The 115,343-nt window shown below is 67.9% G+C and carries 80 protein-coding genes and 1 pseudogene (1 of these 81 running past the window's edge); 45 read left to right on the top strand and 36 right to left on the bottom strand.

Translation table 11 applies throughout. From position 1 onward, the window contains the following. The 3 genes from J7528_RS17895 to J7528_RS17885 all read right to left on the bottom strand — a co-directional run. On the bottom strand, nucleotides 1-2,404 hold the 5' portion of the coding sequence (locus tag J7528_RS17895) for an efflux RND transporter permease subunit (protein ID WP_291877123.1). The gene continues 779 nt to the left of window position 1, outside the view; 2,404 of the gene's 3,183 nt are visible here — the first part of the coding sequence; its start codon is at nucleotides 2,402-2,404; the stop codon falls past the left edge of the window. A gap of 160 nt (nucleotides 2,405-2,564) precedes the next feature. Next, the gene (locus J7528_RS17890; protein WP_291877122.1) at nucleotides 2,565-5,087 is read right to left on the bottom strand and encodes an FtsX-like permease family protein; all 2,523 of its coding nucleotides are present in this window, start codon (nucleotides 5,085-5,087) and stop codon (nucleotides 2,565-2,567) included. Further along, complete coding sequence (locus tag J7528_RS17885; RefSeq protein WP_291877120.1) at nucleotides 5,084-5,761, bottom strand: ATP-binding cassette domain-containing protein; 678 nt, start codon at nucleotides 5,759-5,761, stop codon at nucleotides 5,084-5,086. The genes J7528_RS17890 and J7528_RS17885 overlap by 4 nt, the downstream gene beginning before the upstream one ends. 57 nt (nucleotides 5,762-5,818) lie before the next feature. Between J7528_RS17885 and J7528_RS17880 the strand changes: the two genes are divergently transcribed. Beyond that, nucleotides 5,819-6,463, top strand: coding sequence for an arylesterase (locus J7528_RS17880; RefSeq protein WP_291877119.1), 645 nt, complete (start codon nucleotides 5,819-5,821; stop codon nucleotides 6,461-6,463). Here J7528_RS17880 and J7528_RS17875 read toward each other — a convergent pair. The 9 genes from J7528_RS17875 to J7528_RS17835 are packed head-to-tail and all read right to left on the bottom strand — an operon-like array spanning nucleotide 6,460 to nucleotide 19,285. Then, nucleotides 6,460-7,179 (bottom strand): hypothetical protein, encoded by a 720-nt coding sequence (locus J7528_RS17875; RefSeq protein WP_291877117.1) that lies wholly within the window; start codon nucleotides 7,177-7,179, stop codon nucleotides 6,460-6,462. The genes J7528_RS17880 and J7528_RS17875 overlap by 4 nt on opposite strands. Beyond that, nucleotides 7,176-9,332, bottom strand: a complete 2,157-nt coding sequence (locus J7528_RS17870) for a hypothetical protein (RefSeq protein ID WP_291877114.1) — start codon at nucleotides 9,330-9,332, stop codon at nucleotides 7,176-7,178. The genes J7528_RS17875 and J7528_RS17870 overlap by 4 nt, the downstream gene beginning before the upstream one ends. Beyond that, nucleotides 9,329-9,715, bottom strand: coding sequence for a hypothetical protein (locus J7528_RS17865; RefSeq protein ID WP_291877112.1), 387 nt, complete (start codon nucleotides 9,713-9,715; stop codon nucleotides 9,329-9,331). The genes J7528_RS17870 and J7528_RS17865 overlap by 4 nt, the downstream gene beginning before the upstream one ends. After that, complete coding sequence (locus tag J7528_RS17860) at nucleotides 9,712-12,300, bottom strand: hypothetical protein (protein WP_291877109.1); 2,589 nt, start codon at nucleotides 12,298-12,300, stop codon at nucleotides 9,712-9,714. The genes J7528_RS17865 and J7528_RS17860 overlap by 4 nt, the downstream gene beginning before the upstream one ends. Beyond that, nucleotides 12,297-15,056, bottom strand: coding sequence for a hypothetical protein (locus tag J7528_RS17855; RefSeq protein WP_291877107.1), 2,760 nt, complete (start codon nucleotides 15,054-15,056; stop codon nucleotides 12,297-12,299). Before J7528_RS17855 ends, J7528_RS17860 begins: the two co-directional genes overlap by 4 nt. After that, the gene (locus tag J7528_RS17850; RefSeq protein ID WP_291877105.1) at nucleotides 15,053-15,607 is read right to left on the bottom strand and encodes a hypothetical protein; all 555 of its coding nucleotides are present in this window, start codon (nucleotides 15,605-15,607) and stop codon (nucleotides 15,053-15,055) included. Before J7528_RS17850 ends, J7528_RS17855 begins: the two co-directional genes overlap by 4 nt. Then, a complete protein-coding gene (locus J7528_RS17845) occupies nucleotides 15,604-17,151 on the bottom strand; it encodes a hypothetical protein (RefSeq protein WP_291877104.1) in 1,548 nt (515 codons plus the stop codon). The genes J7528_RS17850 and J7528_RS17845 overlap by 4 nt, the downstream gene beginning before the upstream one ends. After that, nucleotides 17,148-18,668, bottom strand: coding sequence for a hypothetical protein (locus J7528_RS17840; RefSeq protein WP_291877101.1), 1,521 nt, complete (start codon nucleotides 18,666-18,668; stop codon nucleotides 17,148-17,150). The genes J7528_RS17845 and J7528_RS17840 overlap by 4 nt, the downstream gene beginning before the upstream one ends. Beyond that, entirely contained in the window at nucleotides 18,665-19,285 is a 621-nt protein-coding gene (locus tag J7528_RS17835; protein ID WP_291877099.1) for a hypothetical protein, read from the bottom strand. The genes J7528_RS17840 and J7528_RS17835 overlap by 4 nt, the downstream gene beginning before the upstream one ends. Nucleotides 19,286-19,674: 389 nt before the next feature. On the opposite strand from J7528_RS17835, the gene J7528_RS17830 reads away from it, so the two are divergent. The 5 genes from J7528_RS17830 to J7528_RS17810 all read left to right on the top strand — a co-directional run bounded on the left by J7528_RS17830 (nucleotide 19,675) and on the right by J7528_RS17810 (nucleotide 29,187). Then, nucleotides 19,675-20,256, top strand: a complete 582-nt coding sequence (locus J7528_RS17830; protein WP_291877097.1) for a sigma-70 family RNA polymerase sigma factor — start codon at nucleotides 19,675-19,677, stop codon at nucleotides 20,254-20,256. After that, nucleotides 20,225-21,199, top strand: coding sequence for a FecR domain-containing protein (locus tag J7528_RS17825; RefSeq protein ID WP_291877094.1), 975 nt, complete (start codon nucleotides 20,225-20,227; stop codon nucleotides 21,197-21,199). The genes J7528_RS17830 and J7528_RS17825 overlap by 32 nt, the downstream gene beginning before the upstream one ends. Nucleotides 21,200-21,619: 420 nt before the next feature. After that, entirely contained in the window at nucleotides 21,620-24,388 is a 2,769-nt protein-coding gene (locus J7528_RS17820) for a TonB-dependent receptor (RefSeq protein WP_291877091.1), read from the top strand. A gap of 54 nt (nucleotides 24,389-24,442) precedes the next feature. After that, entirely contained in the window at nucleotides 24,443-27,610 is a 3,168-nt protein-coding gene (locus J7528_RS17815) for an amidohydrolase family protein (RefSeq protein WP_291877088.1), read from the top strand. A gap of 14 nt (nucleotides 27,611-27,624) precedes the next feature. Continuing rightward, a complete protein-coding gene (locus tag J7528_RS17810; protein WP_291877087.1) occupies nucleotides 27,625-29,187 on the top strand; it encodes a flavin monoamine oxidase family protein in 1,563 nt (520 codons plus the stop codon). On the opposite strand, the gene J7528_RS17805 is transcribed toward J7528_RS17810, so the two are convergent. Both J7528_RS17805 and J7528_RS17800 read right to left on the bottom strand, forming a co-directional pair. Next, nucleotides 29,184-32,474, bottom strand: coding sequence for an ATP-binding protein (locus J7528_RS17805; protein ID WP_291877084.1), 3,291 nt, complete (start codon nucleotides 32,472-32,474; stop codon nucleotides 29,184-29,186). The two genes, J7528_RS17810 and J7528_RS17805, sit on opposite strands and share 4 nt — an antisense overlap. 203 nt (nucleotides 32,475-32,677) lie before the next feature. Then, a complete protein-coding gene (locus tag J7528_RS17800; RefSeq protein ID WP_291877083.1) occupies nucleotides 32,678-35,059 on the bottom strand; it encodes a TonB-dependent receptor in 2,382 nt (793 codons plus the stop codon). A 481-nt stretch (nucleotides 35,060-35,540) separates the two neighbouring features. Here J7528_RS17800 and J7528_RS17795 point away from each other — a divergent pair, with 481 nt between their 5' ends. The 4 genes from J7528_RS17795 to J7528_RS17780 all read left to right on the top strand — a co-directional run bounded on the left by J7528_RS17795 (nucleotide 35,541) and on the right by J7528_RS17780 (nucleotide 42,993). Continuing rightward, the gene (locus J7528_RS17795; protein ID WP_291877081.1) at nucleotides 35,541-38,318 is read left to right on the top strand and encodes a TonB-dependent receptor; all 2,778 of its coding nucleotides are present in this window, start codon (nucleotides 35,541-35,543) and stop codon (nucleotides 38,316-38,318) included. Between the two features lie 80 nt (nucleotides 38,319-38,398). Beyond that, nucleotides 38,399-38,887: an RNA polymerase sigma factor gene (locus J7528_RS17790; RefSeq protein ID WP_291877079.1), complete on the top strand. Its 489-nt coding sequence runs from the start codon at nucleotides 38,399-38,401 to the stop codon at nucleotides 38,885-38,887. 64 nt (nucleotides 38,888-38,951) lie between these two features. Beyond that, nucleotides 38,952-39,947, top strand: coding sequence for a FecR domain-containing protein (locus tag J7528_RS17785; protein ID WP_291877078.1), 996 nt, complete (start codon nucleotides 38,952-38,954; stop codon nucleotides 39,945-39,947). 94 nt (nucleotides 39,948-40,041) lie between these two features. Then, complete coding sequence (locus J7528_RS17780) at nucleotides 40,042-42,993, top strand: TonB-dependent receptor (protein ID WP_291877076.1); 2,952 nt, start codon at nucleotides 40,042-40,044, stop codon at nucleotides 42,991-42,993. Here J7528_RS17780 and J7528_RS17775 read toward each other — a convergent pair. From J7528_RS17775 to J7528_RS17745, 7 genes are read right to left on the bottom strand one after another with little or no spacing between them, the layout of a single operon-like run. Next, a complete protein-coding gene (locus tag J7528_RS17775) occupies nucleotides 42,970-43,473 on the bottom strand; it encodes a flavin reductase family protein (RefSeq protein ID WP_291877074.1) in 504 nt (167 codons plus the stop codon). The two genes, J7528_RS17780 and J7528_RS17775, sit on opposite strands and share 24 nt — an antisense overlap. Nucleotides 43,474-43,476: 3 nt before the next feature. Continuing rightward, entirely contained in the window at nucleotides 43,477-44,571 is a 1,095-nt protein-coding gene (locus J7528_RS17770; RefSeq protein ID WP_291877072.1) for an LLM class flavin-dependent oxidoreductase, read from the bottom strand. A 28-nt stretch (nucleotides 44,572-44,599) separates the two neighbouring features. Next, nucleotides 44,600-45,238: a glutathione S-transferase family protein gene (locus J7528_RS17765; RefSeq protein WP_291877070.1), complete on the bottom strand. Its 639-nt coding sequence runs from the start codon at nucleotides 45,236-45,238 to the stop codon at nucleotides 44,600-44,602. After that, entirely contained in the window at nucleotides 45,238-46,812 is a 1,575-nt protein-coding gene (locus tag J7528_RS17760; RefSeq protein ID WP_291877066.1) for a rhodanese-like domain-containing protein, read from the bottom strand. Before J7528_RS17760 ends, J7528_RS17765 begins: the two co-directional genes overlap by 1 nt. Then, nucleotides 46,809-47,420, bottom strand: coding sequence for a cysteine dioxygenase (locus tag J7528_RS17755; protein ID WP_291877063.1), 612 nt, complete (start codon nucleotides 47,418-47,420; stop codon nucleotides 46,809-46,811). Before J7528_RS17755 ends, J7528_RS17760 begins: the two co-directional genes overlap by 4 nt. Before the next feature lie 3 nt (nucleotides 47,421-47,423). Beyond that, nucleotides 47,424-48,227 (bottom strand): ABC transporter ATP-binding protein, encoded by an 804-nt coding sequence (locus J7528_RS17750; protein WP_291877061.1) that lies wholly within the window; start codon nucleotides 48,225-48,227, stop codon nucleotides 47,424-47,426. A 2-nt stretch (nucleotides 48,228-48,229) separates the two neighbouring features. Next, nucleotides 48,230-49,039, bottom strand: coding sequence for an ABC transporter permease (locus tag J7528_RS17745; protein WP_291877059.1), 810 nt, complete (start codon nucleotides 49,037-49,039; stop codon nucleotides 48,230-48,232). 132 nt (nucleotides 49,040-49,171) lie between these two features. On the opposite strand from J7528_RS17745, the gene J7528_RS17740 reads away from it, so the two are divergent. From J7528_RS17740 to J7528_RS17710, 7 genes are all read left to right on the top strand, one after another. Continuing rightward, the gene (locus tag J7528_RS17740; RefSeq protein ID WP_291877057.1) at nucleotides 49,172-50,005 is read left to right on the top strand and encodes a LysR substrate-binding domain-containing protein; all 834 of its coding nucleotides are present in this window, start codon (nucleotides 49,172-49,174) and stop codon (nucleotides 50,003-50,005) included. A gap of 225 nt (nucleotides 50,006-50,230) precedes the next feature. Further along, entirely contained in the window at nucleotides 50,231-52,885 is a 2,655-nt protein-coding gene (locus J7528_RS17735; protein ID WP_291877056.1) for a TonB-dependent receptor, read from the top strand. An 11-nt stretch (nucleotides 52,886-52,896) separates the two neighbouring features. Next, nucleotides 52,897-53,853 carry an ABC transporter substrate-binding protein gene (locus J7528_RS17730; protein ID WP_291877055.1) on the top strand — a complete coding sequence of 319 codons (957 nt, stop codon included), beginning with the start codon at nucleotides 52,897-52,899 and terminating at the stop codon, nucleotides 53,851-53,853. Then, nucleotides 53,850-55,424, top strand: a complete 1,575-nt coding sequence (locus J7528_RS17725) for an FAD-binding protein (protein ID WP_291877054.1) — start codon at nucleotides 53,850-53,852, stop codon at nucleotides 55,422-55,424. The genes J7528_RS17730 and J7528_RS17725 overlap by 4 nt, the downstream gene beginning before the upstream one ends. Then, nucleotides 55,424-55,789 carry a ferredoxin family protein gene (locus J7528_RS17720; protein ID WP_291877053.1) on the top strand — a complete coding sequence of 122 codons (366 nt, stop codon included), beginning with the start codon at nucleotides 55,424-55,426 and terminating at the stop codon, nucleotides 55,787-55,789. The genes J7528_RS17725 and J7528_RS17720 overlap by 1 nt, the downstream gene beginning before the upstream one ends. Then, nucleotides 55,786-56,457 carry a peroxiredoxin-like family protein gene (locus J7528_RS17715; protein WP_291877051.1) on the top strand — a complete coding sequence of 224 codons (672 nt, stop codon included), beginning with the start codon at nucleotides 55,786-55,788 and terminating at the stop codon, nucleotides 56,455-56,457. The genes J7528_RS17720 and J7528_RS17715 overlap by 4 nt, the downstream gene beginning before the upstream one ends. Before the next feature lie 14 nt (nucleotides 56,458-56,471). Further along, complete coding sequence (locus J7528_RS17710; protein ID WP_291877048.1) at nucleotides 56,472-57,806, top strand: LLM class flavin-dependent oxidoreductase; 1,335 nt, start codon at nucleotides 56,472-56,474, stop codon at nucleotides 57,804-57,806. 38 nt (nucleotides 57,807-57,844) lie between these two features. Here the strand turns inward: J7528_RS17710 and J7528_RS17705 are convergent, their stop codons facing one another. Together J7528_RS17705 and J7528_RS17700 are read right to left on the bottom strand one after the other, a co-directional pair. Then, a complete protein-coding gene (locus tag J7528_RS17705; protein ID WP_291877046.1) occupies nucleotides 57,845-59,002 on the bottom strand; it encodes an N-acetylmuramoyl-L-alanine amidase in 1,158 nt (385 codons plus the stop codon). An 87-nt stretch (nucleotides 59,003-59,089) separates the two neighbouring features. After that, nucleotides 59,090-59,293 (bottom strand): annotated as a pseudogene (locus J7528_RS17700) (LuxR C-terminal-related transcriptional regulator); the annotation flags it as partial. Between the two features lie 341 nt (nucleotides 59,294-59,634). Here J7528_RS17700 and J7528_RS17695 point away from each other — a divergent pair. Next, on the top strand, nucleotides 59,635-60,312 hold the full coding sequence (locus J7528_RS17695) for an FCD domain-containing protein (protein ID WP_291877040.1): 678 nt from the start codon (nucleotides 59,635-59,637) through the stop codon (nucleotides 60,310-60,312). Here J7528_RS17695 and J7528_RS17690 read toward each other — a convergent pair. Next, the gene (locus J7528_RS17690; protein ID WP_291877038.1) at nucleotides 60,309-60,863 is read right to left on the bottom strand and encodes a gluconokinase; all 555 of its coding nucleotides are present in this window, start codon (nucleotides 60,861-60,863) and stop codon (nucleotides 60,309-60,311) included. The two genes, J7528_RS17695 and J7528_RS17690, sit on opposite strands and share 4 nt — an antisense overlap. Nucleotides 60,864-60,999: 136 nt before the next feature. Here J7528_RS17690 and J7528_RS17685 point away from each other — a divergent pair, with 136 nt between their 5' ends. From J7528_RS17685 to J7528_RS17670, 4 genes are all read left to right on the top strand, one after another. Beyond that, the gene (locus J7528_RS17685) at nucleotides 61,000-64,011 is read left to right on the top strand and encodes a glycosyl hydrolase family 28-related protein (RefSeq protein ID WP_291877035.1); all 3,012 of its coding nucleotides are present in this window, start codon (nucleotides 61,000-61,002) and stop codon (nucleotides 64,009-64,011) included. 22 nt (nucleotides 64,012-64,033) lie between these two features. After that, on the top strand, nucleotides 64,034-67,075 hold the full coding sequence (locus J7528_RS17680) for a glycosyl hydrolase family 28-related protein (protein WP_291877033.1): 3,042 nt from the start codon (nucleotides 64,034-64,036) through the stop codon (nucleotides 67,073-67,075). Between the two features lie 125 nt (nucleotides 67,076-67,200). Beyond that, nucleotides 67,201-70,173 carry a TonB-dependent receptor gene (locus J7528_RS17675; RefSeq protein WP_291877030.1) on the top strand — a complete coding sequence of 991 codons (2,973 nt, stop codon included), beginning with the start codon at nucleotides 67,201-67,203 and terminating at the stop codon, nucleotides 70,171-70,173. 125 nt (nucleotides 70,174-70,298) lie between these two features. Beyond that, nucleotides 70,299-71,351 carry a LacI family DNA-binding transcriptional regulator gene (locus J7528_RS17670; protein ID WP_291877027.1) on the top strand — a complete coding sequence of 351 codons (1,053 nt, stop codon included), beginning with the start codon at nucleotides 70,299-70,301 and terminating at the stop codon, nucleotides 71,349-71,351. Here J7528_RS17670 and J7528_RS17665 read toward each other — a convergent pair. Continuing rightward, nucleotides 71,348-71,986, bottom strand: a complete 639-nt coding sequence (locus J7528_RS17665) for an XRE family transcriptional regulator (RefSeq protein WP_291877025.1) — start codon at nucleotides 71,984-71,986, stop codon at nucleotides 71,348-71,350. The two genes, J7528_RS17670 and J7528_RS17665, sit on opposite strands and share 4 nt — an antisense overlap. A gap of 136 nt (nucleotides 71,987-72,122) precedes the next feature. Here J7528_RS17665 and J7528_RS17660 point away from each other — a divergent pair, with 136 nt between their 5' ends. From J7528_RS17660 to J7528_RS17625, 8 genes are all read left to right on the top strand, one after another. Continuing rightward, on the top strand, nucleotides 72,123-74,144 hold the full coding sequence (locus J7528_RS17660; protein WP_291877023.1) for a serine hydrolase domain-containing protein: 2,022 nt from the start codon (nucleotides 72,123-72,125) through the stop codon (nucleotides 74,142-74,144). Further along, a complete protein-coding gene (locus J7528_RS17655; protein ID WP_291877022.1) occupies nucleotides 74,144-75,157 on the top strand; it encodes a dipeptide epimerase in 1,014 nt (337 codons plus the stop codon). The genes J7528_RS17660 and J7528_RS17655 overlap by 1 nt, the downstream gene beginning before the upstream one ends. Next, on the top strand, nucleotides 75,154-76,431 hold the full coding sequence (locus J7528_RS17650; RefSeq protein ID WP_291877020.1) for a peptide MFS transporter: 1,278 nt from the start codon (nucleotides 75,154-75,156) through the stop codon (nucleotides 76,429-76,431). Before J7528_RS17655 ends, J7528_RS17650 begins: the two co-directional genes overlap by 4 nt. A 176-nt stretch (nucleotides 76,432-76,607) precedes the next feature. Then, on the top strand, nucleotides 76,608-78,842 hold the full coding sequence (locus tag J7528_RS17645; RefSeq protein ID WP_291877019.1) for a TonB-dependent receptor: 2,235 nt from the start codon (nucleotides 76,608-76,610) through the stop codon (nucleotides 78,840-78,842). Between the two features lie 4 nt (nucleotides 78,843-78,846). Next, on the top strand, nucleotides 78,847-79,902 hold the full coding sequence (locus J7528_RS17640) for a DUF1611 domain-containing protein (RefSeq protein WP_291877018.1): 1,056 nt from the start codon (nucleotides 78,847-78,849) through the stop codon (nucleotides 79,900-79,902). Then, on the top strand, nucleotides 79,899-81,020 hold the full coding sequence (locus J7528_RS17635; RefSeq protein WP_291877017.1) for a hypothetical protein: 1,122 nt from the start codon (nucleotides 79,899-79,901) through the stop codon (nucleotides 81,018-81,020). The genes J7528_RS17640 and J7528_RS17635 overlap by 4 nt, the downstream gene beginning before the upstream one ends. Next, entirely contained in the window at nucleotides 81,017-82,573 is a 1,557-nt protein-coding gene (locus tag J7528_RS17630; RefSeq protein ID WP_291877016.1) for a serine hydrolase, read from the top strand. The genes J7528_RS17635 and J7528_RS17630 overlap by 4 nt, the downstream gene beginning before the upstream one ends. A 129-nt stretch (nucleotides 82,574-82,702) precedes the next feature. After that, nucleotides 82,703-83,215, top strand: coding sequence for a winged helix-turn-helix transcriptional regulator (locus J7528_RS17625; RefSeq protein ID WP_291877015.1), 513 nt, complete (start codon nucleotides 82,703-82,705; stop codon nucleotides 83,213-83,215). A gap of 4 nt (nucleotides 83,216-83,219) precedes the next feature. On the opposite strand, the gene paoC is transcribed toward J7528_RS17625, so the two are convergent. Genes paoC through paoA form a run of 3 tightly spaced genes read right to left on the bottom strand, consistent with a single transcriptional unit; the run spans nucleotide 83,220 to nucleotide 87,014 of the window. Continuing rightward, nucleotides 83,220-85,418 carry an aldehyde oxidoreductase molybdenum-binding subunit PaoC gene (gene paoC / locus J7528_RS17620; protein ID WP_291877014.1) on the bottom strand — a complete coding sequence of 733 codons (2,199 nt, stop codon included), beginning with the start codon at nucleotides 85,416-85,418 and terminating at the stop codon, nucleotides 83,220-83,222. 4 nt (nucleotides 85,419-85,422) lie between these two features. After that, a complete protein-coding gene (locus J7528_RS17615) occupies nucleotides 85,423-86,373 on the bottom strand; it encodes a xanthine dehydrogenase family protein subunit M (RefSeq protein WP_291877012.1) in 951 nt (316 codons plus the stop codon). Further along, a complete protein-coding gene (paoA, locus tag J7528_RS17610; protein ID WP_291877010.1) occupies nucleotides 86,370-87,014 on the bottom strand; it encodes an aldehyde dehydrogenase iron-sulfur subunit PaoA in 645 nt (214 codons plus the stop codon). Before paoA ends, J7528_RS17615 begins: the two co-directional genes overlap by 4 nt. Nucleotides 87,015-87,270: 256 nt before the next feature. Between paoA and J7528_RS17605 the strand changes: the two genes are divergently transcribed. The 5 genes from J7528_RS17605 (at nucleotide 87,271) to J7528_RS17585 (ending at nucleotide 96,233) form a co-directional block, all read left to right on the top strand. Then, nucleotides 87,271-89,166: a hypothetical protein gene (locus tag J7528_RS17605; protein WP_291877008.1), complete on the top strand. Its 1,896-nt coding sequence runs from the start codon at nucleotides 87,271-87,273 to the stop codon at nucleotides 89,164-89,166. A gap of 55 nt (nucleotides 89,167-89,221) precedes the next feature. Beyond that, nucleotides 89,222-89,923, top strand: a complete 702-nt coding sequence (locus J7528_RS17600; protein ID WP_291877005.1) for a heme-binding beta-barrel domain-containing protein — start codon at nucleotides 89,222-89,224, stop codon at nucleotides 89,921-89,923. A 258-nt stretch (nucleotides 89,924-90,181) separates the two neighbouring features. After that, entirely contained in the window at nucleotides 90,182-93,430 is a 3,249-nt protein-coding gene (locus J7528_RS17595; RefSeq protein WP_291877002.1) for a TonB-dependent receptor, read from the top strand. Nucleotides 93,431-93,490: 60 nt separating this feature from the next. After that, the gene (locus tag J7528_RS17590) at nucleotides 93,491-95,038 is read left to right on the top strand and encodes a tryptophan halogenase family protein (RefSeq protein ID WP_291877001.1); all 1,548 of its coding nucleotides are present in this window, start codon (nucleotides 93,491-93,493) and stop codon (nucleotides 95,036-95,038) included. After that, nucleotides 95,031-96,233, top strand: coding sequence for an alpha-galactosidase (locus J7528_RS17585; RefSeq protein ID WP_291876999.1), 1,203 nt, complete (start codon nucleotides 95,031-95,033; stop codon nucleotides 96,231-96,233). Before J7528_RS17590 ends, J7528_RS17585 begins: the two co-directional genes overlap by 8 nt. A gap of 257 nt (nucleotides 96,234-96,490) precedes the next feature. Here J7528_RS17585 and J7528_RS17580 read toward each other — a convergent pair whose 3' ends face one another. Next, complete coding sequence (locus J7528_RS17580) at nucleotides 96,491-97,699, bottom strand: ROK family transcriptional regulator (protein ID WP_291876996.1); 1,209 nt, start codon at nucleotides 97,697-97,699, stop codon at nucleotides 96,491-96,493. Nucleotides 97,700-97,922: 223 nt separating this feature from the next. On the opposite strand from J7528_RS17580, the gene J7528_RS17575 reads away from it, so the two are divergent. Continuing rightward, the gene (locus J7528_RS17575) at nucleotides 97,923-98,234 is read left to right on the top strand and encodes an energy transducer TonB (RefSeq protein WP_291876993.1); all 312 of its coding nucleotides are present in this window, start codon (nucleotides 97,923-97,925) and stop codon (nucleotides 98,232-98,234) included. 146 nt (nucleotides 98,235-98,380) lie between these two features. Next, nucleotides 98,381-99,151, top strand: coding sequence for a DUF1080 domain-containing protein (locus J7528_RS17570; RefSeq protein WP_291877218.1), 771 nt, complete (start codon nucleotides 98,381-98,383; stop codon nucleotides 99,149-99,151). Here J7528_RS17570 and J7528_RS17565 read toward each other — a convergent pair. Then, entirely contained in the window at nucleotides 99,143-100,150 is a 1,008-nt protein-coding gene (locus J7528_RS17565; protein ID WP_291876991.1) for a LacI family DNA-binding transcriptional regulator, read from the bottom strand. The genes J7528_RS17570 and J7528_RS17565 overlap by 9 nt on opposite strands. 139 nt (nucleotides 100,151-100,289) lie before the next feature. Between J7528_RS17565 and J7528_RS17560 the strand changes: the two genes are divergently transcribed. The 5 genes from J7528_RS17560 to J7528_RS17540 are packed head-to-tail and all read left to right on the top strand — an operon-like array spanning nucleotide 100,290 to nucleotide 105,047. Then, nucleotides 100,290-101,531 carry an MFS transporter gene (locus J7528_RS17560; RefSeq protein WP_291876989.1) on the top strand — a complete coding sequence of 414 codons (1,242 nt, stop codon included), beginning with the start codon at nucleotides 100,290-100,292 and terminating at the stop codon, nucleotides 101,529-101,531. Nucleotides 101,532-101,541: 10 nt separating this feature from the next. Further along, nucleotides 101,542-102,468: a sugar phosphate isomerase/epimerase gene (locus J7528_RS17555; RefSeq protein WP_291876986.1), complete on the top strand. Its 927-nt coding sequence runs from the start codon at nucleotides 101,542-101,544 to the stop codon at nucleotides 102,466-102,468. Next, the gene (locus J7528_RS17550) at nucleotides 102,468-103,598 is read left to right on the top strand and encodes a Gfo/Idh/MocA family oxidoreductase (protein WP_291876984.1); all 1,131 of its coding nucleotides are present in this window, start codon (nucleotides 102,468-102,470) and stop codon (nucleotides 103,596-103,598) included. The genes J7528_RS17555 and J7528_RS17550 overlap by 1 nt, the downstream gene beginning before the upstream one ends. Then, nucleotides 103,598-104,653 (top strand): sugar phosphate isomerase/epimerase, encoded by a 1,056-nt coding sequence (locus J7528_RS17545; RefSeq protein WP_291876980.1) that lies wholly within the window; start codon nucleotides 103,598-103,600, stop codon nucleotides 104,651-104,653. The genes J7528_RS17550 and J7528_RS17545 overlap by 1 nt, the downstream gene beginning before the upstream one ends. A 34-nt stretch (nucleotides 104,654-104,687) precedes the next feature. Then, nucleotides 104,688-105,047, top strand: a complete 360-nt coding sequence (locus J7528_RS17540) for a c-type cytochrome (RefSeq protein WP_291876978.1) — start codon at nucleotides 104,688-104,690, stop codon at nucleotides 105,045-105,047. 137 nt (nucleotides 105,048-105,184) lie between these two features. Here the strand turns inward: J7528_RS17540 and J7528_RS17535 are convergent, their stop codons facing one another. Then, nucleotides 105,185-105,991, bottom strand: coding sequence for a DUF1080 domain-containing protein (locus J7528_RS17535; protein ID WP_291876976.1), 807 nt, complete (start codon nucleotides 105,989-105,991; stop codon nucleotides 105,185-105,187). A gap of 173 nt (nucleotides 105,992-106,164) precedes the next feature. Between J7528_RS17535 and J7528_RS17530 the strand changes: the two genes are divergently transcribed. Together J7528_RS17530 and J7528_RS17525 are read left to right on the top strand one after the other, a co-directional pair. Continuing rightward, nucleotides 106,165-107,913: a GMC family oxidoreductase gene (locus tag J7528_RS17530; protein ID WP_291876974.1), complete on the top strand. Its 1,749-nt coding sequence runs from the start codon at nucleotides 106,165-106,167 to the stop codon at nucleotides 107,911-107,913. Next, complete coding sequence (locus tag J7528_RS17525) at nucleotides 107,913-108,479, top strand: gluconate 2-dehydrogenase subunit 3 family protein (RefSeq protein ID WP_291876971.1); 567 nt, start codon at nucleotides 107,913-107,915, stop codon at nucleotides 108,477-108,479. Before J7528_RS17530 ends, J7528_RS17525 begins: the two co-directional genes overlap by 1 nt. A gap of 10 nt (nucleotides 108,480-108,489) precedes the next feature. Here the strand turns inward: J7528_RS17525 and J7528_RS17520 are convergent, their stop codons facing one another. The 5 genes from J7528_RS17520 to araD1 form a co-directional block, all read right to left on the bottom strand. After that, nucleotides 108,490-109,230: a GntR family transcriptional regulator gene (locus tag J7528_RS17520; protein ID WP_291876968.1), complete on the bottom strand. Its 741-nt coding sequence runs from the start codon at nucleotides 109,228-109,230 to the stop codon at nucleotides 108,490-108,492. Nucleotides 109,231-109,435: 205 nt separating this feature from the next. Next, the gene (locus tag J7528_RS17515; RefSeq protein ID WP_291876965.1) at nucleotides 109,436-110,791 is read right to left on the bottom strand and encodes an FAD/NAD(P)-binding protein; all 1,356 of its coding nucleotides are present in this window, start codon (nucleotides 110,789-110,791) and stop codon (nucleotides 109,436-109,438) included. Nucleotides 110,792-110,900: 109 nt separating this feature from the next. After that, the gene (locus tag J7528_RS17510) at nucleotides 110,901-112,040 is read right to left on the bottom strand and encodes an aldose epimerase family protein (RefSeq protein ID WP_291876963.1); all 1,140 of its coding nucleotides are present in this window, start codon (nucleotides 112,038-112,040) and stop codon (nucleotides 110,901-110,903) included. A 25-nt stretch (nucleotides 112,041-112,065) separates the two neighbouring features. Then, the gene (locus J7528_RS17505; protein ID WP_291876960.1) at nucleotides 112,066-112,998 is read right to left on the bottom strand and encodes a Gfo/Idh/MocA family oxidoreductase; all 933 of its coding nucleotides are present in this window, start codon (nucleotides 112,996-112,998) and stop codon (nucleotides 112,066-112,068) included. After that, a complete protein-coding gene (gene araD1, locus J7528_RS17500) occupies nucleotides 112,995-113,990 on the bottom strand; it encodes an AraD1 family protein (protein ID WP_291876957.1) in 996 nt (331 codons plus the stop codon). The genes J7528_RS17505 and araD1 overlap by 4 nt, the downstream gene beginning before the upstream one ends. Before the next feature lie 281 nt (nucleotides 113,991-114,271). Here araD1 and J7528_RS17495 point away from each other — a divergent pair, with 281 nt between their 5' ends. Continuing rightward, nucleotides 114,272-115,030: a FadR/GntR family transcriptional regulator gene (locus tag J7528_RS17495; RefSeq protein ID WP_291876956.1), complete on the top strand. Its 759-nt coding sequence runs from the start codon at nucleotides 114,272-114,274 to the stop codon at nucleotides 115,028-115,030. Nucleotides 115,031-115,343: the final 313 nt, after the last annotated feature.

The raw sequence follows: 115,343 nt of genomic DNA, 5'->3' as shown, positions 1-115,343 counted from the left end.
CGCCGGTGACCGGGATCGACGCGATCTTGTCGAGGCTGTCCAGCATGTATTCTGGCGTCTGGGCCACGACGGGGTACGAGACTCCGTTCTGCGGGTTCAGCCAGAACACCGGCGCGGTCTGCTGGCTGCCGGCCACGGCGCCCGCCAGGCTGGCGGTGACGTCGCGCTCGTCCAGGCCCAGGGCGTGGATGCGGGTGCGGTCGGCGTCGAAGCGCAGCTCCGGCGAGGCGGCGGGCTGCTGGATGCGGACGTCGGCGATGCCTTTGACGCCGCGGATCGCGCGCAGGATCTTCTGGGCGTAGGCCTGGTTGCCGGCCGCATCGCCGCCCGACACCTGGATGTCGATCGGAGCCGGGCTGCCGAAGTTGAGGATCTGGCTGGTCACGTCGGCGGGCAGGAACGAGAAGGTCGCCGTCGGGAAGGCCTTGGGCAGCTCCTCGCGCAGGGCCTTGATGTAGCCATCCGTCGGGTGGTGGCCTTCCTTCAGGCTGATCAGGATGTCGCCGTCCTGCGGGCCGATGGTGCCCGAGGCGTTGTAGGCGGTGTTGATGCCGCTAGTGGACAGGCCGATGTTGTCGACCATGGTCTCGACCTCGTCGGCGGGGATCACGGTGCGGATGTGGCGCTGGATGCGGTCGAACAGGGCGGCCGACTCCTCGATCCGCGTGCCGACCGGGGCGCGGACGTGCAGGGCGATCGAGCCGGAGTCCACAGCCGGGAAGAAGTTCTGGCCCAGGAATGGGATCAGCACGAGGCTCAGCAGCGCAAATCCCAGGAACCCGGCCACGAACACGCCGCGCGCGCCCAGGGCAAAGCCCAGCAGACCCGAATAGGCGTCGCGCACCTTGGAGAAGCCCCGTTCGAAGCCGCGCTGGAAGCGGACCAGGCGGTTGCTGGACGGCGCTTCCTCGTCATGCGGGACGTGGGGCTTGAGCAGATAGGCCGCCATGGTCGGGACCAGGGTCCGCGACAGCAGGAACGAGGCGATCATCGCGAAGACCACCGACAGCGCCATCGGCACGAACAGGAAGCCCGACACGCCCGGTAGGAAGAACATCGGCACGAAGACGATGCAGATGCAGAGCAGGGAGACGAAGGCGGGGGTCACGATCTGGGCCGCGCCGTCCAGGATCGCCGTCTTGACGTCCTTGCCGTGCTCCAGGTGCCAATTGATGTTCTCGATGGTGACGGTGGCGTCGTCGACCAGGATGCCGACGGCCAAGGCCAGGCCGCCCAGGGTCATGACGTTCAGGGTTTGGCCGAACGCCGCCAGGGCCGCGATCGCCGCCAGCACCGCCAGCGGGATCGACACGGCGATGATCACTGTCGAGCGCCAGCTGCCCAGGAACAGCAGGATCATCAACGAAGTCAGCACGGCGGCCAAGGCGCCTTCGTGGACCACGCCATTGACGGCGGCCTTCACGAAGGTCGATTGGTCGTTCAGCGGCGTGACAGTCAGCTCGGCGGGCAGTTGGGCCTTCAGCTCGGGCAGGGCGCTCTTGATGCCGTCGACGATGGCGATGGTCGAGGTCGAGCCGGACTTCAGCACTGTCATCAGCACCGAGCGCTGGCCGTCGACGTGGACGATGTTCTGCTGCGGGGCCGAGCCGTCGCGCACGTGGGCGACGTCGCCGATGCGGATGGTGGCCCCGTTGACCGTCTTCACCGGCAGGGCATTCAGCTCGTCGACCGTGCCGGGGGCGTTGTTCAGGCGCAAGGCGTACTGGAACTCGCCGATCTTGACGAAGCCGGCCGGGGTGATCTGGGTCTGGGCGGCGATGGCCGCGCCGACGTCGCTCGCCGAGAGCCCCTTGGACAGCAGAGCCTGCGGGTCGATGTCGACCTGGATCTGGCGGGTCTTGCCGCCGAACGGAAACGGCACGGCCGCGCCGGGCACGGTGACCAGACGCGTACGGATGAAGTTGACGCCGTAATCGAACAACTGCTGCTCCGACAGGCCTTGGCCCGCCAGTGCGAGTTGCACGATCGGCACGGTCGAGGCGTTGTAGTTCAGGATCAGCGGCGGGGTGACGCCCGGCGGCAGCTGCCGCAGCAGGGTCTGCGAGATGGCGGTGATCTGGGCGTTGGCCAGGCGGACGTCGGCGCCGGGCTGGAAGTAGATCTTCACCACCCCGATGCCTTGCAGCGAGGTCGCCTCGATGTGGTCAATGTCATTGACCGTGGTGGTCAGGGTCCGCTGGTAGGGGGTCAGGATCCGTCCCGACATGTCGGCCGGCGACAGGCCGTTATAGGTCCAGGCCACCGCGACGACGGGCACGCGGATGTTTGGGAAGATGTCGGTCGGGGTACGCAGGATCGCCAGCACGCCGACGATCAAGATCATCGCGGCCATCACGACGAAGGTGTAGGGACGCGCCAAGGCCGTCCGCACAAGCGAGATCATACTGAAGTCCGTCGTTGCGGCGGGGGAGGTTGGCCATGGTCTAGCAAGGCCAAGGGGTCCGCAGCCTGACGGCTACCTGACAAGACGGTCAGCTAGGCGCGTTGCGCACAGGCTTTAGGCGAAGAGGTGCGCCTTCGGGGGCAGGACGCCCCTTGAAGGCTCAGTCGCCCCGCAGCACCGGCGCGGGGCGCTGCGACAACGCCAGGCTGGCGGCGATCACGCCGCCCAGGGCCGCTAGACTGGTCGCGCCGGCCAGTAGGACCAGGACGCCGCTCCAGTCGACGCTCCAGCGGGCCTCGAAGACCTTTACGACCACGGGCCAGGCGGCGGCGAAACCGAACAGTACGCCAGCGGCGCCCGCGATCAGGCCCACCGCGCCATACTCGATCAGATAGGCCAGCAGGATCTGGGCGCGGGTCGCCCCCAACACCTTCAGCGTCGCAGCCTCGCGAGCCCGGGCTCGCGCGCCGGCGGCGATGGCCCCGGCCAGCACCAGCAGGCCGGCCAGGGCCGCGACACCCGCCGCGCCGCGCACGGCGAGCGCCAGGCGGTCGAACAGGGCGGCCGCCGCATCCAGCTGCTCGCGCACGCTGATGACGTTCACGCTCGGGAAGGCCTGGCCAAGTGCGCGGGTCAGGGCCGCTTCCTGGGTCCGGCTCAGGCGCGCGATCGCGACATTCCGCAGTTCGGCGCCTTCCAGCGTCGCGGGGTTGAAGATCAGGTTGAAGCTGGGTCCAAAGCCGCCGAAGTCGATCTTGCGCAGCACGGCGACCCGCGCCTCGATCTCACGGCCCAGCACCAGTACGGTGATCGTGTCGCCGACCTTGAGGTCGGCCGCCTCGGCGATCTCGACGTTCAGCGCCACCTGCGGTGGGCCGGTGTCGTTCTCGCGCCACCATTGGCCGGACACGATCTCGGCGTTCTTCGGCGCCTTTGCCAGCAGCGACAGACTGATGTCGTTGTCGAAGGCCCAGCGTTCGGACGGCTTGACGGCCTTGGTGTCGACGGGCTTGCCCTTCAGCGCGATGATCCGGCCGGTCGCGAAGGGCATGCGCAAATAGGCCTCCTCGCTCAGAGGACCCATCACGCTGGACGCCACGGCGTCGAACGCGGTCACGCGGTCGCCAGGGATCTCGGTGAACACCATGGCCGGCGCGGTTCGCGGGGCCACGTCGCTGACCTGGGCCAGCAGCGCCGACTGGATCAGCACCACGCAGGCCAGTAGGGCCACGCCGAGCCCGATGGCCGGACTGGCGGTGCGGGCGGCCGATCGAGGTCCGGCCAGATTGGCCAGGCCCAGCTTGGCCGCACCGCGTGTGAGGCCGCGGGCCTTGCCGGCGAGCCAGGCGGCCGTCCGGCCGAGAACCGAGAGCAGGCCGAAGGCGATGGCGACGCCCGCGATCATGATCGCCGCCGCTAGCGGCGTCGGAGCCGTGACTACAGCCAGCGCGGCCAGACCGATGCCCGACAAGACGGCGCCGATCGTCTCCAGGCCAAGCGGCAGGCGGGCCTTGGGCGCGCGGCGGAACAGAGCCGACGGCGGCGTGGCCCGCGCCCGCGCCAGCGGAACCAGCGAGAAGGCCGCCGCCGCCAGGACGCCGAACAGCCCGGCCTTGGCCAACGGCCAGGGATAGACCTTGAACAGCGCTGGGATCGGCAGATTGGAGCCGGCCAACTGACCCAGGATCAGAGGCGCGACCGCGCCGACCCCAAGGCCGATGCTTACGCCAAGCAGCGCCAGGACGCCGATCTGGATCAGATGCAGGTCGCGCACCAGGCCGCTCTCGGCGCCCAGCGCCTTCAGCACCGCGATGGTGGGCTCGCGGGTCGAAAGGTAGGCCGATACGGCGCCAGCCACACCCAGACCGCCGGCCACCAAGGAGGCCAGGCCGATAAAGCCGAGGAAGTATTCCAGCTGGTCGATCAGCCGCCGCGCGCCGGGCGCGCTGTCCAGGCGATCGCGAACCCGCAGGTGAGAGTCCGGCAACGCCGCCTGGACGGCCTTGCCGATGGCGCGAGGATCCTCGCTGGGCTTGAGGGCGACGCGGACGGTGCGTCCGGAGAGACCTCCGGGCGCCAGCAGGCCGGAGCGCTCCAGGACTTCGCGGCGGACCAGGACGCGCGGCGCCATCGAGAAGCCGCGCGAGAGACCGTCGGGCTCGCTGACCAGACGGGCCCGCACGACCAGGGTCATGGGGCCTGCCTCGAACCGATCGCCGATCTTCAGGTGCAGTCGATCCAGAAGCGCGGGCTCCACCGCCGCGCCAGGCAGGCCGTCACGATCGGCGAGGGCGCTTGCGAGGCTAGGCGCGCCCTCCAGCGTCACGGCGCCGGCAAGCGGAAAGCGGCCATCCACGCCGCGTATGTTGACCAGCCGGCGGTCGCCGCTGGGCGCCTCCGCCATCGCGCGGGCGCCGGCCGTATAGGTCGTGACGCCCAGCTTGTCGAAGGCCGCACGCTCCTGAGGGGTGAAGTCACGGTTCTCGACCGAGAACGACAGGTCGCCGCCCAGGATTTCGCGCGCTTGGCTAGCCAGGCCTTGGCGGAAGGCCTCTGCGGTCGAGCCGGCGGCGGCGATGGCGGCGACGCCTAGGGCCAGGCAAGCCAGGAAGATGCGAAAGCCCCGCACGCCCGAGCGCAGCTCGCGGGCGGCCAGGCGGAAGGCAAGCGGGGCGCGGCTCACGATACGATGCGCCCGTCGGCCATGCGGACGATGCGGTCGGCGCGCGTGGCCAGCGTCGGGTCGTGGGTGACCATGACCAGAGCGGCCCCGACCTCGGCGACGAGGTTGAACATCAGGTCGGCGACGGTCGCGGCGGTCGCGCCGTCCAGATTGCCGGTGGGTTCGTCGGCGAACAGCAGGGCGGGCCGCGCGGCCAGGGCGCGGGCCAGGGCGACCCGCTGCTGCTCGCCGCCCGACAGTTGGTGTGGATAGTGGGTTAAGCGGCTGCCCAGACCCACCCGGGCCAGCCAGTCGCGGGCGGTGGAGAGGGTATCCCGGACGCCGGCGATCTCCAGCGGCGTGGCGACGTTCTCCTCGGCGGTCATGTTGGGCAGCAGGTGGAAGGACTGGAACACCAACGCCGCCCGGCCTCGCCGCAAGCGCGCGCGGCCGTCCTCGTTTAGCGTCGCCAAGTCGTGGCCGAACAGGCGCACCGCGCCGGCGGTCGGCTCCTCCAGTCCAGCGCCCACGGCGATCAGCGACGACTTTCCGGAACCGGAGGGGCCAACCACCGCGACGCGCTCGCCAGCGTTCACCGTCAGGTCGACGCCACGCAGGATGTTCACGGGTCCAGCAGAGGAGGGCAGGGTTAGGGCGACGGCGTCAAGAACCAGGGGCGAGGCGTCGTCGGTCATGGCGTTTCCTGCGAGGCCGGTCCTTGTTCGGCCGGCAGCCAGACTACATAGGAAGACATGAGCCCGACCGCACAGCGTTTTCCTAATCGCCGCCGCTTTTTGCTAAGCCTGGGTCTTTTGTCCCAGATCGCCGCCGCGCCGAAGGCGCCAGTCGTGACGGTCCTGGGCGACTCGATCACGGCGGGCCTCGGCCTGCCCGCGCGCGATGCGATGCCGGCTCAATTGCAGGCGGCGCTGGGCCGGTCGGGCGTCTCGGCCATTGTCCGCGCGGCCGGCGTGTCAGGCGACACCAGCGGGGGCGGCTTGGCGCGGGTAGGGTTCAGCGTCGCGAGCGATACGCGAATCTGCGTGGTGGCGCTGGGTGGCAACGACTTGCTGCAAGGCGTCGAACCGGCCCAGACCAAGGCCAACTTGCGCGGCATCCTCCAAAAGCTGAAGGCTCGCGGTGTCGGTGCGATCCTGGTCGGTGTGGGCGCACCGCCGACGATCGGTGGGGCCTACGCCCGCGAGTTCAACGCGATCTATCCCGGCCTGGCGCGAGAATTCGCCGTGCCGCTCTACGCCAACATCCTGGCCGGCGTGGGCGGCAACCAGGCCTTGATGCAGCGGGATGGCATCCATCCCAACGCCGCGGGAGCCAGGCGGATCGGCGAGGCCTTGGCGCCGGTCGTGGCCAAGGCGCTGAAGGCGCGCCGACCCTAGTCGCGAGGTTCGCCATCTTCCCAGAAATAGGCGTCGCGCACTGGATCATAGAAATAGAAGCGGCCGACACGGCGGTCGAAATATTGCCGGCGATTGATCTCGTAGGGGCGAGGCTGGGCACGAGGCGGCTCGGCGCGTTCGGCGGCGACCTCGCTGTTATCGTCGGCGGGACCGGCCGCGCGATCGGCCGTGCGGGCCGGCGCCTCGTAGAAGACCGTGCCGCCGGTCTCGCCCGTCGCCGTCGCGGCGAAGCGGGAAGTGTCGGCGCCGACCAGGGTGATCAGCTTGGAAAAGCGGTTCGGGCCGTACTTCTCGTCATTGGTGACGTCGAAGTCGAGGCGCAGCGCCACCTCGCACAGCAAGCCGTTGGGACGGACCTCCTGGGTGATGCGCGCGACGCCGCTCAGCCGATCGTGCACCTCCTCGCGGCAGGTCGCGTTGTCGGGCCACAGATAATAGTAGCGTCCGACCAGGTCGTAGTTGGCGTTGGCCTCGTTGCGGCGCTTGAGGTCATAGATCGCGACCACGTCCCGCCCGCAGCGGTCGGCGGTCTGCGGCGTCATGCGCTGCACGCCCCGGTACGACGCCTTGAAGGCCAGGGATTCGGCGAACCGCTTGGCTTGGTCGCAGTCGCCCCGGAAGGCGCTCTGGGCCTGCGCTTGGGTCGCTCCGGCCAGAAGCAGGGCGGCGGCCACCGTCGCGAGGGTGCGGGTCATGGTCTGGCTCCTTGGCAGGTCGCGACGGCGCGCACCTGGCAGTAATTGACGCCGTTGGGGCAGTTGGTGTCGCCGGCGCGGACCGACAGGGTCTCGCCGCCCTCGCTGTCGCAGGCGGCGCGGCCGGCCAGCTCCAGCGCCGGATAGAAGTTCGTGGTCGGATCGACCTTGATGAAGGTCGAGGTCGTCCAGGTGCGCAGAGACGGGGCCGGCGCGACGGTCGGGTGGCGGCGCGGCGGCGTCGCAGTCTTTGGCGGTGCGCGCACGACGGGTGGAGCGGGCTGGGCCGCCTTGGCGGGCGGTGGTTTCGCCAAGACCTTGGCCGGCGGTTTCGTGGCGGGCGTCTTGGCTCTGGGAACGGGCTTGGGCGCGGGCGCCGGCTTTTCCTCGATCGGCGGCTCGGGCGGAGGCTCGACAGGCGGGGGTTTCGTGGCCGCATCAATGCGGGCCAGGCCACGCTCGCCTTCACGCTGCAGCAGCGAGCCGTCGCCCAGTTGGGCGACCCGGGCATAGAGGCCGCGCGCTTGGACCAGGCGATCGGCGTCGTCGCCGGCCTGGGCTTCCAGCAGTTGCGCTAAGGCCAGCACGGCGTCGGCGCGGCTGCCGGCGGCGGCCTGGCGCAGGCGGGTCTCGGCGGCGGCGGGATCCGGAGCGCGACCGCCTTCGCCGCGCGCCAGCATTTGGCCCAGCGCCAGGGCCGCGTCGTCGCGGGCCCGCGCCGTTTCAGGCCGGCCATCGTCGGCGGCGCCCGCCGCGCGCTGCAGCCAGTCCAGGGCCTGATAGGCATGGGCGCTACGGTTGGGGTTCGCCGTCTCGCTGGCTCGCAGGCGATAAAAGGCCCCCAGCCGCTCCATGGCGGCCGGCTCGCCGGCGGCGGCCCGGGCGGTGGTCTGGGCGTCGAAGCGCTCGGGCAGGCGCAGCCCTTGGGCCGGGGCGTCCGCGCAGCGCAGGCGCCAGACCCCGCCGGCCGAGAGCCATTGGCAGCCGGTCGGCGCGACTGGTGCGGCGACCTTGGGCGCGGCGGCGGCAGGCGGGGTCGAGGGGCGGGAGTTCAGCCGGGGCGCGACTAGCGCGACGGCGGCGATCGCGAGGGCCGCGAGACTCAGACCTCCGGCCCACCAGCCCCACCGACGCCTGGCCGGGGCTTCGCGGGCAATGGTCAGGGGAGCCTCGACGGCGTCTGCTGGCGCCTCGAACAGATCGGCCATCGGCAATGGCGGTAGAGCCAGAGGGTCGGTTTCCGGCTCCGGCGGCGGGGTTTCTGGCGGTGTGCTGGCAAGACCTTCGAACCAGGGCGCGTCGTCTGGCTCAGGTCCCAGGTCCAGGCCGGCCAGCCACGCCGTCGCACTGGCCGGGCGCTCGGAAGCGACGGGCGCCAGCCCTGCCTCGATGCCGGCGCGCAGGCCGGCCGAGGTCGCGGCGGAGGGCCAGGCATCATCGCCGGCCACACGGGCGGTGGCGGGCGGCGGGGGGCGACCGGTCAGCAGGCGCTGGAGTAAGGCGCTGGCGGCGTAGAGGTCGGCGGCCGGACCGATCGGGTGGCGCTGGGCTCCGTCATGGGCTTCGGGCGGCGCATAGCCGGGCTCGACCAGGCCCAGTTGACTGCGCAGCGGTCGGAAGAACGGGCGGCGATCGACCATGAAGCCGGTCAGCCGCACCTCGCCATGATCGATCAGCACCGCGCGAGGCGACAGGTCGCCGTGGATGACGCCGGCCGCGTGGAGTTCTTCCAGCGCCAAGGCCAGGCGTCGGGCAAAGGCGGCGGCGACGGGCTCGACTACGGGGGCGGGGTGCTGGGCCAGCCAGGTTTCCAACGTCGCGCCAGTGGGAGGCTGAAACCAGAAGCCGCCGCTGGGGCCCCGAGTGACGGCCTGGACCGGCAGGACCGCGCTTGGCGCCATCGCCTGGAGCCGGCGGCCCAGGGCTTCGAACGCGTCCAGCGCCGCCGCGTATTGCGTCTCCGCCTCGGGGATCGCGGTCAGATTGCCATCGGTCTCGCGCACCGCGCCCGCCGGGTAGAAGCGGACGGCTTCCAGCGCCTCGCCTTCGATGGCGAAGGCCTCCAGCGCGCCGGTGCTTCGCAGCGGCCGCAGGCGCAGCGGCTTACGGAAGCCTTCGACTCTCAGGCGCAGCACGGCTTTGGTGAGCGTCATGGCGCTTCTCCACAGTCGGCGACGGCTCGTGTCGCGGCCTCGACGATCCGGTCGGCCTGCGGCGCGGCCGGCGCATCGAGCGGCGCCAGCGCCACGCGGATAGGCGTGGGCGAACCGTCTCGACGCCAAACGCTTTCGGAGCCGCCTCCGTTGAGACTGAGCGTCGCGCGCATCAGCGCCGGATCGGCGGCCAGGCCCGAGCAGGCGAAAAAGTGCGGCCAGTCGTGGGCGGCGGGGCTGCCGGCGGCGACGTTGACGGTCAACCAGCGCGGGGCTTCGGTCTCGGCCTGCGGCGCTGGCGAGGACCGGGCCGTCCAGGCGCCCAGGCCCAGGGCGCTCAGCCACAGCGTGGCGATGGCGGCGTAGGGAACCCAGGGCTTCATGACCCGCCTCCGGCGATCCAGCTGTGAGCGGCGGGCGAGCGCAGGATGGCTGCGACGACGGCCAGGGCTGGAGTCTCGGCCTGACGCTTGTCCTGCAAATTCACGACGATGGTCAGGCCTCGCGCGGGCTGGCCTCCAACTTGGCGCAAGGCGACGACGGCAATGGCGTGGCCGTCCAGCAGAGGCGGCTCGACCGGGCGCAGCGGCAGATTGAGGACGCGACCGTCCGGCTCGGGCGTGAAGTCTCCCGGCTGGCAGTTGCGATAACCGCAGGCGAAGCGCTGCATCTCCGCTGCGGCCTCCTTGGCCAGGTCGTAGCGACCGGCGACGCGGACCCGGCAGCGGGTCTCCTTGAGATCCAGGATCTGGCGTGTCGCCTCGGCCTGTGTCTTCGGCGGGGTGAAGCCGAACTTCAGCACACCGGCCGTCGCGTCCCAACGCAGGCCACAGTCGCTGCGGGCCAGCTGGCGCAGCAAGGCCGCGCCCGGCTCGCCGGGCGCTTCGCCGGCCACCTTCATGGTGCCGGTCTTGCCGTAGAGGGTGACGTCGGGGCCGTAGCCCATCTCGGCGAAGGACCGACCCAGTCCGGCGGCGGTGCCGGTTTTGATCACGCGAGACAGGCCGTCCAGCACCGTGGCGCGGATTTGAGGACTGCGCATTGGCAGCATGTCGGCGGGCGGCCCGGCATTGGGCGTGAAACGGGCCCGCACCGCGCGGCCTGTGACGATCCGCGAATAGACCTCGGCCATCTTGATGGCGCTCCAGGTCGAGCGGCTGCCGCCCAGCACGGCCATCAGGTAGTCGTTGCGGAACGAGGCGATGGCGTCGAAGCCCAGCCGCTCGCGCTCGGGCGAAGCGCCGGCCAGCGGCGAGTTGCACGGTGGTGTTGCGCCGCTCAGGCCCCGCCAAACGCTGACGTCGTAGCGGCAGCCGCCGCCCTGGCCGGCGTCCAGATCGAACAGGCGCGCCAGGCGATCTGGCCAGGCCGGGCCGCGTCCTGGCGGCGGCCGCAGGACCCAGCCGAAGGGCCCCGGCGCGGTCGCCTCGCCGAACACGGGCAGGGGCGGCACGTCGGTGCGGCTCTTGCCCTCTAGCGACCAGGCCTCGACCGGCGGCTGCTGGGCGCGGGGTGGGGCCGGCGGCGCGTCGGGCGAGCGGTAGGCCAGCATCATCAGGGCCAGGGCGTATCGGTTGTTGGAGTGCTCCAGGAAGGTTGGGAAATCGGTCACGCCCAGACCGTGGTTGTCGAACCCGCCCTTGCCCAGGTCCATGCCCAGCACCGTCCGGACACGGCCATCGGTCCCGCCCTGCATCTTCAGCGAGGCCAGGCCCGGATCGGCGTCAAGGATCGCCATCGAGAACGGTCCCTTGGCCATTGAGCCGACCGGCAACCGTTCGAAATTGTGGTTCTGGTCGACCAGATTCTGGCCGCGTCGCGTGCGACGCTGGGCCGGCGCCAGGTCGCTTTCGGCCAGGGGCCAGGAGGCGACGGCCAGCACTTGGCCGGTGGTGGAGTCCATCACCGTCACGGCCGCCTTGAAGGCGTCGCCGCCGTCCTTCTGGCGCTCGGGCGAGGGACTGGCGCGCACTGTCGCCGCGCCGGCCGAGAGGGCCTCCTGGGCGACCTGTTGCAGGCCCGCGTCCAGCGATAGTCGCAGCGGCGTGGTGGGTCGGCCGGCCATGACGCGCTCCAGCGGCTGGGCGACCGGTTGCAAGGCAGGATAGTAGGCGCGGGCGCCCGAGGGGGCGCTGTGGGCGATGTCGGCGCCGCCGCCTTCGAGGCGCAGGCGCAGCACCGACTGGCCGGTGCGAAGGGTCAGGGTTTCGCTCTGGGGCAAGGGCGTCAGGGTTACGTCGCCATCGGAGCGGGGGCGGATGTCGCGGGCGCCGACGCGGATCTCCAGGATCGACGGGGTCTGCACGCGCACCACGGCCTGGTCGCCGATCAGCATCACCGAGCCGACGGCATGGGGCGGGGCGTCGCCGTCCTTCAGGCAGATCGACAGGGCCCGGCGCGAGCCGCTGGCGCCGACCCGACGGGTCGGCATCAGGATGTCGCAGGCCGCTGCGGGCGAGCTATTCGGCTCCAGAGCTATGGGCGGAGGGGGCGGATCGCCGCCCAGGGGCTGCAGGCGCAGGCCGGGCGCGGGGCCACCCCGGAACAGGATCGGGCCCGCCCAGGCGCCGCCGCCGGAATAGGGGCGGTCGATCTGGTGGGCGAAGGGATCGATCCCCTCGACCCATTGGCCGTCGTCGCTGAGCCGCCAGACCGCCGGGTCTTGCAGGTCGGCGCGCAGATACGAGGCGTTGACGAAGGCCCGCAGGCGCGGGTCGCTGCCGACTGGGCCGTCTCGCAGGGCGATGCGGGGCTCGCCATTGGCGTCGTAGCGCACCGACAGCCATTGGCGCTGGGCGATGGCGTCGACCAGCCGTTCATAGCCGCTGGTCAGACCCTGGGCCGCGGGACGTCCGAGGGCGGCCAGCACCGCCGGGGCTCCGGCGACCAGGGCGACGACGGCGACCAGGGGCGTGGCGATCGCGATGGCGCGGGTCCAGGCCGCCTGACGCTTAGCGCGGGGGCTCATCGTCTGGCCTCCGCCGAACGCTCGGTCAGGCCCCAGACGGCCAGGGCGATCAGGATCGCGCCCTCCAGCAGGTCGCCGCCCGAGGTCGGGGCCAGGAGGTAGGCGTTGCGGCCGGTGAACGGCACCAACTGCAGATTGGCCAGGGTCATGTAGGTCGCCGCGCCGAACAGGCACCACAGAGCCAGCAGGCCGGTCGCCCGTTTTGCGTCCAGCGGCGCTGTTCTCGTCAGCGACCAGACCGCGATCGGCGCGGCGGCCAGCAAGGCCAGCAACAGACCGGTCGCCAGCCGTCCGAACGGCGACATCAGATGGATGGCGGTCAGGTTGTCGGTGGCCTGTACGGGCTTCAGCGCGGTCAGGTTGGCGGGCGACAGGTAACCGCGCCCGAAGAGCGAGCCGGTGTAGTCCGACAGCTGCGCCGACCAGACCTTGAGCGCCTCCGCCTCGGTCGAGACGTCGGCGCCCAAGGCCTCGGGAGCGGCGATCAGATAGAGCCGCAACAGGTTCTGGCTGGCCTTGGCCTGGCGGTCCAGGCTGGCCAGGGCCTGCTCGTCGTTGAGGCCACGCGACATCTGGGCGGTCTGGCCTAACCGATCGGCGCCGGCGGTTCCGATCGCGCCCAGCAAGGGTAGGACAAGCAGGGCGGCCATGGCCATCGCCGCCGGAGCTGCCCAAGGCAGGCGCGCGACGCCGCGTCGCCAGGCGAGACCGGCGGCGACTCCCCCGATCGGCAGGACCATCAGGGCGTAGCCGCTGTCGCGTACGGTGAACGGGATGACGAAGGTCGCCAGGCCCAGCAGCGCCCAGAACACGATGGGCCGGCCCCAACCCACGGGATGGTCCTCGCTGGCCGCCAGCAGGCGGCCGAAGCCGATCAGGATCAGGGGCGTATAGATGACACTGATCGCCAGCACCGTGACGCCAAGGTCGATGCGCTCTTTCCATCCTATGGCGCCGACTGCCAGGCGGCCGATCAGGACGATGACCAGCAGCACGACGCCGGACAGCCATGCGGACTTGGCGGGCGCGGTTCGCCAGCGTTCGGCGAACCGGTTCAGGGGCGAGGGCGCGGCGCCCTTGGTCGGCGGCGTCTTCGCGATACGCCAAAGCAGGGCTAGGCCCCACGCGCAGAGCAGCAGCAGGCAAAGAACGCTGAGATGGCGGGTCCAGGCCAGCACAACGGTGGCGGCTAGCGGCGGGGCCAGGTTCAGGGCCAGATCGCCAGCCCTGCGAGTTTCACCCGCTCGCGCCCAGACCAACAGAGCGGCCGGGACGGTGACGTAGGCGACGGTCGCGTCGCCGAGGATCTCACGCCAGTCCAAGGTCGGGTCGGCTTGGGCGGCGGCTAGGCCGATCAGCAGTCGCAGGGTCAGCAAGAATTGCAGCAGGCTCAGGACTGCCCACAGAGCGAGGCGACGGTGGAAGAGGTCGCGGCATAGCAGCACCACACAGGCGGTCCAGGCCAGCACAACCAGCGCCGCCGGCCAGGGCGTCGGCAGTCGATCCAGCGCCAGATGAGCGATGCGCAGAGCCGGGGCGGCGGCGGGGGCGTCCAGCTTGGCGTGGGTGAAGGCGGCGCAGGCAGGCCCCTGCGGCACGGACGGCGCCTGACGCAGAGCGTCGGCGGTCAGCCCGCCGACGACAGTGGCCTCGAGACCCAGGCGGCGTGGCGGGGCGCCTTGCGCGCAGCGGTCGACGACCTCGGTCGGCGGAGTGGCGAAGTTGATCTCGGCCTGGCCGTTGCGCTCGGCCAAGGCCAGGCTGCGGCGCAGCTGCAGGCGGCCCCGGCGGGCGTCCGGTCCGTCCAGGACGCCGTCGACGAAGCGGGGTTCAAAGATCTCCGCCCGGATCCCAGCGCTTAGGGGAATGGCCGCTGGCGAGGCGTAGGGGACGATCTGGCCGTTCCGCGCGATGCGCGCGCCCGGGTCGGCCAGGATGATCGCCCAGGCCGAGCCGCCGAAGCCGCCTTGCTGGAACAGGAAGCTGCGGACGGGCGCGCGCGCCGCGCCCTTGCCGACACACAGCCAGCGCTCGCAGTCGGCCAGCACGCCGCCGGCCGCGCTGGCGCCGGCGCGAGGGAAGAAGTCGCGCAGGGGGTGGATCGCCTGGCTCGGGGTCCAGTCGTTGACACCGCCGAAGGCCAGCAGGGTCTTGCGCTCGGGCATGGCCGGGCCGGCGGCGCCGGGCTGTGCTTTGACCTGGCCGTCTCGCCATGTTGCCGGGACCAGCGTTCGGCCGCGCAGGATCGCCCAGGCGGCGTCATCCTGCTCGCAAGGCGCCTGGACGCAGACGGCGTCGCTTTCGCCGAATGCCAGGGCGCCGGGCCAAGTCAGGCGCCGGCCTTCGCGCAGGCCGATCACGACTTGCGGCGGCGTCTTGTCGGAACCCGCGACGACCAAGGCCAGGGGCGGGGTCTCGCCGCCGGTCGAGAGGTCCGGTTCGACCGTGGCGAAACCGGGTGGCAGGCGGGGTATGACCAGATCGTCACGGCTGGCGTCACCGCCCAAACGTAGCGGGAACTGGCGCACCTCGGCCGTCAGGCGCAGCAGCGACAGGCGCAGCTCGTCCGTGCGGCCCTGGAGCTGGGCTGTCAGCAGGCAGCCCACGACCAGGACGGCCGGCGCGACGACGCCGACCATCAAGGCCGCGACCCGCGCCGTAGACGGCTTGCGTCGCGCCGACGCGCTGTCGCTTGCTATTCGCCAGTACGCCAGACCAAGCGCCAGGCAGACCACACCCAGCAAGACGCCACTCATCCGCTGCCCGCCCTCCGCGCCGCGCCGAAGGTGGACCGGCCCAGATAGCGCCAGTGATCATGGACCCGCTTGAGGGCCAACAGTCGCCACAGCGCCAGGCCCGCCATCGCCAGCGACCCCATGGCCAGCACCGGCCAGCCCAGACGGGGACCTAGGGCCACGATCACCGGCGAGACCGCCGCGACATGATCCATCGGGGCGGAGCATAGCGCGCCGTCGTTGCGCACCAGGGCCCGACGGGCCTCGCGGAAGGCTGGGTCGGCGTCCATGCCGACGCCCTGGCACAGTTCGCGTCGCAGCGCCGTGCTTTGGGGCGTGTCGCCCAGAGCGGCCAGGCGTTCGGCGAAGGCGGGACTCGGTGACGACCAGGGTTCCAGTTGCGACAGGCCCAGCCGCTCGATCCATGGTCCGCCGCCGCGCGTCGGCGCCGCGCCGACGATGGCCACGCCGGGACGGAGCGTCAGGCCCAACGCCCAAACGATCCCGGCTACGGCCAACAAGACGAAAAGGCCGCTAACGACCAGCGGCCGGACGCCGCTACGGCGGGTCATGGCGCCGTCTCCGTCATCGGCGCCTCGGCCGCCGGCCGCCGGCGAAAGAGGCCCGTCAGCCCGTCCCAGGCGCGACGCTTCTCGGCGTGCTCCTTCAACCGCAGCAGGGCGCGGATCAGCTCGGTGACCCCAACATGGTCGAGCCGATAGTTGATGGTCTTGGACCCCCGCGCCACGCCCTCGAAGGCGGTGGCGAACTGGAAGCTGGCGAAGGCGAACCACTCGTCGATCTGGCGGGCCACCCCCGGACGCAGGGCGTTGAGGGTGGCGAAGGCGTCGGCCTTGGCCGGCTCGCGACGAAGGACCCGCAGCAGGTGGGTCGCCTTCTGATGGCCTTGCAGCAGCCGGCGGATCGGCAGCTGCACCGCGTCGGAGCGATGGGTCAGGTCGTCGCTTTTGGACAGCACGATGAACATCGGCTTGGTCGGCTTCTTGCGCTCAGCCTCGCGGCTGCGGTCGAACACGGCGTAGGCGTCCATCGACGGGTCGAGATCGGGGCCGCCGCGCTCTTCCATCACCACCATCAGCTGGGCCATCAGGCCGACGCCGCTGATATATTCGCCCAACTCCTCGTGCTTGGTGGCCAGGCGTTGCAGGGCCTGTTCGACGCCGCCTTCCAGCAGGTGCTTGCGCTCGCGGACCAGGGTCTTGAGTTTGGCCTGCGCCTTGGCGTCGCCGCCTTCCGCGGCCTTACGGGCCTGCGAGACCTGACGCTTGAGGGCGTCGACACGGTCGATCAGCACCTGGGCGGGCGGCAGGCCGGCCGTGTCGACAGGCGCGGACCCGCCAGCGGCGGCGCGTCGCCACAGGACGTCATGGGCCAGCTCCGACAATAGGGTCTCGTCGGCGGGCAGCAGGGTCAGGAAGGCCTGGCCGGTATGGATCACGTGCCGCATCAGGGCGTTGGCCTCGCCCAGGAACGAACCCTCCACCGCGCGCAGGAACCGTTCGCCGGGGATGTCGATGACGTAGAAATCCTGCGCGCCCTTGCGGAAGCGGTGGGCGGTGAATTGGACGGTGTTCTCCACGTCGCCGGGCGGGGCGCGGCGCGGGTAGCAGGCATAGGCGTCGCCTTCCTGCAGCTCGTACTTCAGCCGGTTGAGGAACCAGGTCTTGCCGGCGGTGGGGAAGCCCAACAGCACCATGGTGAAGACATCGGACTCGCGGATGCGGCGCAGGGTTTCGACATCCAGTTCGCGAGCCACCGGGCCGGCCAGCGGCGGTTCGGCGGAGGGCTCGGCCTCGACGGGGGCGAAGGACGGCTGTTCAGACGCGGCGGCGGCTTGGTCGACCTTCTGCTCGACCAACGCCTTCAGGCTTTCGCGCAGGCCTTCCGGCGCCTGGGGCTCGGCGCTGGGCGGCGGCTCGGGCGGCGTCATGCGGCGCAGGGTGTCGATCACCTCGCCCATGGTCACGCCAGGCGTGGGCGTATCCAGCGCGCGGACTACCGGCGTCGCCACGCGGCCTTCGGCCAGGGCGCAGTGCGGGCAGTCGGCGAAGTCCTCGCTGGAGAAGTCGTTGGTGCAGATCTCGCAATAGGTCATCGCGACGCCCTCGCCACGGTGACCAGCGCCCAGGCGGCGCGGGTGAACTCGTCCGGATGGCGCGCCTGGCGCAGGCCGGTCGGAATGGCCCGCGTCGCCAGGGTCGCTGACAGGTCGGGCGCGAAACGCTTGGCAACGGTCAGAACGGCCGGATCGGCCAGGGCGGCGTCGGCGCTGGCCGGCGGCCTGGCTAGCAGGGCCGAGAGCGCCGCGCGGATGCGCTCGCCGTCCACGCTGGGGCGTTGGCATTGCAGACGCAGCAAGGTCCCGGCCAATCGGCGCGCGCCTTCGTCATCGAGGCCTGTCAGGGCAGTGTCCAGCACGGCGTCGAGAAAGGTCGGCGCGGCGAGGGCGATCTCGTCGGCGAAGGCGGGAGCGGCCGCCAGTCGCGCCGCCCAACGTGTGACGACCCCGGTCAGGTCGAGGCCGCGAGCGACGTCGCCCAGCCAGGCGGCAACCGCAGGCCTGGCGATGACTTCGTCGAGGCTAGGCAAGGCCTTTGAGCCGGCGCCATCGGCCAAGCCGCGCACGTAGAAGGCCGCGCCTTGGGCATCGGCGACGGCGACCAGGGCGTCGAAGGTCTCGGACACGCCGTCGCGCAAGGCTTGGCTAGCCGCGTCCGCGCCGCTTGCATGGCGTATGACCGCGCGCAGCAGGGCGATCATGGCCTCGGGCGTCAGCTCGGCGCAGGCCGAGGCGATCTCCTCGAACATCACGTCGGCGGCCGGCAGGCGGGCCTTTTCCTGCGACCACTGGGCCGAGCGCAGGGCGGCGGCGGCGGGCTCTCGCTCGGCGATGGCGGCCAGTTGCAGCCACGCCTTCCAGGCCAGGGTCGGCTCTGCCATGGCCTTGATCGACAAGAGCTCGTGCGTGGCCTGGAAGGCTGCGGGGCTTTCGGTCGAGGCGTGGGTGATCAGCTTGAACACGCGAGCCGGGTCGAGATCGCCGACCGGGGTCATCAGGCTGGTGCTGGCCCAACCGGTGAGCGTGGCGCGACGCGCTGGGGCCTCGACGCCTTCAACCAGGGCGGCCAGCGCGCCTTCCGGATCCTCGTCGCCGACATCAATGGCCACATCGCTCCAGCCGACGCGCGGCGCGGTCATCGGTCGGGCGGCGGCAGGCTTCAGACTCCTGGGCGAGACCTTGAGCGGCTCCAGACCGAAGGCCGGGTCTTCAGGCTGAGGCAACAGGCGCAGCAGGCGGGGCGAAGCCCAGTCGATGGCGTCCAGCAAGGTGGCGTCGACCAGCAGCAGGTGGGCGACCGCGATCGGGCCAAGCTCGCCTTCGCCCAGATGACGGACGCGGGCCACGGCGAAGGACGAGCCGTCGGCGGCCAGCGGCAGCATGGCGACGAACCGTTGGCGACGCTGCATGGCCCATCCAGCTAGCGATAGGGCGAAGTCGGCCAGGCGGGCCTGGCTCTCGGAGGTCAGGCGCGGTCCGGCATGCCTGCGTAGGCCGTAATTGCGGCCCTGAGCCTTGGGGCCGATAACCGCCGTGGAGACGAGCACGGTCATGGCGTCGTCGCCGGCGCGGGATTGGTCGCCGGAGGGGGCGTTGCGCCGCCGACAGGCTGGGTGGTGGTGCGAGGCGTGGCGTCGCTGGCGGCCGGGGCAGGGCGACCCAGCTCGCGCGGCGCTTGGCGGGTGGCGGGCTTGGCGGACGCCGGCTCGGTGCGTTGAGCGCGAGGCTGCTGGACCGGCGGCGAGCGCTGGGGCGGCTCGGGCTCGTCGACGATCGGCGCGATCGGCGCGATCGGGGCCGAGGCTGCCGGTGATGTCGCCGGCAAGGGATCTTCCGTCCGTCCGGCCTGCAAACCCAGCAGGTATCCGAGACCGAACAGGGTCGCCGCGGCGATGGCCATCAGCGTCATGCCCCAGGCAGGAACGCCCCAGAGCCCCCTGGCCTTCGCGCGCTGTTCCAGCGCCTCGGCAAGCCGATCGGCGGCGTCGGCGGAAAGGGCTTGATGCTGTTCGGCGACCGCGCCGCGCGCGGCGTCGCCGACCGCGCGGGTCAGGGCGGTGGACAGTGGTCCGTCCGGATCGTCCTTCACCGACTTGCCGGCCCATTCGAGGATCAGGGTCGCCAGTTCGCGTCGCAAAAGTTCGACGTCTGGAAAATGGCCGTCCGCCATCGCTGGGTCCTCGCTCGCATCCGCCCGGACCCCAACATCATTCTTCCAACATGAAGCGCGCCTGAACAAGCTTGGCCCTAAGGCGCGCGCTCGACTGGCCTATAGGCTGGCCCGTTCGATGTGCTTGCGGCTGAGCGCCTTGGTCGCGGCGCACCGTCGCGACGGCCGCGTTCGCGATCGTTTTCGCCGGCATCTGGCGTTTCGCCCTCGGCCTGGCGACGTATCCACGGTTCCGGATGAGCCAAGTCGCGAGGCGCCTGGGCGCCGAATATGCCGCGAAGCGGGGCGCCGAAGGGCGGATGGCAGGCGGATGTTCTGTCTGAGCATTGCCGATGTCGGAGGCGCGACCAAAGCTCGATGAACCTGGGTTTGTCGCTGACGAGGGCCCGTTGAAACAGAGTCGCGCCGAAATCGTCGCTTTTGTCGGCGGCCAGATTTTGCCGCATGAGGCGGACGTGCGCGCGTGGCTGCGTCGCACGGGCAGCGCCTCCGCCGACATCGATGACGTCATCCAGGAGACCTATTGCCGCCTGGCCGCGCTGGACAGCGTCGCCCATATCGCCAGCGGCCGCGCTTACTTCTTCCGGACCGCGCGCAACATCGCCATCGAGAAAATTCGCCGCGCGCGCATTGTTCGTATCGACTGCGTCACGGAAATCGACGCGCTGAACGTCGTAGATGATGAGCCCTCTCCCGAACGGGTGGTCGCCGGCCGTCGCGAGCTGGGGCGGGTGCAGCAACTGATCGAGGGACTTCCCGAGCGGTGTCGGCAGATCTTCACGCTTCGCCGGATCCACGGCCTGTCGCAGAAGGAGATCGCCGCGCGGCTGGGGGTGACCGAGAATGTCGTGGAGACACAATCGGCGCGGGGCTTGCGTTTAATCCTGCGGGCCTTATCGGAAGCTACGACGCAAGATCAACCGGCAGTCGGCAAGACCCATGAGCTCCATCCCGTCCGCAAGCGAGATTGACGAAGAGGCGGCCGACTGGGCCGCCCGCGTCGATGCGCACGGGCTGGATGTCGAGCACGATCCCGAACTGCAGGCCTGGCTGAGGGGCGATGCGCGTCGCGCCGGCGCCTTCCTGCGCGCCCAGGCGGCGATCAGTTTCCTGGACCGGGGCAGGGCGCTGGCCAGCGTCACGCCGCCGGTCGAGACCATCGTGGCCGAGCGGCCCAACCGCCGTGCTCTGCTGGCTGGACTGGGCGGCAGTGTTGCGGCGGCGCTGGCGGGCGGGGTCGGCTTCTGGAGCCTGCGGCCTCGGCGGCTGGACACGGCCCTGGGCGAGATCCGCAGGGTGCCGCTGGCCGATGGTTCGCTGGTGGCGATCAACACCCAGACCTCGCTCGACGTGGCGATGAAGGCCAAGTCGCGCCGGATTGTGCTCAAGCAAGGTGAAGCCTGGTTCCAGGTCGCCAAGGATCCCAAGCGTCCGTTCGTCGTGGCGGCGGGGGTGGCGCGGATCCGCGCGGTCGGCACCGCCTTTTCCGTGCGGCGCGGTGACGAGCCCGGCGCGGGTGTCGACGTCATGGTGACCGAGGGCGTGGTCGAGACCTGGATCGAGGGCGATGAGAGCTCCCGGCGGCGGGTCTCGGCGGGCAGTCGGGTGATCCTTGTCGGGACGGCTTCGCCGGTGGTAGCCGAGACGCCCTCCGAGATCGAACGCAGCCTGGCCTGGCGCAACGGCGAGATCGCCCTGGACGGCGAAAGCCTTGAGCAGGCCGCCAAGCTGTTCAATCGCTACAACAGCCGCCAGATCGTGATCGAGGATCCGGTCCTGGCGCGCGAACGGTTTGTCGGTCTGTTCCAGACCAACGAGCCCGAAAGTTTCGCAGCCGCGGTCGCCGCGACACTGGGCGCGGTGGTGGCCGACGACGCGCAAGCGATCAGGATCAGCCGCGCTCATAGTTCCTGAGCATATATTTCCGACGCTGATCATAATGGCAGTGAATATTGCTCATTCTATTTCGCGATATGAGTAAATCTGCCTTCTGCCTCATGTATATTGACTCAGTATAGGTTGCCTTGATCGGCCTATTGTCCTTCGATTTCAGGATCGGGGGTGTTCATGGGATTTCAGAAGCATCGATTTTCGCCGAAAACGACTTTCATCGACGCGTCTGTTCATGTCGACGCGCATGCGAAACAGGCGCCTGAAGTCACGGTTGTCGCAAAAGCGGGCGTGTTGGGCCGTGATCGGACCAAATGCGCCAAGACCCCCCGGAAAAACGGCCCACGCCCTTCGTGCTTTCAGGAGGCCGCGTTTGGCTGGCCTCGGAACGATGGGGGATTGTCGATGCGTGTGTGGACGAACCGTTCCGCCAGACGAGGCCTGTTGCTGTCTGCCTGCGCCGTATGGGCGCTGAGCGCCGAAGCGGCCCTGGCCCAGACGAACTTCAAGATGGACGCCCAGCCAGCGCCCGAGGGGATCCGCCAGTTCGCGCGCCAGGCGGGCGTGCAGATCCTGGTCCAGTCGGACGCCGCCCAGGGCAAACGCACCGCGCCAGTGCGGGGCTCGCTGCCGATCGATCGCGCCTTGCAGCAGTTGCTGACCGGCACGGGCCTGACCGTGGTCTCCAACGACGGCAAGACGATCATTCTGGCCCCGCCGCGTTCGGGCTTGATCCGCACCGGCTGGGCGACGACGGCCGCCGGGGTCACGCCGCCTGCGCCTGAGCCGGCTCCGCCAGAGCCGGACACGCCCAGCGTCATCGAGGAGGTGATCGTCACCGGCACGCGTTCGACCTCGCGCACGGTCACCGAGAGCATGGCGCCGATCGACGTCATCTCGGCGGCCGAGCTGACCAAGAGCGGCAAGCAGTCGACCCGCGACCTGATCTCGACGCTGGTGCCGTCGGCCAACACCTCCAACAGCGGCGCCGGCGCCAGTTTCGCGATCAAGACGGTGTCGTTGCGGGGCCTGTCGGCCGACCAGACCCTGGTGCTGGTCAACGGCAAGCGCCGGCACAACACCGCCATCCTGTTCGTCAACGGCACCACCCAGAACGGCCAGTCGCCGCCAGACCTGGATCTGATCCCCTCGGCCTCGATCGAGCGGATCGAGGTGCTGCGCGACGGCGCCTCGGCCCAGTATGGCTCGGACGCCCTGGCCGGCGTCATCAACGTCATCCTGAAGAAGAGCCCCGAAGGCGGCTCGATGACCGCGCTCTATGGCAAGACCGCCGAGGGCGACGGCGAGACCGGCCAGTTCTCCGGCAATTTTGGCATGCAGCTGGGGCAGGAGGGCTATCTGAACCTGACCGCCGACATTCGGATCACCGACCCGACCGATCGCGGCGACAAGACGCTCAACACCACCCAGATGTATTTCCCGCTGAACGCCCTGGGCCAGCCCGTTCGGGTCGGCACGGCGGGTGCGACGCTGGACCCGCGCGAGGCCACCGCTAACCGCCACACCAGCCACCCGGGCTCGCCCCAGGTGCAGCTGTTCTCGCTGGGCTACAGCGCCGGCTCACCGCTGGGCGACAAGGTCGACCTCTATTCGTTCGGCACCTTCTCCAGCCGCAACACCGCCGCCTGGCTGACCTTCCGCAATCCGAACGCCAGCAACAACATCACGGCGATCTTCCCGGACGGCTATACGCCGCGCCTGTTTCTGAAGGACCGCGACTTCCAGGTCGCTTTCGGGGCCAAGGGCACCGAGTTCCTGGGCTTCAACTGGGACCTGTCGACGACCTTCAGCCGCGACGATGTCGACTACTACACCAGCTCGCTGAACGCCTCGCTGGGCCCGGCCAGCCCGACCTATTTCTACCTGGGCACGTTGAAGTTCCAGGAGTGGACCTCGAACCTGGACCTGACGCGTGAAGTCGACACCGGCGCCTTCGCTGATCCGCTGTTCGTGGCGGTGGGCGCGGAATATCGCGACGACAAGTTCGAGATCGTCGCGGGCGAGCCAGCCTCCTATATCAACGGCGGCTATGTCGCCCCGGCCAGCAGCCCGCAGGCGGGCGTGGTGTTCGCGGGCGGCTCGCAGGGCGTGACGGGCTTTCCGCCGTTCTCGGCCGGCGCGTTCTCGCGCGACAACATCTCGGCCTATCTGAACGTCGAGCAGAAGGTGACGGAGAAGCTGGAACTGGCCCTGGCCGGCCGCTTCGAGCACTATTCGGACTTCGGCAACGCCAAGACCTTCAAGCTCTCCAGCCGCTACGCCATCCTGCCGGGCCTGGCGATCCGGGGCACGGCCAGCACAGGCTTCCGGGCGCCGTCGCTGCAACAGCAACACTATGCTTCATCCAGCACCATAGGCGTCATCGTGCCGCCGGCGACGACCACCCAGCTCTATCCGGTGCAGCTGCTGCCGCCGGACAATCCGGCCGCCATCGCCCTAGGCGCCAAGCCGTTGCGTCCGGAAAAGTCAGTCAACTACTCGGTCGGCCTGGTGGCCCAGCCGATCTCGCGGATGAACGTCACCCTCGACGTCTACCAGATCAAGATCGACAACCGCATCCTGCAGAGCGGCACGCTCGGACCCAACACCGCCGTCAGCACCGCCTTGGCCAGCCAGGGCCTGAACCCGCAGCAGGCGGCGTTCTACTACGGCAACTTCGCCGACACGAAGACGCGCGGCATCGACTTCGTGGTCGACTACCGCACCGACTTCGGCGATTTCGGCAACGTGCATTGGACCTTCTCGGCCAACCATACCAAGAACAAGTTCACCCGCGTCGTGCAGCCGCCGGCGGCGCTGGCGGCGGCGGGGATCGTCTATATCGACCGCGTGAAGATCGGCGACCTGACCGTCGGCACGCCCAAGGAGAAGTACATCCTGGGCGCGGACTGGACGCTCAAGAAGTTCAATACCAACCTGCGCCTGACCCGCTATGGCGAGGTCATCCAGCGCACCGCCCTGGCGGCCAATGACGAGACCGTCTCGCCCAAGCTGATCGTCGACCTCGACCTCAGCTATGCGGTCTCGGACAACGTCTCGGTCAGCGTCGGCGCCAACAATCTGCTGGACGCCTATCCCGACAGCGTTCGCGCCGCCAACCGCGGCACGCCTGCCTTCGCCTACTACAACCAGTACGCCCCGTACGGGATCAGCGGCGGGTTCTACTACGTCCGCATGGCGGCAAAATTCTAGGGTTGGCCTGGCCGGTCCGGCAGCCCCCGGACCGGTCCTTTTTGCGAGTTCAAGATGACCAAGACCTCCAAGCGCGGCGTCAGCCGTCGGCGGCTGTTCTCGATCGGCGGCGGGGCGATCGCGGCCTCGGGCGTGGCGGCCCTGACACCGCCCGGCGCGAAGGCGGCCGACCAGCCGCTTGCCGCTGAGACGAAGACCGTCACGGCCACGGAAGGCACCAACATCTGCGCCACGGTCTCGCCCGACGGCAAGACCGTGGCCTTCGACGTCTACGCCATGCTGTGGCTGGTTCCGATCGCGGGCGGCCCGGCCAAGCGGCTCACCGACGAGATCTACGAGATCGCCCAGCCCGACTGGTCGCCGGACGGCAGGACGATCGCCTTCCAGTCCTATCGCGACGGCAATTTCCACGTCTGGACCATCGGCGCGGACGGGCAGGGGCTGAAGCAGCTGACCAAGGGGGCGTTCGATTGCCGTGAGCCGCGCTGGTCGCCGGATGGCAAGACGATCGCCTTCTCGTCCGATCGGAGCGGGCGCTATGGCGTCCACCTGCTGGATGTCGCCAGCGGAGCCATTACCGCCTTCAGCTCGGGACCGACCGACGAGTTCGAACCGTCGTGGGCGCCGGACGGCAAGAGCATGACCTTCACGGTCGACAAGGTCCGGATCGACGTCCAAGCGCTGGACGGCGCACGGCGCACCGTAGCTCAGGTCAAGGCCTCGACCGACCGCTTCAACGCCGCCTCGGTGGCCAGCCCGGCCTTCACGCCCGACGGCAAGGACGTGCTGTTCACTGCCATAGAGAGCGGCAGGGCCGAGCTGCGCAGCGGGAGCGGCGTGGTGGTTGGTGGCGAGGATGTGTTCCCGTTCCGCGTCTCGTGGCTGCCGGACGGCGCGTTCGTCCATACGGCCGATGGCAAGATCAAGCTGCGCAAGCCTGGTGGCCCCGCGACGACGGTCGCCTTCACCGCCGCCGTGCCGGTGCTGACGCCACGCTATACCAAGAAGAGTCGCGACTTCCTGTCGGCCAAGGCCCGTCCGGTGGTCGGCATCGGCAGTCCAGCTTTGTCGCCTGATGGTCGGCAGGTGGTGTTCCGGGCGTTGAACGACCTCTACCTGCTCGACATCGGCGGCGGCCCGGCCAAGCCGCTGATCAATGACGCCTTCAGCAAGGTCGATCCGGCCTGGTCGCCGGACGGCAAGGTCCTGGCCTATTCGACCGACAAGGGCGGCACGCTGGATATCTGGCTGCGGGACATGGCCACGGGCGCGAGCCGACAGCTGACCAAGTTCGATGGTGCGGCGGTGTCCAGCGCCTGGTCGCGCGACGGCAGGTCGATCGCCTTCCTCAGCCAGAACGGCGGCCTGTTCGTCGCCGACGCCGCCACCGGCGAGACCCGCCGCGTCTATGGCGACCTGTGGGAGCCGGGCAAGCCGACCTGGGGGCCGGGCGACAAGACCATCGCCTATGCTGCCTTCAAACCGTACTCGGCCCGTTTCCGCGAGGGGCTCAGCGAGATCCTGACCGTCGACCTGGTCAGCGGGAAGGGGACCTACGCCCCGATCGCGCCCGACCGCTCGCTGGGCACGCGCGGCGACGACGGCCCGGTCTGGTCGCCCGACGGCAAGAGCCTGGCCTATGTCTTCGCCAGCCGCCTGCACGTCTCGCCCGTGGACGAGGCCGGCAAGCTGTTGGGCGCGCCAAAGCCCCTGAACGACGAGGTCACCGACGCCGTCAGCTGGGGCGGCGACGGCAAGAGCCTGATCTATATCAGCGCCGGTCAGCTGAAGCTGATCTCGGCGGCCGGCGGCAAGCCCAAGACCGTGCCGCACGGCCTGACCTGGGCCAATGTCCGGCCCAAGGGGCGGATGGTCGTGCGCGCCGCCAGCCTATGGGACGGCAAGTCGCCGACGCCGCGCAAGGACGTCGACGTCCTGATCTCCGACGGCCGCATCGCCGGCGTCGCCTCGCGCGGCGAGGTCACGGCCGACGTCAAGGTGATCGACGCCCCGACCGGCACAGTGATGCCCGGCCTGATCGACATGCACACCCATCGCCAGATGCAGGGCTACGGTTATGGCGATCGGGAAGGGCGGCTGTGGCTGTCGCTGGGCGTGACCACGACCCGTTCGCCGGGCGGCCCGGCCTATCACACGGTCGAGGACCAGGAGGCGATCGAGGCCGGCAAGCGGGTCGGCCCTCGCTACTACGCCACCGGCGAGGCGATCGACGGCTCGCGGATCTTCTACAACTTCATGCGGCCGGTCACCGAGCCGGGTCAGATGGCGCTGGAGATGCAGCGGGCCGAGGCGCTGTCCTACGACCTGATCAAGACCTATGTCCGCCTGTCGGGCGAGTGCCAGAAGGAGGTGATCGCCTGGGCCCATGCCAAGGGTCTGCCGCTGACCTCGCACTACCACTATCCGGCCCTGGGGCTGGGCATGGACGGGATGGAGCACCTGGGGGCGACCAGCCGCACGGGCTATTCCCGGACGGTCAGCGCGCTCGGCAACACCTACCAGGACGTCAATGCCGCCTTCGTGGCCAGCAAGGCGGCGCGAACCCCGACCTTGTTCACCTCCACGGCCATGCTGGGCGACGATCGCTCGCTGGTCGACGATCTCCGGATCAAGGCGCTGTATCCGCCGTGGGAATATGCCCGCCTGCTGGAGCGGGCCAAGCAGATGGCCAGCGCTGATCGCACGGCGATGTTCGCCTCGCTGTCGCGCAACGTTGCGGAGGTGGCGCGCACCGTCCGGGCGGGTGGTCGCATCACCACGGGCACGGACTCGCCGATCGACTTCAACGCCGTCAGCCTGCACATGAACCTGCGGGCCATGGTCAAGTTCGGCATGACGCCGTTCGAGGCCCTGGTCACGGCCACCAGCGCCTCGGCCGAGTATCTGGACGAGCCGCTGGGCTCGATCGCGACGGGGAACTACGCCGACCTCGTCCTGGTCGACGGCGATCCGCTGGCTCGCATCGAGGACGCCGCCAAGGTTACGACGGTGATCAAGCATGGCGAGGTCTATTCGATCGCCGACCTGATCGGTCCGTTTGCTGGCCACGCGCAACATGCCGCTCTGGGCGGCAAGCGGCGGTTCGTCTGCGAGGTCTCGGCGGAATACTGGTGGCACGAGCCTGACTTCCTGAACCACGCTCGCAACTCGTGTTGCGACGGGGACTGCGGCTTCGCGCCGACCTTCAGCCAATTCGCCTAAATTCGGGGAAGACGATGGGACTCTCGCGACGCAGTTTCCTGGGCGCGGTCGGCAAGGCCGGCGGCTATGGGGCGCTCTACACCACCATGATGGGCATGGGCCTCTTGGCCGCGCCGCGCGCCTATGCCGGTCCGCCGCAACTGCCGGCCGGCAGCGGAGCGGGCAAGTCGGTGGCCATCCTGGGCGCGGGCATCGCCGGCCTGGTGGCGGCCTACGAGCTGCGCAAGGCTGGCTATGCGGTGACCGTGCTGGAAGCCCGCGATCGTCCGGGCGGTCGCGCCTGGTCGGTGCGGTCGGGCTCCAAGATCATCCAGACCGGTCGTCCGGATCAGGTTGTCGACTGGGCCGAGGGCAAGCACGCCTATTTCAACGCCGGTCCCGCCCGCATCCCACAGTGGCACCAAGCCATCCTCGGCTATTGCCGCGACCTGAACGTGCCGCTGGAGGTGATGGTCAACGCCAACCGCTTCGCCAAGCTGGACTTCGGCGGCAAGGTGGTGACCGAGCATCAGGCGGTCAACGACACGCGCGGCGCCTTCACCGAGCTGCTGGCCAAGGCCGTCAACAAGGGCGCGCTGGACCAGGAGCTGACCGGCGTCGATAAGCAGAAGCTGCTGGGCTACCTGTCGGCCTACGGGGACCTCGGCAAGGGCTATGCCTATGGCGGCTCGACCCGGTCGGGCTTCAGCGCCAGCCCCGGCGGCTACGCCCATCCACCCAAGGCCGGCGAGCCGCTGCGCATGGCCGACATGATGAGCTCGCGGTTCTGGGGCGCCAGCCTGATCTTCGAAGAGATCGTCGACATGCAGGCGACCATGCTTCAGCCGGTCGGCGGCATGGATCGCATCGCCTACGCCCTGTACGAGCAGGTGAAGCCGGCCGTGAAATTCGAGGCGGTGGTCAAGGCGCTGCGGAAAACCCCGAAGGGTGTGAAGATCGAATACGCGGAAGGCGGCGCGGCCAAGACGCTCGCGGCCGACTTCTGCATCTGCACCATCCCACTGCCGGTGCTGTCCAAGATCCCGTCCGACTTCGCCCCGCGCGTAAAGCAGGCCATCGCGGCGGGCGAATACCACCACGGCACCAAGGTCGCCTGGGAGAGCCGGCGGTTCTGGGAGCAGGACGACTTCCAGTTCGGCGGCCTGGGCTGGACCGACGAGGCCAACGAACTGGTCTGGTATCCCAGCGGCGGCATCGGCGAGAAGACCGGCATTCTGGTCGGGGCCTATTCGATCGGCTTCTCCGGCCCCGACGCGCCGCCGAAATACGCGGCCATGTCGTTCGAGGAGCGCTTCGCGCTTTCGCGCCGGGTGATCGACAAGTTCCATCCCGGGCACGGCCAAGAACTGACCAAGCCCTTCAGCGTCTCGTGGATGCAGACCCCCTACAGCGAAGGCGTCGCCGTCGGCTGGAAGGAAGAGCAGCGCACCACCGACTATGCCGAGCTGTGCAAGCCCGACGGCGCCTTCTATTTCGCCGGCGAGCACATGAGCTACATCAATGCCTGGCAGGAGGGCGCGGCGTTGTCGGCGCACGAGGCGATCAAGCTGATTCAGGCTCGGGTGTCGGCCGCCTAGGCGTCGACCAGGCCCACTTTCGCCGACAGTGGCAGGTGGATCACGCAACGCAGACCCTCGGGCGGGAACTGCAGATCCACCGTGCCGCCCAGCTCGCGCGGCAGGCCCTGCTGCAGCAGGCGCGAGCCGAAGCCTCGGCGGGGCGGCGGGATGACCGTCGGTCCGCCGGTTTCTCGCCAGTCGATCGTCACTTCGCGCCGCTCGGCGTCCAGTGACCAGTCGACGAACACGCGACCCGTCGCCGTCGAGAAGGCGCCGTACTTGGCGGCGTTGGTCGCCAGTTCATGGAAGGCCATGTTGACCGTCACCGCCGCGTTGGGGCCGAGGCGGATGGTCGGTCCTGTCAGCGAGACCCGATCCTGTTCATCAGGGGGCAGGTGGATGCGCACCGTGCGAGCGATCACCTCCTTCAGGTCCGCGCCTTCCCAAGCGCTGGCGGTCAGCAGCTCGTGCGCACGCGACAGGGCGTGGATCCGTTCGAGGAAGGCGTCGGCGAAAGTCTCGGGGCTTTCGGCGTGGCGCAGAGTCTGGATGGCGATCGACTGGACGCTGGCCAGAGTGTTCTTGGCGCGGTGGTCCACCTCGGCCAGCAGGAGCTTCTGGCGCGCCTCGGCGGCCTTACGCTCGGTGATGTCCAGCGTGACGCCGGCGATGCGCAGTGGTCGGTCGCCGTCATAGGTGGCCCGCCCGCGCGCCAGCACCCAACGCTCGGCCCCGTCGTCGCCTTCGATGCGGTACTCGACATCCAGATCCTCGCCGGTGGCGATGGCTTGCTGGACCGCGGCATGGCGACGATCACGGTCGCCGGGATGCACCCGCCGGACAATGTCCTGGTAGTATTCGAACGGATCTTCGGGACCCAGGCCGAACAACCGTCGGAAGCTGGGCGAGACAGCGATGCGGTTGCTGTCGATGTCCATTTCCCAGCCGCCCAGGCGCCCAGCCTCGAGGGCGAAGTCCAATTGCGCCTGACTCTGCAGCAACGCGGCGCGGCCGCGTTCCGCGGCCACTTCGGTCCGAAGGTCCTGTTCGCGGCGAGCGGCCTCCCGGCGCTGGCGGGCCAGGCGCACGGCGCCGTCGACACGGGCGCGTAGTTCGCGCGCGCTGAACGGCTTGACCAGATAGTCGTCAGCGCCCGCGGCCAGACCCTCGACCCGGGCTTCCTCGCCGGCGCGGGCCGACAGCAGGATGACCAGCAAGCCCTCCAGCTTCGGTTCGGCGCGTAGCGCCGCCAGCAAGCCAAAGCCGTCCAGCCTCGGCATCATCACGTCGCTCAACACCAGGTCGGGCGGCGGTCCTTCCAGGGCTGCGTCAAGCGCCGCCTGGCCGTCCGCCACCGCTCGGACCTCGTAGCCGCCCGCCTCGAGCAGGCGTCTGACGTAGGCCAGCATGTCGGCGTTGTCATCTGCCAGGATCACGCGAGGGCGACCCTCGATCAGCGGGGCGTCGGCCGTCGTCAACGCATCCCGCTCTTCGACGTCCGGCAACCACCGCATCGCCTCGGCGACGAAGGCCTCGGCATGGCGGCTGGCGTCGACCAGGGTCTCGCGGTTCGAGAACTGTTCGCGCGGCAGATGCGCCGCGCCCAGCGGCAGGCTGACCGTGAAGGTGCTGCCTTGGCCCAGCCGGCTGGCGACGGACACCGCGCCGCCGTGCAGCTTGGCCAGCTCCTCGACCAGGGCCAGGCCGATGCCGCTGCCCTCGTGGGTCCGGCCGCCTTGGCCCTCAATCCGGTGGAAACGCTCGAAGACCCGCGGAAGTTGGTCCTCGGCGATGCCAAGGCCCGTGTCCTCGACCGCCAGCTCGACCCGGTTGCCGGTCTGGAGCAGTCGCACCGTAATCCCGCCGTCCAGCGTGAACTTGAAGGCGTTGGAGATCAGGTTGAGGACGATCTTCTCCCACATCTCGCGATCCACATTGACCGGCTGAGACAGGGGCGGGCAGTCGACGGTCAGGGTCAGGCCGGCGCGTTCGCAGGCCGAGCGGAAGTTGCTGGCTAGTTCGGCGGTCAGGCCGGCCAAGTCAGTGGGCTGGAAGACGGCGCGCGAGCGACCGGCCTCGACACGTGAGAAGTCCAGCAGTGAATTGACCAACTTGAGCAGACGAAGAGCGTTGCGGTGCGCCACGGTCAGGCGCTCGCGCTGGCTCTCTGGCAGGTCGCCGTCGGCTTCGAGCGCGTCCTGGATCGGACCCAGCATCAGCGTCAGCGGCGTGCGGAATTCGTGGCTGACGTTCGAGAAGAAGGCGGTCTTGGCCTGGTCCAGCGCGGCCAGCATCTCGGCGCGCCGACGGGCCTCTTCGTAACCTCGCGCACTGGTCAGGCCGGCGCCGAGCGCGGCCGCCAGCAGGTCCAGGAAGCCGAGATAGGCCTCGTCGAGGGGGAGGCGCGAACTGGTCCCGACCATCATCAGGGCCGGGGCGCGGGCCGTATCCGGCGCGGTGATCGCGAAGACCCGCGCGGTATGCGAAGGCTCCTCGTACGGGCCGCGCGCCGCGCCATCGTGGGGCAGGGCGACCGTGATCGGCTCCCGGGCGCCGGCCAGATCGGCGGACCAGGGATTCTCTACGTCTTCGGAGAGGGTGGCGGGGGCGATGACGTCGTCGGCGGCCACGCCCACCGATCCGGCCAGGCGGTAGCAATTTTCCTCGGCGTCCAGTTCGTAGAGCAGAACGAACGGCAGGTCGAAGGCGTGGTTGCCCAAGACCGCCAAAGCGTTGTCGAACACCTGCCGCGTGGCGCGCACTTCGCCCAAGCTGGCATTGAGATCGCGCAGAGTCCGGGCGCGGCGTTCGGCCAGCATGCTGGCCGTGGTCTCGGTGACGGGATGGAACAGGCCGCCAATACCGCTCTCGTCGCGGATCGGGCTGAGCGAGAAGGTGAAGAAGGTCTCCTCCAGATAGCCGTTGCGGAACAGGAACATCCGCTGATTTTCGAGGAACGAGGTCTCGCCGCTCAGGGCGTGATGGAAGGGTTGGCCGATCGCTGGCCAGGCCGAGGCCCAGGTCTTGGTGTAGGGCTCACCCAGCGCCTGCGGATGGGCCGCGCCGCATACGACGCGGTAGCCGTCATTGTAGATCTGGCAGTGCTCGGGACCCCAGATGATGTTGATCGGGAAGTTCGAGGCCAGGCACAGGCTGACCGTGGTGCGCAGGCTCTGGGACCAGCCCTCGATCGGGCCCAGCGGCGTTTTCGACCAGTCGGTCTGGCCGATCAGTCGCGCCATCTCTCCGCCCCCCGACAGGAAGGCGGCGTCGTTCGCGACCGAGGCGCCGTTGCGACTGCTCATGCACGGATCTCACGGATAACCGTGGAGGGAGCGTATCGAGCGGTTCTGGCGCGAGCAACGCTACGGGCGAGCAGGTCGGCGTCCTCCCTCGTTGCGAGCATGGCGGCCGACGCTACGAATACACTGGCGTATCTATGTTTTTCAAAGGCTCTAGGCGTGACTTCCTGCGACCACACGCCGCAGGAAGCCATTGGCATTCGACCCTAGAAGTCGGCCGAGATCGTGAATTGCACCGTCCGCGGCGGGGCCGGGCGGAAGCTGGCGGGCGTATTCACCGTGGTGCTGATCGTGCCCAGATAGTCCTTGTCGAACATGTTATCGATGTTGACGCGGGCCTTGACCTGGCTGAACGGTCCGGCCGCGAAGCCGTCGCCGATGTCGATGTAGGCGTTGACGATGGTGTAGCCGCCGACCTTCTCGCTGTTGACGAAGTTGGTGAAGCGGCTCTCCAGGTGGCGGGCCGAGACATTGACCAGCAGGCCGTCGAACGGTTCGATCGTCACGCCGGTCGTGAACACCCAGTCGGGGAAGTCCGGCACCTTCTTGCCAGCGATCGCCAGGGTGGTCGGAGCGGCCGTGGTGCTGGCGCGGTAGTTCAGGACGTCGTCCTGGAACTTGGCGTCGTTGTACGAGACGTTGGCGTTGAAATAGGCCTTGCCGGCGAACAGTTCGGGCTTCCACTGGCCGCTGAACTCGACGCCCTTGGCCTTCACCGCCCCGACGTTCTGGAAGAAGGTTTCGGTCACGCCGCCGCCGCCGGGGACCAGCGAGGCGAACGACTGCAGTCGGTTCTTGAACTCGGTCTGATACGCAACGATCGAGGCGTTGAACGTCCGGTGGTTGGCGCGGTAGCCGATCTCCCAGTTGGTTGAGGTCTCGGGCTGCGGCGCGGCGACCGTCGGGCTGGCGGCCGAGAAGATATCGTCCGCGCCGCGGGGCAAGGCCATGTTCTCGGAGTACGAGGCGAACACCTGGTCGCGGCCGGTCAGGCTGTAGACCGCGCCGACCTGGGGCAGGAAGCTGTCCTTCCAGTTGGCCTTCAGGATCGGGTGGCGGAAGTTGGCATAGTCGGCCGGGTTGCGATAACCGGCGATCTTGTAGTCGATGTCGGTGGCCTTGAAGCCCAGCTCGACCTTCAGCTTGGCCTCTAGCAGGGTCAGCGTGTCCTTCAGGAAGAACTGCTTGGTCTCGCGCAGCGACTTGTAGTCCCGCTGGGCGTGGACCCGCTCGTTGAACAGCGGCGCGCCGTCGGGGTGGCCGTTCTCGACGTTGTAGCGGTTCTGGGTGCGGTGATAATCGTCGTTCTCCAGCCAGAGGCCGGCCTCGATCTTGTTGAAGCCGACGTGCCAGGAGACCTTGCCGGTCACGCCTTGGCGGACGCCGTCGACGCCCGACAGGCCGTACTGGATGCCCTTGGGCGCGACGATGCCGGCGACCTTGCCGACCTCGGCGGTATAGCTGGTCAGCGAGGTGGCGTAGGCCTCGGGCGAGACGCCGTAACCGCCCTTGTCTTCGTAATAGGCCGTCGTGGTCAGGTCGAGATTGTCGGTGATCGGTGTGTTCAGCGTCAGGCCGTACAGGTGGTCCTTCCGCTTGTTGACCGCGAACTTGTAGTACTGGGCGTAGTTGGCGTTGGAGTAGGTCGGGCCGCCCGCCACCGCCGGCAGGTTGGTGGCCGTCTGGGCCGTGCCAGCCGCACCCGGGGTCGGCACGATACCCAGGTAGGCGAAGTAGCGGCCCTTGCGCCCGAACACGTCGCCGGCCGTCCCGGCGTACTGGGCCAGGGTGATCGACGGGCTGTCATAGTCGAAATAGTCGTTGTGGACGGTCTGGAAGCTGATGTCGCCGCCGTTGGACAGGTCGTAGCGCAGCTTGCCCTCGATATGCTTGCGGTTGATGTCGCCGGGGCCCCGCCACAGGTCGCCCTTGATCCAAGAGCCGCTGACATAGCCCGAAACCGGACCGATCTTGCCGGTCTCCAGCCGAAGGAAGCCGCGACGCAGGTTGTCGCTGCCCAGGGTGCCGCTGATCGCGCCGCCGGCCGTCTTGGATGGGGCCTGGGTGAAGTAGTCGACGATCGGGCCCAGCGAGGCGTAGCTGGGCAGGGCGACGTCGCCGGCTCCGGCCGAGGCGGTCACCCGCAGCAGATTCTCGTTGTCGACATAGCGATAGATCGGGCTGCCGCCGAACTGGTCGCTGCGACCCATCGGGATGTTGTCCAGCAGAAAGCCGATCTGCTGGAAATTGAAGGCGCGGACCGAGACCGAGTTGCCGAACTCGTACATGCCCAGCGCGTCATTGGCCTGGACGTTGAAGCCGGGGAGGGACTCCAGCATCTTCAGGCCGGTGATGCCCGCCGGCGCCGACAGCAGCGCCTCGCGGGTGATCGAGACCGTAGCGGTGGCGTGGTCGGTGCCGATCGCGACGCTGGCCTCGGAGAGGCGCTTGCCAGTCACCACGACGGTGTCGACCTCGGCGGTCTCCTGGGCCAGGGCGGGCGTGGCACCGCCCAGCACGGTGGCGGCGAGCAGCAGCGCGCGAAGGCGCGCGGGCGGACGATTTCTAACAGTCATGACGATCCCCAATCACTTTGATGGGGATAGCGTTGCTGTTGTTCCGTGGTGGGTAAATTCAGAATTTCTCAGGTCGAGGACATATATTGAAATAGTCCTTGTTCTGCGCATTGCCGTTCAATTTATGAACATTGCAAATATACATTATGAGAGTGGCGAAGACGATTGCCCGCCGTCATCATAGAGGGCGGCGATAAGCTGAAATTCTTCTCTGTTTCGATGATCAGAGCTAGGCCGCGTGCAGCGCGTCAAGCGCGCCGGCCTGTTTCAGTTCGATCATTGTCAAACTGCGAACGATGGCGGCGCCGGGCGCGCGAACGACGGGCGCCGTCTTGGCCAGGGGCGCACCCGACCCGGGCGTGAAGTTTTCATGAAATCAACAGTCCGGCGCTGAGGCCCCTCGAAGACGCGTCGTTGTTGCCGTCGGGGGCGTGGGTCGAGCGGGCACGTTCGGCTCCCCCGCCGTCGCAACAAAGACTCGGGGATATCGGCAATGATCGGAACGAACACGAACAGCGGCCGCGCGCGCCGCACGGCCTGGCTGATGACCAGCTGCGCCGCTATCGGCCTGTTCACCGCCGCGGGCGCCCACGCCCAGACGGCGCCGGCCGCGCAGGACGCGAGCGTCGAGGAAATCGTCGTCACCGGCAGCTATCGCCGCAGCCTGGAAAAGGCCGTGGACATGAAGCGCGATGCGATCGGCTTCTCGGACTCGATCGTCGCCACCGACGTCGCCAACTTCCCCGAGCAGAACCTGGCCGAAGCGCTGCAGCGCATGCCGGGCGTGACCATCGAGCGCAACAAGGGCCTGGGCGGCCGTGTCAGCGTCCGTGGCCTGCCGGCTGAGTTCACCTTCGTCACCATCAACAACCTGGCCACGGCCTCGGGCAGCGGCGGTCGTGACGTCGAGTTCGACATGTTCGCCTCGGAGATCGTCCAGCAGGTCACGGTGCAGAAGTCGCCGCGCGCGGCCGACGAAGAGGGCGGCATCGCCGGCTCGGTGAACATCTCGACGGCGCGTCCGTTCGACTACAGCGGCCGCAAGCTGGTGGCCTCGGCCGAGGGCGCCTACAACTCGATCTCGAAGAAGGCGGATCCGAAGGTCTCGTTCCTGGCTTCGGACACCTGGGGCAACTGGGGCGGCCTGGTGTCGTTCTCGGCCGCGCGCCGCACGAACCGCACCGACTCCAACTCGGGCATCAACTTCCGTCCGATGTTCCGCTTCTCGGAAGCCGGCGGCGCCCGCGCCGCCCAGGCCGCCTCGGTGCTGGCCCGCGACGCTGGCGTGATCATCAAGAGCAACACCAACCGCGACGAGACCGGCCGTATCATCTTCCAGGACAAGGTCGGCGACCGCGCCTACCTGAACACCCAGGACCAGTGGGGCGGCACCGCGTCGCTGCAGTACAAGCCGACGGCCAATTTCGACATCGCCTTCGACCTGATGGTCGGCGCCTTCGATGGCACCGAAGACCAGTATGACGCCGCGGCCTATTCGGCCTCGAGCCGCAGCACGCTGGAGACCATCCACGCGTACGACAAGGACACCCTGTCGCAATACGGCATGGTCGTTCTGCGCGACGTCTCCTACACCGCGACCCAGCACGAGATGCTCAGCAAGGAGCAGATCAACAAGACCGACTACGTCCAGTTCGGCGCCGAGTTCAACTGGCACGGCGAGAGCTGGAAGCTGCATGGCCTGGCCGGCTATTCGGGCGCCAAGAAGACCCTGGACTATTCGAACCTGAAGCACGTGGCCTACGCGCCGTCGCGCACCCGCTGGACGGAAAAGGGCGGCGAGACCGTCAAGAGCGCCAACCCGGCCTCGATCGACATGTACAACTCGCCGTCGAAGTACCTGTTCGAAGCCTATGAGACGACCCTGGAGAAGATCCAGGACGACAAGTACGCGGCTCAGGTGGACTTCACCAAGGAGTTCGCCTTCAGCTTCTTCCCGGCGCTGAAGACGATCCAGGTCGGCGCTCGCTACACCGACAAGTCGAAGGAACGTCAGTACGGCGCCCTGAACATCCAGGGGCCGAGCGCGGGCAGCACCGCCTGGCTCAACACCCGCACCATGGCCGACAGCCCGCTGACCCCGATCGGCGATCTGGTGCCCGGCGGCGACTATACGGTCCGCGACATCACCTGGAGCCAGATCTCCAACGAATACGCGCGCAAGACCTTCCGCTATGCCGGCTTCAAGACGCCGTTCACGCCGGACAACTATTATGAGGTGGGTGAGAAGGTCACCAGCCTGTACGCCATGGCCGACCTCGGCTTCGACGTCGGTCCGGTGCCGGTCGCCATCAACGGCGGCGTCCGCTACGTCGACACCTCGATCACCTCGGCTGGCTACCACCAGATCCAGACCCCGACCGGCGGCACGGCCTATACCCCCGCGCCGGTGTCCAGCGACGGCAGCTACAACAAGCTGCTGCCCAGCGTGAACTTCACCGCCGACCTGACCGACAGCATCATCCTGCGCGGCGCGGCCTCGAAGACCCTGATGCGTCCGGCCCTGACCGACCTGGCCTACAAGCGCACGGCCAGCTGGAACTCGTTCCGCTTCACCGACGGCAACCCGGCCCTGAAGCCGACCTTCGCCGAGCAATGGGAAGTGGGTCTCGAGAAGTACCTGCCGGAAGGCGGCCTGCTGGCGGTCTCGTACTTCAACAAGAAGATCGAGGGCGTCGTCCGCCAGGCCCTGACGGGCACGGTCAAGAACGTCACCAAGTACAACGCCAACGGCACGATCGACGGCGTCTACGACTTCGACGTCTACCAGCCGGTCAATGCCGACGGTTCGTACAAGGTCACCGGCGTCGAGCTGGTCGCCATCGTGCCGTTCGACATTCTGTGGCAGCCGCTGAAGGGTTTCGGCGTCAACGCCAACTACACGATCCTGGACAGCTCGCTGACCGGTCAGTCGATCATCAAGGTGCCGACCCCGCCGGTGGGCCTGGCCGACAAGGCCTACAACGTCACGCTCTACTACGAGAACGACAAGTTCCAGGCCCGCGTGTCCTATAACTACAAGGACAAGTACGTCGAAGGCATCGGCTACGAGATGTATCCGATCTGGCGCTCGGGCTACGGCCAGACCGACATGTCGGTCAGCTACAACGTGAATGACAACATCCAGCTCAGCCTGGAAGGCATCAACATCACGGACGAGGTGACCAAGGGCTACACGATGGATCCGTCCTTCCCGACCATGTACGAGAAGTCCGGACGGCGCTTCTCGCTTGGCCTGCGGATGAACTTCTGAGCCCGCTGGACGCCATCACCGGTCGCGCTCCCCCCTTCGCCGGGGGGAGCGCTTCTGTGCGTTCATTCAAGGGGAGCGGCATGAGGGGGCTGCGGGCCGAACTCGTCACGTTCCTGCAGCGACGCGGTCAGTCGCTGGAGGACGCCGAGGACATCGTCCAGGAGACGTTCGCGCGCTTTCACCGGGCTGGTCACGCGCTGGACCAGGCCGATGGTCGACCGCTGCTGTTCGCCATCGCCAAGAACCTGCTGAAGGATCACTGGAAGCAGTCCAATCGCGAGCGCGCCCGCACCCTGCAGCTCGACGCGGACGACACGACCTCGGCGTGGGAGAATGCGCCCAGCGAGGATCCGGCCGCCGATCGCCGCTCGATCGCTCGCCAGGACCTGGCCGGCATCGCCGCCGCCATCCGCGAGCTGCCGCCGCGCTGTCGCGACGCCTTCCTGCTGCATCGCTTCGAGGATCTCAGCTATCGCCAGATCGCCGAGCGCCTGGGTGTTTCGGTCAGCATGGTGGAAAAGCACCTGGCCGAAGCGCTACGACGCCTGAAAGCGGCGCGGGAGACCTGAGGTGTTCCGCTCGCCGATCGTTGTGAAGATACGTCCCGCCGCCAGGAAGGCCTCAAACGCCAAGATGCTCGACCGTTTCGCTGCCTTGTTCGAACGCCAACCGCGCACCGCGGAAGAGTGGCTCGTGCGCCTGGGCCGTCCCCAGGTGTCGCGCGGGAGGCAAGGCGCCTTCGAGCGCTGGCTGTCGGCCGATCCGGCGAACCTGGCCGATTACCAGGCCGCCAAGGCGCTGCTGCGCGAGACTCAGGATCTGCGTACCGAGCTGCTGGGCGAGCTGAACCTGATCCCGCCCGCGCCCTGTAAGCGCCGCGCCGCTGCCGGCTGGACGCCTGTCACCCTGGCCGGCGGCCTGGTCGCCGCCGTGCTGGCCGTGGCCATCGCGCCGACCCTGCTGACCCGCTTCCAGGATCCGCTGGCCGGCGCGGCGACCTACACGACCGCCGTCGGCGAGATCCGCGACGTGACCCTGGCCGACGGTTCGGTCGTCACGCTGGATACCGCCACCACGCTTCGCGCCAAGGTCGACGGCCGCGTGCGCCGCCTGGCTCTGGACAACGGCGCGGCCTATTTCGCCGTCGTCCATGACAAGGCCCATCCGTTTCAGGTCGCCCTGGCCGACCGCCAGGTCGTCGTGACCGGCACCCATTTCGCCACGAGCCTCCGCGACGGCCGTGCCCGAGTGGAGTTGCTGGAGGGCTCGGTCGAGGTTCGCCAGCCCCGCGTCTCGACCGAGCCCGTCCGTCTCACGCCCGGCGATCAGGTCTCGTATCAGGCCGGCGGCGCCGTTCGCCGCGAGGCCCGCATCGATCCGGCCGCCGCCGTCGCCTGGCGCCAGCGTCGCCTTGTCTTCCAGGATGCGGCCCTGTCCGAGGTGCTGGCCGAGCTGGGTCGCTATACAGACGCCAAGATCCGCCTGGCCGACCCGGCGCTGGGCCGCCAGCGCGTCACCGCCATGCTGCCGCTGGATGGTCGCGGCACGGTGGTCGAGCGCGCCGCGCGTGTGCTGCCGGTGACCCTGACCCGCACTGCGTCGAACGAGGTCGTCGCCTCGGCGCGCTAGTTTCGCGCGACTGTCACGAAGCGCAGCTACCAGACCCTCAGGCGCCTTCACCGCGTCGGGGGTTTTCGTCAGTCGTCTTATGTCGCTTCGCCGCGTGTCCGCTCTGTCGATCGCGGCGCTGGCCCTGGCCGCGCCGCTTTCGGCGCAGGCGGTGACCCGTTTCGACATTCCCGCCCAGGACGCGCGTTCGGCGCTGATGGCGCTGTGCCTGAAGGCCGGCTGCGCCTTCGCCCTGTCGACCGAACCCGGCCGGACCTACCGCGCCAATACGGTGTCGGGGACCATGGCCTGGCCCGAGGCGATCAAGCGCCTGCTGGCCGGCACGGGGCTGCGCTACGAACTCAGCGACCATGCTTCGGTGCGCGTCTGGGCTGAGGCGCCGACGGCGGCCCCGCCAGGCGCCGCGCCGCGTCCGGAAGAGCCGGTCGGCCTGGACGAAGTGACCATCACCGCCGCCTTCGTGGCCGGCATCGAGGACGCTCTGCTCCAGAAGCGTCGCGCCGACGCTATTGTTGATGCCGTCTCGGCCGGTCGTATCGGTGAGCTGCCCGCCGCCAACTTAGCCGAGGCGCTGCAACGCGTGCCGGGCGTGGCCATCGAGCGTGAGGTCGGGGAGGGGCAATTCGTCAGCGTCCGGGGCCTGGGGCCGCTGTTCCAGTCGGTGACCCTGAACGGCGCGCCGGTGGCCTTCAACGAGAACATCCGCAATTCCACGCAGAGCGGGCGGCAGTTCCGCTTCCGAGCGCTTTCGGCCGACCTGCTGGCCGGAGCCGTGGTGGCCAAGTCGGCAACGGCCGACATCGTCGACGGCGGCATCGGCTCCAATATAGACATCCGCACCGTGCGCGGGCTGGAAGGGCCGTCGTACCTGTCGCTCCGCGCCGACGCCCATGCCGAGGTGCGCTCCGGCGCGGTCTCGCCGGACCTGGCGATCTCGGGCCGCTGGCGTCGCGCGGACGACCGCCTGGGCGTGGTGGCCGGTGTCTCCACCGAACGGCGAGAGGTGCAGTACGACCGTTTCCAAGTCTCACGCTATCGCGACTTCGCCATTGGTGGCGCGTCGTTGACCCTCCCTGAGGATATCCGCACCACGGTCGAGCAAGAGCAACGCGCCCGCGCCACGGCCTTCATAGGTGTGGAGTGGCGGGCCGCGCCGGCCGTCACCGTCTATCTCGACGCTTTGGCCTCGCGCTTCGACAACGGCATTCGCGAGGATCGCGTCGTCTACGGGATCAGTGATTTCGCGGCCCAGATCCTGGCGGCGGGCGACGCCAAGTTCGAGGGGCGCACGCTGGTCGGCGGCCGGGTCGGCGCCGGCCAGATCAGCAACAATCTGGAGGTCTCAGACCAGATTCATGACAACGTCTCGGCCAGCCTGGCCATGAAGGCCGACGCTGGGGCCTGGACCCTGGAGCCACGTTTTAGCCTCTCCAGCGCCCGCTCGAACCTCGACACGCCGCTGCAGCGGATCGGCGCCGTCAGCCCGCTGGGCGTGTCCTACGCCTTCGACCTCGGGCCCGATCTAATTGAGAGCCGCAAGGCGCCGCTGCTGTCCACGACGTTCGACCTGACCGATCCGGCCCAACTGACCTTCTCGCGTTACGGCGTCCGCGCCACCCATGTGGAGGACCATGACGCCACCGGCCTGATCGCCGCCGCACGACCGATCGACTGGGCCGTGGGGCCTCTGCGGTTCGATCGCCTGCGCCTAGGTGGCCAGATCACTGATCGGGGGCGGAACTTTCAGCGTCGCGACCGCGAGGCCGAGCCGCGGCCGGGGACCATCGTCGACGCCGACTTCTTCGACATCGCCGCGCCCCGCGCCGCCTTCGACCGCCTCGTCGCGTCGCGACCGCCGGCCTGGACCGCCGCCGACTTCGCCGCCTTTCGCGAGCACTTCTACCTGCCGGGCGAGGCCGATGGGGTGGTCGTCGACGCCAAGGACCTGGCCCCCACCGGCGCGGACTTGCAAGGCTCCTACAAGGTCGGCGAGCGGATCCTGGCCGCCTATGGGCGTCTGGATTTCTCCACGACCGTGTTGGGGAAGTCAGCCACCGGCAACATTGGCGTGCGGACGGCGCGGACACGGACCGAAGTGGCGGGATCGCTGCAAGGCGTCTCGGCGGCCGGCTACATGGACATCAAGCCGGTCCGCTATGCCGGCTCCCACGCCGTGGTCCTACCTAGCGCCAACCTGGCCATCGCCCTGGACGATGACTGGCGCCTGCGCCTGGCGGCCTCGCGCAGCATCACCCGACCATCGCTGGCCGACCTGCGCTCAGCCACGGTGCCCGCCAGCAGCCTGGTCTCGATCCTGTACCAACGCGGCCAGGCCGAGATCGACAATCCGTCGCCGGGGACGCTGTTCTCGGGCGTCGGCGGCAATCCGGAGCTGAAGCCCTATCTGGCGACTAACTTCGACCTGTCGCTTGAGCGTGAGTTCGAAGGCTTCGGTGGCGTCAGCCTGGCGGTTTTCCACAAGTCTATCGACGACTTCATCGTCGTCTCGGCCCAGCCTGAGCGCCTGGCCTTCGCCACCCGCGCGGGACCGCCAGTCGTGGCGACGGTGATGATGTCTCGGCCGCGCAACGCCGGTCAGGCCCATGTCACGGGCCTAGAGGCCGCATTCAGCCGACGGTTCGCCCACGGCTTCGGCGTGTGGACCAGCGCCACCTGGGTGGATGCTGCCAGCCGGAACGAGGCTGGCCAGCGCGGTCGTTTGAATGGCGTCTCGCGGCTGTCCTATTCGATCAGTCCGTTCGTCGAGCGGAGCCGGCTACACGCTCACCTGTCGTGGACTTGGCGCTCGCCATTCGGGTCCGAGGCCGACATGCAGGGCGGCGGGGTGTCGAGCTTCGTGGTCGCCAGCGCGGGCTATCTGGACGCCGCCGGCTCGTACGACCTGAGCCCCCGCGTCTCGATCCACATCGAGGCTAGCAACCTGACCGACACGGTCGAGGCGGCCTACGAGAACCAGCGCAGTCGCCCTTTGCAGATCGGCCGCTCGGGGCGTTCGTTCGGCCTAGGGCTGAGGATGCGGCTCTAGCGCTCGCAGCGCGCGGTTCCAAGCCACCAGGGGCGGGCCCGAGGTCAGGGCGCTGGCGGTTGCCGTGACGATGAAGATCGAGTGGCTGCCGGCGTCGGCGATACTGTCGATCCGACAATGAGCGGTCGCCAGGCCGCCGCGATAGGCTGGCGGACCCTCTTCGAGCCGCCAACGATCGGGCGCGAAGCGTTCCGCCGCGCGGGACGAACTGGCGAACCGCAGCGCCTCGTCCTCGTCCGCCGCGCCCAGCAGCGCGACGCCGCAGGCCGCCGACGCCGCCAGCGCGTCATGGCTGGCGGCCTCCTTGCGGACGCAGAACAGGAACCGGGGCGGCTCGACCGACAGGCCGGTGATCGAGCTGACCAGCAGGCCGCGCGGCGTGTCGCCGTCCCAGCACGAGACGATGGCGACGCCGCTGGCCAGGTGCGCCAGCACCTCCTTGAAGTCGGCCGGGACCGGCGGAGCGGCGTCGTAGGGCATGGATCAGCTCGCGGCCCGGGCCAGGCGCAGGTCGCGCTCGGCGACCTGCTGGCGGACCAGCGGGATCAAGTCGCGGCCATAGGCGATGGCGTCCTCCACCGGATCGAAGCCTCGGATCAGGAAGGTCGAGACGCCCAGGTCGTAGTAGTCCAGCAGGCTCTCGGCGACCTGTTCAGGTGTGCCGACCAGGCCCGTGGAATTGCCTTGGGCGCCGGTGACGCCAGCCACGCCAGTCCACAGGCGCTTATCCAGGCGCGAACCCTGGGCGGCGGCGTCCAGCAGGCGTTGCGAGCCAGCGTTGGGCGGGCGGTGGCCGGTGGTCGGCAGGCCGGCGGCTTCGCGCAGGGCCTTGGCCTGGGCGACGATGTCGTCGGCGCGCTTCCAGGCGGCTTCCTCGGTGTCGGCGATCACGGGGCGCAGCGACAGCGAGAACCGCACCTGGCGACCGTGCTTGGCGGCGGCCGCGCGGACGCGGGCGATCGTCTCGCGCACCTGGGCCTGGGTCTCGCCCCACAGGGCGTAGATGTCGGCGTGCTTGCCGGCCACCGGGATGGCCGCGTCCGACGAGCCGCCGAAATAGATCGGAATGTGCGGCGCCTGCAGCGGCTTCACCGCGCCGAAGCCCTGGTCGACCTTGTAGTACTGGCCCGCATAGTCGAACGGCTTGTCGCCGGTCCATTCGGCGCGGACGATGTCCAGATACTCGCTGGTGCGGGCGTAGCGCTCGTCCTTGGTCAGGTGGTCGCCGTCCTTGGCCAGTTCTTCGTCCGAGCCGCCGGTGATGATGTGCACCGCCACGCGGCCGCCGGTGAAGTGGTCCAGCGTCGCCAGCTGACGGGCGGCCAAGGTCGGCTGGGTGAAGCCCGGACGGTGGGCGATCATGAAGTTCAGCGTCTTGGTCACCGAGGCGGCGTGGGCCACGACCAGCTGGCTCTCCGGACCGGTCGAGTGGAAGGCCACCAGGGCGCGGTCGAAGCCGCCCTCTTCATGCACGCGGGCGGTCTTCTCGACGTATGAGACGTCGATCGCGGGACCGGACGGCGGATGGATCTCAGACGCGTGCTGGGTGCCGATGAAACCGATGAATTCGACGCTCATGGGAGGCTCCTGGGTTCAGGCGATGGCTTTAGGCAATGACCGGCGCGGCTTCCTTGCGGAGCGCGCGGACGACGGAGGGGCGGGCAAAGGCCCGGGCGGCCTTGGCGCTCCAGGCGGGATAGTTCGCGGTGTCGATCTGGCGGCGCTCGGCCCAGCGCCAGATGACCAGGGCGTAGGCGTCGACGGCGCTAAAGCTTTCGCCCAGCAGCCAGGGACCGGGACCTTGGGCCAGGCGCTCGATGTCGGTCAGGGTGCGGGCGAAGCGCGCCTCGCCGGGCGTGGCTAGAGCGGCCTTGACCGCCTCGTCATCGGCATATCGCTCGGGCCGGGCGATCTGGGCGAAGGCCACGTGCACGGTGCTGGCGAACCAGGCCATCACCTCATACGCCTTGGCCAGTTTCAGCGGATCGGCCAGGGGCAGTAGCTCGCTGTGCGGGTAGCGGTGGGCCAGGTAAGTCAGGATGGCTAGCACCTCTGTTACCGGCTGGCCGTCGACCACCAGGGTCGGCACGCGGCCGCGCGGATTGACCTTCAGGTACTCGGACCTGCGCTGGTCGCCGGCCGCGAGGTCCAGCCGATGGGTGCCATAGGGGAGGTCGATCTCCTCCAGCGCCACCAACGGGGCCAGGGACGAGGATCCGGGCGCGAAATAGAGCTGCAAGGTCATCAGATCACGTAGAAGCCGTGGGTGGCGTCGCGGGCCAGCTGGTCGACTAGACCGAACTCCCAGTCGAGATAGGCCTGCATGGCCTCGGCGGCGTTGTCGGTGCCCTCGTAAGGGCGCTTGTAGACGTCGGTCGGGGCGTTGGCGGCGTGGGTCAAGCCGGGCTCGACGGCGCGTCCGGCGGCGATCCAGGCGTCCGTGCCGCCGGCCAGCACGCGCACCGGGCGGTCGGTCAGTTCTTCGAGCTCGGACGCCGCCAGGGCTGCCAGGGCGCCGTCGGGCGAGGTGAGGACGATGGCCTTGTCCTTGGGCAGCGCCGCCAGGGCCTCCGGCAACTGAGCGCGGATGGCGAACCAGGCGCCGGGCACGTGGCCCTTGCGGTGGCGCGAGCTGGGCGCGAGGTCGACGACGACCACGGCTTCGTCGGCAAGCGCCTGGACCAGATCGCGCGGCGACAGGGTCTCGACCGTGGGCAACACGGGCAGGCGCGGAGCCCAGGCGCCGCTCTCCACCGCGCCATCGAAACCATCCAGCACGTAGACCTCCCAGCCTAGCTGGGCCAGCCAAGACGCGGTCATGTCGGCGCGCGGACCCAGGTCGTCGGCCAGCACGATGCGGCCGCCGCGCACCGGCGCGAAGACGTCGGTCTCCTGCACCAGCTGGCCACCGGGCGCCGAGCGGAAGCCGGGCAAGTGGCCAGCGGCGAACTCCTCAGGCGTGCGGACGTCGAAACGGTAGAGGGTGCGGTGCGTGTCCTGAGCCAGATCCGTCAGGCCCTGGGCGTCCAGGCGGCGGACGCCGGCGCGGTAGGCGACGTCGCGGGCGCGATTGCGAGCTTCCTCGAGCGTCTGCTCGCGCACGTCCGGGAACTTGCGGCTCTGGCCGTGCTCCAGGCTCTGCTGGGCCAGGGTCCAGCCGATGGTGCCGTTGCGCAGGGCGAAGACGGGATTGGGTAGGCCGGCGTTCACCAGCGACTGGGCGCCGATCAGGCTGCGAGTGCGGCCGGCGCAGTTGACGATGATGGTGGTCGTGGGATCCGGCGCCAGTTCGCGCGCGCGCAGGACGAGCTCCGCGCCGGGCGTGCTGATGCCGCCCGGGATGCTCATCACTGCATATTCCTCGAAGCGACGGCTATCCAGGATCACCTGGTCGGCCTTGGCGTCGATGCGGGCCTGGACTTCCTGGGCGGGCAGGGACGGCGTGTGCCGCCGGGCCTCGACCAGCTCGCCGAACGCCTTGCTGTAGGAATTGACGTCCTGGAACAGCTCGTAGCCAGCCGCCTTCCAGCCGGCGAGACCGCCGTCCAGGGCGTGGACGTTAGTGTAGCCCAACCCTGCCAGCCGCTCGCCGGCCGGCGCGACCAGGCCTTCGCCGTCATCATAGAGGACGATCTTGACGTCCTGGCGCGGGACGCGGTCCAGGATCTCGACCTCCAGCCGGGAGAGCGGCAGTTGCGAGGCGAACAAAGGGTGGGCCTTGGCGAACGGATCTTCCTCGCGCAGGTCCAGCAGGGCGATCTCGCGGCGGGCGATCAGGTCACGACGGACGTCTTCCGAAGTGATGACGGGCAGGCTCATTCAGCGGCTCCATAGGCCAGGGCGCTGGCGCGATCGAAAAGAAGGGGCGGCGGGACATCGGCGTAGCCCGAGACGAAGGCCTTGGGCTTGCCGTCGGCGTCGTAGGTCGAGCGCTTCACCGTCCCGATATCGGCCCCGTAGACGTGGATGCTGATCGAGACGAGGTCGTCGAAGGCGTTGGCCACACGGTGGATGTCGCCGACGGTCGGCGAGACGGCTTCGACCTGACCCGCCTCCAGGCGCTGGACCTCGCCGGCGGCCGCCAGGGCTTCGCCACGCCGTTCATAGGCCTGGGACAGTTCGGCTCCGCGCAGCACGCCGACTAGGCCCCAGACGGTGTGATCGTGGACCGGCGTGGCCTGGCCTGGACCCCAGACGAAGCTGACCACCGAGAAGCGGCCGGCCGGGTCGCGATGCAGCAGGTACTGCTGGTAGCGCGCCGGATCGGGCTGGCTCTGCGGCTCGGGCAGCCAGTCGTCGGCGGCGACTAGATGGGCCAGCAGGGCGGCGCCCTCGCGCAGGATCACAGCCTCGTCGCCGGTCTGATCCAGCAGGTCTGAAAGGTCGGCGACGAAGTCCGACAGGCGGTGGGGACGGTGCTGGCTCATGGCCTAGAGCACGACCTCGCCGGTCGGGAAGGCGACCAGGTGGCCTTCACTATGCGCCGGAGCCTCGACGCCCAGATGGCCCAGCAGGCGACGGCGGATGGCCTGGAAGCGGGCGTCCGGCGCGCGGGGGCGTTCGAGCTCGATGCGCTCCTCGGCGGCGATGCGGCCCTTGTCCAGCACCAGAACGCGGTCAGCCAGGGCGATGGCCTCGTCGACATCGTGGGTGACCAACAGCACGGCCGGCGCGTGTTCGCGCCACAGGGCGAGAACCAGGTCATGCATCTTCAGGCGGGTCAGGGCGTCGAGCGCCGCGAACGGCTCGTCCAGAAGCAGCAGGCCCGGTTCTCGGACGAGGGCGCGGGCAAGGGCGGTGCGCTGGGCTTCACCGCCCGAGAGCGTGCCGGGCCACGCGTCGAGGCGATGGCCAAGGCCCACCTCCTTCAGCGCCGCCTCGGCGCGGGCCCGGACGTCCTTGCCGCCAAGGCCGAGCGCGACGTTGCGCCAGACCTTCTTCCAGGGCAGCAGGCGGGCGTCCTGGAACACGACGGCCCGCGTGTCGGGCGTCTTCACGTCCTGGCCGGCGGCGGAGTCGAGGCCGGCCAGGGTGCGCAGCAGGGTGGTCTTGCCCGAGCCGCTGGCGCCCAGCAGGGCGACGAACTCGCCGGGGGCGATCGACAGGTCCAGGCCGTCGATGACGGTATTGTCGCCAAAGCGGCGGACGAAGTTCACGAGCTTGACGGCCGGCTCGACGGTTTGGGTCGAGCGCGAGACGGCGGGACGGCGCAGGCGCGGCTGAGGGGCGGCCATGATCATTGCTCCACGAGGCTGGGGCGCCACGCCAGCGCCTTGCGCTCCAGCGTGCGGACGAGAGCGTCGGCGCCGAGGCCGAGCAGGGCGTAGACGACCAGGCAGACGACGATGATGTCGGTCCGCATGAAGTCCCGGGCGTTGTTGACCAGGTAGCCAAGGCCGGCCTGGGCGTTGATCTGCTCGGCGATCACCAGGACCAGCACCGAGATGCCCAGGGCGTAGCGCAGGCCGACGAAGAACGAGGGCAGGGCGCCGGGCAGGATCACCTCGCGCACCAGGCTCCAGCCCGACAGGCCGAAGCTGCGGGCGGCCTCGACGAGGCGCACGTCGACGCCCCGGATGCCGGCGAACAGGTTCAGGTACAGCGGGAAGGTCGCCGAGACGGTGATCAGCAGGATCTTCGGCGTCTCGCCGATGCCGAACCAGACGATGAACAGCGGCGTCAGGGCCAGGACCGGGATGGTCCGCTTGATCTGCATCAGCGGGTCGACGAGCGTTTCACCCCAGCGCGACAGGCCCGAGATCAGGCCCAGCGTGGTCGCCAGGACCAGGGCGATGCCGAGCCCTGCGCCGGCCCTGGCCAGCGAGACCAGCAGGTTGGTGGGCAGTTCGCCCGAAGCGGTCAGGGACCAGAAGGTCTCCAGCACCGTGGATGGCGCGGCCAGCACCCGCGGCGGGATCACGCCGGCGCGCGCGCCCAGCTCCCACAAGACCAGCAACAGCACGGGAGAGAGCCAGCGGGCGCGGGCCAGATCGGGCCAGCGCCACGGCCTAGATTCAGAAATTCTGTAGGTCGTGGCCAGAGACACTGCGGTCCTCTCTCGTCGGAAACCGTTGCGACGCAAGCGCCGCGGGTCCACAGAGAAGGACGTTGAATTCCTACTTGATCAATAGACTTATCCTCACATAGCTTATTAGCAATTCTCAAGAGGCCGACGATTGTGACCAACCTGCCGACCGAACTGCTGCGAAGCTTCGTGGCCATCGTCGACTCCGGCTCGATGCTGCGGGCGACCGAGCGGGTGTTCGTCACCCAGTCGGCGCTAAGCCTGCAGATGAAGCGTCTGGAGGAGACGGTGCTGACGCCGCTGTTCCACCGCGAGGGACGCCGCCTGGTGCTGACTCCGGCAGGCCAGACCCTGTTGCCCAGGGCGCGCGAGATCCTGGCCCTGAACGATCGCGCCGTGGTGGCCCTGACTGGCGACGCCTTGGCCGGGCCGGCGCGGGTGGGGTTCGTCCAGGACTTCGCCGAGACCCTGCTGTCGGGCGTGCTGGCGCGCTTCGCCCAGCTCAATCCCGATACCCAGCTACAGGTGCGGGTGGCGGGGTCGCCGGAGCTGCTGGGCCTGCTGGAAGCCGACCGTCTGGACGTGGTGCTGTGCATGGGCGCGGCCGATGATCCAAGGGCGGCGCGGGTTGTGCCGATGGTCTGGCATGGCGACTCGTCGCTGGCGGAAACCGAGGTCCTGCCGATCGCCATCCTGGAGTCGCCGTGCCGCTTCCGCGACGCGGCCCTGGCGGCGCTGGAGCGCGACGGCCGGCCGTATCGCGTGGCGCTGGAAACGCCCAGCCTTTCAGCTCTGAGAGCGGCCGTGCAGGCCGGTCTGGCGGTGACATGCCGGACCTCTCTGTTCCTGCCCGAGCGTGCGCCGCTGACCACCAATCGCCTGCCGTCGCTGCCGGAGGTGGCCTACGTCCAGCGCACGAACGATACGCCCCACGCCTCGATCGCCAAGCTGGCGCAGCTGATCCACACCGCCGCCCTGGAGCTGTGACTTTATGCGTTCCGCAAATACCGACTATTGCTGTGCACGATATATAAAACTCTGAATTTGTTCAGAGAAATACTCGTTCGATCCGTCGGGTCGTCGTGGCCATGGTGTCGATCCGGCCCCGGCGCCGGCCTCTTAAGTTCCCAGCGCGCCGAGGGCAGCGGCGCGCACCTCACTCATCGATCAACAACGACGCTCGGCGACCCGCCGGGCGCGGGGGATAGACTTTTGCCTTTTTCCGAGACCCGGACGGCTGTCCGACAGAGTGACTCCAAGCTGAACGTCGCGCTTCTGGCCTGCGCGTCCGTCGTGGCCCTGAGTGGCGGCGTGGCCCGCGCCGCCGACGCCAATCCCGTTCCCGTCGTCGATGCCCCCGTAGCCGACACCGAAGGTGCGACGGCCGTCGACAGCGTCATCGTCACCGGCGTGCGCGGCGCGCGCCGCACCGTCGCCGATAGCCCCGCGCCTGTGGACGTGATCAGCGGCGACCAGCTGCTGGCCACCGGCAAGGTCGGGCTGAAGGAGGTGCTCAACACCCTGATCCCGTCGTTCAACCTGCCGGGCATCAATGGCGGCGGCACCTCGTGGACGGTGCGGGCTATCACCCTGCGCGGCCTGAACGGCGATCAGGCCCTGTTCCTGGTCAATGGCAAGCGCCGCCACACCACCTCGCTGATCAACAATCTGGCCCGCGTCGGCCGGGGCGGCGTGCCGGTGGACCTGGACTTCATCCCGGCCTCGGCCATCGCGCGCATCGAGGTGCTGCGCGACGGAGCCTCGGCCCAGTACGGCTCGGACGCCATCGCCGGCGTCGTCAACATCATCCTGAAGGACGACTACGAAGGCGGCTCGTTGAGCTACACCGGCGGCCAGAATTTCCTGGGCGACGGCGACACCCGCGCCGCGACGCTGAACTGGGGCCGGCCGCTGGGCGACAAGGGCGGCTTCGTCCACTTCGCCTTGAACTGGAAGAACAACGAGGCGGCCACCCGCGCCATCCCCTCGCGCGCCAAATACATCTATCAGCCGACCGTCACGACCGTCGGCGGCGTCACCACCGTCACGCCCGATCCGCGCGACGCCACGGTCGACCGCTATTCGTGGGGCCTTAGCTACGGTCCGGGTGAGGAAGACATCCTGGCGGCCTCGTACAATGCCGAGCTGCCCTGGCGCGACCTGAAGCTCTATTCGTCGGGCACGCTGAGCCACCGCTCGTCGCGCAAGAACACCGGCAGCTTCCTGCCGAACCTCGCGCCGGTCGCCGGCGTCACGACCGGGCGGCCGCTGAACCGCAATTCACTGCCCGAGGTTTATCCCGACGGTTTCAATGCTTATCGCCGGATCTTCGAGCTGGACTTCCAGACCAGCTTCGGCGCGCGCGGCGAGAAGGCTGGCTGGGCCTGGGACCTGTCGACCACCCTGGCCCAGGACCACGCCCAGCTGGACGGCCAGAACACCCTGAATGCCACCCTGGGTCCGAACAGCCCGACCTATTTCCACCTGTCGACCCACGAGTTCCGGCAGTGGACCAACAACCTGGACTTCACGCGCGAGTTCTCGGGCTGGCTGAAGAATCCGCTGCAAGTCTCCTGGGGGCTTGAACATCGCTATGAGCGCTTCCTGATCGAGGCGGGCGACGAGGCGTCGTACATCGTCGGCGACTATGTGATCCCGGCCGGTCAGCCGTTCGCCGGTCTGCGTCCGAACCCGGGCCTGGCGTCCTATGCCGGCACCGCGCCCGAGGACGCCGGCGCGATGCACCGCCACAGTGGCGCGGCGTATGTCGATGTCGGGACCGATGTCACCGACACCTGGTATGTAGGCCTGGCCGGTCGGTACGAGAAGTACGGCAAGGGCGTGGGCGATACGTTCAGCGGCAAGCTGACCACGCGCTGGGAGTTCCTGCCGGGCTATGCCGTGCGGGCCACGGTCAGCAACGGCTTCCGCGCGCCGTCGCTGGGCCAGACCCTGTTCGCGACCTCGACCATCAACGGCAGCCTGTGCCCGGCCGCGCCGAACAACATCTTCCGCGGCGCGCCCTGCGTCCCCGGCGAGTACCTGACCTTCCCGACCAAGGTGCTGCGCACGGACAGCGTTGAGGCAAAAGCGCTGGGCGCGGAAACGCTTAAGCCGGAAACCTCGACCAACTACAGCTTCGGCGTCACGGCCGAGCCGTTCGCCGGCCTGCGCCTGACCCTGGACGCCTACGAGATCCAGATCGACGACCGCATCGTCGACACCAGCAACCTGGACCTGTCGGTGGCGCAGTTGGGGTCGCGCGCCGACCTGGCTCCGCTGCTGGCGCGTTTCCCGCAGGGCCTGACAGCGACCTACTACACCAACGCGGTCTCGACCCGGACGACGGGCGTCGACTTCGTCGGCGAGTACGGCTTCAGCCTGGGCGACTTCGGCCGTCTGAACCTCAATGCCGCCTACGCCTTCAACAAGACCAAGATCACCAAGCTGAAGGCGACGCCCGCGGTCCTGAAGGCGGTCAATCCCAGCCTCGTCTTGTTCGACCGCCAGAAGATCGCCGACCTGACCATTGGCACGCCGCGCGAGAAGATCATCGTCGGCGCCCAGTGGTCGCGCGGCGCCTGGACCGCCGGCCTGCGCAACACCCGCTATGGCCGTTACACCGAGGCCGGGACGTCGGCGAACCTGGACCGGACCTTCAGTCCCAAGTGGATCACCGACCTCGATATCGCCTGGCAGGTGCGTGAGCGCACCAACATCGCGATCGGGGCCAACAACCTGTTCGATAAGCATCCCGACAAGATCGGAATCCTCAACGCCGACCAGGGCACGGGCCAGTTCGGGACCTTCTCACCCTTCGGCATCACCGGCGGCTACTACTACGCCCGCCTGACCCAGAGCTTCTGAGGGAGGGCGCGATGAACCGACGCCAGCTACTCGTCACCGGCATCGCCTCCGCTGGGCTTTCTTCCGTAGGTTTGGCCGCCTGCACCAAGACCGGAGGCGGCCAGCCCGTCCTCAAGGTCGGCAGCCAGCGGGGCGGCACCAAGGCGGTGCTGATCGCGTCCGACGCCCTGGAAGGCGCGCCGTACAAGATCGAATGGAGCGAGTTCCCGGCCGCCGCGCCGCTTCTGGAGGCGGTGAGCGCCGGAGCGGTCGACTTGGGCGAGGCCGGCGATGCGCCGTTCCTGTTCGCCTATGCCGGCGGGGCCAAGATCAAGGCCGTGCAGGCGGGCCGCAGCGGCGGTTCGTCGACGGCGATCCTGGTTGGCAAGGACTCGCCGATCCGGACGCCAGCCGACCTGCGCGGCAAGAAGATCGCCACCGGGCGCGGTTCGATTGGCCACTACCTTCTGCTGGTGGTGCTGGAGAAGGCGGGCCTAAAGCCCTCCGACGTTTCGATCGCCTACCTGAACCCTGGCGACGCCAAGGCTGCCTTCACGGCCGGCTCGATCGACGCCTGGGTGACCTGGGGCTCGTACGTCGCCCTGGCGCGGCTGCACGATGCGGCGCGCATCCTGATCGACGGCGAGGGGCTGCTGGGCGGCTTCGGCTATGAGGCGGCCAGCGAGAAGGCGATCGCCGAGAAGCGGCCGCAGGTCGAGGACTTCCTGCGTCGCCTGGCCAAGGCCCGTCGCTGGGCGGCCGACAATCCAGATGTGTTCGGCAAGGTGCTGGCCAAGGAGACCGGGCTGTCCGAAGAGGTCGCCCTCTACACCGTGCGCCAGTACCGCATCCAGCCATCGCCGCTGGGCGAGCAGTCGATCGCGGAGGCGAGGGCGGTGCTCGATCGTTTCCGGGCGGCCGGGACGGTGAATAGCACGCGCGATCCCGCGCAGGCTTTTGACACCTCGTTCAACGGGGCCGTGGCGTGAGCGAGCCGCTGACCCTGGCGACCGACGTCCTGGTCATCGGCGGAGGGCTGGCCGGCGCCTGGGCGGCCATGGCGGCGGCGCGGGAGGGGGCGGACGTCGTGTTGGTCGACAAGGGCCATTGCGGGACCAGCGGCGTCACTGCCACGGCCGGCCCAGGCCACTGGTGGGTCCCGCCCGAACGCCGCGAAGCCGCCGTGGCTGATCGTCTGAAGCGCTCGCTGGGCCTAGGCGATCCGGACTGGATGCGGCGGATCCTGGACCTGACCTGGACCAGCCTGCCGGGCCTCGCCGGCCACTACGCCTTCTCGACCGACGACAAGGGCGAGGTGCAGTGCCGGGCCCTGCGAGGTCCCGAGTACATGCGGGCCATGCGCGCCTACGCCCTGGCGGCGGGGGCGAGGATCCTGGACCACCATCCGGCCCTGCAGCTGCTGCGGCATGGCGACGGATCGATCGCCGGTGCGTCGGGGATCGCCCTGCGTGGCGAGCGGCCCTGGACGATCCGGGCTGGGGCCGTGGTGCTGGCCACCGGCGGCACGGCCTTCGCCTCGCGCCTGCTGGGGTCGGCGACCAACACCGGCGATGGCCTGCTGATGGGCGTCGAGGCCGGCGCCGACCTCTCCGGCATGGAGTTCACCAACTACTACACGCCCGCCCTGGCCGGCACGAACATGGCCCGCTCGATGGCCTACAGCTTCGCGCGCTGGTTCGACGCCGATGACCGGGAGCTGGACATTCCGAACGGTCCCGACGTCACCCCGCATCTGGCGCGAGCGCTGCTGACGGGACCGCTGTTCTGTCGTCTGGATCGCGTGCCGGAGGACATCCGGGCGGTGATGCCGCAGGTGCAGCCTAACTTCGTCCTGCCTTTCCAAAGGCTTGGGATCGATACCTACAGCCAGCGCTTCGAGGTCACGCTGCATGCCGAAGGCACCGTGCGCGGCATTGGCGGGCTACGCGTCGACGACGAGGACTGCCAGACCGCCGTACCCGGCCTCTATGTCGCGGGTGATGCTGGAAGCCGTGAGTTGGTCACCGGCGCGATCTCGGGTGGTGGGGCGGTCAATTCGTCCTGGGCGCTGTCGTCGGGCCAGTGGGCCGGGGCGGCGGCGGCGCGGCGGGCGCGGTCGATCGGCGCGCGCGAGACGGACCTGGTGATCGCTACTGGTCAGGCTGGCCTGGCGCCGAGGCTCTCCGCGCGCGCCTTCGACACCGCCGGCGCTGTCCAGGCGGTGCGCGAGGAGCTGAACGCCTACGACAAGAACATCTTCCGCCGGGGCGAGGCCCTGGCCGCCTCGCTGGAGCGCCTGGACGAGGTCTGGCGCGAACTGGCCGATCACGGTCGAGCCGAGGGTCGTGCGGCCCTGCGGCTACGGGAAGCCGCAGCCTTGGTCGCGGCCGGTCGATGGAGCAAGGCCGCCGCCCTGGCGCGTCGCGAGAGTCGGGGCATGCATCGTCGTGAGGATGCGCCAGGCCTGGATCCGCGTTTGGCCAACCGACAGCGCGCCCAGGGCCTGGCGAGGATCTTCACCCGCTTCGAGCCGGCAGTCGCTCAGGCGGAGGTCGCCTGATGATCGAGGTCGTGATCGAGGACCGCTGCGGCGGCTTCGGAGACTGCGTCGACGCATGTCCCAGCGACGTGCTGCGGGTGGGCGAGGGCGGCAAGGCGGTGATCGCCGCCCAGGCCGACTGCCAGACTTGCCTGCTGTGCGAGCTCTATTGTCCGACGGACGCCCTGTTCGTCTGGCCGGAGGTCGACCGCGTCGCCGGGATCACGGCCGAGCAGGCCCTGGCCTCGGGCCAGCTGGGCGCCTTCCGCCGTGACCACGGCTGGGGCGAGCACGCCGCCACCCACACCAACCAGCATTGGCGGATGGGGGCGATCTTCGAGCGCGCCTACCGCATGGCCAAACCCGAAGGGGAGAAGACCCGATGAGCAAGAGCCTGAAGGCCCGCCTGGGCGACCTGCATGCCGAGCGCGTGCGCACTTGGGATCCGGCGGCGCTGAGGATCAACATCGACCAGCGACAGACCCTGGTCGAGACGGCCGACCCGTCGCAGTGGGTCAAGGTCGGCGACAGCCTGGAGCCGTTCGTGTTGCAGGATGTCGAGGGCGGCGAGCTAGCTCTGGAGACGCTGCTGCAACGTGGTCCGGCGGTGCTGGTGTTCTTCCGCTTCGCCGGCTGCCCGGCCTGCAACATCGCCCTGCCGTACTATGACGAGACCCTGGCGCCGGGCCTGCGCGACCTGGGCGCGACCCTGGTGGCGATCAGCCCGCAGGTTCCCGAGCGCCTGGGCGAGATCCGCAGCCGCCATAATCTGACCTTCAAGGTCGCCTCGGACATCGGCAATGCCCTGGGGCGGCGGTTTGGCATCCTCTACACGGCCGACGAAGCCAGCCAGGCGGCCCAGCGCGCCAAGGGCGGCTTTATCGGCGAGACGACGGGCACGGGAACCTGGGAGCTGCCCCAGCCCGCCATCGTCGTCATCGACCACGAGCGCGTCGTCCGCTTCGTCGACGTCAGTCCCGACTGGCTGGTCCGCACCGAGGCCGGCCCGGTCCTGCAGGCCGTCCGCGACATCACCCTGGTTCCAGCCGAATAAGATCGGAGAGTTCAATGTCTTCTCAGCGTCAATTGAAGCTCGGCTTCATCCTGCATGGCGTCGGCCCCGGCTGGGGCGACTGGCGTCACCCGGACGCCCAGCCCAGCGCCAGCACCGACTTCCAGTTCTACAAGCGCCAGGCCCAAGTGGCCGAGAAGGGCAAGTTCGACTTCCTGTTCGTCGCCGACAGCGTCTACATCACCGAGAAATCCAGCCCGCACTATCTGAACCGCTTCGAGCCGCTGACCATCCTGTCGGCCCTGGCTGGCGCCACGAACAATATCGGCCTCGTGGCCACCCTGACGGTGAGCTACAGCGAGCCGTTCAATGTCGCCCGCCAGTTCGCCTCGCTGGACCATATCAGCGGCGGCCGGGCCGGCTGGAACGTCGTCACTTCATGGCTGGAAGGCAGCGCCGCCAACTATAGCCGCGACAAGCACTACGCCCACGACGTCCGCTACCGCCTGGCCGGCGAGTATCTGGACGTGGTCCAGGGGCTGTGGGACTCGTGGGAGGACGACGCCCTGACCTTCGACAAGAAAGGCGGGCAATTCTTTGATCCGGCTAAGCTTCATGCCCTGAACCACAAGGGCGAGTTCTTCTCGGTGAAGGGACCGCTGAACATCAGCCGTTCGCCCCAGGGCCAGCCAGTGATCTTCCAAGCGGGCGCTTCGGAAGACGGCAAGGCCTTCGCCGCTAGGCGCGCCGACGCCATCTTCGTCTCGCACGAGGACGTCGACGCGGCCCAGGCCTACTACAAGGACATCAAGGCCCGGGCCGCCGGCTTCGGTCGCGATGCAGATCAGCTGCATGTCTTGCCTGCTGCGCGTCCGGTGGTGGGTCGCACAGCCGAGGAGGCCGAGGCGCTCTACAAGGAACTGACCGAACTGGTGTCGCTGGACAACGCCTTGTCGATGCTGGCCCGGCCGTTCAACGAGTACGACTTCAGCCAGCACGACCCGGACGGTCCGTTCCCGCTGGAGGCGGCCGAGTTCGGCGCCAACTCCAACCAGAGCGCCGTGAGTCGTATCGTTGCGGCGGTGCAGGCCGAGAACCTGACCTTGCGCGAGACCGCCTTGCGCTTCGCCACGCCGCGCGGACACTTCGTCGGCGCGCCCGAGCAGGTGGCCGACAGCCTGCAGCAGTGGTTCGAGGCGCGGGCCGCCGACGGCTTCGTGCTGTTCGAAAGCTTGCCAGGTCAGCTGGAGGCCTTCGTCGAGCTAGTCGTGCCGATCCTTCAGGCGCGCGGCCTGTTCCGCACCGAGTACGAAGGAACGACCTTCCGCGACAGCCTGGGCCTGGACTTTCCGATCAACCGTTACGCCGGGGCGTTGCAGGCGGCCGAGTAGGGAAGGTGGGGCCGCCCTGATGGAGGCGGCCCCTTCGCTCAGGGGATCTTCCGCATCTGCGCCAGGCAGGCGCCGGCGACAGCCGCCATCGCGGCGATTCGGTTCGGCACGGCGTTGGGGCCTGAGATCAGCAGCTTGTCGACAGACGGGTTGGTGATGAACTCCGCCTCGATATAGGCGGCGCGGCAGGGCGTCTGGCGGCGGTCATTGCCCAGGCTGATGTCGTTCAGCACGCCAAAGCCCGGCAGGTTGGGATTGCCCTGGTTGTCGGGCTTGATGCCGCGATCCTTGGCCCCGGGGTCGATAGTCTTGAGCGCGGTGAACAAGGCTGTCTGGACCGCGCCGGCGAACTCCATGTCCGCCGCCAGGTTGATGTTGTTGTTCTCCTTGGCTCGATAGAACGTCTCGGTTCCTCGGACCGTGGCGCTCTTGTTGCCGTTGAAGTGGATGCACAGGAAGAGCTTGGCCTTGTGGTCGAAAGCCATTGCCGCGCGGGCCTTGCCGGTCACGTTGATGTCGGTGGTGCGAGTCAGCACGACCTGGACCGTCTCATTGCGCGCCGCCGCCTGGCGCAGCAACTCGTCGCGCAGGATCAGCGCGAAATCCAGGGTCAGCTTCTTCTCTTTGACGTTGCTGACCGAGATCGCGTTGTTGGCGCTGCTGCCCGAGACGTCGCTGTTGCCGCCGTGGCCAGGGTCGATGACGATGACGCCGAGGCTGACCGCCGGCGCGGCGGCCGGTTTCACGGCCGCGGCTTCGGCCTTCTCGACATCGGCCAGCAGGGCTTCGGCCTCCGGCGCCAGCGCCAGCACGGCGTCGGCATAGTTGGGGCGAGGCGTGTAGATCGGACCAACGAAGCGAATGAATTTCTCGGGGGTCGCCACATTGGCTTCCCAACCGGAGTAAGGCGTTCGGTTCAGGAAGGCCCAGTAGCCGGCGATGAAGTTCTCGAGCGTGGCGAACTTGCAGTAGAAGTCCTCGCCGTCATGGGCGGCATACTTCACCTTAGTGGCGTATGGCGTCATTTCCTTGCGCCACTTCAAGCCGCCGAAATTGTAGTGATCACGCGCCAGCGCCGAGCTGCCGCGACCGCTTTCAAGCGCCCACTGCGCCAGCGTCACCGCCCGCAGTTTGGGATAACGAATAGCTTCGCCCAGATAGATGGTCGCCAGACGCCGAAACAGCTCGTTGGTCATGTCACGCCCTCCGCAGGAAGGTGTGACTATAGGCGCGTATCTCTGAATTTCACCACCATAAGATGAATTATGATGATTGCCCGCGCGCTAGCCGCCGGCTGATCGCAGGCCCTGGACCAGCGATTGGGCCGCGATGGCGGCCTGGGTGCGGTTGTGAACGTTCAGCTTGCGCATGAGCGCGGTCATGTGCGCCTTGACCGTAGCCTCGGCGATCCCGAGGTCGAAGGCGATCTGCTTGTTGAGAAGGCCGGAATTGACGCCTTCCAGCACTTTCATCTGGGTCGGCGTCAGGCCGCCCAGCGCCGTCTTCAGATCCCGACCGGCAACGTCCGTCGTGCTCATCGCTGAACCCCTCTGCCTCATCCCTGCAAGCCGCCCTAGAGGCGCGCAACCCCGTCTTCTTTGTTCGACGACTCTGCGCCGAGCGATCCGGGTTATGTGACTCACGTTAGCGCTATCTGTTGGACAAGTTCAAGTGATTTTGGCGATGTGAGCGTGAACATCGCGAAATGAACCGGAACGATATAAAACCTGTCATACAGGTTTTTGGTGTTAGGGTTGTAGGGCGGAGGTGATTTTGCCATGCGCCGCGAATGGCCCGATGCTGCGCCGTGAAGTTGGAGACTTAAGGGATGAGCGAGGGCCGTCTGGCTGACCGGGCCTATACGGGCATCGTCGAGATGATCAACGGTGACGGGTTGGAAGTCGGCGATCGCCTGCCGTCGGAGGCCCGCCTGGCAGAGATCTTCGGCATGTCGCGCACCATCGTGCGCGAGGCCCTGGTCCGTCTGGCCGCCGACAGCATCACCGAAGCCCGCCGCGGCGCGGGCTCGTATGTGAAGAACCGGCCGTCCGACAAGCTGGGCGCCTATATGCCGTTGTCGGAGCTGCCGTCGACCATGGGCAGTTACGAGGTGCGATTCGTGCTGGAGGCTGAGGCGGCGCGCCTGGCGGCCGTGCGGCGCTCGGCCGAGGAGATGGACGCGATCGAGACGGCGCTCTCGAACCTGCGCGCGGCGCTGCTGTCCAGCGCGCCGGCCCATGCCGAGGACATGGAGTTGCATCGTCAGATCGTGCTGGCCACCGCCAATCCGGCCTTCCTGGTCGCCTTCGAGGCGCTGGAGGCCGATGTCGACAAGATCATGCGAGCCGGCGTCGACATCTCACGCTCGCGGCCGCCCGAGGCGATCGCGGAGATGATGCGCGAGCACGAGATGATCGTGGAGGCGATCCGAGCTCAGGATGGCGACCAGGCGGCTTTGGCTATGCGCTGGCACCTCTCGCGAGGTCGCAAGCGGCTGATGCCCTAGGCGCGAACTGACAGGGTGGGTTCTGTCAGCCAGGTCTGGGTGATCTCGCACAGCCGCTCGGGCGGCTCGGCGGCGTCGAGGGTGAAGACGCCTTCGTCAGCGCTAGGCCGCTCCAAGGTCGCCAGTTGGCTGTCCAACAGGCTGGCAGGCATGTAGTGGCCCGGCCGCTGGGTCAGGCGGCGAAGCAGCTCGTCGTAGCCGGCGTCCAGCAGCACGAAGCGGACCTGAACCGGGATGGCCGCCCGCAGGCGCTCGCGATAGCGGCGGCGTAGGGCGGAGCAAGCCGCCACGACCGGTCCGCCGGAAGTCAGGGCCTCGCCCATCGCCGCGCCGATCCGGTCCAGCCATGGCCAGCGGTCGTCATCGTCCAGCGGCAGGCCGGCGCGCATCTTGGCGACCGCGTTGGCGTCGTGGAACGCGTCGCCTTCCAGGAAGGGGCAATCCAGCTTCCGGGCCAGCAGGGCGCCCAAGGTCGACTTGCCACTGCCGCTCACGCCCATGGCGATGATGGCGAGGCCGGCAGGTCGTAGGGGGCTGGATGGCGGCGGCAAACGTCGTCCCTGGTCCGGTGGGGTGGGACTTCGCTTCTACCGACGCCCTCGCGGTGCGTAACTACGACCATGGTCGAGGATGGTCGGGCAGGGATGGGGCCTTATCACTTACCGAAAGTAGATTTTGGGGAGTGGCATGAGAGCGCTTGTGTTGTCGTTGTTGCTGGCGGCCTCGAGCCCCGTTCTCGCGGCCGCCGCCGCTTCCAATTCGGCTTGGCCGACCGCGCCGGACGATCCCCGAGCGATCATGGTCAAGGCCGTCGGCGACGGCAAGGCCGACGACACCGACGCCATCCAGAAGGCCATCGACGCCGCGCGCGACAGCACCGGCCATGGCCTCGTCTTCCTGCCCTCGGGCCGCTATCGCCTGAGCCGGACCATCCTGATCCCGCCCGGCGTGCGCGTCTTCGGCGTGGGCAAGACCCGGCCGGTCCTCTTGTTGGGGGCGAACACGCCCGGCTTCCAGGAAGGTGTGGGCACGATGGTCTCGTTTACGGGCGGCGACCAGTACCAGGTCGGCGACATTCCCGTACCGGTGCCCAGCGTCCGACCGACGACCGCCAAGGTGCGCGACGCCAATTCCGGCACCTTCTATTCGTCGATGGCCAATATCGACATCGAGATCGGCGACGGCAATCCGGCCGCCGCGGGCGTGCGCTTCCGCATGGCCCAACACGCCTTCCTCAAGCACATGAACTTCCGCCTGGGCTCGGCTTTCGCCGGCGTCTACCAGGCCGGCAACATCATGGAGGACGTCCACTTCCAGGGCGGCCGCTATGGCATTGTCACCGAGAAGACCTCGCCGGCCTGGCAGTTCACCCTGGTGGACTCCACCTTCGACGGCCAGCGCGACGCGGCGATCCGCGAGCACGAGGTCGACCTGACCCTGGTCAATGTGGCGATCAAGAACACGCCGGTCGGGATCGAGATCGACAAGGGCTACAGCGACAGCCTGTGGGGCAAGAACGTCCGCTTTGAGAACGTTTCCAAGGCCGGCGTCGTGATTTCGGCCGAGGACAACGTCTTCACCCAGGTCGGCTTCGACAACGCCGTAGCATCCAACACGCCGGTGTTCGCCCGCTTCCGCGACAGCGGCAAGACGGTGGACGGCAAGGGCAAGGCTTATCGGGTCGGCTCGTTCACCTACGGCCTGACCCTGCCGGCCATGGGCCAGATGGGCGAGTACAAGACCCTTTCGGACATCACGCCGCTGAAGGCCTTGCCGGCTGCCAACGCGCCGACATTGCGCTCGCTGCCGCCGATGAGCGAGTGGGTCAACGTCAAGACGCTGGGCGTGAAGGGCGACAGCTCGACCGACGATACGGCCGCCCTGCAGAAGGCGATCGACAGTCACAAGATTCTGTACCTGCCTATCGGCTTCTACATGGTCAGCGACACCCTGAAGCTGAAGCCCGACACCGTGCTGATCGGCCTGCATCCGGCCCTGACCCAGCTGGTCATTCCGGACGGCAATTCCAATCACGTCGGCGTCGGACCCGTGCGGCCGATCCTGGAAACGCCCAAGGGCGGCGACAACATCGTCTCGGGCATCGGGCTCTTCACCGGCCGCATCAACCCGCGCGCCTCGGCGCTGCTATGGCGGTCGGGCGAGAAGTCGCTGGTCACCGACGTGAAGATCATGGGCGGCGGCGGCACGCCAACCGCCGACGGCAAGCCGCTGGGCGCGGCCCAGGCCCGCAGCGGCGACCCCGTGGCCGACGGTCGCTGGGACGCCCAGTATCCTAGCATCTGGGTGACGGATGGCGGCGGCGGGACCTTCGCCAATGTCTGGAGCCCCAACACCTTCGCCTCGGCCGGCTTCTACATCAGCGACACCAAGACGCCGGGCCACATCTACGAGGTCTCGGTCGAGCACCACGTACGCAATGAGTTCGTGCTCGACAATGTCGAGAACTGGGAATTCCTGGCGCCCCAGACCGAGCAGGAGGTTGGAGACGGCCCTGACGCCGTGTCGCTGGAGATCCGCAACTCCAAGAACATCCTGTTCGCCAACTATCACGGCTATCGGGTCACGCGCTCGTATCACCCGGCCGAGACGGCGGTGAAGCTCTACAACTCGTCGGACATCCGCTTCCGCAACGTCCACATCAATGCCGAGAGCGGCGTGGCCCTGTGCGATAAGATCGGCTGCGGCACCTATCTGAGGGCCAGCAAGTACCCGTTCGAGAACGCCATCCAGGACAAGACCTCCAAGCTGGAGGTGCGCGAGCGCGAGTTCGCGGTGCTGGATATCAAGGGAGACCAGCCCGCGCCGGCCCCGGCCGATCCCCGGGTCAAGAAGCTGGAGACCGGTTTCTGGTCGATTTCGGGCGCGACGACCGGCGCGGATGGGGCGCTGTACTTCGTCGAGAAGCGTTTCCAGCGGATCTACCGCTGGACGGCGGCCAAGGGCCTGGAGATCGTCCGCGACAGCTCGCTGGATCCGACCAACCTGGCGATGGACGCCTCGGGCAAGCTGCTGGTGGTATCGTCGCTAGGTCCGCAGGGCGCGGTCTATTCGATCGACCCGAATGGTCCCCACGATGCGATGACGATGATCGCGCCCACGGCCGTCACTGCGCGCGGCAAGGGCAAGACGCTTCTGCCGGTCAACTGGTGGAACAACGGCGAGTTCAAGGACCAGTACGATCCGGCCAAGGGCGAGTTCACCACCCTGGCGCAGATGTTCGCCCGCGACGTGGGTGCGCCCAAGGCCCAGGAATACGTCTCGCCCGACGGCAGCGTGTCGCTGCCGGCCTTCCGGGTGTGGCAGCAAGGTCCGCCGGACCATGTCGGCTGGCGCTGGGCCGACAGCCTGCAGGCCAACGGCCTGATCGGCGGCGCGGTCGGCGAGCGGCTGTTCTTCACCAACGGCTCGGAGAACAAGACCTATAGCGGCCAGGTCGGTCCCGGCGGGACGCTGACGGACCTCAAGGTCTTCGCCAATCGCGGCGGCGAGAGCGTCGCGGTCGACGGGCAGGGCCGGGTGTTCGTCGCCAATGGCCAGATCTTCCAGTACGCCGCTGACGGCAGCCTGACCGGCCGCATCGACGTGCCCGAGCGTCCGCTGCAACTGATCTTCGGCGGCGAGGGCGGGAAAACACTGTTCGTCCTGACTCACCGTTCGCTCTACGCTGTCACGCCATAACAGTCGGGTTGGGGAGTCGAGTATGAAGCGTTGGCTGGTCGCCGCGAGCGTGGCGTCTATCGCGTTGGCCTGTGCGGCGGGAACGCCAGCCTGGGCTTCGATCTCGGCCTTCGCGACAGCGCCCGACGATCCCGCCGCCATCATGGCGAAGGCCAAGGGCGACGGCCGCGCCGACGACACCGCTGCCCTCCAGGCTGCGCTGGACGCGGCGGCGGCCAAGCCGGGCGGTGGTCTCGTCTTTCTGCCGTCGGGCCGTTACCGGATCAGCAAGACCCTGTTCCTGTGGCCCGGCGTGCGGCTGTTCGGTGTCGGGACGACGCGGCCCGAGATTGTGTTGGGTAACGCGACGCCAGGCTTCCAGAAGGGCCTGGCCAACATGCTGATCTTCGCTGGGGCCAAGCCCGATCCGGCGCGGGCCTTCAAGCCGGCCTTCCCGCCGCCCGGCAGCGTGCCTTTCAACAAGGATATCGCCGACGCCAATCCTGGCACCTTCTATAGCGCCATCAGCAATGTCGATTTCACGATCGGCAATGGCAATCCGGCCGCCACGGCGATCCGCTTCCACGCCGCCCAGCACGCGGTGCTCAGTCACATGACGTTCGACATCGGCTCGGGCCTGGCGGGTCTGTACCACGTCGCCAACGAGGCCGAGGACCTGCACTTCAAGGGCGGCCGCTACGGCATACTGGCCGAGAAGCCGTCGGCGGCCTGGGGCTTCGTGCTGCTGGACTCGACCTTCGAGGGCCAGCGCGACGCAGCGATCCGCGAGCACGAGGCCGGCCTGACCCTGGTCAATGTGGCCATGAAGGATACGCCGGTCGGCATCGAGATCGACCGCGGCTATGGCGATTGGTTGTGGGGCAGGGACGTCCGGTTCGAGAACGTCTCCAAGGCCGGCGTCGTCATCTCCAACGAGCGGAACGTCTACACCCAGGTAGGCTTCGAGAACGCCTCAGCGATCAACACGCCGGTGTTCGCGCGCTTCCGCGACAGCGGCAAGACGACGGCAGGCAAGGGCAAGGCCTATCGCGTCGCCGCCTTCAACCACGGCCTGACCGTGCCGGGCCTGGGCCAGACGGGCGACTACAAGACTACGTTCGAGGCCGAGGCTGTCTCCGGGCCCAAGCCCGCCAAGCCCGCGATCCGGGCGCTGCCGCCGACCTCGGAATGGACGAACGTCCGCACGCTCGGCGCCAAGGGCGACAACACGACCGACGACACCGCCGCGATCCAGAAGGCGATCGATAGTCATCGCGTGGTCTATTTCCCGACCGGCTTCTATCGTGTCACCGACACCTTGAAGCTCAAGCCCGACACGGTACTGATCGGCCTGCACCCCAGCCTGACCCAGATCGTGCTGCCCCACGCCACGCCGGCCTTCCAGGGCGTCGGCGCGCCAAAGGCCTTGGTGCAGTCGGCGGATGGCGGCGACAACATCGTCTTTGGCCTTGGCCTCTATACCGACGGCGCCAATCCGCGCGCCACGGCGCTGCTGTGGACGGCCGGCGCTAACTCGATGGTCAACGACGTCAAGTTCCAGGGCGGCCACGGCACCAACCTTTACGACGGTACGCGGTTCAGCCCGTACAACAACAACGCCACGGCCGACGCCGACGCCACCAAGCGCTGGGGCGGGCAGTATCCCAGCCTGTGGGTGACCAATGATGGGGGCGGGACGTTTTCCAACATCTGGAGCCCCAGCACCTACGCCTATTCGGGCATCTACGTCTCCGACACCCAGACGCCCGGCCATGTCTACCAGGCCTCGGTCGAGCATCACCTGCGCAGCGAGATCAGCCTGAACCGCGTCGCCAACTGGGAGTTCCTGGCCCCGCAGACCGAGGAAGAGGCGGGCGAGGGCGAGGACACCGTCTCGCTGGAGATCCGCGACTCCAGCAACATCCTGCTGGCCAACTACCACGGCTATCGCGTCACTCGGACCCGCCGTCCGGCGCCGGCGGCGGTGCGGATCTACAATTCGCACGACATCCGGTTCCGCAACGTGGCCGTCAACGGCGAGAGTGGTTTCGGGACCTGTGACGACAATGGCTGCGGCACCTTCACCCGCCTGACCAAGTATCCGTACGAGAACGCCATCCAGGACATCACAAGCGGTCTTGAGGTGCGCGAGCGCCAGTTCGCGGTGCTGGACATCGGCGGGCCGCCCAAGCCGGTCGCGCCGTCAATCTTCCCGGCCGGTGCGACCGTCGAGAAGCTGGGCGACGGCTTCTATTCGCTGGGCGGCGGAGCCGTGGATGCGGCCGGAACGCTGTACTTCATCGATCGTCGCCACCAGCGGATCTACAGCTGGTCGGAAGATCGCAAGCTGTCGATCGTGCGCGACAACACCCTGGACCCCGTCAACCTGGCCGTCGACGCCTCGGGTAACCTGCTGGTGCTGTCGTCGGAAGGGCGCAATGCTTCGGTCTACAGCTTCAAGCCCGGCAGCCCGGACACCGAGGTGACGGTGATCGCCCCGACGCCGGCGGGTGAAGGCGCGAAGGCGGCGACGGTGTTGCCGGTCAACTGGTGGAACAACGGCGAGTTCAAGGACCAGCTGAACCTCGACACCTACGAGTTTACAACCCTGGCAGAGCTGTTCGCCCGCGACATGGCGCTGCCCAAGGCCAAGGAATATGTCTCGCCCGACGGCAGCCTGGTGTTGCCAGCCTATCGGACGTTCTCCAATGGTCCGCCGGACTATCGCGGGCTGCGGTTCTCCGACTCGCTGGACACCTATGGCTTCACCACCGCCAAGCCCGGTCAGCGGGTGTTCGTCGCCAACAGTTCGGAAAACAAGACCTACAGCGGTGTTGTCGGACAAAAGGGCGCGATCACCGACCTGAAGGTCTTCGCCGAGCGGGGCGGAGAGAGCGTCGCCGTCGACGCCGCGGGCAGGGTCTATGTCGCCAACGGCCAGGTGTTCGTCTACGCGCCGGACGGGCGTGAGCTGGGACGCCTGGATATTCCCGAAAGGCCCCTGCAATTGCTGTTCGGCGGTACGGGTATGCGTACCTTGTATGTGCTGACTCATCACGCGCTCTACGCGGTGCGAACCAAGTAGTCCCACAATAGGAGAGCGGTCCCCAAAAGGCCTACGACCATGGTCGTATAGTTAGCGGTCCCATCGTCTGACAAATTCCCAGCAGGCCATGAGATGGCCCAATGAAAAACTGGGAGGGATGCAGGATGAGTGCTGTTAACGGCACGCGAGGGGGACCGTCCTTTATGAGCGCTCTGCTCGCGACGAGCGCTTTCGCGACGATCATCGCAGGTGGCGCGGCCTATGCGCAGGAGGCCCCGGCCTCGGACAACAGCACCGTGACCGAGATCGTCGTCACGGGCTCGCGGATCAAATCCGAGGGCTTCACCGCGCCGACGCCGACCCAGGTGCTGGGTCAGCAGGAGCTGGAGCGCGCGGCCCAGCCGAACATCTTCACCGCTATCACCCAGCTGCCGTCGCTGCAGGGCTCCAGCGGCGCCACCACCGGCACCTTCAGCACCTCGAGCGGCCAGCAGGGTCTCTCCTCGTTCTCGCTGCGCGGCCTGGGCACCATCCGCACCCTGACCCTGCTGGACGGCCAGCGGGTCGTGCCGGCCAACGTCACCGGCGTCCCCGACATCAGCCTGTTCCCGCAGCTGCTGGTCGAGCGAGTCGACGTGGTGACGGGCGGCGCTTCGGCGTCCTACGGCTCGGATGCCGTGGGCGGCGTGGTCAACTTCGTCACCAACAAGAAGTTCGAGGGCTTCAAGGCCAATGTCCTGGGCGGGGTCACGACGTACGGTGACAACCACCAGTGGCTGGCCCAGGTCGCTGCCGGCAAGAACTTCATGGACAACCGCCTGCACGTGCAGGTCAGCGGCGAATACGACTGGCAGGAAGGCGTCCCGGCGGGCGGCTTCGGGGAGGACGCGCCGGGCAGTCGCGACTGGTATACGACCGCCACCCTGGTCAACCGCGGCGTGACCAACGACGGCGCGCCGCAGTATCTCTACCGCGAACACGCCCAAGCCTATCAGTACACCAAGTACGGCCTGATCAGTAACGGCCCGCTGCAAGGCACGGCCTTCGACGTCAACGGCAATCCGTTCACGTTCCAGTACGGTGGTGGCGGCGTGCCTGCCAAAAACGCCGCCGGCAACGTCAGCGGCTGTTACTCGAACGGCGGCTTCTGCGTCGGTGGCGACCTGTCCGGCAACGTCGGTATCGGCACCTCGCTGCAGTCCCGCATCAAGCGGATGAACAGCTACGGCCGCATCGGCTACGACCTGGACGACAACAACGAGATCTATGCGACCCTGAACGTCGCGCGTGTGGAAAGCAGCAACCAGCCCAACCCGGGCGCTGCCAGCACCAATTTGACGATGTCGTGCTCGAACCCGTTCCTGCCGGCCTCGATCGTGGCCGCCTGCGCGGCCAACAACATCACGACCTTCAACTTCGGCACCAGCAACGCCCTGCTGCCGCGCAACATCTCGGTCCATCCGACGCGTACGCAATATCGTGCCGTGGTCGGCGCCGACGGCAAGTTCAACGCCCTGGGCAAGGAATGGCGCTACGACGCCTATTACACCCACGGCCAGAACACGACGAACATCCACGTCAACGACATCCTGCTGATGCCGCGTTATCGCGCGGCTATCCAGGCGGCGACGGTGAATGGTCAGATCGTCTGCGCCGACCCGGTCGCCCGCGCCAATGGCTGCGTGCCGATCAACATCTTCGGCGGCAAGACGCCCAGCGAAGCGGCCCTGGCCTACATCACGCCCAAGAACGGCCCGTACCAGCACTCGGTGCAGAAGCAGGACGTCGCCAGCATCAACTTCAGCGGCGAGCCCTTCTCGTCGTGGGCCGGTCCCGTGTCGCTGGCGTTCGGCGGCGAGTGGCGCAAGGAGCAGTACCACGTCCAAGGCGACCCCTACGGCGACGGCAACACCGACTCGCCCAACACCGCCGACTATCCCAACGATCCGGTCCTTGTCGCCTCGGGCGCCAACTGGTTCGCGGGCAACTACCACTCCGGCCGCGGCTCGTATTCGGTGAAGGAAGCCTATGCCGAAGTGAACATCCCGCTGGTCAACTCGGACGCGGCGGGCCGGGCCAACCTGAACATGGCTGGCCGCTGGACCGACTACAGCACCTCGGGCACCGTCTACACCTGGAAGGTCGGCGCGACCTGGGACACGCCGATCGACGGCGTCCGCCTGCGGGCCGTCACCTCGCGTGACGTCCGCGCGCCCAACCTGTCTGAACTGTTCGCCGCGCCGGTGACGACCACGCTGCCGAACTTCACCATCCCCTCGAACGGCACGCCGCCCGCCGGCCAGCCCTCGGGCGGCGCGGTGACGGCGTTCCAGAACGTGGTGGGCAACCCGAACCTGAAGCCGGAAATCGCCAAGAACGTGACCATCGGCGCGGTGCTATCGAACCCGCAATGGCTGCCAGGCTTCAGCGTTTCGGTCGACTGGTACAACATCGTCCTCAACGGCGGGATCTCCAGCCTGGGCGCTCAGCAGATCGTCAACTTCTGCTATGCGGGCATGACCCAGTTCTGCGGCGCCTTCAATCTCAACACGCCGAACGCCTTCATCAACTCGCAGACGTTCAATCTGGCTTCGATCAAGACCAGCGGGTTCGATATCGAGAGCAGCTATCGGTTCGAGCTGCCCAGCGTGCCGGGCCGCTTCACGGTCCGGGGCCTGGCGACGAACACGCACAAGTTCGTCACCAACCCGGGCATCCCCGGCGCGGTCGCCGTCGACTCGGCTGGCCAGAACTCCGGCGCCACGCCGGACTGGAAGTTCCTGGCCATCCAGTCCTGGGACAATGACCGGTTCGCCTTCAGCGTCCAGGAGCGCTGGTTCAGTGACGGCCGGTTCGGTGGGACCACCACGGACTATATCGAGTGCCAGTCAAGCTGCCCGGTCTCGACCGGCAGCAACCCGACCATCGACTATAACCGGATGAAGGGCGCGACCTATGTCGACATCAGCGCGTCCTACAAGTTCGGCAATGGCCTGCAGCTCTACGGCAAGATCGACAACCTGCTGGACCGCGATCCGACGCCGTCGCCGCAGACCAACACGGGTCTGGACGCCAACCCGGCGCTCTATGACCTGCTGGGCCGGTTCTACCACCTAGGCCTGCGGTACAGCTTCTAAGTCCCAGGCCGCCCGCCCACCACCTCCCCCTGGGCGGCCTCGCCCGGGCCCGAGCGGTCTCCCCGCAGTGGCCCGGGCGTCTTTCTTTGCGCTATGGCTCGATCATGCGCGGGAGACTCACCGATATGACAGCGCCAGCGACCCGAAAGCCCCGCCTCTCGCGCGGCGCCACCATGGCCGACGTCGCCGACCGGGCGGGTGTCTCGCGCATGACCGTATCGCGGGTCATCAACGAAGGCGCCAAGGTGCGTGAAGAGACGCGGGCGGCGGTCCTGGCCGCGATCCGCGACCTGAATTTCGAACCCAACCTGGCGGCCCGTAATCTGGTCATGTCGGGCGAACTGCGGATCGGGGTGGTGTATTCCAACCCCAGTTCGGCCTTCATGAGCGACTTCCTGGTCGGGGTCTTCGAGGAGGCCACCAGCGCCGGGGCGCGCCTGATCCTGGTGCGCGGCGAGAACGGTCAGCCGCCGTCGCTGGAGGAGCTGCAGCGGCTGGTCGGAGCCGGCGTCCACGGTGTGGTCCTGGCGCCGCCGCTGGGCGAGTCCGCGCTTGCGCGCGACATCCTCCGGGCCGCCCACGTGCCGGTCGCCGTGGTCGCGGCGGGCAAGCCTCCCAACGACGCCATCAACGTCCGTATCGACGATCGCCAGGCCAGCCAGGCCATGACGCAGCACTTGCTGGGCCTGGGCCACCGGCGGATCGGCTTCATTGCCGGCAATCCCGACCAGACCGCCAGCGCCGTTCGCCTGGAAGGCGCGCGGGCGGCGATCGCCGCCGTCGAGGGGGCCGAGCTGTTCGTGGCGTCGGGCGCCTTTTCCTATGACTCGGGTCTGCGTGCTGCCGAGACGCTTCTGGACGCCCAGCGGCCGCCGACCGCGATCTTCGCCAGCAACGACGACATGGCCGCCGCCGCCGTCTCGGTCGCGCACCGCCGGCGCCTGGACGTGCCGCGCGACCTGACCGTTGTCGGGTTCGATGACACCACGGTCGCCACGACGCTGTGGCCGCCGCTCACGACGATCCGCCAGCCTGTGCGGCAGATGGCGGCCATCGCCCTGGACCGCCTGATCCGCGCCCTGCGGTCCAATGACGAGGCGGACGAGATCTTCGCCGACCACGTGTTGGACCATGCCCTGGTCCAACGGGACTCGACGGCCCCGCCGCGCCTGGTCTAGCGGCGCGCCGCCTTCTGGTCCTCGTGGATGTCCAGCAGGGCGTTCATCAACTCGGCGTCCTCGCTGGACATCACGCCCAACACCTCGGCCTCGTCGCAGCCTTCAGCCGCCAGATAGGCATGGCCCATGCTGGAGTCGATGTAGATCGACTGGCCTTCCTCCAGCACCACCGGATCGTAGAACTCGGTCGTGACGACGATCCGGCCTTTCAGCACGAAGATGTATTCCTCGCCGGCGTGGCTGACCAGGTCGCCGAACTGCTCGGCGCTCTTGGCGCGGATCTTGGTGATCACCGGAATCATCCGTTTCCCGCGCAGCTCGGTGTGCAGGTAGTAGTAGTCGTAGTTCGGGGTCTCGACGCGCACGGCGCGGTCGACATCGCCCAGACTGCGCCGCGCGGTCACCGCCTGGGGCGGGCTCGTATCCTCTTCCGCGAATAGCTCGGACATCCGCATGCCCAGTCGCTGCGAAAGCTGCTGGAGCTTGTCGTAGGTCAGGGTCAGGCGGTCGTGCTCGACCTTGGACAGGGTCGAGACGGGGATGCCGCTCTTCTCGCTCATCTGCTTGAGCGTCCAGCCCTCACGATCTCTCAGTCCACGCAGCAGGGTTCCAAGCGTGTGGGCATTGGCAGGCACGCGCCACGACTCCTCGAGGCAGTTGACGAATTTTCCAATCAGGATAGCAATTGTCCTGATCAGGATTGTTGTCTCCCAATCTATCGGCTGAGCCGAGCGGGAGCAATCCTGCCAAAGGTCGAGGGAGGGCGAGGGAATGCGTTCGATCAGAAGAGTGGCGGTCACGGTGGCCGCGGTACTGGCGGGGCTGGGGTCCGTCCAGGCGCAGACGCGGCAGGAAACGGCGACGCCGCCGGTCGCCAAGGTCGCACCGCCGCCGGCCGCCGCGCCAGTGATTCCGTCGGCCAGCGCCACGCTGACCAAGGCCGATGTCGATCTCTGGCTGGACGGCTACATGCCCTACGCCCTGCGCGTCGGCGACATTCCCGGCGCCGTGGTCACGGTGGTCAAGGACGGCCAGATCCTGACGACGCGCGGCTTCGGCTATGCCGATCGTGACAAGCACACCCCGGTCGATCCCTACAGGACCCTGTTCCGTCCGGGCTCGATCTCGAAGCTGTTCACCTGGACGGCCGTGATGCAGCAGGTCGAGGCCGGCAAGATCGACCTGGACGCCGACATCAACCAGTACCTGGATTTCAAGATCCCGGCCTACAAGGGCAAGCCCGTCACCACGCGTCAGCTGATGACCCACACGGCCGGCTTCGAGGAAGTGGTCAAGGAGCTGATCTTCTACGGCAAGCCCGAGCCTGAGCTGGGCGCCTATCTGAAGAACCACGTGCCCAAGCGCATCTTCGAGGCGGGCGTGACGCCGGCCTACTCGAACTACGGCACGGCCCTGGCCGGCTATCTGGTCGAGCGTGTGTCGGGCGAGAAGTTCAACGACTATATCGACCGTCACGTCACGGGTCCGCTGAACATGCGGAACACCACGCTGCGACAGCCGCTGCCCGCCAACTTGGCCGGCACGGACGCCATCGGCTACTCCAAGCCCGGCAAGCCTTCGAAGGGCTTCGAGATCGTCGGACCGGCCCCGGCCGGCTCGGCCTCGTCGACCGGCGCGGACATGGGCCGCTTCATGATCGCCCACCTCCAGGGCGGCGAGCTGGACGGCCAGCGCATCCTGTCGGCGGAAACGGCCCATACGATGCACTACAGCCCGCTCGACAAGGTGAACCCCAAGTCGCTGATCGGGCCGCTGGATCGCATGGAGCTGGGCTTCTTCCAGACCTCGATCAACGGCCGCTATGTGATCGGCCACCTGGGCGACACCGAGGGCTTCCACTCCTCGCTCCACCTCTACATGAATGAGAATGTCGGCCTGTATCTGTCGGTGAACAGCGGCGGTCGCCAGGGCGCGGCGGGCACGTTGCGTACGGCCATCTTCCGTGACTTCTCGGATCGTTATCTGCCCTATGCCGGCGCGCCGGACGGCAAGGTTGACGCCAAGACCTCCGCCGAGCACGCCAAGGCCTTGGCCGGTCCCTGGCAGGTCAGCCGCCGCGCCGACGGCAGCTTCCTGTCGCTGTTCTACATGATGGGCCAGGCCAAGGTCGCGGTCGGTCCCAAGGGCGAGCTGATCGTTCCCAGCATCCTGGGCGCCAATGGTCGTCCGAAGGAGTGGGTCGAGATCGCGCCCTACGTCTGGCGTGAAGTCGGCGGTCACGACCGCCTGGCCGCCCAGGTTGTCGACGGCAAGCCTGTCCGCTGGAGCTGGGACTTCGGCTCGCCGTTCATGGTCTTCGATCGCATCCCGGCCGGCCAGAACGGCGCGTGGCTGCTGCCGGCGCTGTTCGCCAGCATCGGCGTCCTGGCCCTGACCTTCCTGTACTGGCCGATCGTGGCCCTGATCCGTCGTCGCTACAAGACCAAGGCCGACATCTCCGGCAAGGCGTTGACGGCCTCGCGGGCCGCGCGCGGCGGCGCGGGCCTGCTGCTGGCCCTGATCGTGGGCTGGGGCGTGGGCGTGACAGCGATGACGTCCAGCGCGGCCGCCATGGCCGGCGGCATGGACGGCATCATGCTGCTGCTCCAGGGGCTGGGCTGGGTGGTGCTGCCGCTGGCTCTGGCAACCGCCGGCTGGAACGCCTGGCTGACCTGGACCGACGGCCGCGGCTGGGCGCGCAAGCTGTGGAGCGTGCTGCTGGTCCTGGCGACCCTGCTGCTGTTCTACGTCGCCCTGACCTTCCACCTGCTGGCCATGTCGGTGCACTACTGATGGGCCGGCTGACCCTGGACATCGCCAGCGAGGCCCTGCGGCTGGCTCAGCCGTTCCGGATCGCCGGCCACGTGTTCGACACGTCCGACATCATCGTTGTCACCCTGTCGGCCGGAAACGCGAAAGGCCGAGGCGAAGCGTCCGGGGTCTTCTTCCTGAAGGAGACCGTGGACAGCATGCGGGCCCAGCTGGAAGCGGTCCGCGAGGCCATCGAGGCCTGGCCGACCCGTGAGGCGCTGCGGTTCATCCTGCCGCCGGGCGGGGCCCGCAACGCCGTCGACTGCGCCCTGTGGGAGCTGGAGGCGGCGCTCACCGGGCAGCCGGTGTGGAAGCTGGCGGGGCTTGACGCCCCCCAGCCGCTGCGCACCACCTTCACACTAGGTGCGGACACGCCCGAGGCGATGGCCAGGGGCGCGATGGGCTACGGCCAGGCACGCTCGATCAAGATCAAGCTGACCGGCGACCTGGCCCTCGACCAGGACCGGGTGCGGGCCATCCGCGCCGCGCGCCCGGACGCCTGGCTGGGCGTCGACGGCAACCAGGGCTTCGTCCGCGCCGACCTGGACGGCCTGATCGAGACCCTGGTCGAGCAGCGCGTATCGCTGCTGGAGCAGCCCCTGGCGCGTGGCCATGAGCATGAGCTGGAGGGCTTCGACAGCCCGATCCCGATCGCGGCCGACGAGAGCTGCGTGTCGCTGCCCGACGTGGCGGCGGCGGTGGGGCGTTTCCAGGTCATCAACATCAAGCTCGACAAGTGCGGCGGCCTGACCGAGGGCCTGCTGATGGCGGCCAAGGCGCGGCGACTGGGTCTGGGAGTCATGGTCGGCACCATGGTCGGCACCAGTCTGGCCACCGGGCCGGGCTTCGTGCTGGGCCAGATCTGCGACCTCGTCGACCTGGACGGTCCGACCTTCCTGGCCAAGGACCGGCCGCCCGGCGCGGTCTACAAGGACGGCACGGTCTGGGCGGGCGAGGGCGTATGGGGCGCGCCGGCCTCGGCGGCGGCCGCATGACCGACAAGGCTCTCGAGCCGTCGCCGTGGTTTGGTCAGCCGCGCGGCCTGACCGTCCTGTTCCTGACGAACATGTGGGAGCAGTTCTCCTACTTCGGCATGCGCGCGCTGTTGGTCTATTACATGACCAAGCAGCTGCTGATCGCCCAGGGGACAGCTTCCCTGATCTATGGGACCTACACGGCCTGCGCCTATTTCACGCCGATCGTCGGCGGGGTGATCGCCGACCGGCTGCTGGGCAAGCGGCGGGCGATCATCATCGGCGCCAGCGTCATGGCCGCCGGCCATTTCATGATGGGCTTCGAGAACCTGCTGTACGTCGCCCTGGCCACGATCGCCCTGGGCAACGGCCTGTTCCTGCCAACCCTGCCCAGCCAGATCAACGACCTCTATGCCGAGGGCGATCCCCGGCGGGGCTGGGCCTACAACGTCTATTATCTGGGCATCAATATCGGCGGCTTCCTGGCCCCGCTGCTGTGCGGGACGCTGGGCGAGGTGTTCGGCTGGCACGTTGGCTTCGCGGTGGCGGGCCTCGGGATGCTCGCGGGCCTGCTGATCTATCTGTGGGGGCAACGTTACTTGCCGGCCGAGCAGGGCAGGGTGACCGCCACGCCAACGGCTCCGCGAGGCCGTATGGGCCTGCCAACCGTGCTGGTCCTGGCGGGCGTGGCGTTGTCGGTCACCGTCTTCCGCGGCGCTTACGAGCAGGCCGGCAACACGGTGGCTCTATGGGCCGATGCGGGCGTGAACCGGGCGTTGGGGTCCTGGACCGTGCCGATGACCTGGTTCCAGTCGCTGAACCCGCTGCTGGTGATGGCCATGACGCCGATGCTGCTGGCGGGCTGGAAGAAGCGGGCCGACCACGGTCGCGATACGTCGCCGGCCCAGCGCATGGCCACCGGGGCTTTGATTGTGGCCGGGGCCTACCTGCTGCTGTGCGCCGTCGACGCCTTCAGCGGCGGCAAGGCGCACTGGCTGTGGCTGGTGGTCTTCTTCGGGATCTACACCTTCGGCGAGCTCTTCATCCTGCCCACGGGCCTGGGTCTGTTCGCGCGCCTGGCCCCGCCGGGATTCGGCGCGACCACGGTGGCGGCCTGGTACCTGACCATCTTCGCCGGCAGCCTCAGCGCCGGTCTGGTCGGGACGCTGTGGAGCAAGATGTCCCACACGACCTATTTCGCGCTGCTGGCAGGCCTGGCCGTCACGGCCGCGATCCTCCTGCGTCTGATCGATCCATGGGCGCGTCGCGTCGAGGCCGGCGAACCGTCCGCCTAGCCGCGTAATTGCCGTTGACAATTCTCTGATTGGGATAACAGTGTCCTGAATAGGATTAAATTTGCGTAATGGGCTGAGGTCGGAAACGGGGAACCCGGACGACCTCTCAGCGTCGGCGGGAAGAGGGCGCATCGCCCCGGGGGCCGTCCGGCGCACACAACAATGAGGGGACTAGAATGAAGCTCAAGCGTACGACCTTGCTCATCTCCAGCGCCGTCGGCGCGCTGCTGACCCACTCCGCCGCCCTGGCGGCAGATGAAGCTCCCAAGGTCTCGACCGTCGAGGAGATCGTCGTCACCGCCCAGAAGCGCGAGCAGACGCTAATCGACATTCCGCAGGCTATCTCGGTGGTGTCGGGGGACGCCCTGGAGATCCACGCGGCGACCAACTTCAGCGACTACCTGAAGCTGGTGCCCGGCCTGCAGCTGGTCCAGAGCACGCCCGGCCAGGGGCGCCTGGTGATGCGCGGCATCAACACCGGCGGCGTGGCTTCGACCGTGGCCGTCTATATGGACGAGACGCCGTTCGGCTCGAGCAGCGCCCTGGTCAATGGCGCGGTGCTGGCCGGCGACTTCGACACCTTCGACGTCGCCCGCATCGAGGTGCTACGCGGCCCGCAGGGCACCCTGTACGGCGCCAGCTCGATGGGCGGTCTGCTGAAGTTCGTGACCAACACGCCCGACACCGGCGGCTTCACGGCCCGCGCCCGCGCCTCGGTCGAGGACTCCAAGGGCGGCGCGATGTCGTATCGCACCACGGCGATGGTCAACATCCCGCTGGGCGAGACGGTGGCCCTGCGCGCCTCGGGCTTCTATCGCAAGGATGGCGGCTTCATCGACTCGATCGGAACCAGCGGTTCGGACGTCGAGAAGGACATCAACGACGCCAAGGTCTATGGCGGCCGGGCCTCGCTGCTGTTCAAGCCGAACGACAAATTCGACCTGCGTCTGACGGCGGTGCTGCAGGACATCAAGGCCGACGCCCCGACCGTGGTCGAGAGCGATCCGAACACGCTGGCGACCAAGTACGGCCGACCGAGCCTGTCGCAGTTCGTGCCGGCGTTCTCGGACGCTGACTACCGCGTCTATAACGGTGTCTGGAACTATGACCTGGGTTTCGCGACCTTCACCTCGTCCAGCAGCTACAGCAAGCTGAACCAGACCAAGCGCGACGACGCCTCGTTCAACCTGAGCGGCCTGATCAAAAGCGTGTTCGGCGCTACCAACGAGCTCTATCTGGGCCAGAACACCAACAACCGGAAATACACCCAGGAAGTCCGCCTGGCCTCGAACCCCGGCGCCAAGTTCGACTGGATGGTCGGCGGCTACTTCACCGACGAGAAGGGCCTGATCCACCAGGAGTACATCGCCGTCCAGCCGGGCACGCTGACCCCGCTGACGACCCTGCCGCTGCTGGCCGACCTGGATCTGAGCTCGCGCTACAAGGAGTATGCGGGCTTTGCCAACGCCACCGTGCACCTGAGCGATCGCATCGACGTCGATGTCGGCGGCCGTTACAGCCACAACAAGCAGAGCGCCAGCCAGGCGGCCAAGGGCGTGCTGGCCGGCGGTACGCCGATCGCCAGCAACCTGACGTCCTCGGACAACGTCTTCACCTATTCGCTGGCCCCGAAGTTCAAGTTGGACGAGCGCCGCTCGATCTACGCCCGCGTCGCCAAGGGCTATCGCCCCGGCGGCCCGAACGTGATCCCGCCCAGCGCCCCGGCCGGCACCCCGGCCAGCTTCGATCCCGACACGGTCACCAGCTACGAGGCCGGCTTCAAGGGCGAGAGCGCGGACCGCCGCTTCACCCTGGACGTCGCCGCCTTCCATATCGACTGGAAGGGCATCCAGCTGCTGACCGTGGTCAACAACTTCGGCATCAACGCGAACGGCGCGGATGCGAAAAGCGACGGCGTGGAGTTCAACGCCACGGCGCGGCTGGCCAATGGCCTGACGCTGTCGGCCAACGGCGCCTATACCGACGCCAAACTGTCGGGCGACACCAGCGCCCTGGTCGGCGGCAAGAAGGGCGACCAGCTGCCGTTCACGCCCAAGGTCAGCCTGGGCTTCAATGGCGACTACAGCTGGTCGGTCGGCGAGAACGAGGCCTATGTCGGCGCATCGCTGCGGGTGATGGGCAAGCAGAGCGGCACGTTCGACGCGACCTATCGCACCGCCAATGGCAAGCAGCGCCAGATCCCGTCCTACGAGGTGGTCGACTTCCGGGCCGGCATGACCTTCGGCAAGGTTGACCTGGAGGCCTACGTCAAGAACGCCTTCGACGCCGACGGCAAGACCTCGACGGCCGCGGTTACCGCCAATGGCTTGCCGGTCTATCCGGGCGGGGCGATGGGCACGGGCGTGATCCGGCCGCGCACCATCGGCGTCAGCCTGACGGCCGGCTTCTGATCGCATGAGCGCCATCGCCAGAGCACCGCGTGATGACGCCGACGAGGAAGTCGGCGGCTTGCCGTCGCCGTACCTCCTGTTCCTCGGCGACACGGTCGAACCCGGCTACGCCAAGACCGCTTTCGGCCTGCGTGACTGGGTTGGCGAGCGCTGCGTGGGCGAATTCGTCCTGACCGGCGGGCGGGTCAGCACCGGCCTGCCGGCCCTGGCTCCCGCGCAAGCGGCGGCCGAGGGCGCACGGGGCCTGGTGATCGGCGTCGCCAATGCCGGCGGGTTCATCCCGCCGGCCTGGATCGCCGGCCTGATCGAGGCGCTGGAAGCGGGGCTGGACATCATCTCGGGCATGCACGCCAAGCTTAGCGACATTCCCGAGCTGAAGGCCGCCGCCGAGCGGACAGGGCGGCGTCTGATCGACGTGCGCACCCCGCCGCCGGGCATTCCGGTCGGCTCGGGCAAGCCGCGCTCGGGGCGCCGGATCCTGACCGTCGGCACTGACTGCGCGCTGGGCAAGAAGTACGCGGCCTTGGCCATCACGCGGGGGCTGAAGGGCAGGGGCTTGGACGTCGACTTCCGGGCCACGGGGCAGACCGGCATCATGATCGCTGGCTCGGGCATACCGATCGACGCCGTGGTCTCCGACTTCATCGCGGGGGCCGCCGAGATGTTGAGCCCGGCGGCGTCGGCCAGCCATATCGACGTGATCGAGGGGCAGGGCTCGCTGCTGCATCCGGCCTATGGCGCGGTGTCGCTGGGCCTCCTGCAAGGCAGCCAGCCGGACGCCTTCGTCGTCTGTCACGAGCCGGGCCGCAGCGAGATCCTGGGTCATGCTGGCCACGCCGTTCCGTCGATCGAGGCGGTGATCGAGGCGACCATCGCCTTGGGCCGGGTGACCAGTCCGAACATCCGTTGCGCTGGGATCAGCCTCAACACCGGCAAGCTGTCGTCCGAGGCGGCCCAGGCCGAGATCGAGGCGGTTGCGACGCGGCTGGGTCTGCCGGCCGCCGATCCTCTGCGCGGCGGAGCCGCCTTCGAGCGTCTGCTGGATTCCTGCCTCCTATGAGGGGGAAGACGACAGGCTGGTTCAGCCGATGGCTGCTGCCGGGTCTGGCCTTCAAGGCCGCCGTCATTGGCGGCGGCTACGCCACAGGTCGCGAGATCGCCGAATTCTTCCTGCCCGCCGGCCCGTGGGGCGGCCTGGCCGGCCTGACCCTGGCGACGCTGATCTGGAGCGGCATGTGCGTCCTGACCTTCTTGTTCGCGCGGGCGAGCGGGGCGCGGGACTATCGCAGCTTCTTTCAGGCGTTGCTGGGCAAGGGCTGGATCGCCTTCGAGCTGGCCTACGCCTTCTTCGTCATCATCGTGCTGGCCGTGTTCGGCGCCGCGGCGGGCGAGATCGGCCATGTGGTGTTCGGCGCGCCCAAGTGGGCGGGCATGTTGGCGCTGCTGGCGGGCGTCACCGCTTTCGCGGCCTTCGGCAACAAGGTGGTCGAGCAGCTATTCGCCTGGGTCTCGATCTTGCTCTACGGCGTCTATGGCCTGTTCCTTGTGCTGGCGCTGACGACCTTCGGCCACGACATCGCCGCCGCCTTCTCGGTCCCGATCCAGGTCGGGACGGACGCCTTGGTCGGCGGGGCCACCTATGCCGGCTACAACATCATCGGGGCGGTGATCATCCTGCCGGTGACCCGCCACCTGCTCAGCGACCGCGACGCCGTCACCGCTGGCCTGATCGCCGGGCCGCTGGCGATGATCCCAGCGTTCGTCTTCTTCGTCTGCATGTGCGCCTATGCGCCGGAAGTCAGCGGAGCGGCCCTGCCGTCCGACGTGCTGCTGGCCAAGCTGAACCTGCCGATCTTCCACCTGCTGTTCCAGCTGATGGTCTTCGCCGCCTTGCTGGAGAGCGGTACGGGCGCGGTGAACGCCATCAACGAGCGGGTCGCCGGGGCCTTCCAGGCGCGGATGGGCCGCAACTTCGGCGTCCGGGCTCGCGCCGCCTGCACTCTGGCCCTCCTGGTCTTCTGCATGGTGCTGGCCGAGCGGGTCGGGCTGGTCGGCCTGATCGCCGGCGGCTACCGCCTCTTGGCCTACGCCCTGATCGCGCTCTACGTCATTCCGCTGGCGACCCTGGGTCTTGCCCGCCTCGCCAAGCGTCCCGCCTTCCAACCGGAGGTCTCATGATCAGCCTCGTCCTCGCCGCGGCGCTTGCCGCCGGTCCTGTCGTTCAGCCGCCCAAGAACTTCGACGCGCATGTCGAGGCGCTGCGCCAGAAGGTGGGCGCGCCGGGCCTGTCGATCGCCATTGTCGACGAAGGTCAGACCGTGCTGGCCAAGGGCTATGGCGTGCGCAAGCTGGGCAGCCCCGAGAAGGTCGACGCCGACACCCTGTTCATGACCGGCTCGACCGGCAAGGCGATGACCGTGGCGGCCCTGGCCACCCTGGTCGACGCCGGCAAGCTGTCCTGGGACGACAAGGTCACCGACCGCCTGCCGGGCTTCCAGATGTACGATCCGTGGGTGACGCGCGAGCTGACCGTGCGCGACCTGTTGGTCCACCGCAGCGGGCTGGGTCTGGGGCAGGGCGACCTGCTGTTCGTGCCGCGCAGCAACATTCCCCGCGCCGAGGCCGTGCGCCGCCTGCGCTACCTCAAGCCCGCCACCAGCTTCCGCAGCGGCTATGCCTACGACAATGTCCTCTACATGGTGGCCGGTCAGCTGATTGAGGCGGTCACCGGCCAGACCTGGGAGGACTATGTCCGCGAGCACGTCTTCGCCGCCGCCGGCATGACCAGCTCCACTACCGACGGCCGTCGTTTCCAGATCGCCAACCGCGCCCAGCCGCACGCCCGCATGAACGGCGGCCTGCGCGGGGCGGGCGACCAGGAGGTGCTGGACGAGCGCGATGAGCTCTCGACCAGCGCCGCCCCGGCCGGCGGCATGGCCGTCAGCGCAAACGACATGGCCAAGTGGCTGAAGCTGCAGTTGGCCCACGGCGCTCTGCCAGACGGCAAGCGACTGTTCAGCGAGGACCAGTCCAAGGCCATGTGGCAGCCGACCGTGATCCAGCCGCTGGACAAGGTCCCGCCGGGCTTCGAGGTCACCCGGTCGACCTTCCAGGCTTATGCCCTGGGCTGGGAGATCCAGGACTATCGCGGGACCCAGATCGTCTGGCACGGCGGGGCGGTGTTCGGCTTCAAGACCGTGGTCGTGCTGATCCCCGACCGCAATGTCGGCTTCTCGATCGAGCTGAACAGCGAGGACGGCGAGCTGCCGCGCGGCCTGATGTACGAGCTGCTGGACCACTATCTGGGCCTCAAGCCCGAGCCGTGGACCGAGCGCTACATCACCTACAAGAAGCAGCTGGTCGCCGGAGCGGTGAAAGCCATGGGCGGCGTCCAGGCCAAGCCGGCGGGCGTTGGGCCCTCGCTGCCGGTGGCCAAATATGCCGGAACCTACAGCGATCCCTGGTACGGCGACATCGTGGTTACGCAAGGCGAGGGCGGCCTACGCATCGACTTCAAATCGACGCCGCGCATGGCTGGCAAGCTGGAGCACTGGCAGTACGACACCTTCGTCACCCGCTTCGACGATAAGGCGCTGGAGCCGGCCTACGTCACGTTCAACCTGAATGCCGACGGCGGGGTCGAGCGCGTGATCATGAAGGCGGCGTCGCCGATCGCCGACTTCAGCTGGGACTATCACGACCTGCTATTCACGCCGAAACGGGGTCAGTAAGAGGTTTTCTCAATATAGGCGTAAATTCTCTAATCAGAGAATTTTCTTGCTATTCAGAGGTTTCAGCGGTCTACTGATCAAGTCGCGGAGGGGCGGGCGGCGCCCGCCTCCAAACCAGGCGAGGCGCCCGTGAACCAGATCAGACCCGGACCGCCGTACGCCTCTCGCCAGACCGCCGCGCCGCGCGTCGGCCTGGAGGCGGACCTGGAAATCCTCGCCCAGCTGGAGGGCAAGCCACTGCCGACGGTGGCCGAACTGGCCCATATGTTCGACGTCTCGCAGACCACGGCGCACCGGATCATCACGCGATTCAAGCAGAGCGGTTTGCTCAAGCTGGTCGACCGCGTGCGGCTGCCCGACGAGGTCTGCCATTGCGTCGCCGATCTGCGCACGAAGCTGCTGGAGGTGCGCGACCTGGACCGGTTCGAAGCGCGCCTGCGCAATGACCCCGCCGTTTCGGCGGCGGCGGCGGTGACCGGCAAACACAGCTACCGCATAACCGCTCTGCATCGCGGGGTGGCCGAGGCGAACCAGTGGTTCAAGGGACTGCTGGCCGAGCCAGCCGTCATCGACGGCCAACTGACCTTCTGCCGGCCGATCATAGACCGCCAGCACTATGCGCGGGCCCTGCTGGGCGAGTAATCGCCTAGGCGACGACCGGCATGTCCTTCAGCAGCTTGTCCAGCGTGACCGGGTACTCGCGCACCCGCACGCCGGTGGCGTTGTAGATGGCGTTGGCCACCGCCGCGCCGACCCCGCAGATGCCCAGCTCGCCGACGCCCTTGGCCTTCATCGGCGAGGACATGGGGTCGGTCTCGTCCAGAAAGATCACCTCCTGGTGCGGGATGTCGGCATGGACGGGCACCTCGTAGCCGGCCAGGTCGTGGTTGACGAAGAAGCCGATCCGCTTGTCGACGACCAGTTCCTCCATGAGCGCCGCGCCGGCGCCCATGGTCATGGCCCCGATCACCTGGCTGCGCGCGGCCTTGGGATTGAGGATCCGACCAGCGGCGCAGACGGCCAGCATGCGGCGGATGCGGATCTCGCAGGTGGCCGCGTCGACCCCGACCTCGACGAAGTGGCCGCCGAAGGTCGACTGCTGGTGGGTCTTGGTCAGGTCGCCATACTCCATGGCGTCCTCGGCGACGATCGGCGCGTCGGCGGCGGCCTGGGCCAGCGGCAGGCTCTGATTGCCCAGCTTCACGCGGCCGTCCGAGAACTCGGCGATCGCTGGATCGAGGCCCAGTTTGGTCGCCACGGCCTCGCGCAGCTTCACGCAGGCGGCGTAGACGCCGGCCGTCGAGCTGTTGGCGCCCCACTGGCCGCCGGAGCCGGCCGAGACGGGGAACGAAGAGTCGCCCAGCTTCACCGTCACTTGGTGCAGAGGCACGCCCATCATCTCGGCGGCGGTCTGGGCGATGATCGTGTAGCTGCCGGTGCCGATGTCGGTCATGTCGGTCTCGACCACGATCCGACCGGTCTTTTCCAGGCGCACGCGGGCGGCCGACTTCATGACCAGGTTGTTGCGGAACGCCGCCGCCACGCCCATGCCGACCAGCCAGCGGCCGGCACGGACCTGACCGGGTCGCGCGCTGCGCTTGGCCCAGCCGAACTTGTCGGCGCCGGTGCGCAGGCACTCGATCAGCTTGCGCTGCGAGAACGGACGGCCGGGTTTTTCCGGATCGACCTGAGTGTCGTTGAGGACGCGCAGCTCGATCGGATCGACGCCCAGCTTCTCGGCCAGCTCGTCGATCGCCACTTCCAGCGCCATCAGGCCCGGCGCCTCGCCCGGCGCGCGCATGGCGTTGCCTTCCGGCAGATCCAGCACGGCCAGCTTCATCTTCATCATGCGGTTGGCGCCGGCATACAGAAGGCGGGTCTGCTGAGTGGCGGTCTCGGGGCCGCCGCCGGGCAGGTCGCCGGACCAGCTTTCGTGACCGATGGCGGTGATCTTGCCGTCCTGGGTGGCGCCGATCCGGATGCGCTGGATGGTCGCCGGACGGTGAGTGGTGTTGTTGAACATCAGCGGCCGCTGAAGGGCGATCTTGACCGGCCGACCCGCCGCCTTGGCCCCCAACGCCGCCAGGATCACGTCGGCGCGGATGAACAGCTTGCCGCCAAAGCCGCCGCCAATATAGGGCGAGACCAGCCGGACATTGTCCTTCGGGATGCCCAGGGTCTTGGCCACATCGCCACGGCTCCAGGCCACCATCTGGTTGGCCGTCCATACCGTCAGCTTATCGCCCTTCCAGGCCGCGATGGTGGCGTGCGGCTCCATCATGGCGTGGGCATGGTCGGGCGTGAGGTAGGTTTCGTCCAGCTTGACCGGCGCGTCGGCGAAGGCCTTGTCGAAGTCGCCGACGGCGGTGTCGGGATTGTCCTTGCCGGCCGGCGGCGCGCCGTCCTTGGCGGAGGCCAGGTCGAAGGTCCCCTTGGCCCGCTCATAGTCCACCTTGATCAGGGCGGCGGCGGCGCGGGCCTGCTCGAAGGTCTCGGCGACCACGACCGCGACGGCCTGGTGGTAGTGCTGGATGTCGGGACCGCCCAGCAGCTTGGCGGTGTTGAAGTCGCCCTTGCCCAGCTTGCCGGCGGTCTGGGCGGTGACCACGGTCAGCACGCCAGGCGCGGCCTTGGCGCGGCTGACGTCCGTGGCCTTGATGCTGCCCTTGGCGATCGCCGAGCCCAGGACGTAGCCATAGGCCACGTTCTCCAGGGCGTCGTGCCGCTCATAGGCGTAGGGGGCCATGCCGGTGGTCTTCAGCGGGCCATCGATGCGGTCGGTCGGCTTGCCGACCACCTTCAGCTGGTCGATCGGATTGGTCGTGGCGGGGGTGTCGAACTTCATGGTCCTAGCTCCGCGCCTGGGCCATGGCCGCGCCCAGGGCGCGCTCGGCCAGGGTCAGCTTGAAGGCGTTCTGGGAGGTGGTCTTGGCGCCGGCGAGCAGGAGTTCGGACACGGACTTGATGCCCTGCGGCAGGGCGCTGTCGGCCGCCTCGACCCGCCACGGCTTGTGCGCGACGCCGCCCAGGGCCACGCGGCCGGAACCGTCTTTGTGCAGGATGGTCGCCACCGAGACGAGGGCGAAGGCGTACGAGGCCCGGTCGCGGACCTTGTGGTAGGCGTGCATGCCGCCGACCGGCTTGGGCAGGGTCACGGCGGTGATCAGCTCTCCGGGCGTCAGGGCTGTCTCCACATGCGGGGTATTGCCTGGCAGGCGATGGAAGTCGGCGATCGGGATCGAGCGGGTCACGCCGTCCGGCTTCACGGTCTCGACGCTAGCGTCCAGCACCCGCATGGCCACGGCCATGTCGCTGGGGTGGGTGGCGATGCAGGCCTCGCTAGTGCCCAGCACCGCGTGCGAGCGGGTGAAGCCGCCGATCGCCGAGCAGCCCGCACCGGGCGTGCGCTTATTGCAGGGCATGTTGGTGTCGTAGAAGTACGGGCACCGCGTCCGCTGCAAGAGGTTGCCGGCCGTGGTGGCCTTGTTGCGCAGCTGGCCCGAGGCACCGGCCAGCAGGGCGCGCGAGAGGACGCCGTAGTCCTTGCGCACGCGTTTGTCGGCGGCCAGGTCGGTGTTGCGCACCAGGGCGCCGATGCGCAAGCCGCCGTCCTTCGTGGCTTCGATCTTGTCCAGCCTCAGGCCATTGACGTCGATCAGCCGGCGGGGCGTCTCGATCTCCAGCTTCATCAGGTCCAGCAGGTTGGTGCCGCCGGCGATGAAGCGGGCCGTCGGGTCCTTGGCGGCAGCTGAGGCAGCTTCGGCTGGGGTGCGGGCGCGTTCGTAGGTGAAGGCTTTCATGCCATTTCCCCCTTGGAGAGGCCTCCCGCGACTTCGCCGATGGCTTCGACGATGTTGGAATAGGCCCCGCAGCGACAGATGTTGCCGCTCATCCGTTCACGGAGTTCCTCGGCCGTGACCTTGAGCGCGTCGGTCAGATCCGCCGTGACGTGGCTGGGCACGCCGGCCTTGATCTCGTCCAGCACCGCCTTGGCCGAGCAGATCTGGCCCGGCGTGCAATAGCCGCACTGGTAGCCGTCATGCTTGATGAAGGCCGCCTGCAGCGGGTGCAGCTTGTCGGGCGCGCCCAGGCCCTCGATCGTGGTGATCTCGTCGCCCTCGTGCATGACCGCCAGGCTCAGGCACGAATTGATCCGCCGGCCGTCGACGATGACCGTGCAGGCGCCGCACTGGCCGTGGTCGCAGCCCTTCTTGGTGCCGGTCAGCCGCAGGTGTTCGCGCAGGGCGTCCAGCAGGGTGGTGCGGGTGTCCAGGGTCAGCGACCGCTTCTGGCCGTTCACCTTGAAGGTCACCTGGGCCAGGTGGGGCGCATCCGGCGTCGCGGCGCTGGCCGTGGCGGGCGCGCCGGCGATGGCGGCGGAGGCCGCGCCGGCGGCCATCAGGTCGCGCCTCGAGAGGCTGAGGTCTTCCGTGTCGGCCATGTCATTCTCCGATCCTCCGCGGACGCCGCGACTATAAGCGACGGGAACGGCGGGTAGTTGCCGCGCAAAGGTGCGGCTCAGGCTATCGGACCAAACGACAAGCGATTAGTCCGTTTTTCTCCACATGCTGATGAGCTGGATTCATCAATCGCGTTCAATGTGACTCTAGCTTAAATTGGCATGACCTGTATCTAAAATTGGCCTGTCCAAATCTCGATCGCGCCGTCATGGTGCCGCCATAACGATGGAGGGGTGGATGACCGGGCAAGGCGAGGGGCTTTCGCGCAGGGGGATGCTGGGGATCTCGACGGCGGCCGTGCTGGCGCCCGCCATGGTCGAGGCGGCGGCGCCCGTTCGGGCTGACCTCCAGCCCTATGAGCGTCTGCTGAAGACCTGGTGCGACGGGCTGCTGGCTTACCAGGTGACGGGGCTGGCCGGGCGGGGCGCAAATGGCGGTTTCCTGTGCCCGGGCTGCGGCATGGTCCACGGGCGCGTCGCCGACACGGTCTATCCGCTGATGCGCACGGCCCGGACCAGCGGCGACACCCGCTATGTCCGCGCCGCCAAGGCCGCCCAGGATTGGAGCGAGCACAATGTCAGCCGGCCGGACGGTAGCTGGGTCAACGACGTCTTCCTGAACGACTGGAAGGGCATCACCGTCTTCCGCGCCATCGCCCTGTCGGAGACGCTGCTGCACCACGGCGACCTGCTGGATGCCGCGACGCGCGAAGCTTGGCGGAGTCGGTTGGCCAAGGCCTTCGACTTCCTCGACGGCTTCATGAAGATCGACACCGGCAACATCAACTATCCGATCTCGTCGGCCTACGCCTTCTCGCTCGGGGCCGAGGTGCTGGGGCGCGAGGCCTATGTCGCCAAGGCGCGGGATTTCGCCCAGGCCAGCCTCGACTTTTTCACGCCCAACGGCCTGCTGTTCGGCGAAGGTCATCCGCAGCGGGGCAGGACGCCCAAAGGCCGTCCGCCGGTGGATCTTGGCTACAATGTCGAGGAGTCTTTGCCAGCCCTGGCAATGTACGGCCTGCGGGCCGGTGATCGGGCGTTGCTGGACCAGGTCGCTACGAGCCTGCGCGCTCACATGGAGTTCATGCTGCCCGACGGCGGCTGGGACAACAGTTGGGGCACGCGGAACTTCAAGTGGACCTGGTGGGGCAGCCGCACCAGCGATGGCTGCCATCCGGCCTACCGCCTGTTGGCCGACCGCGACCCGCGCTTCGCGGAAGTCTCGGCGCGCAACCTGGCCCTGATGGCGACCTGTACGCACGACGGTCTGCTCTACGGCGGTCCGCACTACCGCGCGGCGGGCTATCGGCCGTGCATCCACCACACCTTCAGCCACGCCAAGGCGCTGGCGGCGGTGCTGGATCTGGCTCGGCCACTGGCGTCGTCGCCGCGCGCCGAGCTGCCACGCGACAAGCCCTATGGCCTGAAACGTTTTCCGGAGATCGGGACCCATCTGGCGTCGGTCGGTCCCTGGCGGGCGACCTTCACCGACTACGACTTCGACTACCTGGCGCCGGCCGGTGGCGGTCACGCGTCGGGTGGGGCGATCTCGTTGCTGCAACACCAGGCGCTGGGGCCGGTGCTGGCGGCCAGCATGACGCGCTACAAGGCCGTCGAGATCAGCAACCAGCAGGTCCCGATCGACGCCGCGCATCAGCCGCTGACGCTGCGGATCGACGTGGTCCAAGGCAAGGACGTCTTCACCAGCGTCGCCGACCTTTCCGCGAACCTGGAGGCGGTCGAGCGGGATGGCGCGGTCGTCGCCAGGACCTCCGGTCGTTTGAAGACGCCGGAGGGGCGCGAACTGGAGCCGCCGGTCGCTTTCGCCGTAACCTATAGCCTGACGCCGCGCGGGTTGGAGCTGAGCGCGACGGTGTCCGGCTTGGGTGATCGCGCAGCGCGCCTCGTGGCGCCGGTCATCGCGCGCAAGGACGAAGCGGCCGCGCGCCGCGACGCCCGCTCGGTCGTCATCGCCAAGCCCGGCGGCGCGATTCTGGTCTCTAGTCCCGACGCCGATCTGGACGGTGACGTTGGCACAAGGATCTTCAATCTCGTGCCTGGTCTGCAAGCCGTACCGCTTTCGATCAAGCTGCGTGATGGCGAGACCGCTAGCTTGGTGATCAGCACCGCTTGACGCGCCCGTTCGGGGCGGTAGAGCCGGCGGCAAGCTTCACCAGAGCGCGGACGCCATGCACGACTTTCCCGACGACATCTTCACCGAACCCGAGGACGTGGATCCGGACACCCTGGCCAATTTGGGTCCGCTGCGTCGTCTGGCCGGCGTCTGGGAGGGGATGAAGGGCATCGACCTGAACCCCAAGGCCGACGGCCCCGAGCGCCGCGAGTTTCTTGAGCGTATCGAGATGCAGCCGATCGACCCGCAGGCCAACGGCCCGCAGCTGTTGTACGGCCTGCGGTATCACGTCCACATCGTCGCCTCTGACGAGGACGCGACCTTTCACGACCAGGTCGGCTACTGGCTGTGGGAGCCGGCGACGGGCCTGATCATGCAGACCCTGGCTATCCCGCGCGGCCAGTCGCTATTGGCGGCCGGCCGAGCCGCCGAGGACGGCTCGGGTCTGATCGTTCGCGCCGAGCGGAGCAGCCCCAGCTATGGCATCAGCTCGACCGATTTCCTGGAGTGGGCGTTCCGGACAGACTCCTACGAGCTGGACGTCTGCTTCGAGGCCGATGGCGGCTGGTCCTATACCTCGACCACCATGCTGCAGGTGCGGGGCAGGGCGGCGCCGTTCCGGCATCTCGATCGCAACACTCTGCACAAGGTGGCTGAGCCGCGCCCCAATCCGTCGGCTCGGATCGCCGCCGGCCAGGCCAGCCTGGTCGAAGCCCATGGCTTCGTCTCGATCGCGCCGCTGGAAAGCGCAGACTGAGAAACCCTGAAGTCTCTTGAAAACCCGGCAGCGGCTCACCCCGTCGCTGCTGGGGAGCAGTCACGATCCGTCATCGTGAAAAACCGTCTTGTATGATAAATGCCAGCCGATTAAATAAAACAAATTAAATAAAATATTCCGAGGCGGTGAGGCGACGAAACGTCGAACTCTCTGCAAGCGGCGGTCCGTCTGATCAATCGGTTCGGCGGCAGTTTCAGGGGTGGAAACGTGAAGGCAATCAACAGGAAAAGTGTGCTCTTGGCGTCGGTCGCGGCCGTCGCCTGGTCCGGAGTCCTGGTCGCGTCGGCTCAGGCCCAGACAACTGCGGTCGGTGCGGACAGCGCTGTCGATCAAGTGACCGAAGTCGTGGTCGTCGGCCAGCGCAAGGCGATTCAGTCGGCCCAGGACCTGAAGAAGAACTCCGAAGAAATCGTCGACTCGATCACCGCCGTCGACATCGGCGGCTTGCCGGACCGCTCGGTGACCGAGGCGCTGCAGCGCGTGCCGGGCGTGACCATCGGCCGGACCAACCAGCCCCGCGACGTGGACCGCCTGAACGCCGAGGGCTCGGGCATCCAGATCCGCGGCCTGACCTGGGTGCGCTCGGAACTGAACGGACGCGACATGTTCTCGGCGCGCGGCGGCCGGGCCATCTCGTGGGAAGACGTGACGCCCGAGCTGTTCGCCGGCGTCGACGTCTACAAGAACCCGTCGGCCGACATCGTCGAAGGCGGCCTGGGCGGCACGGTGAACCTGCGCACGCGCATGCCGTTCGATCAGGCCGGCCGGCAGATGGCCTTCTCGGCCGACTACACGCGCGGCGACCTGCGCAAGGAAGGCACGCCGTCGGGCAGCTTCCTGCTGAGCGATCGCTTCGACACCAATGTGGGCGAGTTCGGCATGCTGGTCAGCATGTCCAGCTCCAAGCTGGCGACCGCGGTCAACAGTATCGCGGTCGACCCGTACAACGCCCACGGCGTGGGCGTGCAGTCCTCGTATGACGGCGGTGCGACGCTGAACTTCAATGGCGACAATTCGGTCGCCGGCCAGGGTAAGAGCCGCGTCTTCGTGCCGGTCGGCGTGCAGTACCGCAACAACGAGCAGGACCGGAACCGCAACGGCTTCTATGGCGCCTTCCAGTGGCGGCCGAACGATAATCTGGAGCTCTACACGACCCTGTTCCGCACCGAGGCCAAGCAGACCTTTAAGGACCGCTTCGCCCAGACCTCGGCCTGCTGCTCGGCGACCAACAACCAGTCGTTCGTGGTCGGTCCGGCGACGGGGACTTCGTTCACCTTCGACTCCGATGGCAACTTCCTCAAGGGCCATCTGATCGACGGCGGTGGCGGCGGCAACGGCGTGTCCAACTCGTTCCTGCTGAACCTGGGCACGCGCTACGGCAAGGTGAAGGACAACACCAACGACGTCTCGGCCGGCTTCAAGTGGGGCAACGATCGCTGGCTGGTCACGGGCGATCTGCAATACGTCTATTCGCACCGCGAAGGCACGGACCTGACGGTCTACAACACCGTCACCCTGGCGGGCGGCTTCGGCCTGGATCTGACCGGCGAGCTGCCGAAGATCACCATGGCCAACGCCACCGCCAATCCGGCGGCGTTCAACCTGTACGCCGCCATGGACCACATCGACGACAACGACGCACGTGAGTATTCGGGTAAGTTCGACGTCACCTATTCGTTCGACGAGGACAACTGGCTCAAGGACCTGAAGCTGGGCGTCCGGGCCACCTCGCGCGACGCCACCTCGCGCGACGCGGGCTATAACTGGAACCTGATCTCGGCGCCCTGGGCCACGCGCGTCACGGCCACGGCCGACAAGTACACCCAGCACCAGGACAAGGTCAGCTTCGATAACTTCTTCAAGGGCGACCTCAGCGTCCCCGGCCTGATCATGCCGTCATTCGATTTGGCCAAGGACCCGACGGCGCTCTACGCCTATCTGAGGAACACTATCTGGAACGGCCCCATCCCTGGCGGCGGTCCGGCCTATAACGACGGCGAGTACGGCTATTATCCGCGGGGCGGGCCCAACGGCACGATCCCGACCTGGTCGCCGGCCGGCGGGACCTACAGCCCGTTCGCCCAAGGCGCCCTGATGAGCTACATGCCCATCTGGGCCGCGCCGACGGGCAACATCAGCTACTGGCAGCCGTTGGGCGACGTGAACACCAGCTTCGCCAATTCGGGCGGTCGCGGCGTCAATCGCCAGTGGGAGAAGACCGAGGCGATCTATGCCAAGGCCCGCTTCGGCGGCGATCTGCCGTTCGAGTGGGGCGGTCGGGCCATGACCTGGGATGGCAATCTGGGCCTGCGCGTGGTGCATGCCTCGACCGACGGCCAGGGGTACGGCACGGTCGGCTTCATCGACGCCTCGCAGAAGCGCTTCGCCTCCAGCGTGGCGCAAGCCAAGATCGACTTCGCCGACGGCAAGCCGTTCGCCTCGGTCGGCAGCACCAGCTACACCAACGTGCTGCCCAGCCTGAACCTGCGCCTGAAAGCCAACGAGAGCCTGTTCCTGCGCTTCGCGGCGTCCAAGAACATCGTCCGGCCGGACTTCTACCAGCTGGACCCCTCGGTCAACATGTCGGCCACGCTGCAGTCGCGTAACGCCACGGTCGCCGACGGCATTATCAACCCGCAGACCAGTGCGGCCTATACCCAGGCGCAACTCGACACGGCGTCGGCCGGCGGTTCGCCCGTGCAGTACCACAGCGACGTCGCCTTCGGTTTCTACTCAGGCAATCCGAACCTGAAACCCATGCGCGCCAACTCGTTCGACCTGTCGGGCGAATGGTACTTCAAAGGCGGCATGATGGCCGTGGGCGCCTTCCACAAGGACGTCTACGATTACATCCAGTCGACCCCGACCCTGGCGACGATCACCAAGTCCGACGGCAAGTCCGTGCAGGCCGTTGGCACGATCCCGCAGAACATGGGCCACGGGAAGGTCTACGGCCTCGAGTTCCAGTACCAGCAGTACTACGACTTCCTGCCGGGCGCCTTCGGCGGCCTGGGCACGGAATTCAACGCCACCATCCTGGAGAGCAAGGGAACGTCGAACGTCTCGTCCAGCACGACGGACGCCTCGCAGATCAACGCCTCGAAGCTGGACCTGCCGCTGGAGCAGCTATCGCGCTACACGTACAACGCCACGCTCCTTTACAGTAAGTACGGCATCGACGCGCGCCTGGCCTACAACTGGCGCTCGCGCTACCTGATGAGCGCCTCGGCCTCGAACCTGGTGGTTCCGGTATACGCCAAGGCCTACGGCCAGTTGGACGGCTCTGTGACCTACGGCCTGACCCCGCAGGTCAAGGTCGGCGTCCAGGTCGTGAACCTGCTGAACTCTCGCTACGACCTGGAGATGGACCAGCGTGACAGCTGGTACCTGGGCACGCAGGGGAACTTCTCGAAATCCCTGGTCCGCACCCACAGCTGGACCGTCAGCGACCGCCGTGTTTCGTTCATCGTGCGCGGGACCTTCTAGGCCCCCTGTAACCCCGCCGGCCTCTCGCCGGCGGGGACCCTTTTGACGAACGAAGGCGGCATGGAAAACGCGGGAAAGATCTCACACCTGGTCATCGTCGGCGGGGGCACGGCCGGTTGGATGTCGGCGGCGTTCTTCTCGAAGGTCTTCACGCCCCAGCAGATGAAGATCACCCTGGTGGAGTCGGCCGACATCGGCACGGTCGGGGTGGGCGAGGCGACGATCCCGCCGATCACCTTCTTTAACCAGGTGGTGGGCGTCGACGAGCGCCGGATGCTGACGTCGACGCAAGGCACGTACAAGCTGGGCATCGAGTTCGTCGGCTGGGGCGATCCCGGCGACGCCTATATTCATCCGTTCGGCAACTACGGCCCGCCGATGGACGGGGTGTCGTTCCACGCCTTCTGGCTGCGGGCCCGCAAGCTGGGCTACCAGGCTGACCTTTCCGAGTTCTCGCTGAGCTGCGTGGCCGCCAAGGCCGGCAAGTTCGACTGGCGCACGGAGGATCCGCGCGACCCGCGCTCGGCCATGGCCCACGCCTATCACTTCGACGCCTCGCTCTACGCAAAGCTACTGCGTGAGGTGGCCGAGGGCCGGGGCGTCAAGCGTGTCGAACGCACGATCAAGGGCGTGAACCTCGATGGGCTGGACGGCGCGATCGCCTCGCTGGCGCTGGACGATGGCGAGACCCTGGCGGGCGACTTCTTCATCGACTGCACGGGCTTCCGAGGTCTGCTGATCGGCGACGCGCTGGGCGTGGGCTATGACGATTGGTCGGAATTCCTGCCGGCCAACCGCGCCATCGCCGTGCCGACGACGCGCTATGAGGATCCGATTCCCTATACCCGCGCCACCGCCGACACGGCTGGCTGGCGCTGGCGCATCCCGCTGCAGCACCGCACCGGCAACGGCTACGTCTATGTCAGCGACTTCATCAGCGACGACCAGGCGGCCGACGACCTGCTGGCGGCCCTGGCGGCCGAGCATCCGGGCAACAAGGTGCTGGCCGATCCGCGTTTCCTGCGGTTCACCACCGGGCGGCGCAAGAAGTCGCGGTTCAAGAACTGCGCGGCGATCGGCCTGTCCAGCGGCTTCCTGGAGCCCCTGGAGTCGACCTCGATCCACCTGATCCAGCATGGCCTGATCAAGCTGGCCGGCAGTTTCCCGCTGGCCAAGATCGATGCGCCCGTCGCCGATCTCTACAGCCAGATGATGGGCGAGGAGATGGAGCAGATCCGGGATTTCCTGATCTACCACTACCACGCCAATCGCCGGGTCGGTCAGCCGCTGTGGGACCGCATGCGCCACATGACGATCCCGGACTCGCTGAAGCTGAAGATGGAGCTGTTCCGCACCCGCGGCGCGACCATCTTCCCCAACCAGACCATCTTCCAGGAGCCGAACTGGCTGGCGATCATGATCGGCCAGGGCGGCATGCCCGAGGGCCACGACCCGCTGGCCAATCTGATGGACGAGCGCGTCATGGCCGAGCGCCTGCGGCACGTGCGGATGGCCTGCCGTCAGGCCGCGGCGCAGATGCCGACCCACGCCAGCATTCTCGAGCGTGTCTCCACGCCCGATCCCATGAAAGGAACCGTTGATGCCTAGGCCATCCCCGCGTCTGATCGCCTTGCTGGCGACCGCCGCGCTGGTTCTCCCATCCGCTGCGTTCGCGGCCGACAAGGACCCGCCGCCGCGCGTCGCCAATGGCCTGGCCCAGACGCCGCCGATGGGCTGGAACAGCTGGAACAAGTTCGCCTGCAATATCGACGAGGCCACGGTGCGCCGCGTCGCTGACGCCATGGCTTCGAACGGTATGAAGGACGCCGGCTACCAATATGTGGTGATCGACGATTGCTGGCATGGCGCGCGTGATGCGAACGGCTTCATTACCTATGACGCCAAGCGCTTTCCCGGCGGCATCAAGGCGCTGGCGGACTATGTCCATTCGAAGGGCTTGAAGTTCGGCATCTATTCCGACGCTGGCCGGCAGACCTGCGGTGGTCGTCCGGGCAGCCAGGGACATGAGTACCAGGACGCCAAGACCTATGCCGCCTGGGGTGTCGACTATCTGAAGTACGACTGGTGCTCCACCGGTACACGCAACGCCGAGGAAGCCTACACCCTGATGGCGGACGCCTTGCGCGAGACCGGCCGCGATATCGTCTTCTCGATGTGCGAATGGGGCACGGCCAAGCCGTGGCTGTGGGCCAGCGCCATCGGTAATCTGTGGCGCACGACCGGCGACATCACCGACAAGTGGGACGGCAAGCATGACTACTCGCTGGGCGTCCTTCGCATCGTCGACTTGAACGAGCCGCTGCATCCGTTCGCGGGGCCAGGCCACTGGAACGATCCGGACATGCTGGAGGTCGGCAATGGCGGCCTGACCACAACCGAGTATCGCTCGCACTTCAGCCTGTGGGCCCTGATGGCCGCGCCGCTGATCGCCGGCAATGACGTGGCCAACATGGACAAGGACACGCGCGACATCCTGCTGAACAGGGAGGTCATCGCCGTGAACCAGGACCGACTGGGCGTCCAGGGGCGCCGCGTGCGCGACGATGGCGATCTGGAGGTGTGGTCCAAGCCGCTGGCCGATGGCAGCCGGGCGGTGATCCTGTTCAACCGTGGCGAGGCGGCCAAGCCGATCACGGTCGACTGGACCGAGCTGGGCTATCCCGCGACGCTGAAGGCTCAGGTGCGCGATCTGTGGGCCGGCAAGGACCTAGTCGCGATGAAGGGGCGGTTCGTCGCGACCGTCCAGCCGCACGGCGTGGTCATGGTCCGCATCGCGCCCTAGCGGCGTCCGTCTTCCTGTTTCTCCAACCAACGCTGACGCGGGGCGGCGCCCCTTCGTGCGCTATCGAGGCTTTCCAGTGATCCAGATTGGTGTCGATTTCGGCGGGACCAAGATCGAGGCCGCCGGCCTGGCGCCGATGGCGAGGTCGTAGCGCGCCTGCGAATGCCGACGCCGGCGACCTACGACGCCGCCCTGGCCGTCGTTCGCGATCTGGTCGAGCGCATCGAAGCGCGGCTGTGGGCGCCAGGACAGACCGGCTAGGCCTGGGCGGTGTTCCGCAGCACCGAGCGCACCGGCAGGTAGCGCGCGATGATCGGCAGGATGGCCGCGCCCAGGGCCGGCGCGTCGGCGGCGAGGGCCGCGTGGCGCACCGGGGCCATGGCCAGGGCCAGATTTCGCGCCGCCAGCTTGTCGTTCACGGCCTGGGCCAGACGGTCGATCAGCGAGCCGGGCAGGCGGCCGCCGATGAACACCGCCTGCGGATCGATCAAGCAACTGATGGCGACCAGGGGATCGCACAGCCGCTCGGCCGCGATGTTCAGCCACGCGTCGACTCGCGCATGGCCTTCCGGCGGCAGGTCGGCGAGCTGCGCGGGATCCGCCGGCGCCAAGTCGCCCAGGGCCTCGTTCAGCGACGACAGCGAGACGAAGTCCTCCAGGGTCGCCGAACCCGAGCCACTTACCGGCAGGAAGCCCAGCTCGCCGCTGCGACCATGCGCGCCGCGGAAGTACTCGCCGTCGACGACCAGGCCGCCGCCCAGGCCCGAGCTGACCAGCATGTAGAAGAAGCTGGGATTGCGCATGCCGTGGCCGAAATGCAGCTCGCCCAGGGCGGCCGCGGCGGCGTCGTTCTCGACCATGATCGGCCAGTCGTGGCCGGGCGAGAGCAGGGCGCGGATGTCGACCGTGTTCCAGGCCTCGTAGTCGGCCGGCCGATGGGGCAGGTCGCCCTTGGCCAGGTCGTCGGGCACGGCCACGCCGACACCGATGATCCGGTCGGCCTGGATACCCTTCAGCCTACGGAACGCCTTGCGGTGTTGCTCGAAGAAGTCGGCGACCTGGCTGGGGCTGGCGAAGGCGACCTCACGCGAGGCGCGGGCGCGGACCTTGCCGGCCAGGTCCAGGAGCACGATCGTGATGTGGTCACGGTCGATATTCAGGCCGATCGAGTAGCAGCCGTCCGGATTGATCGTGAAGGTCATGGCCGGCTGTCCGCGGGCGCCGTGCAGCTTGCCGGCCTCGATGACCAGGCCTTCCTCGAGCAGGCGGTTGGTGATGTTGGTGATCGCCGGGACGGTCAGCCCCGTATAGGTGGCGACTTCCTGCTTGGTCTTGGCCAGGCCGATGCGGATCGATTGCAGGGCGACGCGCTGATTGTAGTCGCCGGCCCGCTCGATATTGGTGCCGGACAGATTGGCCCCCTCGTCGTGCGGCTCGCGGGAACGCCGGCTCTGCGCATCGGACATGGTCGGGCTGTCTCTCTTGGGATTGGAAGCGATACCATCCGCCCCGCCATTAAGAAAACCTCTTTTATTATTTCAGAAGCAAGGCCAAGCGCTGTCCGGGTTTCGTCATCAGGCGGATGATTTTTGGATATGATTAACCGTGAAGCTTGGCCGTTCTTTAGGGCTTAGGCGCGATAACCATCCCATCAAAACCAAGCGTTGCTCGCTACAGGGAATGGGGCCAATGAAACTCTCGATCGCACTCGCCGCCGGCGTCGCCGCCAGCTTCTTCGTCGCTCAGGCCGCTTCGGCCGCCGGCGGTTTCGAAGACCAGATGGGCCGCTGCCTGCAGCAGTTCGCCAACACCCGCGACGCCGCCCAGGTCATGCTCGAGTGCAACGCCGCCGACGGCAAGCTGTCGGACTGCAAGGTCGTCGACAACAGCGCCGGTGGTAAGGGCTTCGACAAGGCCGCCATGTGCATCGCTGAAAAGCTGCCGATGGGCGCCAAGACCGGCACCGTGAAGGTTCCGTTCCGCTTCCCGGGCGGCGCGTAAGACTTACCGTCCATACGGTACGAGCAATGGCCTCCGCTGGTACGTCCAGCGGAGGCGTTGTTGTTTCTGGGCCTGGGCGCCTATGCTGCCGTTCTCGATAGGGAGCGGGAACGAAGATGAAGCGTAGCAGCGTCCTGGCGTTCGCCATGGTCGGCGGCCTGGCGGCGGTGTCTCTGGCTGTGGCCCAAACCAAGCCAGAAGGGGCCAAGCCGGAAGAGACCGAGGTCTGGAAGCCGGCGGTTCCGGTCGTGGCGCCGGCCCAGGATGTCGGCGGTGCGCCGGCCGATGCGATCGTCCTCTTTGACGGCAAGAATCTGGATCAGTGGGTCTCGGCCCTGGACAAGTCGCCGGCTGGCTGGACCGTTTCCGACGGAGTGATCACCGTCAACAAGGCGCGCGGCAACATCGAGACCAAGCGCTCGTTCCGCGACTACCAACTGCACCTGGAATGGCGTGTCCCGGCCAATATCACCGGCTCGGGGCAGGCGCGGGGCAACAGCGGCGTCTTCCTGGCGTCCACCGGTCCGCGCGACCAGGGCTACGAGGTGCAGATCCTCGACAGCTACGGCAACGCCACTTACGTCAACGGCCAGGCCGCCAGCGTCTACAAGCAGCATCCGCCCCTGGCGAACGCCAGCCGCAAGCCGGGCGAGTGGCAGACCTACGACATCATCTGGCATCCGCCGACTTTCGGCGCCGAAGGAGCGCTGTCCAGGCCGGCGACGGTGACGGTGCTGCACAATGGCGTGCTGGTGCAGGACAACGCCGTGCTGGCCGGCGAGACGGTCTATATCGGCAAGCCGACCTACAAATCGCACGGGGCTGCGCCGATCAAGCTGCAGGCGCATGGCGATCCCAGCGAGCCGATCAGCTTCCGCAACATCTGGGTTCGCGAGCTGCCGACGCCGCTAGGCTGACGGCGGCGCGGTGCTGGAGCGCACCACCAGTTGATGGGGCAGGGTGACGTTCTGCAGGGTGCTGGTCCGGTCGGCCAGGATGTCCAACAGCAAACGCACCACCTCGTGGCCGATCTGCTCCTTGGGCTGGCGCACCGTGGTCAGCTGCGGATACAGGTACTGGGCGAAGCGGATGTCGTCGAAGCCGACCAGCGACACGTCCTCGGGACACCGCAGGCCGCGCTGGCGGATCGCCTCCAGCGCGCCCATGGCCATCTCGTCACTGAAGCAGAAGATCGCCGTCGGCCGGCCGGGCTCGTCCAGCAGCTCGCCGGCCTGGCGCACGCCCGACTCGATCGAGAAGTCGCCGATGGCGATGCGTAGGGCGCTGGCGCGGCCATGACGCTGGGCGGCGGCCAGCACGCCGTTCAGGCGGTCGCTGCTGATCGGGCTGGCCAGCGGGCCGGTCACCGCGCCGACGCGGGTGTGGCCAAGCTCGTAGAGATACTCGACGGCCTCGGCGGCGGCGCGCTCGTTGTCGATATGGGCGCTGGAGACGGCCAGGCCCGGGCGGAACTCGCAGCCATTGACGATCGGCGTCTTGGGGCCCTTGGCGGCGACCATCTCGGCCAGCACGTCGGGCAGGCGATGGCCCAGGAAGATCAGGCCGTCGGCCTCCTTGCGGCGGAACATGGCCGCATATTGCTCCTCGCGCGTCTCCTCATGGCGGGTGTCGCCCAGCAGCACCGAATAGCCGGCGGCCAGGGCGGCTTCCTCGACGCCCCGGATGACCTGCGAGAAGAACGGGTTGGAGATGTCCGGCACGGTGACCAGGATCTTTTCGGTCCGAAGGGTGCGCAGGCTCTTGGCCGCGAAGTTGGGCTCGTAACCCAGGCGGGTGACAGCCTCCATCACCTTATGGCGCGTGGTCTCCAGCACCAGTTCGGGCGCGCTGAACACCCTGGAAACAGTCGCTGTGGAGACGCCCGCGTCGCGGGCAACGTCTTGAATGGTCGCCATCGGCCGGACACTGGCGACTAGCCGACAGCTTGGCAAGCTAGCGGACCCCTGTTATCGATGATTTCGATTACATCGGAGCGGAGGCCGTCCAAAACGGACGAAACCAGCCGCCCAAAACTGGTCGGGGAGGGCCAGGTCCATGAACACGAGCTTCCGGCTCTTCGTGATGATGGTGCTGCAGCTGGCGATCTGGGGCGCCTGGGCGCCGAAGATCTTCCCCTACATGGGCATGCTGGGTTTCGAGCCCTGGCAGCAGTCGCTGGTCGGCAGCTCGTGGGGCGTGGCCGCCCTGGTCGGCATCTTCTTTTCCAACCAGTTCGCCGACCGCAACTTCGCGGCCGAGCGTTTCCTGGCTGTCAGCCACCTAATCGGCGGCCTGGCCTTGGTCGGCACCGCTTTCGCCACCGACTTCTGGCCGTTCTTCGCCTGCTACCTGGTGTTCAGCCTGGTCTATGTGCCGACCCTGTCGGTGACCAACTCGATCGCCTTCGCCAACCTGAAGGATCCGGCCGCCGGCTTCGGCGCGGTGCGGATGGGCGGGACCGTCGGCTGGGTGCTGGTCAGCTGGCCGTTCGTCTTCCTGCTGGGCGCCCAGGCCTCGGTCGAGCAGGTGCGCTGGATCTTCCTGGTCGCGGCGATCGTCTCGTTCGCCTTCGCCGGCTACGCCCTGACCCTGCCGCACACGCCCGCCCGCAAGGACGCGCCCGGCATCGACAACCTGGCCTGGCGCCGCGCCTTCAAGCTGTTGGGCGCGCCATTCGTGCTGGTGCTGTTCATCGTCACCTTCATCGATAGCGTCATCCACAACGGCTACTTCGTGATGGCCGACGCCTTCCTCACAAACCGCGTGGGCATCGCCGGCAACCTGTCGATGGTCGTGCTGAGCCTGGGCCAGGTGGCCGAGATCCTGACCATGTTCCTACTTGGCCGCGTGCTGGCCAAGCTGGGTTGGAAGGTGACGATGATCATCGGCGTGCTGGGCCACGCCGCTCGTTTCGCGGTCTTCGCCTTCTTCGCCGACAGCATCCCGACCATCGTGGCGGTCCAATTGCTGCACGGCATCTGCTACGCGTTCTTCTTCGCCACCGTGTACATCTTTGTCGACGCGGTGTTCCCCAAGGACGTGCGCTCCAGCGCCCAGGGCCTGTTCAACCTGCTGATCCTGGGGATCGGTAATGTGGTGGCCAGCTTCCTGTTCCCCGAATTGGTCAGCAAGCTGAGCGCCGGCGGAGCGGTCGACTACACCACCCTGTTCCTGGTCCCGACCGGCATGGCGCTGGCCGCCGTCTGCCTGCTGGCGGTGTTCTTCCGCCCGCCGTCGCATGGTCCGGTCGCCGAGACCGACGACGTTCCCGCCACCGCCTCCGCGGCTCAAGTCTAAGGAAAGCCCCGTGAACCAACACCTTTCTCGACGTGGCCTTCTGGGCGCTGGCGCGGCTGTGCTGGGCGCGACCTTGACCGGCGCCGCCACCGCCGCTGAGGCGCCGTTCTTCCAACGCCACAAGCAGCCGGTCGGCATCCAGCTCTACAGCCTGGGCCCGGACCTGGCGAAGGAACTGGACGCCCAACTGGCCACGGTTTCCAAGATCGGCTTCAAGTCGGTCGAACTGGCCGGCTATCTGGGCCGCACGCCGGCCGAGCTGCGCGCCGCGTTCGACAAGGCGGGTCTGATCTGCCCCAGCGCCCACATCTCGCCCAAGGGGGGGGGCGGCTTCAGCGGCGACCTGGCCAAGCTGGCCGACGACATGCACGTGATCGGCGTGAAGTCGGTGATGATGCCGATCTTCTACATCCCCGATCGCATGGGCGGCGCCGACCTGCGGCAGGCGGGCGTGCAGATGACCGCCGACGACTGGAAATGGAACGCCGACTTCCTCAACGAGAAGGCCGCCGTGCTGAAGAAGGCCGGCATCATCAGCGGCTATCACAACCACAATTTCGAGTTCGCGCCGCTGGGTGACACCAACGGCATGGAGATCCTGCTGAAGGGCACGGATCCGAACCTGGTCACCTTCGAGATGGACGCTGGCTGGGTCACCGCCGCCGGCCACGATCCGCTGGCCATGCTGAAGGCGCATCCGGGGCGCTTCACCCAGATGCACGTCAAGGACATCAAGCCGACCACCAAGGCCAATTTCGAGCTGAAGCAGGACCCGACCGAGGTCGGCGGCGGCATGATTGACTGGAAGAAGTTGCTGCCCGCCGCCTACGCCGCCGGCATCCGCGGCTTCTACTACGAGCAGGAGCCGCCGTTCGCCCATCCGCGCCTGGAGTCGGCCAAGATCAGCTACGATTACCTCGCCAAGGTCGTCGCCTGATGGCTCTGCGGATGGCCATGGTCGGCGGCGGTCCCGGCTCGTTCATCGGGCCGGTGCACCGCATGGCCGCCGAGCTGGATGGCCGTATCCGGCTGGTCGCCGGGGTGTTCAGCCGCGACCCGGCCAAGAACGCCCAGGCGGCCGCCGCCTGGGGCGTCGCGCCCGACCGGGTCTATCCGGATCATCACGCGATGATCGCCGCCGAGACGGCGCGGCCGGATGGGGTCCAGCTGGTCTCGGTGGTGACGCCCAACCACCTGCACTTCGACGTCTCGGCCGCCGCGCTGAAGGGTGGGCTGCACGTGATCAGCGACAAGCCCGCGACCCTGAATCTGGCCGAGGCGGAAGCGTTGGCTGGCATCGTCGCGGCGTCTGGCAAACACTACGGCCTCACCTACACCTACACCGGCTATCCCATGGTTCGCGAAGCGCGTGAGATCGTGGCGCGGGGTGACCTGGGCGCGGTGCGCAAGGTGGTGGTCGAATATTCGCAAGGCTGGCTGTCGAAGCCCCTGGAGCTGGACGAGGCCAACAAGCAGGCCAGCTGGCGCGGCGATCCCAAGCAGTCCGGCGTCGGCGGCTGCATCGGCGACATCGGCGTCCACGCCTTCAACATCGCCGAGTTCGTCACTGGCCACCGCGTCGAGCGCCTGTGCGCCGATGTCGCCACCGTGGTGCCGGGCCGCAGCCTGGATGACGACTGCAACGTGCTGCTGCGCTTCGCCGGTGGCGCGCGCGGCGTGCTGATCGCTTCGCAGATCTCGGCGGGCGCCCGCAACGGCCTGACGCTGAGCGTCTATGGCGAGAAGGGCGGCCTGACCTGGTCGCACGAGGATCCCAACGTCCTGACGATCGACTGGCTGGACGGTCCCAGCCATGTGCTGCACGCCGGTTCGGGTTATCTGGGCGCGGGCGCTCGCGCCGTGACGCGCCTGCCGACGGGCCATCCGGAGGGCTTCATCGAGGCCTTCGCCAACATCTATCGCGATTTCGCCGACGCCATCGAAGGGCGGGGCGGGGCGCTTGTGCCCGACATCGGCGAGGGCGTGCGCGGCATGGCTTTCGTCGAGCGCGCCGTGGCCGCCAGCCGCGACGACGCCGGCTGGGTGTCGCTGACAGGAGAGGCGTGATGAAGACGCTCAAGGGACCGGCCATCTTCCTGGCCCAGTTCATCGGCAGCGAGCCGCCGTTCGACAAGCTGGAGACCATGGCCAAATGGGTCTCTGACCTCGGCTATCTCGGCGTGCAGATGCCGACGGGCGGGGCGGATTCGTTCTTCGACCTGGCCCTGGCCGCCGAGAGCCAGACCTATTGCGACGACATCGCCGGTCTGCTCGCTGAATACGGCCTGGAGATCACCGAACTCTCGACCCACCTGCAGGGCCAGCTGGTCGCCGTGCATCCGGCCTATGACGAGCTGTTCGACGGCTTCGCGCCGCCCGAGCTGCGCGGCAAGCCCAAGGAGCGCCAGGAATGGGCTGTCGGGCAGGTGAAGGCCGCCGCCGTCGCCAGCCGTCGCCTGGGGCTGAAGGCGCACGCCACCTTCTCGGGCTCGCTGGCCTGGCCCTATGTCTATCCGTGGCCGCAGCGGCCGGCGGGCCTGATCGAGGAGGCTTTCGCCGAGCTTGGCCGGCGCTGGAAGCCGATCCTGGACGTCTTCGAGGAGAACGGCGTCGACGCGGCCTACGAGATCCATCCGGGCGAGGACCTGCACGACGGCGCGACCTTCGAGCGGTTCCTGGACGAGGTCGGCGGCCACCCGCGCGCCAATATCCTGTTCGATCCCAGCCACTTCGTCCTGCAGCAGCTGGACTATCTGGGCTACATCGACCGCTACCACGAGCGGATCAAGGCGTTCCACGTCAAGGACGCCGAGTTCCGGCCGACGGCCCAGTCGGGCGTCTATGGCGGCTATCAGGGCTGGGCCGAGCGGCCAGGGCGTTTCCGGTCGCTGGGCGATGGCCAGGTGGATTTCAAGGCGATCTTCTCCAAGCTGGCCCAATACGATTTCGACGGCTGGGCGGTGCTGGAGTGGGAGTGCGCGCTGAAGCACCCGGAACAGGGCGCCCGCGAAGGCGCGCCGTTCATCCGAGACCACATCATCCAGGTCACGGACAAGGCCTTCGACGACTTCGCCGGCAGCGCGCCAGACGCTGGTCGCAATCGCCGGCTATTGGGTCTTTAAGGCCGCCGCCAAATTCTGACGGAGAGTTTCCTCGATGAAGTTCCAGCTTACGCTCGCCGCCATCCTGATGGGCATGGCGACCAGCGCCGCCGCGCAGGTCTCCGGCCAACAGGTGTTCGAGCAGAAGTGCACCATGTGCCACTCGCTGCAGCCCGCGCCGGGCAAGATGGGGCCGCCGCTGGCCGGCGTCGTCGGTCGCAAGGCCGCGGCCGCGCCGGGCTTTGCCTACAGCACCGCGCTGAAGGGCTCGAACATCACCTGGACCGCCGACCAGCTGGACGCCTTCATCAAGGCCCCGGGCAAGACCGTGCCGGGCACCAAGATGCTGCTAGGAGAGGCGGACGCCGCCAAGCGCGCGGCGGTGATCCAGTACCTGACGTCCATCAAGAAATAGATCGATTTCCCCAAACCGATCATCCCCGCGAAAGCGGGGATCCAAGCCGAGCCAGCGGGTTAGTTTCCGACCGCGCCAAACCCCCGAAAGTCCGCATGGATCCCCGCTTTCGGCGGGGATGCTCGGTGTTTGTGGGACTACCGCGCCGTCAGCTCCTGGATCTGGATATCCTTGAATTCGATCGGGTGGCCTTCGCTCTGCAGGGCGATGTAACCCTCGGTCACCGGAGCCGCGCCGCGCGCCAGGATGTAGGGCTTGGCGCCGCCGGCGACAGTGTCGTCCGGATCCAGGGTTACGTCGGCATATTTGTGGACCGCCACGCCGTTGATCTTCTGGGTGATCTCGCCGTTGGGCAAGACTTCCAGTTCGGCCTGGACCCAGGTCCCGTTCGGGATGGTCGGGGCGTTCTTCGAGATCGTGCAATGCTCCTTCACCTTCGTCCCGTCGATGGCGATGGTCAGGCCGGGCGTACAAACCGAGCCGGTGGAGCGGGGCGCGTCGCCGTCCTTGCCCAGCAGCTGGAATTCGACCGAGACCGGGAACGGCTGCTCGACGGTCATGCTCTCTGGGCTCTGGCTCAGGAACATGATCCCACTGTTGCTGCGCGCCCAGGCCGGCGTGTCGGCCAGGCCGCCCTCGGTCAGGAAGCGGTAGGTCAGTTTCAGGCGGTAGGCCTTGAACGGCGTCTTGTAGAAGAGGTGCCCGAACTGGCCGTCCAGCGTGTCGTATCCGGCGTACGAGACCCGGATCGCGCCATGGTCGACGACGAAGGTGTCGCGATAGTTCTCACCGGCCGGATGCTTGGCAATCTTGGGTGTCCAGCCGTTCAGGGTCTTGCCGTCGAATAGCGGCTTCCACGGGCCGGCCTTCACGTCCTGCGCATGCGCCTCGCCCGCGCCAAGCGCCAGCAGCAGGGCCAGGGCCCCGGCGGTCGATCTGATCATTCTTGTCCCTCCCAGGCGCTCGACGATTTTGACATGAAATGCCGAGCTTTCTTGCAATGTAACCCATTTCATGGAAGCCTCCAGGCAAGAATGAGGGGTTCGCCGAGGTCGGGGCGTCGTGTTGCTTACCAGCTGCCGACGCGGTCCATCGAGCGGCCGCAAAGGGAGCGAACATGGCCAATGTGAGCGGCCGCGCGAAGCGCAAGAACACCTACGATGCGATTGTTGTTGGTAGCGGTATCACGGGTGGTATTGCGGCCAAGGAGCTGACTCAGAAGGGCCTGAAGGTCCTGGTTCTTGAGCGGGGCCGCATGGTCAAGCACCTCGAGGACTATCCGACCGCCGTCCTGGATCCGTGGCAGACACAGTACCCGCAGGGCCAGCTGCCGGAGGCGGAGCTGCAAGCGCACTATCCGGTGCAGCGCCGCACCAACTACACGATGACCGAGTACACGCGGCACTTCTTCGTCAAGGACGACGAGCACCCCTATACCGAGGAAAACCGGTTCGACTGGATCCGCGGCTATCACGTCGGCGGCCGGTCGTTGACCTGGGGGCGGCAGAGCTATCGCCACAGCCAGCTAGACTTCGAAGGCAACGCCCGTGAGGGGATCGCCGTCGACTGGCCGATCCGCTACGAGGATCTGGCGCCCTGGTACGAGCACGTCGAACGCTTCATCGGCGTCTCGGGCCAGCACGAGGGCTTGGCGCACTTCCCGGACGGCCACTACCAGCCGCCGATGGAGATGAACTGCGTCGAGAAGGCTTTCAAGGCCAAGTCCGAGGCGCGCTTCCCCGAGCGCCGGATCAGCATGGGTCGCACGGCTCACCTGACCGATCCGACCGAGGAGCAACTCAGCCTGGGTCGCACCAAGTGCCAGTATCGCAACATGTGCATCCGGGGCTGCCCGTTTGGCGGCTACTACAGCTCCAACTCCGGCGGACTGGTGGCGGCCGAGCGCACCGGCAACCTGGTTATCCGTCCGAACTCGATCGTCACCGAGATCGTCTATGACCCGAAGGCCGGAAAGGCTTCCGGCGTGCGGATCCTGGACGCCGAAACCAAGAAGGACGAGGAGTTCCACGCCGACGTCATCTTCATCTGCGCCTCGGCCTTCAACTCGGCCTGGATCCTGATGAACTCGACCAGCTCGCGGTTCGAGAACGGTTTCGGTAACGGCAGCGACCAGCTGGGCCGCAACGTCATGGACCACCACCTGGGCGTCGGCGCGACCGGCGAGGCGCCCGAGTTCGCCGACATGTACTATTCGGGGCGGCGGCCCAACGGCATCTATGTGCCGCGTTTCCGCAATCTGGGTGACGAGACCACCAAGCGCAGCGACTACCTGCGGGGCTTCGGCTACCAGGGCGGCGCGGCGCGTTCGACCTGGGACCGCGACCTGGGCAACCGGGCTAAGGGCGCCAAGGGCTTTGGCGAGGCGCGCAAGGCCGCGCTGACTCAGCCGGGGCCGTGGAGCATGGGGCTGGGCGGCTTCGGCGAGTTCCTGCCTTATGAGGACAACCGTATCACCTTGAACCGGGACAAGAAGGACGCCTTTGGCCTGCCGACCTTGTCGATCAACGTCACCATGCGCGAGAACGAACTGGCCATGCGGCGCGACATGCAGGCTTCGGCGATTGAAATGCTGGAGGCCGCCGGCTTCAAGAACGTGAAGGGCTACGACAGTGGCTTCGCTCCGGGCCTGGGCATCCACGAGATGGGCACCGCCCGCATGGGGCGCGACCCCAAGACTTCGGTGCTGAACGCCCACAACCAGGTGCATGAGTGCACGAACGTCTACGTCACCGACGGGGCGGCGATGACCTCGGCTTCGTGCGTGAACCCGTCCCTGACCTACATGGCCCTAACAGCCCGCGCCGCCGACCACGCGGTCAAGGCTCGCAAGCGGGGAGACATCTGATGCTGAACCGACGCGATACTCTGCGCGGCCTGGCCCTGGCGGTCGGCGTCGCCTCGACGGGCTGGGCTCAGCGCGCCCTGGCCGCCGCGCCGGCCCCGGCGCTCAGCTGGACGCCCAAGGCCCTGACTGTCGACCAGGCGCGGCTGCTGGACGTGGTGGCCGAGTTGATCATTCCGGCGACGGACACCCCCGGCGCTCGCGCCGCCGGCGTTCCGCGGTTCATCGACCGGGCCGTGGGCGATTATTACACCAAGGATCAGGTGGATCAGCTGCTGAGCGGCCTGGCGCGTATGGACGCCGACGCTCGCGCGGCGAGCGGGAATGTCTTCGTTGACCTGGCGCCCGAGCAGCAAGTCGCGCTGCTGACGACCTACGACCAGGAAGGCGGCGCGGCGCGTGGCCAGGGCCAGTCGCACTTCTTCCCGGCGTTGGAGGATATGGTGACGGTTGGCTACTTCACGTCGGAAGCTGGGGCAACCGAGGCGCTGAAGTACGATCCCGTGCCCGGCGCCTATCACGGCTGCGTGCCGATGGCCGAGATCGGCAAGGCCTGGGCGACGCGCTAGCCCCCCGGCCTCAGCCCAGATCGTTCAGCTCGGCGACGAAGTCATAGGCGTCGCCACGATAGTACGAGTGCGAGACCTCGACCGGTCGGCCGTCGCGTAGGAAACCGCGACGCTCGACCAGCAGGCCGGCATCCTTGGGCTTCACGTGCAGTAGCTCGGCATGCTCGGGCGTGATCAGCACGCCGCGCAGTCGCTGCAGGGCGCGCGTGGGCCGATGCCCCGTGGCTGCCATCGCCTCATAGAGCGAGGTCGTCACCACTTCAGGCGAGGGCAGGGCGAAGGCGGCGATGGTGGTGTACTCGACCGCCATCGGTGCGCCGTCGGCGCAGCGCACGCGGTGGAAGCGATAGACCGGCGCGCCGGGAGACAGGCCCAGGGTCAGCGACTCCTCGGGCGTCACCGCGCCTTCCATCCGGGCGATCCACTCGCTGTGCGGCGTGCGGCCGCGCGAGATCATGTCCTCGGTGAAGCAGGTCAGCTTGGAGAAGTTCTTCTCGACCCGCGCGGCGACGAAGGTGCCCGCGCCCTGGCGGCGGGTCAGCAGGCCCTCGCTGACCAGGCCGTCCAGCGCCTTGCGCACGGTGATGCGCGAGATGTTGAACTCGTCGGCCATGTCGCGCTCGGGCGGCAGGGCGTCATCGGGCGCCAGCACCTTGTCCTGGATCGCCTCGCGCAGGGCCTTTTGCAGCTGCTTGTAGAGCGGCGCTGAGTCCCCCTGGCCCAAGGGGCCGATCTGGGCGGCCAGCGACATGAGATGCGCTCCTCAATGCGACTCGCTTCGAGGGGAAGCGCGGATTGGTCGGATCAAAAAGATACCAATTTAGATCCTATTTCAACTGGGCTTATCGGCGCTGAAATCGCGAGTTCTGCGAAAATCTTGCGTAAACAAGATGATCTGCACGGTTTGGCTTCAGGTGGTGTCTAATTGGTATTAATTTGGTATCTGAAATGTGACCTTAGGTCAGGGCGGCCAGCACCGTTCTGGCCACGGCAGCTGCTTGGCCGCGGATGTCCGGCACAGCGGTAATCTCCCACGAGGTCCCGCGCGTGGCGGGGCCGACGGCCAGCAAGGTGGGCGAAGCTTCGCCCGAGACGTCGCGCACGCGGTAGTCGTCGTCGACGTCGAAGCCAAGGCGCAGAGCGTCGGGGCGCGCCAGGCCGCGCTTGACCAGGTCTTTGATCAGTGGATCGGTCGAGGTCAGCACGTCGCCCGTCGGGCCGGTGCAGTTGATCACCGTGGCGGCGCGGAAGACGTAGCCGCCGTGCTCGCCGCGTCCACGCCAGCGACACAGGGCAAAGCCGTCGGGCTCCAGGCGGAGGCTGCGGATCTTGCCGGCGGCCAGGGTCAGCTGTCCCGTGGCGCGCATGGCCCCGATGTGGCGGGCGACCAGCGGGGCTAGACGGTGGCGGTGGATGTCCCAGAACGGCCGGGCGTGGCGCAGGAAGGCCTGCTTCTGCTGGGCCGACCAGCCACGCCACAGGCTCTGGGTCGCCGGCCGCGTGGCGTCGATGGCCGTGCGCCAGCCGTGCTCGGCCGCCGCGTTGCGCAGCCAGCCGAAGGCCTCCAGCGGCGACAGATCGTTGGCTGGCGGCAGCGGCAGGGACAGCGGTGGCGCGCCGTCATGCTCCAGCGGCGCAAGGCCGCGCCGCGACAGCGCCAGCATGGGCCGGCCCGGCTGAGCCTGGTTCAGCGACAGGGCGACGTCGACCATGGTCAGGCCCGTGCCGATCAGCAGCACCGGTCCCGAAGGCAGGTCGGCGGCGTTCCAGCGCCAGGGATCGGCGACATAGGCGCTGGAGGCGGCGAAGGCCTCGTCGATGCCCGGCGGCCGGGCGGGCGGCGGATTGCCCAGGGCCAGCACGACCGCGTGAGCGGTGACCGCATTGCCCATGGCGCAGGTCAGCCGCCAGCCGTCGCCGCCCGGCTCGATGCCGACCACGGCGTCGGGGACCACCATCAGCCGCCCGGCGCCGGCGGGGCCTTCGGCGACCTCGGCCACCTGACTCTGGAGGTAGCGGCCATAGTCGGCGCGGGTGGCGAAGTCGGCGGGGCCCAGGCCGAAGCGCTCCTTGCGGATCCACTCGACGAAGTGTCCCGGCCGATCGGGCCAGGCGCTCATATTGCCGGCGCGGACGTTCAGGCGGTGGCCAGGATTGTGAGTGGCGTAGGCCGCCCCCAGGCCTACGGGCGTGCGGCGCTCGAACAGGATGACCTTGGCGTCCGCCGAGCGTCTCAGGATGTTAAGGGCGGTCATCACGCCGCTAAACCCCGCGCCGACCACGGCGATGACAGGCGCTGGCTTTGGGGGCATGCAAATACTCTACGACGCGAGTAGAGATTTCTCGGCGATCCGCTCCGATCTGGCAACGAAAAAGGGGAGCGCGTGGCCGCGCTCCCCTCGGGTCGTTCGTGCGAACCGCCTACTTCTGGACGGTCATCCTGAAGACCATGGTGTTGCTGTACTTCTGGCCTGGATCCAGGCGGATCGGCGCGAACTGCGGCTTGTTCACCGCATCGGGGAAGTGCTGCGGCTCCAGCGCGATGCCGTCGCCCTGGCGATAGATCTTGCCGCTCTTGCTGATGGTCGTGCCGTCGATGAAGTTGCCGGCATAGAACTGGATGCCCGGCTGGTCGCTGAGGATCTCCAGCACGCGGCCGCTCTTGGGATCGGCCAGGCGCGCGGCCAGGCGCGGAGCGCCGCCGGCTTTGCCGTTCAGGACGTAGTTGTGGTCGTAGCCGCGGCCGGCGACGATCTGCGGATCACTGGCGTCGCGGATGTGCGTCCCGACGGCCATGGGCTTGCGGAAGTCGAAGACCGTGCCGGCCACCGGCGTGGTCGCGCCGGTCGGGATCAGCTCGGCGTCGACAGGGGTATAGCCCTCGGCCGGAATGGTCAGGACGTTGCCCATCGCGCCTTCCGCCGCGCCTTCGCCAGCGAGGTTGAACAGGGCGTGGTTGGTCATGTTGACGATGGTCGGCTTGTCGGTCGTGGCGCCGTAGGTGATCGTCAGGTTGTTCTGCTCGTCCAGGGCATAGGTCGCCGTGGCGGTCAGGGTCCCCGGATAGCCTTCCTCGCCGTCGGCGCTGACATAGCCGAAGGTCACCGAGGCCGTCGGGCCGGACTTGGCGTCCAGAACCTTCCACACGACCTTGTCGAAGCCCTTCAGGCCGCCATGCAGGGCCGCGACCTTGTTGTTGTTCAGGGCCAGCTGATAGCTCTTGCCGTCCAGGGTGAAGCGGCCCTTGCCGATGCGGTTGGCGACGCGGCCCACCGAGGCGCCGAAATAGCTGGCGTACTTCTCGTAGGTGGCGGCGTCGCCAAAGCCCAGGGCGATGTCGGCCTTCTTGCCCGTGCGATCCGGGCCGATCAGCGACTGCAGGGTCGCGCCGTAGGTGATGATCGTGGCGCTGACGCCCTTGGCGTTGGTCAGGGTAATGGCCTCGACGGCCTCGCCCGATGAAATGGCGCCGAACGGCTTGCGCGACAGCTCCGTGGCGCTGGCCGACGAGACCGCGACAAGGGTGAGTGCGCTCGTGAGGGCGATTGTCTTCAGCTTCATGTTTCTCTCCCTTTGTCGTTCTTGATTATTCGATGAAGGCTGGCGCCGTGACCCGCTCGCTGAGCAGGAAGGCGTCAGCCACATGTCTTAGCGGGCTGATATCGACGTCGCTGGCGCCGTCGGCGATCAGCTTGGCGAAGGCGTCGTACAGACCCGGATATTCGCGGTCCGGCCCTTCCTGGAGCAGCTGGCCGTCGATGTAGAGCTTGGCGCCGCCATGGGTCAGTTTCAGCTGGCCGTCATCGGTGTCGACCTCGATGTCCCAGCTCTGCGGACCGGTCTGCAGGAAGTCGAGCTCGACGCGGATCGGCGCGCCGGCCGCGTCGCGGAAGTCCAGCTCGGCCTGGATCGGCGACTGACAGTTCTCGGGCACGTGCAGCACGCCGTTCGACAGGAAGAACGGGCGCGGCAGGATGGCTGTAGCGATCGACAGGGCGTTGATGGCCGGGTCGAAGACGCCCAGACCGCCGGCCTGCCAGATCCAATCCTGGCCGGGATGCCAGACGCGCACGTCTTCCTTCCAGTTGATGCGCACGGCCTTGACCGAGCGCTCGGCCAGCCACTGCCGGGCGGGCTCGACGCCGACGGCGTAGCGCGAGTGCCAGGTGGTCTGCAGGGTCAGGCCGCGCTCGGCGGCGGCCTGGCGCAGGTCCTCGACCTCGCTGAGCGTCGCGCCGGGCGGCTTCTCCAGCATGACGTGCTTGCCGGCCGCCAGGGCCAGGTGGGCCAGGGCGTGGCGCGGCTGGGGCGGGGTGCATAGCGTCACCGCATCCACCGCCACGTCGCTGGCCAACAGATCGGCCAGGTCGGTGAAGTGCGCGACGCCGTCCAGCTCGGCGTTGCGGCTGACGATGGCGACCAGTTCGAAGCGCGGATCGGCGGCGATCGACGGCAGGTGCTGGTCGCGGGCGATCTTGCCCAGGCCGACCAGAGCCAGACGAATGGGCGTCGTCGTCACAGCGACTTCACCACGACTGCACGGGCTTGCGCCTGGGCCAGCGGGTTGCGCACGGGGTAGCGGAACGGCGCGGCCTCGATCTCGAACACGTCGCCGACCTGGGTCTGGAAACCTTCCGAGAAGGAGAGGGTGGCCGTGCCGAAGAAGTGCACGTGGATGTCGCCCGGCTTGCGGAACAGGTCGTACTTGAAGTGGTGGTGCTCGAGATTGGCGATCGTGTGGGACATGTTCGCCTCGCCCGACAGGAACGGCTTCTCCCAGACGGTCGCGCCGTCGCGGACGATGCGGCTGGCGCCGCGCACGTCGGCGGGCAACTCGCCGGTCAGCAGTTCCGGGCCCAGGGCCGCGTTGCGCAGCTTGGAGTGAGCCAGCCATAGATAGTTACCACGCTCGATCACGTGGTCCGAGAACTCGTTGGCCAGGCAGAAGCCCAGGCGATGCGGCGTGCCGTCCGGACCGATCAGGTAGACGCCGGCGATCTCGGGCTCCTCGCCACCGTCCTTGGCGAAGCTGGGCGAGGTGAGGGGCTGGCCGGGGCCGATCAACTGCGTGCCGTCGCCCTTGTAAAACCACTCCGGTTGCACGCCCTCCTGGCCGGCCGCCGGCTTGCCGCCCTCGACGCCCATCAGGAACATCCGCATGGAGTCGGTCAGCTGTTCACCGGCCTGGGCGGCCTTGTGCATCTTGTCGCGCCCCTCGGCCGAGCCGAGGTGGGTCAGGCCCGTGCCGGTCATGGCCAGGTGGGCGGGATCGGGATGGTCGATCGGCGCCAGCACGCGGCCTTCGGCCAGGGCTGTCGGAATGTCGATCTCCTCGCCCAGGGCGCGGGCTTGGGCGGCCTCGGCCAGGGTGGCGTCGACCTTCAGGGCCACCTGGGCCAAGTCGTACAGGGTGTCGGCGACCTCGACCTTGCGGGCGCGACCCGAGTCGTCGACGGCGGCCAGCTGCCTGGCCCCGTCAGAGGTCTTCAATTGCACGAACCGGAACACCACGGCGACGACCCTCTGAAGCTTTATAATAGTCCGACAAATAGCGTGGCGACGCGCGCTGTCAAACGACGTTTCGTGCGATCCGTCGGGAGAAATTCGTCCAGGCCGGTTTCCGCGAGGAAACTTCGAGGCCCAATTCATCGTACATTTGAGCCAGGACCCGACTTCAATGCGTCTTTACCGCATAGGCGAATTCGCTTGTTCTCGGACAATTGGTCTCGCTAGAGTCACTGGCAGGGCGCAAAACAGCGACCTGGGATCTGCGCAACGGGAGCGAAACACGCGTGTCGAAGGCCAAGGAAGCGGGCGTTGGCGGTGACGGCGAACGCGAAGAAGGCTTCTCCGGCCGGATCCACGGGTCGATCGCTCGGTCGCTGGGGGTCGCCATCGTGTCGGGCAAGCACCAGCCCGGCGACGTCCTGAACAACGAGATCGACGCGTCCGAGCAGTTGCAGGTCTCGCGCAGCGCCTATCGCGAAGCTATCCGCATCCTGGCCGCCAAGGGCCTGGTCGAGAGCCGTCCCAAGACCGGCACCCGCGTCAGCCCCCGCACGCGCTGGAGCCTGCTGGATCCCGAGGTTCTGGCGTGGTTCTTCGAATCGGAACCCAGCGAGGCCTTCCTGCAGGAGCTGTACGAGCTGCGCATGATCGTCGAGCCGGCCGCCGCCGCCCTGGCCGCCGAGCGCCGCGACGACACCCAGCTGGAGCGCATGCGCGCCGCCTTGGTGGCCATGCAGCATCATACACTGGGCACGGAAGAAGGGCGGGCCGCCGACCGCGACTTCCACGACACCGTGCTGAGCGCCGCCAACAACGCGCCGCTGTTCACCCTGAGCAGCAGCATCGGCGCGGCCGTGCGCTGGACGACCATCTTCAAGCAGCGTGACCGCGAGCTTGCCCGCGATCCGATGCCCGAGCACTGGAAGGTGTTCGACGCCATCGCCGCCGGCCGCGCCGACCAGGCCCGCCAGGCGATGGAGAAGCTGGTCAGCCTGGCCCTGGAAGACACCCACGCCGCCATCGATCGGCGACCGGGGCGTTAGGCGCCAATCATCGGACAAGGTTCTTCTCGAACTCACAGGTGCGCGCCTGTTACGGCGCGCGCTCGATGCCGCATGCCCTGATTGACGCTCCATACCGCACGGTATAGTCAGACAAATACGATCTGGCGGGGCCGTGAACGGTTGAGCGCGCGATTCTCGCGCCTGGTTTACAAATTCGCCGGTGTTCCGCTGCCCCGTCGACAAGGCGCATCGCCTTCAAGGATTGTCATGAGCGTTCCTCCTGTTTCTCCCCGCGCCCTCCGCTCGCGCGCCTGGTTCGACAATCCGGACAATATCGACATGACGGCGCTCT

The sequence above is a fragment of the Caulobacter sp. genome, assembly GCF_017744445.1.
GTDB lineage: Bacteria > Pseudomonadota > Alphaproteobacteria > Caulobacterales > Caulobacteraceae > Caulobacter.
This window is presented reverse-complemented; position numbering and strand designations above follow the sequence as displayed.

Excerpts from the sequence above, each read along its gene's own strand:
- J7528_RS17885 (WP_291877120.1), bottom strand. The coding sequence starts at position 5,761 with ATGACCGACGACGCCTCGCCCCTGGTTCTTGACGCCGTCGCCCTAACC.
- J7528_RS17880 (WP_291877119.1), top strand. The coding sequence starts at position 5,819 with ATGAGCCCGACCGCACAGCGTTTTCCTAATCGCCGCCGCTTTTTGCTA.
- J7528_RS17875 (WP_291877117.1), bottom strand. The coding sequence starts at position 7,179 with ATGACCCGCACCCTCGCGACGGTGGCCGCCGCCCTGCTTCTGGCCGGA.
- J7528_RS17870 (WP_291877114.1), bottom strand. The coding sequence starts at position 9,332 with ATGACGCTCACCAAAGCCGTGCTGCGCCTGAGAGTCGAAGGCTTCCGT.
- J7528_RS17865 (WP_291877112.1), bottom strand. The coding sequence starts at position 9,715 with ATGAAGCCCTGGGTTCCCTACGCCGCCATCGCCACGCTGTGGCTGAGC.
- J7528_RS17860 (WP_291877109.1), bottom strand. The coding sequence starts at position 12,300 with ATGAGCCCCCGCGCTAAGCGTCAGGCGGCCTGGACCCGCGCCATCGCG.
- J7528_RS17855 (WP_291877107.1), bottom strand. The coding sequence starts at position 15,056 with ATGAGTGGCGTCTTGCTGGGTGTGGTCTGCCTGGCGCTTGGTCTGGCG.
- J7528_RS17850 (WP_291877105.1), bottom strand. The coding sequence starts at position 15,607 with ATGACCCGCCGTAGCGGCGTCCGGCCGCTGGTCGTTAGCGGCCTTTTC.
- J7528_RS17845 (WP_291877104.1), bottom strand. The coding sequence starts at position 17,151 with ATGACCTATTGCGAGATCTGCACCAACGACTTCTCCAGCGAGGACTTC.
- J7528_RS17840 (WP_291877101.1), bottom strand. The coding sequence starts at position 18,668 with ATGACCGTGCTCGTCTCCACGGCGGTTATCGGCCCCAAGGCTCAGGGC.
- J7528_RS17835 (WP_291877099.1), bottom strand. The coding sequence starts at position 19,285 with ATGGCGGACGGCCATTTTCCAGACGTCGAACTTTTGCGACGCGAACTG.
- J7528_RS17825 (WP_291877094.1), top strand. The coding sequence starts at position 20,225 with ATGAGCTCCATCCCGTCCGCAAGCGAGATTGACGAAGAGGCGGCCGAC.
- J7528_RS17815 (WP_291877088.1), top strand. The coding sequence starts at position 24,443 with ATGACCAAGACCTCCAAGCGCGGCGTCAGCCGTCGGCGGCTGTTCTCG.
- J7528_RS17810 (WP_291877087.1), top strand. The coding sequence starts at position 27,625 with ATGGGACTCTCGCGACGCAGTTTCCTGGGCGCGGTCGGCAAGGCCGGC.
- J7528_RS17805 (WP_291877084.1), bottom strand. The coding sequence starts at position 32,474 with ATGAGCAGTCGCAACGGCGCCTCGGTCGCGAACGACGCCGCCTTCCTG.
- J7528_RS17795 (WP_291877081.1), top strand. The coding sequence starts at position 35,541 with ATGATCGGAACGAACACGAACAGCGGCCGCGCGCGCCGCACGGCCTGG.
- J7528_RS17790 (WP_291877079.1), top strand. The coding sequence starts at position 38,399 with ATGAGGGGGCTGCGGGCCGAACTCGTCACGTTCCTGCAGCGACGCGGT.
- J7528_RS17785 (WP_291877078.1), top strand. The coding sequence starts at position 38,952 with ATGCTCGACCGTTTCGCTGCCTTGTTCGAACGCCAACCGCGCACCGCG.
- J7528_RS17775 (WP_291877074.1), bottom strand. The coding sequence starts at position 43,473 with ATGCCCTACGACGCCGCTCCGCCGGTCCCGGCCGACTTCAAGGAGGTG.
- J7528_RS17770 (WP_291877072.1), bottom strand. The coding sequence starts at position 44,571 with ATGAGCGTCGAATTCATCGGTTTCATCGGCACCCAGCACGCGTCTGAG.
- J7528_RS17765 (WP_291877070.1), bottom strand. The coding sequence starts at position 45,238 with ATGACCTTGCAGCTCTATTTCGCGCCCGGATCCTCGTCCCTGGCCCCG.
- J7528_RS17760 (WP_291877066.1), bottom strand. The coding sequence starts at position 46,812 with ATGAGCCTGCCCGTCATCACTTCGGAAGACGTCCGTCGTGACCTGATC.
- J7528_RS17755 (WP_291877063.1), bottom strand. The coding sequence starts at position 47,420 with ATGAGCCAGCACCGTCCCCACCGCCTGTCGGACTTCGTCGCCGACCTT.
- J7528_RS17750 (WP_291877061.1), bottom strand. The coding sequence starts at position 48,227 with ATGGCCGCCCCTCAGCCGCGCCTGCGCCGTCCCGCCGTCTCGCGCTCG.
- J7528_RS17730 (WP_291877055.1), top strand. The coding sequence starts at position 52,897 with ATGAACCGACGCCAGCTACTCGTCACCGGCATCGCCTCCGCTGGGCTT.
- J7528_RS17720 (WP_291877053.1), top strand. The coding sequence starts at position 55,424 with ATGATCGAGGTCGTGATCGAGGACCGCTGCGGCGGCTTCGGAGACTGC.
- J7528_RS17715 (WP_291877051.1), top strand. The coding sequence starts at position 55,786 with ATGAGCAAGAGCCTGAAGGCCCGCCTGGGCGACCTGCATGCCGAGCGC.
- J7528_RS17710 (WP_291877048.1), top strand. The coding sequence starts at position 56,472 with ATGTCTTCTCAGCGTCAATTGAAGCTCGGCTTCATCCTGCATGGCGTC.
- J7528_RS17705 (WP_291877046.1), bottom strand. The coding sequence starts at position 59,002 with ATGACCAACGAGCTGTTTCGGCGTCTGGCGACCATCTATCTGGGCGAA.
- J7528_RS17695 (WP_291877040.1), top strand. The coding sequence starts at position 59,635 with ATGAGCGAGGGCCGTCTGGCTGACCGGGCCTATACGGGCATCGTCGAG.
- J7528_RS17685 (WP_291877035.1), top strand. The coding sequence starts at position 61,000 with ATGAGAGCGCTTGTGTTGTCGTTGTTGCTGGCGGCCTCGAGCCCCGTT.
- J7528_RS17680 (WP_291877033.1), top strand. The coding sequence starts at position 64,034 with ATGAAGCGTTGGCTGGTCGCCGCGAGCGTGGCGTCTATCGCGTTGGCC.
- J7528_RS17675 (WP_291877030.1), top strand. The coding sequence starts at position 67,201 with ATGAGTGCTGTTAACGGCACGCGAGGGGGACCGTCCTTTATGAGCGCT.
- J7528_RS17670 (WP_291877027.1), top strand. The coding sequence starts at position 70,299 with ATGACAGCGCCAGCGACCCGAAAGCCCCGCCTCTCGCGCGGCGCCACC.
- J7528_RS17660 (WP_291877023.1), top strand. The coding sequence starts at position 72,123 with ATGCGTTCGATCAGAAGAGTGGCGGTCACGGTGGCCGCGGTACTGGCG.
- J7528_RS17655 (WP_291877022.1), top strand. The coding sequence starts at position 74,144 with ATGGGCCGGCTGACCCTGGACATCGCCAGCGAGGCCCTGCGGCTGGCT.
- J7528_RS17650 (WP_291877020.1), top strand. The coding sequence starts at position 75,154 with ATGACCGACAAGGCTCTCGAGCCGTCGCCGTGGTTTGGTCAGCCGCGC.
- J7528_RS17645 (WP_291877019.1), top strand. The coding sequence starts at position 76,608 with ATGAAGCTCAAGCGTACGACCTTGCTCATCTCCAGCGCCGTCGGCGCG.
- J7528_RS17640 (WP_291877018.1), top strand. The coding sequence starts at position 78,847 with ATGAGCGCCATCGCCAGAGCACCGCGTGATGACGCCGACGAGGAAGTC.
- J7528_RS17635 (WP_291877017.1), top strand. The coding sequence starts at position 79,899 with ATGAGGGGGAAGACGACAGGCTGGTTCAGCCGATGGCTGCTGCCGGGT.
- J7528_RS17630 (WP_291877016.1), top strand. The coding sequence starts at position 81,017 with ATGATCAGCCTCGTCCTCGCCGCGGCGCTTGCCGCCGGTCCTGTCGTT.
- paoC (WP_291877014.1), bottom strand. The coding sequence starts at position 85,418 with ATGAAGTTCGACACCCCCGCCACGACCAATCCGATCGACCAGCTGAAG.
- J7528_RS17615 (WP_291877012.1), bottom strand. The coding sequence starts at position 86,373 with ATGAAAGCCTTCACCTACGAACGCGCCCGCACCCCAGCCGAAGCTGCC.
- paoA (WP_291877010.1), bottom strand. The coding sequence starts at position 87,014 with ATGGCCGACACGGAAGACCTCAGCCTCTCGAGGCGCGACCTGATGGCC.
- J7528_RS17605 (WP_291877008.1), top strand. The coding sequence starts at position 87,271 with ATGACCGGGCAAGGCGAGGGGCTTTCGCGCAGGGGGATGCTGGGGATC.
- J7528_RS17600 (WP_291877005.1), top strand. The coding sequence starts at position 89,222 with ATGCACGACTTTCCCGACGACATCTTCACCGAACCCGAGGACGTGGAT.
- J7528_RS17590 (WP_291877001.1), top strand. The coding sequence starts at position 93,491 with ATGGAAAACGCGGGAAAGATCTCACACCTGGTCATCGTCGGCGGGGGC.
- J7528_RS17585 (WP_291876999.1), top strand. The coding sequence starts at position 95,031 with ATGCCTAGGCCATCCCCGCGTCTGATCGCCTTGCTGGCGACCGCCGCG.
- J7528_RS17580 (WP_291876996.1), bottom strand. The coding sequence starts at position 97,699 with ATGTCCGATGCGCAGAGCCGGCGTTCCCGCGAGCCGCACGACGAGGGG.
- J7528_RS17575 (WP_291876993.1), top strand. The coding sequence starts at position 97,923 with ATGAAACTCTCGATCGCACTCGCCGCCGGCGTCGCCGCCAGCTTCTTC.
- J7528_RS17570 (WP_291877218.1), top strand. The coding sequence starts at position 98,381 with ATGGTCGGCGGCCTGGCGGCGGTGTCTCTGGCTGTGGCCCAAACCAAG.
- J7528_RS17565 (WP_291876991.1), bottom strand. The coding sequence starts at position 100,150 with ATGGCGACCATTCAAGACGTTGCCCGCGACGCGGGCGTCTCCACAGCG.
- J7528_RS17560 (WP_291876989.1), top strand. The coding sequence starts at position 100,290 with ATGAACACGAGCTTCCGGCTCTTCGTGATGATGGTGCTGCAGCTGGCG.
- J7528_RS17550 (WP_291876984.1), top strand. The coding sequence starts at position 102,468 with ATGGCTCTGCGGATGGCCATGGTCGGCGGCGGTCCCGGCTCGTTCATC.
- J7528_RS17545 (WP_291876980.1), top strand. The coding sequence starts at position 103,598 with ATGAAGACGCTCAAGGGACCGGCCATCTTCCTGGCCCAGTTCATCGGC.
- J7528_RS17540 (WP_291876978.1), top strand. The coding sequence starts at position 104,688 with ATGAAGTTCCAGCTTACGCTCGCCGCCATCCTGATGGGCATGGCGACC.
- J7528_RS17535 (WP_291876976.1), bottom strand. The coding sequence starts at position 105,991 with ATGATCAGATCGACCGCCGGGGCCCTGGCCCTGCTGCTGGCGCTTGGC.
- J7528_RS17530 (WP_291876974.1), top strand. The coding sequence starts at position 106,165 with ATGGCCAATGTGAGCGGCCGCGCGAAGCGCAAGAACACCTACGATGCG.
- J7528_RS17525 (WP_291876971.1), top strand. The coding sequence starts at position 107,913 with ATGCTGAACCGACGCGATACTCTGCGCGGCCTGGCCCTGGCGGTCGGC.
- J7528_RS17520 (WP_291876968.1), bottom strand. The coding sequence starts at position 109,230 with ATGTCGCTGGCCGCCCAGATCGGCCCCTTGGGCCAGGGGGACTCAGCG.
- J7528_RS17515 (WP_291876965.1), bottom strand. The coding sequence starts at position 110,791 with ATGCCCCCAAAGCCAGCGCCTGTCATCGCCGTGGTCGGCGCGGGGTTT.
- J7528_RS17510 (WP_291876963.1), bottom strand. The coding sequence starts at position 112,040 with ATGAAGCTGAAGACAATCGCCCTCACGAGCGCACTCACCCTTGTCGCG.